The sequence below is a fragment of the Bradyrhizobium sp. 2TAF36 genome, assembly GCF_052114925.1.
Taxonomy (GTDB): Bacteria; Pseudomonadota; Alphaproteobacteria; order Rhizobiales; family Xanthobacteraceae; genus Bradyrhizobium; species Bradyrhizobium barranii.
Genome location: NZ_JBFRFR010000027.1, coordinates 1 through 115,343, shown reverse-complemented (window position 1 = coordinate 115,343; position 115,343 = coordinate 1). Strand labels below are relative to the sequence as shown.

The following is a 115,343-nucleotide window of genomic DNA, read 5'->3' as shown; positions in this document are numbered from 1 at the left end:
GAAGGCAACGCGAACCACGCCGGCGCCCGGCGTCGTGCAGATTCGCAGTGACAGTGGATCGGAAACGAAACTCGCGCTTTGGTCGGAGACTGCGTCGAAGCGCTTCGAAGTTCGATTAAAAAATGCGGAACCGAATGCCGAGATCAGATATGTATGTCAGCAAGCGCCGGGCCCTGCCGCCGGCGCCTGGACGGCGTTATCGACAACGCCGTTGCTTGTCAGCGTCAAGGGCACGGCCGTGCCGGATTTCGAGATCCGGCCATCGAACTGACGCTGCGGCGGGCTGCTAATCCGAGGCTATCCTTGAAAATACTGATCGTTAACACGCTCTATCCGCCCGAGATCATCGGGGGCGCCGAAGTGTCTGTGTCGCTGCTCGCGGAGGCGTTCGTCCAGCGCGGCCATCAGGTGTCCGTGGTCTGCCTTCAGAACAAGCAGGAGCGCACGATCGACGAACTCAAGGGCGTGCGCGTATACCGCGTGCCGATGGACAACGATTACTGGCCGTTCGGCAACGACAGGAAGCCCTCCTCGGTCCAGCGCCTGAAGTGGCATCTCAAGGACACATGGAATCGCAAATCCGCGGTGCGGTTCGCCGAAATTCTCGACATCGAGAAGCCCGACGTCGTCCACACCAACAACCTCACGGGCTTCTCGGTCTCGCTGTGGTCGGAAGCCAGGCGGCGCAACATCAGGATCGTGCACACCCTGCGCGACTATTCCCTGCTCTGCAAACGCTCGACGCTGTTTCGGGGCGATGCGACATGCGCGCAGCGCTGCACCGTCTGCGCCGCCATGACGTCGCCTTATCTGCTGGCCTCGCGTATGGTCGATGCGGTGGTCTCGAACAGCCAATTCGTGCTCGACCAGCACACCAGGCTGAAATATTTCCCCGGCACCGATGGCCGCGTCATCTTCAACATCGCCGATCCGAGCTCCGTGGTGCCGTCACCAGCTTCGAGCTCGGATGATCTGATATTCGGGTTCATCGGGCGGCTCGAGGCTGAAAAAGGTATTGAGGTAGTCCTCAAGGCGGCCGAGCAGCTTCCCGACGAGGGCTGGCAACTGAAAATTGCCGGAAAAGGGCTTGAGGATTACGTGCGGGGGCTAAAAAGCCGCAGCGGAAAGAAGGTCGAATGGCTTGGCTTTGCCAAGGCAGCTCAATTCTATGCCAGCATCGACGTCTGCCTGGTGAGTTCGGTCTGGCCGGAGCCGCTGCCGCGCACGTTGATCGAAAGCATCAACGCCGGCCGGGCGACGATTTGCTCGACGGCCGGCGGGATTCCCGAGATCGCGGGGTTTTCCAATATGGTTGGGTCCTACGAGCCCAGCGATCATAAGCGACTGGGAGAATTGATGCTGAAGGCCGTCAACGAAAGGTCACACTGGAAAGTCTCCCGGCCTCCGCAGCCAGGATTTGCCGAGAGGTTTTCGGCGGATTCAGTGACAGGACAATATTTGGACGTCTATTTGAACAACAATCGAACCAACCGGCAATAAGCCGAAACGGAGATTTCAGCAAAGCCATTTGGCAGGATAGCTGGACAGACCTTTTCGATGAAGATCCTTATCACGTCATCCCTCTATCCAACGCCATTGGCACCGAAGGTGGTCGGGGGCGCGGAAACGTTCGTCCGCCGCCTCGCCGAGACCCTGGTCGGGCAGAACGACGGCGTGGAAGTGATACGTGCCGCGTCCGCATCGAACCAGCAGATGGAGACCTGCAACGGCATCGACGTGTATTCGGCGCCCGTACACAACATCTATTTCCCTTTCGCCAAGCAGCACAGTTCGCCGGTGCGCGGCATCTGGCACGCGATCGAGGACTGGCAGACAATGTCGGAGCTCGTTGCGGCGCGCATCAAGGCCTTCAAGCCTGACATCCTGCACTCGAATAATCTCTCCGGCCTGACGACCGCGGTGTGGCGGACCGCCGCCGAGCTCGGCATTCCGGTCCTGCACACGCTTCACGACTATTATCTCACCTGCCCGCGCTGCTCGCGCTTCTCGGACGGACATGCCTGCGAATCGAGCTGCATGAGCTGTCAGATCCTGACCCTTCGCCGTCGCGGGGCGACGCGACATCTGGATGCCGTCGTCGGCGTCAGCCAGCGCATTCTCGACATCCATACCCAGCTCGGCCTGTTCACGCAGACACCGCTGAAGATCGTCATTCGAAACGCCTCGACCGCCAACGTCGGCAACGCAGACACCGCGATGGTCGACGGCACCGTCACGTTCGGCTTCATCGGACGCCTGACCGAAGAGAAGGGCATCTACAATCTCGTGCGCGCCATCGCGACGATTCCGCCTGACCGGTTTCGGCTCGTCATCGCAGGCCACACAACCGAGAGCCAGCAGAAGCAGCTCAAGGCGCTCGCTCCGAATGCACGGATCGAATTTCTCGGCTTCGTACAGCCGAAGCAGTTTTACGAACAGGTGAACGTGGTGGTCGTCCCCTCGGTCTGGGAAGATCCCTGCCCGCTCGTCGTCGCCGACGCGCAGGCCGCCTGCAAACCCCTGCTCGGCACGCCGTTCGGCGGCATTCAGGAGGCGATCAAGCCTGGCGTGACCGGCTGGCTGACGTCGCCCGATCCCGCCTCGATCGCCAAGAGCATTTCGGCGATCATCGAAGCGCCGCAGCAGATCGTGGAGATGAGCGAGCGATTGAAGTCCGGCATCGACAAATGGGTTTTTGACGACGTCGTCGCCGGCTATCGCAACGTCTACGACGAGCTCACGCGCGGCCGCGGCACGCCTCGCACATAGCCGAAGCTGACGCAGATGCCGCCAATGGCCCTCAACCATCCCGCCATGTTCTTTCTCACGCATTGCCAGACATGATCAGCCTGCTCGCATTCGGCAGCTATATCTACCAGAGTGCGTCCGCGATCATTCTGATCTTCGCCGTCAGCCATATCCTCTCGCCGGCCCAGTACACCTCGTTCTCGCTGGCGCTGGCGACGAGCCAGTTGTTCTGCGTCTTCGTGTTCGAATGGCTGCAACTGGCCGGCGTTCGTTTCCTCGCCGCAGCTTCCGGAGAAGAAGCCGCGCGCCTGCGGTTCTCGCTGTTCAGCGCCGGGCTGCTCAGCGCGCTGGTGCTGCTGCTCGTCGGCGGCGTGGCGGGACTGCTGGGCACGCTCGAGACGAGCGTCGTCGCCCTCGCGCTGGCGATGGCCGTGCTGCAAGGCGCCACCGACCTCTATTTCATGATCGTCCGCGTGTCCGACCGGCTGGGGACCGCGTCCGTCCTCCTGATCCTGCGTGCCAGCGTGCTTCTGGCCGGCGCCATCGCGGGCGCGCTGCTCCACGGCACGGCTGCAGCGACGCTGTGCGGCATGGCCGCGAGCTACGGCGCGGTGCTTCTCCTGAGCCTGGTCGTGCATCGCACCTCGCTACGGCGCGCGTCGCGACGCGCCATGCTGACCGACTGGGGCAATTTCTGCCGCTATGGCATCATGGCTGCGGCCGCCTCCGTCATTCATCTCTCCGTACCCGTCACCTTGCGCCTGATCGTGATCGCCACGCTCGGCCGCGCGTCGACCGGAGCGGCCGGCTTCTCGATGGCGATCGACCTCCTGCAACGCCCGTTCTCGGTCCTGGTGGCCGCCATTCACACCGTCTGCTATCCCAATGTCGTGGTCCAGTTCGAGCGCGGCGTCGACGGCGAAGCGCGCAGGGCCAGCGCCCGCATGCTCGAATTCATCCTCTGCGCGACGATCGTGATGCTGGGCGGGCTGATCGGCCTCCTGCCCGACGCGGCGCATCTGTTCGTGCCCGCCGATCTGCTGGTCGATTTCCTCAACGCGGCGCCGGTCGCGGCGATCTTCTACTTCCTCCACACCCACCTTCAGGCCACGCTCGCGATCGTGCCGCATCTAACCAAATCGGCGACGAGACTGGTCGTCGTCGCGGCGTGCCAGCTGCTGCTGGTGTCGGCGGCATCCTCGATCGGCGCGTTACTGCACATATCGGTGGCGGGACAGATCGCGAGCGCGGCCTTGGCCACCGCGCTCATCATCCTCTTCGCCAGCGGTCCGCTGATCCGGTTCAGGGCGGCGCCAAGGGCGCTGCTGATCCTGGAAGCGACCGTTGCGGCCGCCGCGATCGCGATGCTAGCGGCGGCTCCGTCGGACTCCCTGACCTGGCTCGCGGGAAAGATCGTCTTTGCCGGCCTCGCCGTCGTTCTGGTGACGTGGCGAGGCGATCTGCTGGCCTCGGCACGCAGTTAGGATCAGGCCTTCACCGCGTGAGCCAGCGCGTTGCCGCTGGTATCGCCGGTCAAACCGTAGATCCTGAGAGTCTCGTCGACCATCGGCCCGACACCGAAATATTGTTGGGCGCGCGCAAGAGCATTGCGCGACAGCGCGGCGCGCATCGCGGGGTCGGCCACCTTCTCGAGCGCACCGACGAGCGCGTCGACGTCCTCGAACGGGACGATGAAGCCGGTCTGGCCCTGGATGATCTGATCAGTCGCGCCGCCCGCCGGAGTCCGGACCGGAATGAGGCCCGTCGCCATGGCTTCGGCAACGCCGAGCGGGAATCCCTCGAACCGGCTCGGCAGCGCGAACACGTCGGCGGCCCAGAGGATTTCGCGGACGTCGCCCATGAACCCGAGGAACTTGAAGGTGTCCTTGTCCTTCTCGCCAGCATAAGCGAACGACTTGATTTCCTTCTCGCGCTCGGCTCCGCCGCTGCCGACAAAGTAGCATTTGATGTCGATCGGCGGAGAACTGGCGCCGTCGCGGATCTTGCGCGCCGCCTTGATGAGGAGGTCGTGGCCCTTCACCCAGGCGAGACGGGCTGCCAGCAGGCACATGAACTCACCGTCGGCAACGCCGAATTTCGCGCGCGCATCGCGGCGCTCGGCATCCGAGGGCGGCCGGAAATGAACCGTGTCGACGCCGCCATAGACCTTGGCGATCCGGTTCTTGCCGAACAGCACGTAGCGGCGCAGATGCCGGAGCGATTCCTCCGACATCAGAATGAGGGTGTGGGGAAAGAAGAGGTTGAAGAACAGGACCTGGACCGGGCTGAAGGTCGATTGCGGCGCATTCTGCACCTTCTCGATGTTCCCGAGCACCGAGGGATGATAGGTCGCAACGCAGCGCGCGCCGGTGAGCAGCGCGAGCAGCCGGCCCCACATCAGCATGCCCAGCCCGTGGACGTTGATCACGGTGATGTTGTTCTTCCGGATCAGCTTCAACAACCGCATGAAGATCGACAGCGAAGGCAACTTCCGAAGTCCCGGAATGACGTGCCATTCCTTGACGGCCGCCGCCAGCTTCTGACGCTTGTATTCGGACTTCTCGTCCGAGCGCACGGCACCGGAGACCAGGTGGATCTGCACGCCCCGGCCATGCAATCCCGTGGCCAGGGTCTCGCAATAGGATGCAATCCCGTCATTGCAATTCACGACCTCAACCAGAAACATGACATTCGGGGCGGGATCTTGCATGGGAATGGCCTTACTCCGTTCAATCGACGACATTTCGGTCAGTGCTTAGCGGCAAATTCCATGCCGTGCCAGCGGTTTGCCCGCAACAGCGTTGCGCGCCTAACATATTGACGTTGCGGATCTGCGACACTCCGCCCCGGCACTGCAGACGACGTCCGAAGTCCGCTTCTCGGGTTCGCGCCTTCCGCCGGAAGTCGGCGTTCCCTTCAAATTCCGCAAGCAACGCCCGGTTGAAACGTCCCCCGGCCCCTTGCCCGCCGGGTCCGCGACCGATTGTCCCGCCGTCAACGCACCGATCGCCGCACCTCGTGCACACAGATTGGACCTCTCATCTGGTCGGCGTCGTTCGTTCGACTGGCCCTGCACATCAACGAGGGGTTTCTTCATCGGCCAAAGACAGACTCGATATCCTTCTGCATTGACGTCGACACGATGTCGCAGCGACCAGGAGAGAAAACAAAACTCCGGTGGCGAGTTCCATAGATTTACTTTCTCGCTTCCCGACTGCACGCGGGAAAATTCGGAAGCGCGCTGCAAGCCTTCAACGCCCGAACAACTGTCACATTCGAAGTTCGATCGATATTTTTTGCGGTCGTGACTCGCAGGCAACTCGATCCGCCCACGCCACAGGCTTAACGGCGCTTAACACAATAGATTCGAAGCAAGGCTGCTCGCGCGACAAGCAAATGCGTTTCGATTAGGCACCGGCACAACATCGATCGAACATCGTCGTTGCATCGCCATTCGAACGTCACGCTGCAAGCACATTGCCGTGGTCTTCATCGATCAATCTCAGTCCACGCAGATTCGTGCGCTGTGGGCGTCGCGCAGGAAGCGTCGGTGAGAAAATCTCCGGGTGCTTCCATTTTTACCGATCTCACCAACTCGAAAAACAGAGATTGGCCGATACGACAGACGCAGGCGGCACCGAACTCTCGCGTTTCAGAAAAGGCTCCGAAATACCGATGACTACCGCATCACCAGATCAGACGATCCTGTCGGCGAGCACCTTTGTCAGTTCCATCGGCGTCAATGTTCACGTTGGATATTCCTGGGGCGCCTACGACAACCTCGCCCTCGTCGAGGACAATCTCAATTATCTCGGGGTGACGAAACTGCGGGGCGGACTCGCCACGAGCCCGGAAGCGCAACCGATCGTCGAGGGACTTGCGAAGGACGGTTACAAATTCGACCTCGTGGTTCCGTCGGGCGTTCCGGCCGGCGGCGCGGCTGCGCTCCAGTCTTATCTGGAATCCGTCAAGGAGTTCGCGGCCAGCCATCCCGGCAGCGTCATCGCGCTGGAAGGCCTCAACGAGGTCAACATCCAGGGCTTCAGCTATAATGGGAGCTCGAGCGTCTCGGCCGCAGCGCAGTTCCAGGCTGTCTATTACAGCGCCATCAAGGCGGACGCCGCGCTCAAGGATATCCCCGTCTACAATTTGTCGATCGGCTATAATGACTCGGCCGACTACGCCAATCTCGGAAACATGTCGGGGTCGACCGACTACGCCAACTCTCACGCCTATGTCAGCACCGGCCTGACACCCGAAACCGCCCTCGAGCAATTGCTCGGTAACGCCACGTCGGTCACCGGCGGCAAACCGGTCGTGATCACCGAGACCGGATATACGACCAAGAGCGATACCCCGTATGTCGGCGCCAGCGAGAACGTACAGGCGAAATCGATCCTGAACACGCTGGTCGATGCCTACAAGGACGGCGTCAGCACCACCTATCTCTATCAATTGCTCGACGCCTCGGCGAGCAACGACCCTACGGATCCCGAATCGCACTGGGGCCTGTTCAACGCCGACGGAACCCCGAAGCTCGCGGCGACCGCGGTCCACAATCTGACGACGATCCTGGCCGACGACGGCAAGGGCGGCCACACGCCGACTGCCTCGCTGAACTATACGCTCGACAACATGCCGGCGAGCGGGAACAGCATGGTTCTCGGCAAGAGCAACGGCGCCTATGAGCTCGTGGTCTGGGCGGAACCCAAGGTCTGGAACGACGCCACCGACACCGAGATCGCGAATCCGACGATATCGGTTACCGTCAACCTGGGCAGCGTCCACCACCTGATCAACGTCTATGACCCGCTAAAGGGCAGCTCGCCGATCGCGACCTACACCGATGTCAGCCAGATCGTGGTTCCGATCACGGACCACCCGCTCATCATCGAGATCGACGCTCCCGCAGGAGGCGGCTCTGCACCGCCCGCCGTGACCGACGTCAGYGGAACCGCCGCCGACATCGTGTCGCAGATGTCCGACCTGAACGCCTCGGATTCGCTTGAGACCATCACGCTCACCGACACCCACGTGCTTCCGGTCGCCTCCGATGCCACCATGGCGTACATGATCTCGCATTACGGGAAGGCGCTCGCGGCCATCCAGGGCGGCTACCAGTTCTCCGTCACCAACTCGACCGACACCTGGAGCGTCACCAGGGTCTACGACTCCTCCGCAAAGCTTCTGTCGACCAGCACGTCCAACTTCACCGACGGCGTCATCACCAGCAAGGTAACGCTCAATACCGACGGCTCGTCGGAGAACATCGCCTATACCGGCGGCAAGATGGTGCGTGACGTCACCGTCTCGGCGATCGGCGACAAGGACACCAAGACCTACGATACGAGCGGCAATCTCACCGCGGACCTCGTTCAGAACAAGGACGGCTCGTCCTCGAACACGCTCTATTCGAACGGCGTCAAGACCAAGGTCTACGTCACCAATGCCGACCGCACCCACGACAACTACTATTACAACATCACCGGCCAGTCCTATACCAGCGAGCACGACCAGCTCGACGCGGACGGGAGGCTTCTATCAGTCGTCCGGATGCATGCCGACGGCTCGATGGCCTACAGCCAAGTCTACAACAGCGACGGCAGCAAGGTCACGACCCAGTACGACGCCACGGGCCACAAGACCTCTGTCGTCACCGTGACATCGACGGCGACCAGCACCGATTTCTACACCACAGCCGGCGTTCTCAAGCAGACCGTCGTGCAGACGACCTCCGGCAACGTGACCACCACGAACTACAATGGTTCGCTGCTGGTGTCCGTCTACGTCGTCAACGCCGACGGCTCGAAGGACTCCAAGCTGTACGACGCCAAGGGCGTCATCGCGAGCGACGTGGTCCAGAACGCGGACGGCTCGTCGTCGACCACGCTCTATACCGCAGGCGTCAAGACCAAGGCCTACGTCACCAACGCGGACGGCAGCCGCGATAACTATTATTTCAACATCACCGGCCAGTCCTATACCGGCGAGCACGATCACCTCGACGCGAGCGGCAAGCTGCTGTCGGTCAGCCGCACCCATGCGGACGGCACCATGGCCTACAGCCAGGTGTTCAACAGCGACGGCAGCAAGGTCACGACCCAGTACGACTCGACCGGCCACAAGACCTCGGCCGTCACCATAACGTCGACGGCCACCACGACCAATTTCTATACCATCGCGGGCGCGCTCAAGCAGCAGGTCGTGCAGACGACCTCCGGCAACGTGACCACGACCAACTACAACGGCTCGCTGCTGGCGTCGGTCTACGTGGTCAACGCCGACGGATCGAAGGATTCGAAGCTGTACGATTCCAACGGCATCATCGCGAGCGACCTGATCCAGAACAAGGACGGCTCGTCCTCGAACACGCTCTACACGGCCGGCGTCAAGACCAAGGTCTATGGCACCAATGCCGACGGCAGCCACGACAACTACTATTACAACATCACCGGCCAGTCCTATACCAACGAGCACGACCACATCGATCCGAGCGGAAAGCTGCTTCTGGTCAGCCGTACCCATGCCGACGGCTCGATGGCCTATAGCCAGGTGGTCAACAGCGACGGCAGCAAGGTCACGACCCAGTACGATTCCACAGGCCACAAGATCTCGGTCATCACCGTCACGTCGTCGGGCACGACGACCGACATCTACGATGCATCGACCGGCGCATTGAAGCAGGAGGTCTCCAAGACGAGCTCCGGCGACACCACGACGACGAACTACAACGGCGCCAAGCTGGCGTCGGTCTACGTGGTCAACGCCGACGGGTCAAAGGACACCAAGCTGTACGATTCCAGCGGGATCATCGCCAGCGACCTCATCCAGAACAAGGACGGTTCGTCCTCGAACACGGTCTACTCCGCCGGCGTCAAGACGAAGCTCTATGTCACCCATGCCGACGGCAGCCATGACAACACCTTCTACAACATCACGGGCCAGAGCTATACGACCGAGATCCAACACCTCACCGCCGCCGGCGCACTTACGGCCCTGACCCGCCTTCACGCCGATGATACGCTTGCCTACAAGCAGGTGATCAACAGCGACGGCAGCAAGGTCACCGACCTTTACGACAGCACCGGCCACAAGATGAGCGAGATCCTGAATGCCGCCGATGGATCGACCACGACGGACACGTACAACTCGTCGGGAGCTCTGGTCCAGGACGTTCACAAGACGGCGGGCGGCGACGTGACGACGACGAACTACGCGAACGGATTGAACTCGTCGATCTACGTCGTCAACGCCGACGGCACCAAGGAAACGAAGCTGTTCGACGGCAGCGGCAGTCTCACCAGCGACTACGTGCTGAACAAGGACGGCTCAAACTCGACCACCGTGTTCACGTCGGGCGTCAAGACCGCGGTCTACGCCAACAACGCCGACGGCTCGCACGACAACACGATCTACAACATCACCGGCAAGAGCTACGTCACGGAGCAGCAGCACATCGACGCCGCGGGCAAGATGACCTCGATCACCCGGTCGCACGCGGACGGTACGCTCGATTACACGCAGGTGGTCAAGGCGGACGGCAGCAAGGTCTCCGATGTCTACGACAGCACCGGGGTCAAGACGACCGAAACCATCAACAACGCCGATGGAACGTCCGACGTCTTCAAGTTCAAGGTCGCCGGCCTGCCGGGCGCCGTCGAGCACGACAGCTACAATACCAGCGGCTCGCTGCTCTCGATCGACGTCCTCAACACCGATGGGACCCACGCCGTCACGGCGGTGACTGCGGGACTGACACTGGCCGGCGGCAGCGGCAACGACGTCTTCTCCGCGGCGCCGGGCACGACCACCGTCATGTTCGACGGCGGCAACGACCAGATCAAGAGCTTCCACGCCGGAGCCGCGGCGAACCACGACACGATCGAAATCCTGAAATCACTGGTGGCCGACTACAGCCACCTGCAGATTTCGCAATCAGGTTCCGACACGCTGATCCAGCTCACCTCGGCCGATTCCATCCTGTTGAAGAATGTGAATTCGGCCAACCTGGATCACGGCAACTTCCTGTTCGTCTGACGCCGAACCAGCTGGCAGGTCCCCCTGCCAGCTGAACGGGGACGACGGGGGAAGCAAGGTCAGTGCGGCCGCGCGGGTGTGGCCGCACCGATGAAGATGATATCCTCGGCCAGCAGCGGAAGCCGCCGCAGCAGCATCGACTTCAGCTTTCCGGCGCGCATGAAGGTGGCCATCTTCACCTCGACCGGCGCATAGCCGGCGTCGATTGCGACCTTGGCGATGGTATAGGGCGTGAAGAAGAACCGGTGATCGCTGTTGATCGTCTCGACGTTCTTCAAGATGCCCTTGATGTTGCCACCCCTGAAGGCGTTCGGAACGGTGATCACGATCTGATCGACGACGTCGCCGTAATTCTCCCTGAAGCGCGACAGGAACGAGACCGGATTCGGAATGTGCTCGACGACTTCGCCAAACACGGCGATGTCGAACTTCCGGCCGGATATTGCATCGATCTTCTGGCCGGACGTCACGTCGCCCGCGACCATGTTGTCGAGCCCGGAAATCCGCGACGCCTCCCGCACCGCATCCGCATCGATGTCGACGCCGACGGTGTATTCGGAACACTCGGTGATCAGGCCGTGCAGCCAGTCCCGGTTGTCGATCTTTCGTTTGATGAGCGGCAGATGATCACAGCATCCGACATGCAGGACGCGCTTGCCCCGACAGATGTCCACGAGGACGTCGCATCTGTATTTGACGTCGCCATCGCCCCGATATTGCACGACGATGGTGTCTTTGAACTTCGAGCCGTCGAGATAGGGATAGACCTGCGAAAAATCGGTAATGATCGACGACATGGGCTTGCTTCCTGTGTCCGAGACGTTTCCGGACACAACTATACATGGCAAGCAATCAGAATTGTGACCGGGTTGAACCGGCGGACCAAACGCGGATCGCCGGGAACCTCGCCGTCGGTTCGCGGGCCGTCAGGCGCGCAGGCGACCTGGTGCTTCCGAGCGCACGATCCGCGCAGGTGCTCCCGCGGCGACGGAATGCGGCGGGACGTCACGCGTCACGACCGCGTTGGCGGCAACGTTTGCTCCCGCACCAATCGAAGTCGGGCCAACGATCACGGCACCGGTGTAGATGACGGCACCGTCGCCGATGGTCGGGCAACCCGGTTCATCCCAGGCACGCCGGCCGAGCGTGACGTTGTGATAAAGCATCACGGAGCGACCGATCCGCGCCCCCTCGCCGATCACGACGCCGGTCGGATGCGGCAAGATCAGCCCTGGACCGATCTCCGCGAGAACCGAGATGTAGCAGCCGCGCCGCATCAGCGCCCGCACGAGCAGCCAGGTGATCTGATGTCCCCAGCGGGTCTGGAATCGCAGCATCCTGGCGATGCGCCAGGTCGTGATCACGGCRAAGCCCGGGCTCGTCAGCATGGCGACGAAAGCGGCAGCCACACCGGACCTGCCGGTGTTTGCCATCAGGTCCTCGCGCCACGGAATTCCCGCTTGGGACTTGCCGCTCATTCCCTCAACTGATGACATCAAACGATCTCTACTAACCTGCCGAGGAAACATTCGCCTGGATCGACGGAACCGAGCCGCCGAGCAGCGATTGCATGCTGTTCCAGATGCGACGCCTGAATATCACGTAGCTGCCAAGCACGATCAGCGCATAGACGGCCGTCGCCAACAGCCAATGTGACAGGCTTGCGACGTCTGCCTTCGTGGCGACGAGTGCACACAATGCGCCCAGTGCGGTGGCGACGGTGGCCGGCATCAGGGCGCCCAACAAAGAGGCATAGGAGATCGCGCAGTTGCGGGCTCCAATCATCAGCATCAGGACGCAAACGAGGATCGATACGATCAGGTACACGACCGCCACGGCCGTGAGCCCGAACGGCAACGCCACGACAAAGGCGAGGATCATGCTGGCACTGTTGGCGGTGCTCACCCAGAACTGGAGCCGGGCCTTGTTGTGAGCGAGCAGAATCGGTCCGGCATAGGCCGCAATCGACTGCGCCGCGCCTGCCGGCGCAAGGATAGCAATCAGCGGCAGGACTTCCTGCCAATGCGGCGAGAGGAACGTCGCAACGGGATATTTCAGCCCGAACGTCAGGTAGATCATTGCCGGGAATGTGATCATCGCGGTCATGCCGAGCACCGCGCAGATCGCCGCCCTGCGCCGTTCCTGTTCCCGCTCGCCGTTCATCCGGCTCAGGGTGGCCATCAGAACGCCGCCGCCAGGCCACGACAGGATCATCAGCGGAAGCGTCATGAACTGGAAGGCGAGACCGAACAGACCGACCGCCGCTGCGCCCAGCTTGGCGCCGATCATGAGATTGCCGACGTTTCTCGCAGTGAAGTTGAGGACGTTCGAGGCCAGCACCCAACCGCCGAACGACAGCATCAGCGCGACGCCGCGCCATTTGAAGGACAGATGGATATGGCGCCTGGTGTTCACATAGAAGGCGACGGCGCGCACCGCCTGCATCAGGACATAGTATGCGATCAGCGCCCAGATCCCCCATCCGAGCAGGGCTCCGGCCACGCCCACCGTCGCGGAAGCCAGAGCCGCGCCGGCTTCGATCAAGGCGATGGTCTGATATTGCAGGGAGCGCTCCAGGACCGCGCGCGGCCCCATCGCGGAAATGGACAAGACGACCGAACCGGAGAGAGCGGCGAGCACGGACGGCAGCCCCTGCATGTCGACGGCAGCCCCCAGCGGCTTCGAGGCGGCGGCCAGCACCAGGGCACAACCAATCCCGATCGCGACCATCAGAGTCGTCGCCGCGCCGGCTTCCTCCCTGGTGAGCGACGTCCGCTGGATCATCGCGCTCGACAGCCCAAGGTCGGTCAGCATGGAGATGAAGGCGATGAAGGGCAGCGAAAACGCCACGAGCCCGAATTCCGTGGGCGTCACGAAATAGGTGATCAGCAGCGTGATGAGGAACTGAACGGCCGACTTCACGACGTTCACGCTCGACATCGAGAGCAGGTTCTTGATGATCATGACGTCTCTCGTATGTGATCCGGCTGAAACGATTGCGAAAGGACGCGCTCAGGCGACATAGCGAGCTTCACGGCGCACTCCAAACAACAGGCCCCGCAGCGCCGGATCGAGCAAGCGGCGGAGTCTCACTTCGATCAGCTCGTAACTGACAGTTCCCGCTATCAGTGCGGCAATCAGGCCGAGGCCCGCGAACCCGGCCCAGAGGAGCCAGAGATTGACGCCATGCGCGGCCAGCTTCACTCCGATGACCTGCAACGGAAATAGCGCAAAAGGGTGGACCAAATAGAGGCTATAGCTGATCTTTCCGAGGAACTGCAGGAATTTGCCGCTCAAAGCGACGGCAATACCGGAGTCCGGAGCAAGGACCATTCCAAACAGCAGCGCGCCCGGCAACAGCCCGACCAGCGGATGCGCATATTCGATCGACACGTACATCGCGATCCCGCAAAGGATGCCCGCCAGCAATCCGGGCCAGCCGACGACGCGGATCCGCAAATCGATCAGGCTGAACAACAGCCCGACCAGAAAGAACGCGGCGATCGGCCGAAAGGCGATGCCCGCGAGACCGAGCAGGATGAACGGCGCCGCCAGCAGCCAGTTCCTCCGCCGCACCAACATCACGAAGATCACCGCGAACAGAATGTAGAACGCCCATTCGTAGCTCAGTGTCCACGCGTTCTGCTGGCCGATCGGCAATCCCAGCGCGTCCGGCAGGAACGCCAGATTGACGAAGAACAGCTTGAGATAGGTCGGCAGATCGATCCCCTTGAAGAACTTGTAGCCAACCAGGGGGCCTGCCGTGAACAGGATCAGGTGCAGGATCACGAACACGGGTAGGATTCGCAGGGCGCGATCGAGAAAGAACTTCCCGACGCTGCGGTGACGCATCAGGCTCGCCGGAATCAGGAAGCCGCTGATCATGAAGAACAGCTCGACCCCGTGCCCGCCCATGTTGACAGTCGCTTCCAGCCACGGCCAGATCGGAGGCAGGAAGCCTGCCAGAAGCGGCATGTCCTGAAGATGGACGATCAGCACGGTGAGCGCGGCGACGCCGCGCAGCCCCTGGATCGCCTCCACGAAATTCTTGCTGTCTGCGCTCACCGCCGCGATCCGATATCAAGATGAAGGAAAGTTCCGGACCAGCGCCCGTGCTGCGCACTGCAGCTCATTGCATGCGGCAACATCGCGATCATGCCGGCCGAGAGACCAGATCGTCGACGTCAGGCGCGAGTGGCACCGCGTCCGCGACGGTCTCGTCACGTCTCTCTCGGGCGAAGACTTCGCTGAAGGCGACGCCGAGCATGATCAAGCCGCTTGCCGGACCATAGGCCAGCACGGTGATGGTGAAGAGGTTCATGGCGACCGCGAAAGACAGCTTGTAGATGTCCCTGGTCCTTGCGACCGCGAGGATGACCATGACCATGAACAACACGAAGATCGGCCCGAACATCAGGTAGGTGCCGAGGTAGAAATTATCCACCGGAACGTAATAGCTGAGCTTGTTCGAGAACAGCAGCTGCGGATAGTTGAAGCAACCGAGGCCGCAGCCGGTGAAGAAACCGACCGGCATAAGCTCAGCCATGTAGACGAACGGCAACTGCCAGCTGTTGTTGACGCGGTCCTGCAGGCTGAACAGGCCGCGCGACATGCTGACAAGCCCGTTGCCGGAGAACAGGGCGATCAGCACCGCGGGCACGAGGATCGACAGGAACGACAGCAGCGCCATGCGCCGCAGCATGGGAAACTTCTCACGCTCGGGAACGAGGCGAACGATGATCAGGCAAGCGACGTAGATCACCATCACGCCGAGCGAGGTCTTGTTCGTGGTCAATTTGATGGCGTAGAGACCGATCGGGGCCCAGAACAGGCACCACAGCAGGCTCCGGCGCACCGAGCTGATCGTGAACGAAATGAACACGAAGAATGCGGCCATCGTGCTGTCGGCGGCAAGTCCGGCGAGGCGCGTCTCGGACGCCGACCACCACAGCCGCGTCGCCTGCCGCGTCGTGCCGAAAGTCTCGTAGGCATATCCCACCCAGGGCAACTGCATGCGGGACGACAATATGATCCCGACGATCGTCAGGTAGAAGATCGGGTGAAGCCACCGCAGCAGTCGATCGTAGTCGCCGAAATTGCGCCCGCAGAAGCAGAAGCCGACGAACACCGGCGCGATCATCTTGAACGACGACATCATGCCGCTGAAATAGCCCAGGAACACGTATCCGAGGTAAAGCGCAAAGCAGATGTAGAACAGCGTGAGGATCGCGACGAGGTTACGCCCCATCAGGACGTAGCGCTGCACGAAGGCAAAAATGCAGACCAGCGCGAAAATGTCAGGCAGGAACCACAGCGGGCTGATCTTGAGAACGGCCAGATAATAGCGCAGCGCGCCTGCGAGCGCATCGCGGTAGAAATAAAGCAAGAGCGCGATAGCCTCGAGACTGAAGAATGCACTGCCCTCCTGCCGGTGATGCCGGGGCAAGGCCGCCGGATCGACCATGCGCCAGTCCGACCTCGGTAGAGCCGAAGAGCTGCTGGACATGCCCGTCACTCCGCCGCGACCACAGCGGGAACGGCGCGGCGATTGAAAAGCCGAAGCACGAACCGCGACCCCGGCATCTCGACCCAGAGGTAGGTGAGGTTGGAGAGCACGAGCACGGCGGCCACGAAGACGGCGAGCAGCAGTGAGGCTGCTAGTCCGGGAAGAATGTTGTCCACGATTTGCAGGCGCCCGGTGCCCACGCCACGCGCGAAGTACTGGATGAGGACAAGTATCAGCGCATGCGTCATGTAGATCGAATAGGAGCGCTTGCCCAGCCAGACCAGCGGACGGACGGACAGCAGCTTCGGCAGGAGCCGCTCCGGAAACGCCATCAGCGAGCCCAGCAGGGCGCCGAAAACGATCGGCGCCACGAAGCTGAGCCGTTCGTCGAAGCCGACGACGGAAACCAGCACGATGGCGACGACGGCCGCACCGATCTGGCAGGCCGACTGAACGAAGGGGCTCACTGAACGACCTTTTCCCGAGACGAAACGAAGCGTGAGCACGCCGACGAAGAAGCCCAGGAAGCATCGGGTGAAGGCGTTGGTCTGGAAATCGAGCGTTTCATTCTTGAGCACGAAGATAATGAGAGCCGCGCCCATCACCGCCAGCACGGCGCTGAAAACATAGACGAGCCTGATGTAGCCAAGGCGCTGCGACAGGACGACGACGGCGCCAAACACGAGATAGGTGTAGAACTCCGCGCTGATGCTCCAACTCGGGCCGTTCCAGCTCAGATAATCGAGCACGCCCATAGCATGGAGCAAGAACACATTCGCGACAAACGAGTACACATTGTTAACCTGGAGATCCGCCGTCTCGTTGGTCGAGAAGTGCAGCAGGTCCAGTTCGGTGAGCGTGAGCCGCATCAGCCGAAACGCCAGAAAGGCGAACAGCATGACGATGTGCAGCGGATAGATGCGTGCGATACGACGCAAGGTGAACGTTCGGAAGTCGAACCCGCTGAATTCGGACTGAACATAGCTCATCGAGATCACGATGCCGCTCAACACGAAGAACAAATCGACGAAGAGCCAGGAATTGTGAAAAAACGCGACGTCGATCCAGGCGCGATGAGGCAGCGCAGCGGCGAGCGGATCCGATCCGACGAAGTGATGGACGACCACGCAGAGGGCGGCGAGGCCACGAACGCTGTCCAGCGGAACGTAGTGCGCCTTTGTTTGATGAGCTAGCACTTGATAGAGGCTCTACGATTCGACCAAAGCGAAATGCTGCGGTGCAATATAATGCCTCCACCGGGTGGTTTATTCAACTGAAAAGAGCCGCGAAGCGCCGATCTCGACCAGGACAGTGCACGAAAGATGCGGCAGCAAGACGCCGGTCGGCATCTTTGCTCCGACGACATGCTCATAGACTTCAATTCAGCTTTCGTGAGGCAACGGGCATTGCGTTTGGAACAGATCAGGGCTGCACGCGCGAGCTGCGGCCTTGTTTGCAATGTTGCGAATGGCCATCAACGACCTAGCCTCGCATTAACTTGATCTCGCGCGAAGTTCTGATAGCTCCATCGCGGCTGAGTTGAATGACAGAGGGGCCTTTGGGCGCGATATCGCGATTTTTCGCCACAGCCGTGTTTGTGCTGGCGCCACTTCCGCTCGGATCCCTCGACCTCGCGTGGATTTGCTTCTGGAATTTTCTGCTCGTCTGCAGCCTGCTGACCGCCGATCTTTCGGCCGTGAGCCGTCGCAATGYCATGTTGCTCATTCCATTGGCAGTGGCGATCGCGGCGGTGGTTGTCATCGTGGCGTTGCAAACGTGGAGCGATCCGTCCAGTGAATCAGCAGCGGTCTGGGAACTGCCGCGGCGTTTTTTCGGCCTCGTACTGCCTGACCGTCTCTCGGTCACCGCACGCGGAACGTGGCTGGCGTTCGGATCGGTCTTGCTGCTGTCGCTCGCCTTCACGCGCGCCGTGATTCTTGCAAGCGATGCGGGAGCCGCACGCTCGCTGCTACGCATACTGGCATGGGCGGGATGCCTGTATGCATTGTACGGAATTCTGGCGGAGCTGATCGCACCGGACATGGTGCTGTTCAGGCAGAAAGAAGCCTACCTGGGCTTTGCCACAGGGACCTTCGTCAATCGAAACACGGCGGCGACGTTCTGGGGCAGCTGCGCCCTGCTGTTTCTGGTGCCGCTTCTGCGCACCATGCACCGCCAGGAAGGCGGGCCGCCGGAACAACCGGATTGGCGATCGCAGCTCGAGCAAATCCTCTCCGCGCCGGTGGCGCTCGGTGCGGGATTCGCGATCTGCACGATCGCGCTTGCCATGACCGGATCGCGGGCGGGTCTGCTGCTGTCGGTTGGCACGTTCGTGCTGGCCATCATCCTTTATCTCGTGCCGCTCGAGCTCGGCAGATCGCGGAAGTGGCTGGTCCTCGGCGGCTCAGCGGCAGCAGGGCTCGTGCTCTTGCAGCTCGTAGGCGGCCTCGTGGCGGGGCGAATCGTCGAACACGGGCTGATCGATCCGCAGCGGCTTGCTGCGTACCAGGCATCATTGGGGATCATCGCTGATCATCGGCTGCTCGGTGTCGGGCTGGGCAATTTCGAAGCTGTTTTTCCCGCCATCAGACCCGCAACGCTCGGCAGTCTCGGCATCTGGGACCGCGCTCACAGCACGCCGCTGGAAATTGCCGTCGAATTAGGCATCCCCGCCTTCGCCGTCATCGCGCTGGCCTGCCTCTGGTATCTTTACCATCTGTTTACCGGAAGCTTGCGCCGAAAACGCGACCGCTACATACCCGTGATCGGCGCCAGCGTCGCTGTATTGGGAGTTGCACATAGCTGCATCGATTTCTCGTTGCAGATACCCGGTTACGGCGTGTTTTTCGCAGCCATCGTCGGGTGCGGCCTCGCGCAATCGCTACCATCACAGGTGCGAAAAGAACGTGGCAAATCCGTGCAAGTCGAGCTAAAGTCAAATTAATTGAAGTTTAAAGCCAAATTGATTGAAGTGGGCAGGGCAATGAGCTGGAATTCTGGTAGGCGCTTCACCGTGATCGTCGGAGCGCTGGCAATTTTCGCCGGAATGCCGGCAGCATTCGGCGCAACGGGCGTCAGCTCGGGCTGCGTTGCCAACACGGGCGTTGTTTCAGCCGAGCGCGCCACCGACTTTCTGGCCAATCCCGGCGGGCTGCTCGACCAGTTCAAGGACGGACAAGGCGGCCTCGCCTCGGCTGTGCGCGACCTCCTGACCGCGCGTCCCGAGACAGTCGATGGCATTGTCTCGCTGGCGAAGGCCAGCAGCACCGATCAAAGCCGCGCCATCGGCGCTGGTCTCGGCACCGCCGCTTCGGTTTGCGTCCTGTCGCAGCCCGGCGTTGCCCAGCTGATCCAGGAGGCGGTTCTCAAGACCGAGAATCCCGACCTGATCCAATCGTTCACCAGCATCACCGGCGATATCCCGACCGAAGCGACCAACGGCGCCGATCCGACGGGCGAGACCACAGCCGGCGGCGGACCTGGTTCGACCGCGGCGGAGGCACGCGGTGGCGGAGCAAGCTCGACCGCACCCACGGTCGTGAACCAGAGCGGGCCCGGTGCGGCGTCACAGACGCAGACGCTGTTTGCGGCGACGTCGACCGCCGTTCTGACCTCGGTAAGCCCGTCGCGCTGACGGCTGGAACCGTTAACCACCCCTCCCAGGCCGGTCCCGTGACCGGCCTATTTAGCTACAATTGTAAATTTCCGCGGAACCAAAGCTCAAATCGTTTGTGAGATACCCGTAGCGTCAAAAAAGAAAACGCGAGACGGGGATGTCATGAGCTGGATTATCAAATCGCTGGTCGCGATCGGGATCGCGTCGACCGGCACCGCCGCCAAGGCCGAGATGTTGAACGACAGTTCGCTCAATCAGGCGAAGAGCGCGTTCATCCGCGAGTACGACAATGCGCTCGCGCCGCTGCAATTCGTCAAGTTCTGCATGAACAACGACGGCGAATGCGCGAGCGACGCCGCCGACCGGACACTGCCTTCGGGCGACCGGGCGATGAGCATGCTGCGCGAGGTGAACAGCTCGGTCAACGCGTCGATCACACCGATGCAGAAATCGACCAATCCGATGGTGGCGCGCTGGAGCCTTTCGCCGTCCGCCGGCGATTGCAACGACTACGCGGTCACCAAGCGTCATCAACTGATCGAGATGGGCTGGCCCAAGTCGGCACTGCGCCTCGCAGTGGTCCTGACAAATGGCGGCCAGGGCCATCTCGTGCTGGTGGCGCGACTTGCCGACGGCGACTTCGTCCTGGACAATCTTTCCGCTTCGGTGCGCCCCTGGAACGCCGCGGATTACGAGTGGATCTCGATGCAGTCCGGCGGAAATCCGCGCTTCTGGGTCGCGATCAACGAGAATGGCGAGCGCCTGCGCGCCACGCGTCTCGCGATGTTGCGGACCTCCGAATAGACCGCGCGAAGTTTCGCTCTACCGCCCTCAATCGCAGGTTGCGACAGGCGCGAGGCGATGGTCTGCCAGACCGTCCCTCGCGCCTTTGCCTTGGCATGGTGCTTGCCTAAAATTCATGCTTATCGCATACGAGCGCGCGCAACCATTCGCCGAATCCGCGCCTGATCGCAGCAAGAATTTCGTTCATGCGAAACGGGGATGCAGAGCGGGCAAGGATGGCAATTTGGTCCGTACTGGTTTATATTTTGCGCCGCACAAGAATTTGACATAGTTTTGGGTCATCAAGGACCTAGGGCCTAAATCCATACGTCATCGCTAGTTTGCAACGAGATATGAGCGCGATCCTAATCAAACTCGATAGCTTGTTGCGTGGCTCCCTGCCGGTTTTACGGATCGCGGCAGTGATCGCCGTTGCCGTGTCTGCGACGCTGTCGGCGCCGGCACAGGCTCAATGCGTCGATCGCGCCGAACGAGCGCCGTCGTCCGCGGTCAGCGCATTCGTCTCGGACCCCTCGGTTTTGTTGCGACAGTCGAAGAACGACAGGGACAAGCTTTCGGGCCGGCTCACCGGATTGCTGGTGACCGACATAGCCGCGCTCGATCCGGTTCGGGACATGCTGCGCCAGGCGAGCCAGGCCGACCGTGTCGCAATCGGCGCCGGGCTTCACCGTGCCGAAGAGCGCTGCATCGCGACCAAGCCCGACGTCGCGCGCCGGATCAGCGAATTCGTTGCCAAGCTGCACGACGGGTCCGTCCTCAAAGGATATCTCACGGATCAGGACGCAGCGGCTGCGCCCGTTCCGGGAAGCCCGGCTCCCGCCACGGCCAGCAATGCACCGGCGGGTCCGGGTGCAAGCGCCGGTCTGATGTCGGGTGAGTGGAAGACCGAACTCGCCGACCCGTTCAAACCCGTTCCCCTTCCCGAGTGACAACCTCAAGATTCCCAGAGATGTTTCAGCCACGAGATCAGTTTCCGCAACGCCCGAGATATGCCATCGAGGTCGGCGCGCATCCTGATGGACACACGCCAAACCCAGGTACTGGACAAGGACAGCGGAACCGCCAACGCGCTGATCGACCCGGGCTTCGTCGACAGCCAGGTCGAGATTCTCCAGTCTGACGACCTCCTCCTGTCGATCGTCCGTCGCCTGAAGCTCACCGAGGATCCGGAGTTCAACGGCTCGGATCCCGGGTTGATTCCGCTGGTCATCGGCAAGGTCATCTCGATGTTCGGGTCGGACGGTCCTCCGAGCAAAGAGCGGGTCGAGCGCGGCGCGGTCGAGCTTCTCCAGAAGAACCTTAAGGTCGAGCGCGTGCTGACGACCTATGTCCTCTCGATGAACTACCGTTCGATCGATCCGAACAAGGCTGCGCAGATCGCCAACGCGATTGCGGACGCCTACATCGTAGGCGCGCTGGAGGCGAAATATCAGTCGACCAAGCGCGCCGGCGAGTGGCTCCAGCAACGCAGCGCCGAGCTGCGTGAACAGGCGACGGCGAGCGACCGCGCCGTGCAGACGTTCAAGGCGCAAAACAACATCGTGGGCACCAGCCGGGGTCTGATGAGCGAGCAACAGCTTGCGGACGTCAACTCTCAGCTTATTGCCGCTCATGCCGCGACCGCCGAGGCCAAGGCCCGCCTCGACCGGATCGAGGCGCTGCTCGACAAGGATCTCGTGCAGCCGACCGTGACGGACGCACTCAACAACACGGTGATCACGCGCCTGCGCGCCCAATATCTCGACCTGGCGGCGCAATATGCCGACTGGTCGAGCCGTTACGGCAAGACCCACCAGGCGGCCGTCAACCTCGCCAACCGAATGGAAGAGCTGCGCAAGGCGATCGCGGACGAGGTCCGTCGTATCGCGGACGCATATCGCAGCGAGTACGAGATCGCCAAGAGCCGCGAGACGGCGCTTGAGGAGAATCTCAAGAATCTCGTATCCCAGGCCGGCAGCACGAGTCAGGCGCAGGTCAAGCTGCGCGACCTCGAAAGCGCGGCGGATACTTATCGTAACCTCTACAACAACTTCCTCGAGAAGCTGCAGAACGCAACGCAGAACCAGAGCTTCCCGATCAGCGAAGCGCGCATCATCGGCACGGCGGTCAAACCCGACAAGAAGAGCTCGCCCAAGACGCTGCTGGCGCTGGTCGGCGGCCTGCTCGGCGGTCTCTGTTTCGGCTTCGGGGCGGCCTTCACGAAGGAACTGATGAGCGACGTGCTGCGATCTCCGAGCGACGTCGAGGATCAGCTCGGGGTGAAATGCCTCGGCGTTCTTCCCGTCATCCGCGCGGCGAGGGCTTCGGCAGATCATCCGGAAGGAAACATATCCAGCTACGTCGTCGAGCACCCGTTCTCGCGGTTCGCGGAGACGCTGCGGAACATCAAGGTGTCAATCGACGTCGCGCGCCTGTCGCGCGAGGTCAAGATCATTGGAATCCTGTCGTCCTTGCCGAAAGAGGGAAAAACGACGGTTGCCGCCAATTTCGGTCATCTGACCGCGTTGACCGGACATCGCACGCTACTGATCGACGGCGACCTCCATACCCGCTCGCTGACCAGGGCGCTGGCCCCCCATTCCAAGACCGGCCTGGTCGAAGCCCTCAAGGATCCGCGCTCGTTCGGCTATCATATCCAGCGCAGCAAGGAGAGCGGGCTCGACTTCCTGCCCTCCGTCGTCGCATCGCGCATGGTGAACTCGGCAGATGTCATCGCCTCCAAGGCGATGGCTGACCTGCTTGCAGTGGTGCGAGAGGAATACGAATACATCGTCATCGATCTGGCGCCGGTGATGCCGGTCACCGACGCCAAGGCTGTCAGCCATCTCGTCGATGCGATGGTTTACGTCATCGAGTGGGGCCGTACGACCCGCAACGCGCTCCAGGAGTCGATGGCGAGCTCCGAAGGCATTCAGAAGAAGCTTCTGGGCGCCGTGCTCAATCGCGCCAATCCGAAGATGCTCAAGAGGATCGAGGCGTATAAGGGCTCGCACTACAACAGCTACTATGTCGAGGGAGCCTAGCGCCACCGAGCCGGCGGCACAGGCAACGGGGATCGCCTATCGCTGGCTTCTGCGCGGCTCGACCATCGCGCTTGCCGCAGCCGCGCTGGCGTGGATCGCGGCTATCGCCCCGGATGTGACCAATCCCGCGGTTCCGCAGATTGCAGGACGCGTCGCGCGCGGCGAGCGATATGAAGTCGATCGCCTGAGACGGATCGTATCGGACAATTTGCCATCCGCCCGTCGCCTATGCAGCGCCAAGACGCTGCGCGAGCTCCTGCTGCTCCAGCTCGCAATCGCCGACGAATCGACACGCGCAGGCGACCTGAAGCAGATCGATCTCGATGCAGACGCCGTCGCGTCGACGAGCCGTGCCTTGCTGGCATGCGCGCCGACTGAAGCACTGGGCTGGTTCGGCAGCTACTGGGCCGAAATTCGCCAGGCCGGCTTTGGGCCGCGAACAGCGGAACTGCTGAGTCTTTCCTATCGCTTCGCGCCACACGAGGCCTGGCTCCAACTCATCCGCGCGCCACTGGCGCTTCGCGCCTTCAATGCGGCCTCGCCCGAGCTCAGGGATTACGCCACCCAGGACTTCGCCGATATCTTCCAGGCCCGCCTGTTCCCAAGCGCAGCTACGTTCTATCAGGCGGCCGGCGCCGAGGCGCGCGTCGCTCTGCTCGAACGTACCTGCACCGCGCCCGAAGCCGATCGGGAATTGTTCTCGCATTTCGTCGCGGAGAAGGGCCTGCGAATTCGCCATCGCTGTTATCCAGTCGATGGCGATGGCTTTCGGATGAGCCGCTAGGCTATTTCAGCTCGGTTCGCGGCACGCCCTGCGAGGGATTTTCGGGCAGGTATTGCAGGAAGAATTTGGTCAGGCCGCGACGGCTGCGCAGGATCGGCGATTCGAAGTACTTCCAGGACACATGCGCGACAGCGTACGAGATGACGAAGCCGATGGCTGCGCCCGCGGTAATCTTCACGCTGTCGGGCACCGACATCCCGCCATAGAGCGTGAGCGCCTTGCCGAGCGGGTTCGGGATGAAGTTGTGAACGAGATAGAAGCCGTAGCTGATCTTCCCGAGATGCTCGAGCGGCTTCCACTCCAGCGCTTGAACAAAGATACTGTCCTGGTTGGCGCGAACCCACCAGATCAGCGCGACCAGGCACAGCCCGATCGCAATGTCGATCGCGGGGGAAAGATACGAAGGGGCGTCGTAAATCACGCCGTTCGAGCACAGCATGAACCCGACGATGAGAAGGCAGACGAACGTGCCGTTGCCGTTCGGAGCCCATTCCCGTCTCTGGAGATGCAAGATCGTCAGCGCGCCGCCAAACGCGATGAGGCTGAAATTCCACGGCGACAGGGTATGGATGGCCGTGTGATTGAAGCCCGACGAATACATCAGGAAATGGCTGATCACACCGAGAACGACGACGCTCATGCAGGTGACGAAATGGCGCTCCAGAGGAAGCAGGATGAACAGGAAGGGCGCGATCACGTAGAACTGCTGCTCGACCGAGAGCGTCCAGAGCACGCCGAAGGGACCAGCGGTCCCGCCGATGACGCTGCCGATCCAGTAGTTGGACAGGTACACGACGTGATAGCGGAAGCCGAGATCGGGCCCCGCGTGCTGAAAATAGGACCGGGTCAGGAACAGGATGGCGAGAAGCGCATAATATGCGGGAAAGATGCGCGTCGCCCGCTTGACCCAGAAGGTGACGATTTCCGCCGCGGGCCGGGATGCGGCCGTCCCGACCTTGCCTCGCTGCCTGTTGAGCTCGCCGATGATCAGGAAGCCGCTCAGGATGAAGAATATCCAGACGCCGACGCTGCCCGAGTAGAACTGCAGTCCGCACTTGTGATTGAGATAGACCAGGACGACCGAGAGACCGCGCAGCCCGTTGAATCCCAAGATGCTGCCCGACTTCTCGGTGTTGACGCGCTCAGATCCAGGTAAAGGCATTGCAGGTTCTTTTCTTCGCACGGAGACCGAAAGCTACAGTCCCCTGGTTCTCAACTCAGTCGATTCTTCAGCCGACAGGCGGCCGCCGGCAAATTCCGAAAGAAGGAAGAGCGCAACCTTGGGCCTGTCGATCTCGTACATCAACCCAAACCTGTTCTCCGGCGGCTTCTTCTGCGGCTCGTCGAACAGCTCGTAGACCATCACGCTCTCGATCTCGACGTCTTTCTGGTTCTTCAGATATTGGAAGGTGTCCCGCAGTGACCGGAGGCATTGCTCCGTCAGGGGATCGCCAGGCCGATTTCCATAGGCCGGCTTGTAGATCTCGGCGCAATTGACCTCGTTGAACGTCACCGGGCGGTGATAGGACGCCAGCTTCTTGAAGAGGTCGAAGGGCGGATTGCGTCCATTCCAGTGCCGATGCGGATTCTGCCCCGCCACCTCGTAATAGTGGTAGGAGATCACGTCGTATTTCACGCCCCGGGACTCCATGAAGTCGAGGAAGCCCAGCATCGTCGACGTCGTGTTCAGCACCTTGCGCAGACGACTTCCGGTCTCGCGGTTGATCTGGTCGATGGCATCGGACGCGCCGTGCAACACCTGGGCCCAGTCTTCCATCACCGGCATTTCGAAGTCTGCCGCGGTCATGCCGCGCCCGAACAGCTTCTTCCCGTCGGAATCGACCGCGAACAGGTTGATCTCGTTCTCAAGCTCCCAGTCGGACACATCGTCCTTGAATTGCCGGACGAACGCGTAGGTGCGGTCGTAGCCCTGCCTGTAGAGCGCGTCCCGGTCTCCTTTGGGGTACCGCCCCTTGTCGGTGCGGTCACCGTAGCGGAAAGGGAAGTTGACCAAAGGGTGAAGCGTGATCGAGTATTTTCTGGCAAGCGCAATGGTTTGCCGGAACATCGCGGCTTCGCCCGGCTCGGCATCTTGCGTCAGATTGAGACCGGTCCTGTATTGCGTGAGCCCGCGCTCCCTCATGAGCTGAAAGATCGGCGCGAGATCCCTGCGCTTTTGCGGCGGTCCGCCGACCCCCCACTCCAACGCGTTCGCATGAGAACAGGCGGCAGCGATCGCCCAGGTGACGAGCAACGGCAAGGCGACGAACTTGGCGAGGCGATGGCTCAATCTGCAAGGCTCGGCGTTTTTTGGGGGGGGCAAATCGTCAAAGGGGCAGCAACGAATCACATGCTGCAAAATGCAGGCCGTTTCCCCTCTGCACGGGCGGCGTGCGGGTCGGGCGCGGCAACGCGCGCCCGACGTCGGCCTGGCTCAGTAGGCTTCCTGATGAATCAGCGCCAGCGCGGTCTTCAGGATGATCCTGAAGTCGAGCCAGATGCTCCAATTGCTGACGTACCAGATGTCGTATTCGACCCGCTTTTCCATCAGATCGATGGTCGGCGTCTCGCCGCGGAAGCCGTTGACCTGGGCCCAACCGGTCAGGCCCGGCTTCATGTGATGCCGGTACACGTAGTTGCTGATGATCGGATCGTAGTAATTGTCGTGCGCGAGCGCATGCGGGCGCGGCCCGACCAGCGACATCTCGCCGCGCAGAACGTTCCAKAGCTGCGGCAGTTCGTCGATGCTGGTCCGCCGCAGCGCACGGCCGACACGGGTCACCCGCGCGTCGCTCTTCGTCGCCTGCGTGACCACATGACCGTTCTCCGCCACCGTCATCGAGCGGAACTTCCAGATATCGAATTGCTTGCCGTTGAAGCCGCGCCGGGCCTGCTTGAAGATCACTTTGCCCTTGGAATCGAGCTTGATCATGATCGCAGCCGTGATCAGCAGCGGCGCCAGCAGCAGAAGCGCGAACGAGGCAAGGCCGATGTCGAGGCAGCGCTTCTGCGCCTGCTCGAACACGCTGAGCGGCGCGCGCTGGATCTCGATCGCGACCGTGCCGCTGACGGGCTGGAACGGACGCGAGACCAGATCGGCGATCGGGAAATCCGGCAGAAGACGGATCGGCTGGGGGACAACGCGCAGATGCTGGCTCAGCTTCTGGAGAAGCGGCATCTCGTCCCAGTCGATGACCAGGAGATATTCTTCCACATCCGCCGTGCGCGCTTGACGGGTGATGTCGCGAATCTCGTGATCCCAGCCCGCGCCCTCTTCAGACGGATCGAGCACGAAATGTCGCACGACGTTGAAGCCGTGCTTGCGCAGATCCTTGAACCGGGTCGAGGTGAAATCGAGAGGCTTGAGGCTGAGCAGCACGACCTTGCGGTCCACCAGACGGCCCTTGGCGTAGCTCGAGGTCAGCGCCAGGCGCCACAGCACGCGCAGACCRCCCAAGGCGACGCCGCCGGTCGCGGCGAACAGCAGCGTGGTTCCGCGCGACAGGTCCGCGGACGATTTGAGCAGGAACGCCTCGACGGCGAGAATAGTGAGCGAGATCAGCCAGACCGCCAGGGCCTTGCGCAGCTGCCAGACCGTGTTCAGCAGACGATGGTGATCGTAGACGCCCTGGAAGTAAGCGATGGTCACGAACACCGCGCCGACGACCAGGCCTGCTCCGACGGATGAGTCCTGCTCGATCACGAGCACGCGATACAGGCCGCTCGCCACGAAATAGCTGAGCAGTACGGCGACGAAGTCTCCGGCGATCAAAGCCACTTGCAGGGGTCTTTGGAGGGCACCGCGTCGGTTCGAGATAACCGAATAATAGTTTTCCGAACCGTAAGTTGCTACAGCCATCCGAACCTCGCTGCCTCGTCACCACTCGCAATCAGAATTGCGAGCAAATCGATCTAATTTTTTCGATGTGCGCCGAAGTATATCTTAACTAAACAAAGCGACATTGCGGCAGTGCACCGAAAAAATCAAATCGATTTTCATGCAATGCAGCGTCGCAGCAAAACAATGCTCAAACTACTGTCACACGCGTGACAATTAAGCAGGCATCACGCCGTGTTTCACACCAAATCGCGTCATTTTCGCACAGCATTGTCGCGCGCATTTGAACGGCTGTTCAACCATGCCGCTTAAGCCGTTATTAGGCCGCGGCCATTAACACTCGTGACCAATTCGAGGAGTTGCGTCGTGAGTACGGTTGCCATTTTCAGTCTGCTGATCGGATCGTTGCTGGGAGGCCGATTCCGAATCTTCATCCTGCCGCCCGCCATCGTTCTCGGCGCCACGATCCTCGGTGCGGGCTCCGCCTGGCGGGGACATGATTCAGCTCACATCGTTGTGACGATCCTCGTTTTCGCGTCGGTGCTCCAGCTTGGCTATTTCTGCGGCGCGGTTCTGGTCCGCGCGCGAGAGGCCGCCTATCGCGGCAAGGCCGCACCATCGTTCGACAGCGGCAACTCGGCCAGCCTCGCGCAAGCTTGGGGACGGGTGATTCGCAACGCTGGTGAATGATCGAGCAGGCGCAGGCTTGCCGGCAGGGGTAGAAAAAAACCTGCTCGGACACCCAAATTCGCCGATAGCATATTGACATCCCGGGCGAAGCTCTTTGAAAGAGTTGCACCCCATGTCCATGATTGCGCCCCGAAATTCGCCCCGGCCGAAGCTACCGAACGGCGTGCGCATCTATGCGATCAGCGATATCCACGGCTGCGCCCATCTGCTCGAGCAGATGTTCGCCGTGATCGATGCGGACATGGCGAACAGCCGGCCGTATCGCGCGATCGAGGTCTTCCTCGGCGACTACATCGATCGCGGACCGGACTCGCGTCATACCCTCGATCTCCTGATCAACCGCAGCCGCCGCCGCAACACCGTCTTTCTCAAGGGCAATCACGAGGCCTATTTCACCTCGGTGCTGGAAGATCCCGCCCGCGCCGCCGAATGGTTTCAGTTCGGCGGGCTCCAGACCCTGATGTCGTACGGCGTATCGGCCGCGCCCGGCCTTGGCAAGGACGAGTTGCCCGATCTGGTTCGCGAGCTCACATCCGTGATGCCGCCGGAGCACATCGCGTTCCTGCGCCAGTTGCGGCCGACCTTCACATGCGGCGACTTCTTCTTCGTCCATGCAGGGGTGCGTCCGGGAATTCCGCTCTCCGAGCAGCGCGAGCAGGACCTGTTGTGGATCAGGGACGAGTTCCTGCAAAGCAATAGGCGCTTCGGCAAATACGTCGTGCACGGCCATACGCCGGTGAAGCAGGCCGAGCTGCTCGAGAACCGGGCCAACATCGATACCGGGGCCTACGCCACCGGAAACCTGACGCTGCTGTCCATTCAGGGCAACAGCATGCTCGCGATCTAGCGGTCTCGCTCGCGCGCCGTACCAGGCGTCAGTTGGTGGGGCTCGCCGGAGGCCGGTAGTCCGGGAAACGGCTCAGCATCGCCGCCTTCAGGAACTTGAAATGGGCGATCGAGGCGCCGAGCTCCTTGAGCCGGCGCTGGCCGTTCAGGATTTCCTTGTCGAACAGGTCCTGGTGGTGATTGTCGAGCGCCTCGCGCTCGAGGTATTCGTCGTCGCCGTTGCCGATCGTCACGGCGGCGCGCGCCAGCACGTCCTCGACCCGGCGGTTGAGACCTGACTGCTCGCGCTCCGCCGCATGCAGGGCGTCATCGATCGCAACCATGATGGCTTCGATGCGGGTGCGATCGGTTTCGGCGTCGCGCTCGGGCGAGCGCGCGCGGAACACCTGCTCTCCGCCGAAACGGTCTTTCAGGAAGTTATGGGTGCGGGCCCGCAGGAAGAGCTGAAACATGCGTGCATTTTCCGGTTCGAGGCGCCAGACCAGAAAATGGGCCTGCGATGGTTAATAAAGGTTGAATCCTTCGCGCCGTTCGGTGCGGCTTTGCGCCATCCAGGCCCTCCAGGCCCCCTCGTGCTTCTCATAGAGCTCGAGCCTGCGCCGCTCGCCGGCATCGGGCGCGACCTGCGCCTGCTCGCTGTCGAGCCGCTCGAACTCGAACGTCTCCTCGGGCGTCAGGCCGATCAGGACGCGGCGACCTCCCCCATCGACGAAATACCGCCGTGGCGCGTTGTACGTCGGGCTCGTCATGGCGTCTCCCCGAAATCCCGTCATGATTCACTCCCCTCCACCGCCATGCGAGCCGCAACGCGAGAACCGCACGCCGGTTGTAAATCCTCAGAATGCACGCCGCGCCCTCGCCAATGAACTGTTCTGCCGGAACGCGGTGGGACTGTAGGGACGGTGGAACGGATGACGCTCCGCGCGCTCGCGGGGCCGCAGCGCGCGTGTCGCATAGCCTGCGCCAAAGCCAGCGAGGAGCGAGACCAGGATCGCGAGCAGCATCATTCGTAATTCGTTCCAGTGATACTGGCAGTCTCATCCTCGAGTTGTGTCGAGATCATGATCACCGCCGCTGATTTTCTCGTCATGCCAGGGATTTTTTGGGCAGCACCCTGCATGCGAAGTGATCGGCTCGTGCGTCAGCCGAAAAACCAGAGGAACAATCGCACCAGCAACAGCGTGATGAAATACACCCAGCCCGCCATCGCGATCAGCGCAACGCTGAAGAACGCGCCTTCAAACGCCCGCTCTCTGAGCTTGGTGAGAGGAAGTGCCGCTCGCGCCTTTTGAAGCATCTCGGTCTTCTTGATTTTGTTGATTTTGATTTGTTCGTGCGCGCGCACCATAGCCGAACGAATTCGACGATCTCGTGACGACTCAACCGAGAGAAGCATAATACTGCTCGTCAAACCGCTGCCGCATGCATCGCGATTGGATTTTTTCTCGTTCGAAGCCGTTGCGACCAACCGGCGCCGATTCAATTCAAGTTGATCGCTCGAATCGACGTCGTGATTTCGAAGCAAACAATGTCGTGATCCCGAARCATCTAATTCCTAATCGCGCACAAGTGCTGACGCCGCAACGCCGTGCCATCCATTATCAAGGGGAGATTGCCGCCTGAGCTTGGAGGACATTGAGCGCGCAGGGAACAAGTTCCCTGCTCGCCTCCATCGCCAGCATGGCGTCCGAGCAGCTCCTGCCTGTCTTCGGCAAGCCGATGATCCCGTGCCTGCGATCCATCCTGACGTTCGCCGACGTCAGGAGAATCCTCACCACCACCACGCGGCAGGACCAGTCGCTGTTTCGACGGCTGCTCGGCGACGGCTCGGGGATCGGCACTTCTTCCATGCTGATCAGAACAGTCCGCGCGGATTGGCGGAGCTGCTGAGTCTTGCCGCAGCGTCGAGACGCGAAGTCGGGTCTCGGATATCGGCAGGCGCCCCCCGCGAGGATTTCGAGTGCGGACTTGCGAAGACCGTGCGCCGGTTCTGCGACAACCGGACGTGGTGGCAGAACATCCTCGATCCCCACCATCACAGCGTGCAGATCGATCTTGGTTAGCGAAACTCCGTGGTTATACGGAGCGCAACGCGCCGATTTCATCGCGGTAAGGTTGAGCAGTTAGCTTAATCCGCGTTGTTTGTTGCGAACCTTAGTGGATCGCATATCCATCTTCTCACCGGGCTCCCCCAGGCCCGGCCCCACCCAAGCAAAGCCGTCGAGCGAACGTGGGTCCGCTTGGCGGCTTTGTCTTTGTCTCGACGAGAGGATGATTTCGGTTATGGCGCGCAGGCCCTGGTCGTTCAAGGAAGACCGCCGGCTGATGGAATTGGCCAAGTCTTCGACTTCGCTGGAAGAGGCAGCAAAACTTCTCGGGCGCTCGCCCGATGCGATCAAGCGTATGGCCTTGCGCCTCGGCCTGTCGCTCAAATCCAAGGGCGCCAAGAAGGGCTAGCGTCGGCCGCGCGCGACACGTCATGGACGGGTGTGTCCGCCTCATCGATCGATGAATGGCAGCCGCCAGTCGACATGGGCCGATCGCTTCAGCACTCTCGATCTCTCCGCACCCGGATGTTAGACTATCCAACGATGAAGATTGAACATCGTCCCTTTTCGGCGCAAAACGGTCGCCGGACCGGCTTCGGTCTCAGTTTGATAGATTGTTGGAGGAATGCACCATGTTGTCCCGCGCGCTCGCCGTAGCTCTGCTCCTGGCTTTGCCCTCAGTAGCGTCGGCGCAAGTCCCCGTGGGGTTCGGATTTCCAAACGGCGCGCCGTGGTGCGCCTTCGGTTTCGATTGCCGATTCCTGAATTACCGGGAATGCGCCGACTGGATTTTCGATCCTGCGCGCAACTGCCTCAAGAATCCGTACTTCGCAGCCCACTACCCGACCAATGTCGACAAGGGCTGGTCCTACAATCGGCGCTGAACGTCGGTCCCTGCGAACGGCTTGGTCATGCGGTCAGGCGCGTTGCTTTGTGCTTGACCGGAGGCCAGGTTTGTCGATGACGAGAATTTGGGCAGGTGCGATCGCCTGCCCGTTCCCCTGACGGCGGAACTCTCGGCGGCGCTCCGCATTGCTTTCGAAAGAAAGCGGGAGGCGGAGCCGTCATGGCAAGCTCTTTCCTTATCGTGATGTCGATCTGGTTCGGCATCAACATCCTGTTCTTGGCAGTCCGGCTTTGGGTCACCAGGCGGAAGAACTGGCAGATGAATGCCTGCCCTCGCCAACTCAGCGCCGTCCGCGTGAGATCGCGACTGCACCGCCACGTTTGACGTCAAGTGAATGCATGCGGATTGGGCCGTAGCCACAGCTCCGCGGCTCGCCCGTGAACCTTGGTTCATGCCCTCGAGGGTTTGTGAACCTTAACGATGTTCTTGGCTTTCGAAAGCGGCCAGCCGGTCGACCGGCTATGTTGGCGCAATGCGCCGCAACCATCTCATCGCAGCCGCGGTTATCTGTCTCGTGCTCATCGTCTATGCGACGCTGGCCAAGCTCGCGGGCCGGCCGGCACTCATGGGCCACGCGGAGGCCTACTGGGTCGTCGTGATTGAGCGCTTCAGCGCCTACGGCCTGTTGGGCTTCCTGCTGTCCTTCCTGCTACCGGCGTCAAGCTGGCTTGCGCGTTCGTGGTCGCCGTCGCAGTCGGGTTAGAGGTCTTGCAGGCCGTGACGCCGGATCGTGATCCACGATTCATCGATGTACTGCAAAAGGCCGCCGGCGGCACCGTCGGCGTCCTTCTGGCCCAGACCATCCTGGCATTCCTGCCGAGGCCGCCGTCCTGAGGCGGCCACCGGCGCCGCGAGAACTTACGCCACTCCGCGCCGCAAGCTCGGCTGACTGGTCGAGAGAACCCCGGACATCTGCCGATGGGCATCGCGCAGCGCCCTGATCGCGTCATCGAGGTCGAATTCGGCTTCGCGAACGGTCTCGAAGAACCGGGCCATCAAGGCGAGGTTCAGCTTCACGCGGGTGTTCCCGTCGCGGCTCTTGCGGCGATCGAGCGAAAGATGCAGCGCCTGCATCCTGGCCTCGGCAGCGCTGCAGCCGCTGAGGGTCGCGAGTTCGTCATATGTCATCCAGATCTGAGGCATGTCCCTGTCCGCCTTTTGTTATGGGCCCCAACCTAGATTTCACCTCTAAAACTAGTGTTGCCGCAGTCCAGTCGCGCCGTGATTTCGCGACAACAGCGTCAATGCAAAGCTAAAAGCCCGCACCCTACGACACAGGCGCCTTGGGCGGCGTGAACGGATGACGCGGCCGGGAACGGTTGTCGAGGCCCTTGGGCAGCTTGTCGGCGTTGAGCTTCACGACCGCGCATTTGGCGTCGGTTGCCGGCGCATCTTCCTGGCTGTAGATCAGCGTCGCCTCGAACTTCACGTCGGGTGCTTCCTTGGCCGTTCCCGAACAGCTCGCCACCAGGCCGTTGCACACACCCGAGAGTTTGACCTCGACCTCATCGGGCCCAAACACGCTCAGCGGGCCGTCAGCATGCCGGTTCACGGTCAGGACGGCCGAGAAGTGCTGCTCATCGACCCGGTAGGAACCACCATAAGTAAAGAAGCTGTCGCGGCCCGAGATCCGGCCCTCGGCCAGATCCACGATGCCGGTGCCCTGACCTCGTGGGGTCCTGAACCAGGCAGCGTATTTACCGTCTCTCAGCATGGGGAATTTTCCGAGGTGAAGATCGCCCTGTATTTGCGACCAACTCTGGGGCGCGACAATGACCTAACGGCCAGCCCTTCGGGCAAGGTTAATGCTCGGAAAACCCAATCCGTCGAATTGCCGCCGACGCGCGACGCCGGCGGCGAACGTCAGAACAACTCTATGCCGTCATCCGCGGTCTCGACCGCTTCGACGCGGCGCGTGGCGGCGATCGACGCAAGGCCAAGCGTTTGCAGGAATTCCCGGTGAACGTCCCGCTCGCGCTCCATCGTGTAGCGCGCGAAGAGATCATCGAGCATCGCCTGATCCTGCGCCTCCGGCTGCGGCCGCCGCGCGCCGGCGCTCGCGGTCTCGAGCCGCGCAGCAACCGCAGGCAAGGCTGCGGAGCTCTCGCCTAGCGAGCTCATCAGACCTTGCGCCGAATTCATCAGGCCCTCGAATTCCGCGCCTTCATCGACGAGCCGGCTCATCAGCTTGCCGAGCCGTTCGTTGCCGACCTCGACCTCGCGCAGCGCCTGGAGGATCTGCGGCTCGAACTTGGCGAGCTGCGTGGGATCGCCCCGGACGCGGAGCTCCTTCAGCTCGTTCGCAGAGCGCTCGATGCCGTCGAGCACGGGCCGCAAGCGCCCCGCGCCCACAGAGACCTGGTCGGCGGTCGCCTTGAGCTCGTTGGCGATCACGACGAAAGCGCTGCCGCGGCTGCCCAGATGGCTTGCCTTGAGGCCGGCATTCATTCCGATCAGGGTGATGTCGACGGTGGCCTCGGCGAGCCCGGCGATCGCCTGGCGAAACTTTGCCAGCGTGTCCTCGACGATGGCGAGCGCCTCGTCGACCGAGCGGCCGGCGCTCTCGCAGGTGGCGATCAGGGTCGAGGCATGTGCCAGTGCCTGCTTGATGCGCGCCAGGAACGATGACGAGCCGCCATCCGCGCCGCCGAACAGCGTGCGGCCATGGCCGACGACACTGCCCGCATCGTGCAGGATGGCGGTGAGCGCGCGAACGATCTGGCCGATATCGCCGCCGAATTCGCGCTGGGCGTCCCTGAGCAGGGCCGCCTGCAACTGGCAGATCGCGCGCGCGCCGTCCTCGCTCGCACCCCGTTCGGGAACGAGGCCCGGCACAGCTTCCGACACTTGGCCGAGGCCATGACAGACATGTTCGAGGCGCTGGCGCGTGCTGTCGCCGGCCTGCAAGGAAATGATCGCGCCGCCAACCGCCTCGGCGATCTTCCTGGTGCTGGTGCTCGCGAGGTCGGCGAGCTGGCTGCTGTCGCGGCGCTGGCCGCGCAATCCGGAATAGGCTGCGCCGAGCTCGGCGCTCTCCGACACCAATTGATTCCGATAACGGCTCTCGAACTCCTTCTGCCGACCGGCGGCAGTAGCAACGGCCTCCGACAGGCGCTGCTGGTCCCGCGCGCAGCTCTCGATCGAACCTTGTACCGCCTTGCCGAGATCGTAGGCTTCCTGCGTGAAGGCGAGAAAGCCCTCGCGATCGCCATCCAGCGAGGCCGCCTCGATCCGCGCGCTGCGCGCGATGATGGTGATCATCTGGATATGCTTGAACAGCGGCTTGAGCAGCGCGGACGCCTCCGCCGTGCTGGTGCCGATGGTCGCAAGCAGCGCGCTCTCGGACGGCAGCGCCTCTGCCAGCTCGCTGAGCCGCGCGGCGATCTCCTGTAGCGCGGTGGCCGCGCCCTCGATCTCGGCGCCGGAGAGTTCCTCCGAGAGCGTCGCGAGGCCCTGGTTCAGTTCCTTGAAGATGAGGTGGCCGCGACCGAGCTCGTGACCGACGCGCGCGAAGACGTCCTCGATCCGCGACGAGACATCCTCGATCGCGACGATCGCCTCGGTGAGCGTGTTGGCTGGAATGGCGGACATCGCAATCAACCTGCCACCGCAACGTGTCCGGCCTGATACCAGAGCATGATCTCGCGCGGGATATGATGCAGCGAGACGACCTTCTCGACACCGCCATGCGCGATGGCTTCCTTGGGCATGCCGAACACCACGCAGCTCTCCTCGTCCTGCGCGCGGGTCGAGGCGCCGAGCTTGCGCATCTCCAGCATGCCGCGCGCGCCGTCGTCGCCCATGCCCGTCATGATCACGCCGAGCGCATTGGCGCCGGCATGCTGGGCCGCGGAGCGAAACAGCACGTCGACCGAGGGGCGATGCCGCGACACCGGCGGGCCGTCCTTGATCGCGATCTGGTAACGCAGGCCGATGCGCTGGAGCAGCATGTGACGGGCGCCCGGCGCGATATAGGCGCATCCCGGCAGCACCGGCTCGCCGTCCTCGGCTTCCTTGACGCGGACCTGGCAGACGCTGTCGAGACGCCTGGCGAAGGCCGCGGTGAACCCTGCCGGCATGTGCTGGACGATGACGATGGGAGGACAGTGCGGCGGCAGCATCTCGAGGACGTCGTTGAGCGCTTCGGTGCCGCCGGTCGATGCGCCGATGCATACGATGCGCTCAGTCGTCGGCCGGACCTTGCCCTGCACCGGCGGCGGGATGATGGCGTCGGCGGTCAGCTTCCTCTCGATCATACGGCGCTCCGCCCGCGGACGCACCCGCGCGCGCGCTGCCGATTTCACGGCCTCGCGCAGCCGCGTCGAGCATTCGAGCAGCGCCTGCCGGGTGTCGATCTTCGGCTTCGGCACGATGTCGACCGCGCCCGCCTCGAACGCCTCGAACATCACGTTGGAGCCTTCCTCGGTGAGCGAGGAGCAGATGATCACCGGGATCGGGCGCTGCGCCATGATCTTGCGCAGGAAGGTCATGCCGTCCATGCGCGGCATTTCCAGGTCGAGGATCATGACATCGGGGATTTCGTTCTGGAGGCGGCGCGCCGCCGCGAACGGATCGGAGGCCGCCCCCATCACCTCGATGTCAGGATCGTCGTTGAGGATCGTTTGCAGGATTTGGCGCACCGACGCCGAATCGTCCACGATCAGTACGCGAACTTTCTCCCTCGGCATTCTGGTTGCGCTCCGGCTAGACCTTGAAAATGGTTGGCTGAACTTGCTTCAGACCCGGCACTGCACTGTGAATCATCGATTCCGAATGACCGACCAGAAGATAGCCGCCGGGCCGCAAATGGCTGCACAATTGCTCGATCACCTTGCGCTGGGTCTCGCGCTCGAAATAGATCAGGACGTTGCGGCAGAAGATGATGTCGACGTCCCGGTCGACGGGGTAGGACTTATCCATGAGGTTCATCCTCATGAAATGCGTCATGCGCCGCAATTCCGGCACCACCCGCACTTCGCCGCGCAACTTGTCCCGCGACGACAGGAAATAACGCTTCACGAAGGGCTCCGGCACCGGGGCGAGCACGTCGCGGGTGTAGATCGCGGACTTGGCAAGTCGCAGCACCGCGGTCGAGATGTCGGTCCCGAGGATGCGGTACTGAAACCGCGAGCCGTTCCGCGTCATGTCGTCCAGCACCATGGCGGTGGTGTAGGCTTCCATGCCGGTGGAGCTCGCCGAGCTCCAGATCTTCAGGTTCGCGTTCTTCCGCCCGTGCGACTTGAGCAGGGCCGGGATCGCGACGTCCCTCATGAAGGTGAAGTGCTGGGGCTCCCGGAAGAAGTCGGTCTTGTTGGTCGTCACCACATCGATGAGATGGGTCAGCTCGGTGTCGAAATGATCGGCCTCGAACAGGTTGTCGACATACTCGTTGAGGTCGGAGAAGTTCAGCGCGCGCACGCGCTTGTGCAGCCGCCCCTCCAGCATCAGCCGCTTGCCCTGCGGCAGCTTGATGCCGACCTGGCCCTCGATCAGTTCGGCTATGGTCCGGAAGTGGCGGTCGGACAGATGGACGACCGTATCCTGCACGGCGGGCATCATGGCTGAATGCCCCGATCCGCGATGGCCGCCTGCACTGAATATTGGGCCGAACGGGCCATCTTGAATCCCACGCGTTTACACGATCACTGACGGCGGATCGGCCCACCGGTGAAGGATGGGCCGACCTCTTGACCGCTCTCAGCGCTGGAAATCGGCGTCCCGATCGTCCTCGCCGTCGTTCATGTCGAAGGCGAAGCCGCCGCCACCGGCCGCCTTCACCGCGCGCGCCGGCCTCGCCTGCGGCTTCTTGGCCGGCCGCTCGACGGCCGCCATTGTCGCCGCCTTGGCGCGGAGCTGGGTAACCGCCCGGTCGATCGGCGCAGCGGCCTGGCTGCGTCCCTGCTCGATGCGGAAATAGGCGATCGTCGACTGAAGCTGCTCGGCCTGCGAGGCGAGCTCCTCCGAGGTCGAGGAGACCTGTTCGGACGCGCTGGCGTTCTGCTGGCCGACCTTGTCGAGCTGCTGGATCGCCTGGTTGATCTGGGCCGAGCCGACGTCCTGCTCGCGGCAGGCGGCGGTGATTTCCTCGACGAGCTCTGCCGTCCTCTTGATATCAGGGACGAGCTTGGAGAGCATATTGCCGGCTTCCTGCGCGACCTTGACGGTTTCAGTCGAGAGCGTGCCGATCTCGGCGGCGGCCGCCTGGCTGCGTTCGGCGAGCTTGCGCACTTCGGACGCAACCACGGCAAAGCCCTTGCCGTGCTCGCCGGCGCGCGCGGCCTCGACCGCGGCGTTGAGCGCGAGCAGGTCGGTCTGGCGCGCGATCTCCTGCACGATCGTGATCTTCTCTGCGATGGTCTGCATCGCGTTGACGGCGCGGCCGACCGCGGCGCCGCTGGCCTCGGCATCCTTGGCGGACTGCGCGGCGATCTTCTCGGTCTGGTTGGCGTTGTCGGCGTTCTGCTTCACGTTCGAGGCCATCTCTTCCATCGAGGAGGAGGCTTCCTCGGCGGACGAGGCCTGCTCGGTCGCGCCCTGCGAGAGCTGCTCGGCACTGGCCGAGAGCTCCTGGCTGCCGGCGGAGACGTTCTGCGCCGCGGTCAGGGCTTCCGACACGATCTGGCGAAGCTTCTCCACCATGCGCTCGAGCGCGAGGCCGAGCGTATCCTTGTCCGACAGCGGTTTGGCCTCGACCATGAGATCGCCCTGCGCGATCTGGTTGGCGAGCGCCGCCGTCGCGTTGAGGTTGACCGTCATCGCGTTCAGCGACTTGATGAGATCTCCGATCTCGTCATTGCTGGAGGACTCGATCTTGTGGCTGAGATCGCCGATCGCCACCGCATCAGCGAGGCCCACCGCCTGCGCCAGCGCACGGCTGATGTTCAGCGCAATCCAGGTCGCCGCGACCGCGGCGATCAGGAGCGAGGCAATGACCAGGCTCATCAGCAGCATCTCGGCGCGCGCACCGTCCTGCTTTGACTGCTCGGCCTGCTCAGCCATGTTCTTCTTGACATTCTTGATGTAGACATCGGCCGCTTCGATCGCGTCCGCAACGACCTTGCGGCCATCATGCATGGAGCGGTCCAGGGCCTTTGGCTTGTCGGTCTTCGCGAGCCGGACCGTCTCGTCCTGATAGGCGTTGAGCTTGGCGAAAGCGACGTTGAAGACCTCCATCAGCTTCTTGCCGCTTTCGCTGGCAGCCGCGTAGATCTCGTCCTTCGACTTGGTGATCGCATCGCGGTTCTTGATGAGGTCGGCCTGGAACTGCTCGTGCTCTGCATCGGACGCTGCGAGAATCGCGTTCTTCTCCGCGCGCACAAGGAACAGGATGCCTTCCTTCAGCTCCGCGGCCTTTTCCATCCGGCCCGCACGGCTGACCAGAAGCTCGGTGGTGCTGACCATGTCCGCCAGCTTCATATAGCCGACCGCACCGGCGATCATGGACAGCAGGATGACGACGCCGAAGGCGCTGGCAAGCTTGGCTTTGACGGTGAATCTCATGTCAGTCTCGTTGGTTCGAATTGGGGTGCTTACGCTTGACCACGCTTCACGCTTGCAAATTCAGGCGGCGCGAGAGGTATCGCGCCCTTCCGGGATCTCGTCGTTCGCCATCAGCTTGGCGAGATCGAAGATGACGACGAATTTCTCGCCCTTGCGGCCGATCCCGGCGGCATAGTCGGACTGCCATTTGCCGCCGACCTCGGGGATGGGCTCGATCGCCTGCTCGTCGATATCGGTGACCTCGAACACGCAATCGGCCACAAAGCCGACGCCGACCAGGCGATCCTTCATCGGCACGTCGAGGATGATGATGCGGGTCGCTTCAGTCGCTTCCACGGCCGGCAGGCCGAGCTTGGTGCGGAGGTCGACGATGGGATAGCCGCTGCCGCGCACGTCGATCATGCCGAGCAGGAAATTCGGCGCATGCGGCAGCCGTGAGATCGGCCGCATGTCGAGAATTTCCCGGACATTGCGGATGCTGATGCCGAACGTCTCGCCGGCGAGCCCGAGCGTCAGATATTGCGAGGTTGCGGCCATGGTACGGTCCAGGGTCAGATTGTTTTCAAGTTGCGGTCAGCGCTGGAATTCGGCGTCGCGGTCGTCTTCGCCGTCATGCATGTCGAAGGCGAAGCCGCCGCCATTGGCGACCTTCATCGCGCGCGCCGGCTTGCGGGCGGGCGCGGGCTTCTTGACGCCGCGGTCCGCTGCCGCCATGTGCGCGGCCTTGGCGCGGAGCTGGGTGACGGCGCGGTCGATCGGCGCGGGCGCGGCAGCCTCGCCGCGGCCGGCATGCTCGATGCGGAAGAACGAGATGGTGGACTGAAGCTGCTCGGCCTGCGAGGCGAGCTCCTCGGAGGTAGAGGACACCTGCTCGGAGGCGCTGGCGTTCTGCTGGCCGACCTTGTCGAGCTGCTGGATCGCCTGGTTGATCTGGGCCGAGCCAACGTCCTGCTCGCGGCAGGCCGCCGTGATCTCCTGGACCAGCTCGGCGGTCTTCTTGATGTCGGGCACGAGCTTGGACAGCATGTCGCCGGCTTCCCGCGCGACCTTCACGGTTTCCGTCGACAGCGTGCCGATGTCCGCCGCTGCCGCCTGGCTGCGTTCGGCGAGCTTGCGCACTTCGGACGCGACCACCGCAAAGCCCTTGCCATGCTCACCGGCGCGCGCGGCCTCGACCGCGGCGTTGAGGGCAAGCAGGTCGGTCTGGCGCGCGATCTCCTGCACGATCGTGATCTTCTCGGCGATGGTTTGCATCGCATTGACGGCACGCCCCACGGCGACGCCGCTGGCTTCCGCGTCCTTGGCCGACTGCGCGGCGATCTTCTCGGTCTGGTTGGCGTTGTCGGCATTCTGCTTTACGTTCGAGGCCATCTCCTCCATCGAGGACGAGGCTTCCTCGGCCGACGAGGCCTGTTCGGTCGCGCCCTGCGACAGCTGCTCGGCACTGGCCGAAAGCTCCTGGCTGCCGGCCGAGACGTTCTGCGCCGCGGTGAGTGCTTCGGCGACGATCTGCTTGAGCTTCTCGACCATGGAGTTCAGCGAGGTAACGAGATCGCCGATCTCGTCGTTGCTTGTGACCTTGATCGACTGGCTGAGATCGCCATCGGCAACCGCGCCGGCGAGCCCGACGGCGCGGCCGAGACCGCGGGAGATGCTCAAGGAAATCCAGATCGCGGCGATCAGGCCGATGACAAGCGAAGCCAGCACGGCCGAGATCAGTAGGAGCTGGGCCCGGTTGCCGTCCTCGTGAGCCTGGGCCGCCTGAGCGGCCATGTTCTTCTTGACGTTGGTGACGTAGACGTTGGCGGCTTCCATGGCCTCGGCGACCGCCTTGCGGACCTCGGTCATGGAGCGCTCGGCGGCTTTCGCCTTGTCGGTCCGGGCGGTCTTGAGGGCGTCGTCCTGAACGGCGTTCATCCGCGCATACGCGACGCCGAAATTCTCCATGAGTTTCTTGCCTTCGGGGGAAGCCGCGGCCTGGATCTCTTCCTTCAACTTCGAGAGCGTCTCGCGCTGCTTGGCGATTTCGGCGATAAAACGATCCGCCTCGCCTTCAGGCGCGAGAATGAGGTTCTTCTCGGCGCGAACCTGAAGCAGGATACCCTTCTCGATCTCCGCCGCACGGTCCATCCGGTTGGCACGCGACACCAGACTGTCGGCGGTGTCGATCATCTCGCTCAGTTTCACATAAGCGAGGCCGCCCGCCGCCATCGACAGCAACAGGACCACACCGAACGCGATGGCAAGCTTTGCCTTGACCGTGAATCTCATTTCCAGCCCCTACCCCAGTCTCGCCCCGAGACCTCATTTCAATTCAGGATGCGTTCCATGTTGGGAACGATGACAAACTCTTCTCGCCACTTGGCGATGAAACGGATGAATTCCGGCTTCCAGTGCATGCCGACGCGCGGCGTCTGCTGCACGTCGGCCTGCGATATCTCGGTGACCTCGTAGACCTTGTCGGCAGTGACGCCGACCAGGACCGGCTCGCCGTCGAGCGTGAGCTCGATGACGACGATGCGCGTGTCGGCCGAATTGTCGAGCTGCGGCATGCCGAAGCGGATGCGCAGGTCCGCAAGCGGAATGACGTTGCCGCGCACGTTGATGACGCTCGGAACGAAGGCCCGCGCGCCCGCCACCTTGGTCACCGGCACGGGATCGATGATCTCGCGCACGAGGCCTGCGTCGAGCGCGAACTTCTCCTCGCCGAGGCCGATCATTACGACCTGCATCGCGTCGGCGTGATGCTCGCCCGTCAAACCATCGTTCATCAGGCCGCCTCGCTGATATGCTGTTTCTCGACCTTCGACTGCGCCAGCGTGACGAGCTGCGCGACATCGAGGATCAGCGCCGCCGTGCCGTCACCCAAAATCGTCGCGCCGGAGAAGATCGTGACGTCGGAGTGCAGCTTGGAGAGCGACTTGATCACGGTCTGGTGGTTGCCGATGATCTGGTCCGCGACAAGACCGACGTGCGTCTCACCGGTCGAGATGATGATCGTCTTCTGGTGCCGGTCGGGCGTACCCGACGCAGTCATGATTTCGCGCAGCCTGAGGAAGGGCACGAGATTGCCTCGCACGTTGAGGAAGTTGCGGCCGCGGGAGCGCTCGTCCTCGGCGGTCAGCTCGATGCATTCCTCCACGGCCGACAACGGAATGATGTAGCGGCCCTCGCCGACACGGATCAAAAGACCCTCGATGATCGCAAGCGTCAGCGGCAGGCGCAGCGTCACCGTGGTGCCCTGGCCCGGCCGGGTCGACAGATCGATCGTGCCGCGCATGTTCTCGATGGTGCGCTTGACGACGTCCATGCCGACGCCGCGGCCCGACAGCGCCGAGATGGTCTGCGCGGTCGAGAAGCCCGGGTGGAACAGGAACTGGTGGATCTCGTGATCGGTCAGCACGGCGCCGGAGGCGATCAGCCCCTGCTCTTCCGCTTTCGCGCGAATGCGCGCGGTGTTGAGGCCGCCGCCATTGTCCTTCACGGTGACGAGCACCTGCGCACCGGAATGAACGGCGGCGAGTTCGATCCGGCCCTGCTCCGTCTTGCCGTTGGCGGAGCGGGTCGCGGTGTCTTCGATGCCATGGTCGATGGCGTTGCGGATTAGGTGCACCAGCGGATCGGCCAGGCACTCGATCATGGTCTTGTCGAGTTCGGTATCCTCGCCCGTGGTGACGAATTCGACCGGCTTCGACAGGTCGCGCGACAAATCGTGCACCAGGCGGCGGAAGCGACCGAACAGCGAGCCGATCGGTACCATGCGCGCGCCCATCGTGGTGTCGCGCAGGGAGGAGGCGAGGCGCTCGATTTCCTCTGCGATCATCTTGATCGAGAGATCCGAACCGGACGAGGCGAGCTGCGTCAGCCGCGCCTGGGCGATGACGAGTTCGCCGACCCGGTCCATCAACTCGTCGAGACGCTCGGCCTGGACGCGGACGGTGGCGATGCCGCGATCGTCACGCTTGGCCTCGGGTTTCGGTTCGGACTTGGATTCAGGCTTGGCTTCCGGCTTCGGCTCCGCCTTTGCGACGGGCTGCGCGGCGACAGGCGCAACAACAGCCTCGACCGCCGGCGCGGCCATCTCGGCCACAGGAGCCGGCTCCTCGTCGAGGAGCTGGAACAGCGGCAGCGGCGCGGGGGCTTCGACCTGCTCAAGCGGCGAGAGGGTCAGCTTCATCTCGTCCTGGACGAACATGAATACGTCGTCGATCGCGTCCTTGTCGCAGGCGGCGTGCAGCTTGACGTCCCACTTCAGATAGCAGTCTTCCGGCTCCATCTCGTCGAGGAACGGGATGCCGTCGGTCACGGGCACGACGAAGCACGGGCCGAGCTTGCAAAGGTCTTCCAGCAGATCGAGCGGGTTCGAGCCGTTGCGCAGGATGTGGGATTCAAATTCCAGATACAGGTGCCAGCCGGCCTGCTTGCTTTCACCGGGGGCCAGCGGCGGCGCTTCGGCGATTTCGGCGACGGGCGCGGCGGACTGGTCGGGAAACACGAAGCGCTTGAGGTCGTCGAGGATGGCCTCGCCGATGATGTCGTCGGTCGACTGCGGATCCTCGATCAGCGCGCGGATATAGTCCTTGGCCGCAAGCGCGACCGAGATCAGCTCCTGCGTCGGCTTGATCTCGCCCTTGCGGACGCGGTCGAACGCGGTCTCGAATTCGTGGGTAAAGGAGGCGACCTTGTCGAAGCCGAACATGGCGCCCGAGCCCTTGATCGTATGCAGGGCGCGGAAGGCGGAATCGACCAGCTCGCGGTCGTCGGGACGCTGGCCGAGGTCGAGCAGGGCCCCTTCCAGGACCTCGAACAGTTCGCTGGCTTCCTGGCGAAAGACCTCTGTCGGGTCCATCGCGTTCATGCACGCACCAGCTTGCCGACCACGGCGAGCAGCTGCTCCGGCTTGAACGGCTTGGTAATCCAGCCGGTGGCGCCGGCGCTCTTGGCTTCCTGCTTCACCGTGTCGTTGGATTCGGTGGTCAGAAACACGATGGGCATGCCGACCGCGCTCGGCAGCTTGCGCAGCGCCCGGATCAGCTCCAGCCCGTTCATGACGGGCATATTGAGGTCGGTGATGACGAGGTCGAGCTTGCCGGCCTGCGCCTTGGCGAGCCCTTGTGCGCCGTCGCCGGCCTCGATCACGTTGTGACCGGCCGGCTCGAGCACGACCTTGATCATCTGACGGATGCTGGGGGAATCGTCGACCGTGAGAATCGTGGCCATCAGGTGCCATCTTTCTTTTGCGGGAAGTGCTGATCGATCATCGCATCGCTGGCGAAGCCGGCGCGGCGAAGGGTGTTGCGCAGAGACTGGGAGAACGATGTGAGCACCACCGGGCGGCCTTGGGCCTCGCCCGTCTTGGCGGTCGACAGCAGAAGCTGGATCGAGGTTACGTCGGCCTTGTCGACGCTCGAACAATCGATCTCGAGCCGATCCTGCCGGCCGAAAGCTTCGCGGATCAGGTCATAGACACTGCGGATCGCAGCGATGCTGCAATCTGCAGGCAGCCGTAGGGACCACTTCGGCTCAGTGACGTCAGACGGCATTCGTCCCCCAGATTTCCTCGGGATTCGCTGCACGCATGACGCGAATCTCGCGCGACGACTATTCGCTTGGGAGAGTGTGCAAACCCCTAATAGGCATCACCGTACAACTACGGGTCACAAACCGAAGAACTTCGCGTATGCATGCAGGCGTGCATGGTTCGCTCAATTCGCATGCGCTGTGCGCAGTCTTGAGTCAGTTCGCCGCAGCCCGGGCGTTTGCTCCGCGTTAAATCGCAAAGACTATTCGTGGAGGTCACGCCTCGCATCCGAACGAGACCGGCCGCCGATGCTGACCCAAGCGCTTCTCGTTGATGACAGCCGCTCTGTCCTCAATTTCCTGAAACGTCATATCGAAGCCGAAGGCCTGGTCGAGGCCACGACTTTCCTCGATCCCGTCGAGGCGCTGGCTTGCGCGCGCGAGCGCGTCTTCGACCTCGTGCTGGTCGACTACGAGATGCCGCATATGGACGGCATCAGCTTCATCCGCGCCTTCCGCACCCTGCCCGGCTGCGCCGACATCCCGATCGCGATGATCACGTCGCGACAGACCGATGACGTCAAGATGGAAGCGCTGCAGGCTGGTGCAACCGATTTCTTACCGAAACAGCCACAGAGCGTGGAGATGACGGTGCGCCTGCGCAATTTGGTGCGCCTTGGTGCAGCCGTGCGCAAGCAGAACGACCGGGCCGCGGATCTCGCGAGCGCGGTCGCGGCCGCGACCCAGAAGCTCGGCGAGCGCGAGGAGGAGATCATCTTGCGGCTCGCGCTCGCGGTCGAATACCGCGACAACGACACCGGCGAGCACACGCTGCGGGTCGCCCGCTACAGCCGCATCATCGCCGAGCAGCTCGGCCTGCCGCCCCGGCTCTGCCGCGACATCTATCTGGCCGCGCCCCTGCACGACGTCGGCAAGGTCGCCATCCCCGACCATATCCTCCTCAAGCCCGGCAGGCTCACCGACGAAGAGATGGCGGTGATCCGCACCCATGCGACGATCGGCGAAAAGATTCTGGCGGACTCCAGCTGCGAGCTGATCCAGCTCGGTGCGCAAATTGCCGCAGGCCATCACGAGCGTTGGGACGGCGCGGGCTATCCGAACGGCCTTCAGGCAGACGAGATCCCGGTCGCCGCGCGCGTCGTCGCGGTCGCCGACGTCTTCGACGCCCTGACGACGCGCCGGCCATATAAAGAGCCGATGCCGCTCGACGTGGCGCGCGACTATCTGGTCGAGAACCAGGGCCGGCAGTTCGACCCGGCCTGCGTCGAGGCCTTCCTGTCGCGCTGGGACGAGGTCGTGGAAATCGCCGCCGGTCAGCAGGCGACGCCGTATCAGAAGACCGAAGCCCCTCTCGCGCCTATTATAGAGTGTGCGGCAGAGAGCCCTGCGGTCGAGGACCGGTTGCCTGAGCCCGTCCCGGCCGCCTGACATGATCCATCCGGCAAATAGCTTGCTGCGGCTTCGCTTTTCTCCGGTCGCAGGTTTGAACCTGTTCCTGCTAGAGTGCACCAACAACCAAGAGTGATTCCGGTCACATTTGTCTGGACGCGCCGCTGCTAAGCATCGGACCAAGACGGGGACCGGCGATATATCGGTCGAATTGGATGAGAACTCCCATGAGAAGCCTGATCGGCGCTGGTGTCGGCGCGTTCTGTCTTGCGGCCCCCGCTTTGGCGGAGACCCCGGCCGCGATCGTCGAGGACGTCCAGGGCAAGGTCGACGGCATCGCGTTCATGGACTATGTGGCGCCCGGCAAGATCATCAAGCTCGGGCCCAAGGCCAGCATCACGCTCAGCTACCTCAAATCCTGCCAGCGCGAGATCATCAGCGAAGGCGTCGTCCTGGTCGGCGCCGAGCAGAGCACCGTGCAACTCGGCGAGGTCAAGCGCGAGAAGGTGCCCTGCGATACCAATGCAGCAAAACTGTCCGAGCGCGAGGCCAACCAGAGCGCCGCAACGACCTTCCGCACCATGCGATCGGACGCCAAGGGAGCGCCGCCGGCCAAGCTGCCGACGCTCTATGGCGTCGCCCCGCTGATACAGGCCAAGAGCGGCAGCACGCTGGTGATCGAACGCACCGACGGCAAGGAGCCCACGATCAGCGTGCCGCTCAAGAGCGAGATCATGGTCGGTGGCAAGTTTTATGACTTTGCCAAAGCCGGAAAGACACTGACCCCGGGCGGCAGCTATCTCGCCATCCTCGGCGCCAAGCGCTACGCTTTCCAGGTCGATGCCAGCGCCACGTCATCGCCGACGCCGATCGTCGGCCGGCTGCTGCGGCTCGAATAGGCGGTCTGCGACGGGGCGATGCGACGGATCGGGGGACGGGACATCGTTGCGGCGATCCTGATTGCGCTGGTTGCGGGCGCGGTCTTCACGTCCCCGCCGCTTCAGACGCTGCAAGGTCTCTCGCTCGATATCCTCACGGCGCTGCGCTGGAAGCTCGTCGGCGATCGCCGCGATCCCGCCGATTCGCCGGTCGTCGTCGTGGCCATCGACGGCGAGACCTACGACACCCCACCCTTCAAGGGATCGCCGACGCAGACCTGGACACGCGAGATCGGCCGTGTGCTCACCGGCATCACCGACGGTGGCGCCAAGGTGATCGGCTTCGACGTCATCTTTCCAAGCTCGATCGAGCAGTCGGAAATCCCCTTCGGCGAGGTGCCGCTCGGCGCGCGCATGAGAGGGTTTGACCGGGATTACCTGATAGCGTTGCGGCAACTCTCCGACGGCGACAAGCTCGTGCTCGGCGAGATCCTCAGCAACGACCATCCGGAGAGGCCGTATCGTGCGCAACAATTGGCGGTGCGCACCAACATCCGCGCGCTCAATGTCCATACCGACGCGGACGATGTCATCCGGCGAATGCCACTCAGCTTCTCCATCGACGGCAAGCCGGCCCCCGCGATGGCAGTCGAGCTCGCCGCGCGCGCGCTCGGCGGAAAGCCCGCGATTGCGCCGTCCGGTGCGACCGAGCTATCCGGCTATTCGGTCCCGAGCGCGGTGCCGAACACGCTGACGCTCAACTTCCGCGGAATGGGCCGCGACGTTCCGACCTATTCCTTCGCCGATCTGCGCGCCTGCGTCGAAAAAGGCGACCGCGATTTCTTCCGCCACGCCTTCGACGGTAAGGTCGTGCTGCTCGGCACCGCCCTGAACTTCGAGGACCGCAAGCTCACCTCGATGCGCCTTGCGGGCGGATATGACGGGGCGCCGGCCGCGCGCTGTGCCCTGCCCGCCCCGGCAAGCACCGCACAGAAGGCCCGGAGCGATATCGCCGGCGTCTTCGTGCACGCCACCGTCGTGCGAAACCTGATCGAGCGCGACGCCGTGACCGAGCTCGGCTTTCCCATGCGGACCGTTCTTGCGATCGTGTTCGCGGCGATCATCGCCTGCGCGGCCTCCATGCTCGCACCGGGCGGCGCGATGATCGCATGGCTCGGCCTCACTGCCGCTTACACAGCCGTCGCCGTCGCCGCGTTCGTGCACGCGCTGGCGCTGCCGCCGACCGAGCCTGCGCTCGCAAGTCTTGCCGCCCTCGCGATGATGATCGGCTACCGCTTCGTGCTCGCCGATCGCGACGAGCGCTTCCTGCGCCAGAGCTTTGCCTTCTATCTGGCGCCCGAAGTGATCAACACCATGGTCGCCTCCGGCAAGATGCCGGCGCTCGGCGGCGAGATGCGCAACGTCACCATGTTCTTCTCCGACCTCAGCGGCTTCTCCTCGATCGCCGAGACGATGACGCCGGGCGAACTGGTGACGCTGATGAACGAATATCTCTCGGCCATGACCGACATCATCGAGAGCCATGGCGGCTATGTCGACAAATATATCGGAGATTCCATCGTCGCGATGTTTGGCGCGCCGGCCGACGATCCCGCGCACGCGCGCAACGCGGTTCACGCCGCGCTGAAGTGCCACGAGAAGCTCGCGGAATTGAACGTCAGCAATCCCGCCTTCGCAGGCCATGGCCTGTCGCACCGCATCGGGCTCAACAGCGGCGAAGCCGTGGTCGGCAACATCGGCTCGCGCCGCCGCTTCAACTACACCGTGATGAGCGACACCGTGAACGTCGCCTCGCGCCTCGAGGGCGCCAACAAATATTACGGCACCGCCATCATGGCCTCGGAAACGACGATGGCGCAGACCGGCGACACTTTCGCCTGGCGTGAGCTCGATGCGATCAGGGTGCTCGGCCGCGGCGAGGCGATCCAGGTGTTCGAGCCGCTCGCGGACAAGGGCGCGGAGGGCGCCGAGCAGACGAAGGTGGCCACAGCGTATGCGGAGGGGCTGGCGTGCTGGCGGGCAAGGGAGTTTTCGAAGGCGGCCGAGGCGTTCGACGGCGTCGCGAAGATCGACCCGGCGTCGGCGCTGTTCGCCAAGCGCGCAAAAGCCCTCGCCGCAAATCCACCATCGCCAGAGTGGACGCCGGTCAATACGCTGGAAGGAAAGTAGCGGTTGTTTACTCTTCGTCAGAAGGCTCAAGGAATGACGTTCGCGGCACGCAACCTGCTGAAGAGATCGAAAAAACTGTCGTCCGTCGCCTGATATTCAGGGAAACCGAGCTTACGGCTCTTGCTCATATCGGTGACGACTTCGATAGGTCGGCCCAAGTCGGCATCGGTGTGCCATGCCGACGAAAGGACGGAGAGGTCTCTTTCGACGAGATCATACTTGAGCGCGATATCAGCCCATATACGACCTGAATCGGCAAGCTGACGCTCAAGCGGCGAAATTTCCTCTGGAAAGGGCGCAGGCTGCAACCCGAACCAGCCGGCCAGTCGCGCCCACATCCAGCTCCATCGGAAGACATCGCCATTTACGACGTTGAATGCCTGGTCTCGCGCGACCGTCGTCGTCGCGGCCCATTCCAGGTGCCGCGCCAGCAATCTGGCATCCGTCATATCCGTCAGGCCGGTCCATTGCATCGCCGAGCCTGGAAAGAGAAATGGCCGCCCCGTTTCTCGACAGATCGTCGCGTAGACGGCAAGCGTCGTTCCCATGTTCATGGCGTTGCCTATCGCATAGCCGATGATCGTGTGCGGGCGGTGAATGCTCCAGCTGAAACCACCGCGCCTGGCCGCATCGAATAGTTCGTCCTCCTGAGCGTAGTAGAAGTTCTCGACATCGAGCCGCGGTTGCTCCTCGCGGAATGGCGTCGCGGGCAGCCTGCCTTTACCGTAGGACTCGAACGGTCCCAGGTAATGCTTTAGCCCGGTGACCAGCGCGACATGAGAAAGCGTATCTGCGCCGGAAAGTGCTCCCAACACGTTGCGCACCATCGCAGCGTTAACGCGGATATTTTCCGCCTCGGTCGGCTGACGTAGCCATGTGGCGAGAAACACGTGAGTGGGACGAAGGCTCGCCAGGATGTCGCGAAGCGAGGCCGGATCCTGCAAATCGGCCGCGATGGGACGAACACCATCGAGGCCGCTTGGCGGGCGCCTTGCGAGCCCAAGCACCTGCCAGCCGCGATCGCTGAGATGGCGGGCGAGATTGCTGCCGACAATACCGCTGGCGCCGACCACAAGCGCTGTATTCGTCATCGCTGCGCCCTCCTGTTCGGTTGAGGAGGTAGGAACTATCGCACAAGGCAACAGAGCATTTCGGCGTCCGTCACCACTTATTGAAAGGGAACCGGCCTGACGGGCGAACTCGCCTCGTGCCGCGAGGAGAGCTCCCCTTTGGAGCGGCAACGTCAGCTGAGCGGTCACAAACCGTCGCTAAAACGGCAGACCCACGTAATTCTCCGCGAGCAGCCGCTGCGCCGTCTCGGACGAGAGCAGGTACTCGAGCTCCGTCTGCTGAAGCCGGTCCTCGTATTCGGAACGGTCGGGAAAACGATGCAGCAGCATCGTCATCCACCACGAAAAACGCTGCGCTTTCCATATCCGCGCAAGCGCCTTGGCGGAATAGCCCGCAAGGCCGGAATCGTCGCCGTGCTGATAATGCGCAAGCATGGCGTGGTAGAGATAGTAGATGTCGGACGCCGCGCTGTTGAGCCCGCGCGCGCCGGTCGGCGGCACGATGTGGGCGGCATCGCCGGCGAGGAACAGGCGGCCGTAGCTCATCGGCTCGGCGACGAAGCTGCGCAAGGGCGCGATGCTCTTCTCGATCGAGGGCCCGGTAATCAGGCGGCCGGCGACCTCGTCCGGCAGACGGCGCTTCAGCTCCGTCCAGAATGCATCGTCGCTCCAGTCCTCCACCTTGTCGGTCAACGGCACCTGGACGTAGTAGCGGCTCAGCACTTGTGAGCGCAGCGAGCAGAGCGCAAAGCCGCGTTCATGCTTCACATAGATCAGCTCGGGCGACACCGGTTTCGTGCGCGACAGCACGCCGAGCCAGCCGAATGGATAGACCTTCTCGTATTCGCGCAGCACGTCCTTCGGGATGGACCTGCGGCTGACGCCGTGAAAGCCGTCGGCGCCAACGACGTAATCGCAATCGATGCGGACGATCTCGTCGTTTGATCGATAGGTCACGTAGGGCCGGTCCGACGTCAGATCGTGCGGCGTCACGTCCTCGGCGTTGTGCACGACCTTGCCGTCGAGGCGATCGCGCGCCTCGTAGAGGTCGCGCGTCAGCTCGGTCTGGCCGTAGACCAGCACCGAATTGCCGCCGGAATGCTTGTGCAGGTCGATATGGGAGAGCACGCCGTCATGCGCGATCTCGAAACCGTTGTGGATCTCGCCCTCGCGGTCCATCCGCTCGCCGCACTGCGCCTCGCGCATCAACCTGGCGAAGCCGTGCTCGAGCACGCCGGCACGGATGCGGGCGAGCACGTGGTCGCGGCTGTATTTCTCCAGCACGACCGTATCGATGCCCTTCAGGTGCAGAAGCTGGGACAACAGCAGCCCGGACGGCCCACCGCCGATGATGCAGACCTGAACTTTCATTTTTACGTCCTCCCGTCGCCGCGTTTTTTGCAGATGGGGCGCCGCAAACCGATGGAGGGTTTCGTCTTTGTCTTGTACTATTCGAACATGAGAACCGCAGCCTCAGCCCCGGCAATCCGGGTCTACAACCTCTTCGGCGAGTCCGGCGATCTGCCCGACGTCGTGCATTGCGAGACGATCGCGTCGCGCTCGGTGCTGCACGACTGGACGCTGGCCGTGCACCGCCATGCCCGGCTGCACCAGGTGCTGCTGATCGAGCGCGGCGGTGGCGAGGCGACGCTCGACGGGCGCGTGGTGCCGCTCCGGCCGATGCAGGTCGTCAATGTGCCGGTCGGCCATGTCCACGGCTTCCGCTTCGAGCCCGATACCCAAGGCTGGGTGCTGACCATCGCTGCGGAAATTCTGGACGAGGCACTGCTTGCCTCGGAAGGACTGCGCGGCACCCTGTCCCGATCGGCCGTGGTGCGCGGCACGCCGCAGATCCGCACCACCATGAAGCAGATCTTCGCCGAGCACGCCGCACGCGATTTCGGCCGCGCGCACGTGCTGCGTGCACTGTCGGCGGCCATGATCGGGCTGGTGGCCCGCGCGCTCACCAGCGAGAGCGGCGGCAACGGCACGGCGGAAAGCGGGCTGTTCCGCCGCTTCGAGGCGCTGCTGGAACAGCATCATCTGGAACGCTGGAGCGTTGCGGACTATGCAGGCGCGCTGTCGATCACGCCGACCCATCTCAACCGGCTGACGCGGGCGGCGACCGGCGACACCGCCTCGCACCTGATCCTCAACCGGCTGATCCGCGAGGCGCGTCGCAACCTCGTCTACACCAATTTGCCGGTCTCGACGATCGCCTACGCGCTCGGCTTCGAGGATCCCGCCTATTTCAGCCGCGTCTATGCCGCGGCCACGGGCCTGTCGCCGCGCGCCTTTCGCGCCCAACTCCATGGCGGCGAAGCTTGAGGCCATTCGTGATCGCGCCGGGCTGTCGAGATCCGAACCAGCGCGCCACTTACCTTCGTATAGAGCATCCAACCCTTTGGATACGCGCCGTTTACCTCCGTACAATTGAGCGTGGCATGTGCACGCCTTAACGTGACTACATTCGGAATCCTGGCGCTGATAGCAGCAACCTCCCTTAACTGGCGCGGGACGGCCCCCCCTCCGGCCGTCCGCGCCGCCTTTTTTCCGCGGGCCATCGGCGACTTCGGCGTTTTCCGGCCGGCACACAGCCCTGGCGGCTGAACCTGCCGGCTTCAATGCGGAACTGGGGATTAGTGCATAATGTCTTCGCTTGAGAAGATTGCGGTCTTCATCGATGGCCCCAATCTCTATGCCGCCACCAAGGCGCTCGGTTTCGATATCGACTACAGGCGCCTGCTCGGCGAATTTCACGGCCGAGGTACGTTGCTGCGAGCCTTCTACTACACGACCGTGAGCGAGGATCAGGAATACTCGTCAATCCGCCCATTGATCGATTGGCTCGACTATAACGGGTACACCGTCGTCACCAAGCTCGCCAAGGAGTTCGTTGACGCCACGACCGGCCGCCGCAAGATGAGGGGCAGCATGGATGTGGAACTCGCCGTGAATGCCATGGAACTCGCCGAGCACGTCAATCAGATCGTGCTGTTCTCGGGCGATGGGGATTTTCGTTCACTGGTGGAAGCCGTGCAACGCCGGGGCGTCCGCGTGACGGTCGTCTCCACGCTTGCGAGCCAGCCTCCCATGGTGGCCGACGAACTGCGCCGGCAGGCCGACGTCTTCATCGATTTGACGGAGCTGAAGCCAAGAGTGGGGCGCGCCCCGGCCGAGCGGCCGGGATCGCGCGAGATGCGCCAGCAACCACCGCAAGCCACCACGCGCGGATCGATCAATCGAGGCGACCAGGTGGAATGATCCTGCGGGGCGATCGGCGGATCGTCAGACGTCGAAGAACACCGTCTCCTCCGCCCCCTGCAGATTGATCGTGAAGGAGTACACGACCTTGCCGGCGCGCTCACCGCGCGTGGCGATCAGCGTCGCGCGCCGCACCGGCGGCTCGACCAGGTTGAGCACGGGGTCGGCGGCATTCGCGGCTTCTTCGTCGGAGAAATAGAGTCGCGTATTGAGACCGATGTTGATGCCGCGCGCGACGATCCAGATATTGACGTACGGCGCGCATTTGCGGCCTGCCTTGTCCGTGATCGCGCCCGGCTTGATGGTCTCGAAAGTGACGAGGCCGCTGTCGAAATCGGAGCCGGCGCGGCCCCAGCCGCGAAACTCCTCGTCCACCGCGCCGGCCAGGCGATCGGCCGGATGGTTATAGCGGCCGGTTGCGTTGGCCTGCCAGATTTCGAGCAGCACATCGCGCAGCGGCGTGCCGCTGCCGTCGAACACCTTGCCCTCCAGCGTGATGCGCTCGCCTGGCGTGTTCGGCGTCACCAGCACGTTAGAAAAGTTCTTCTCAAAAATGTCGAAGCCGGCCATGGCAGGGATCAGGCCGATATGGACGTAGGGCCCGGCGGTCTGCGAGGCGGTTTCCTTGAGATAGTCGAGCGGCTGCGGCATTGGCTCAATTCCCCGCGGTGCGATTTTCGAAATAGGTGGAACGCTGGCCGCGCAGCACGATGTCGAAGCGGTAGGCGAGCGAGTCGAACGGCGTCGAGGCGTTGAGGTCGAGCGGCGCCACGAGGCGGTCGAGCGCGTCCTTGTCCGGAATCGTCGTCAGGATCGGACAGACCGGGATCAGGGGATCGCCCTCGAAATACATCTGGGTGATCAGCCGCTGCGCAAAGCCCGAGCCGAACACCGAGAAGTGGATGTGGGCGGGACGCCAGCTGTTGACGAAGTTGCGCCAGGGATAGGGGCCCGGCTTCACGGTGCGGAAATAATAGTAGCCGGTGTCGTCGCTCAGCGCGCGGCCGCAGCCGCCGAAATTCGGATCGATCGGGGCGAGATAGGTATCCTTCTTGTGCCGGTAGCGGCCACCGGCATTGGCCTGCCAGAACTCGACCAGCGTGTTCGGCACGCCGCGGCCGGTCTCGTCGAGCACGCGGCCATGGACGATGATGCGCTCGCCGACGGGATCGCCGTCCTTGGCGTAGTTGCGGATCAGATCGTTGTCGAGCGGGCCGAGATCGTTGTGGCCGAACACCGGACCCGTGATCTCCGAGACCGAGTTCTCGATCGACAGCAGCGGCTGGCGCGGCGAGCGCAGCACCGAGGACTTGTAGCCGGGCGCATGCGCCGGCGGATGGATCGAATGGTCGCGCTGGAAGAAGCCGCCGTCGCGCGGCGTGAACGGCTCGGGTCGGTTGAGGCGGGGATCCTGCAAGGCTGGCGCCTGGACGTTCATCGGCGTTGTCTCTCCCTGTGGCGCCCGGGTCCGGGGGCGCGGCTTATCGGGAGATCATGGGACGATCTATTCTCAAGATAAATAGATCGATTATAATGAATTACATGAAGGAAATCGATCATTTGGCGCTCGACGGCCACGCCCTCGAACTGTTCCTTGCCGTGCTGGAGGAAGGTTCGGTCACGGCGGCAGCGACGCGGCTTGGTCTGACGCAATCGGCGGTCAGTCACGGGCTGAACAAGTTGCGGCGGATCGCGGGCGATCCGCTGTTTGCCAAATCCGGCCGCGGCATCGTCGCCACCGCCCATGCCCAGGCCTTGGCCGCGAAAGCGCGGGCGCTGATCGACGAGATGCGCAGCTTTGCCGGCGGCGTCACCTTCGAGCCGGCGCGCGCGCAGCTTTCGCTGACGATCGCCGCCAACGACTTCCAGCGCGATCTGCTGTTGCCGCGGTTTTTCGACCATGTCGCGGGACAGGTCAGGAGCCTGAACCTGCGCGTGATCCCCTCGCAGTCGCCGTCGCCCGCCATGCTGCGCGAAAACCGCTGCGATCTCATGGTCACGCCGCTGCCGCCATCCGGCGTGGACATCGTGCAGAAGCGGCTGCTCAGCGATCACTACGTCTGCTACTTCGATCCCAAGGTGCGCACAGCTCCGGCCGGCCGCAGTGCCTATCTCGCGGCACGCCACATCACGGTGGTCTATACCGACAACGAGCGGCTCGACTTCGACCGCCGGCTGGCGGCGAACGGCTTTCTGCGTGACATCGCCATCTCCGTGCCGAGCTTTTCCGGCGTGCCGCCCTTCCTGCGCGGCTCGCAGATGCTGGCGAGCATGCCGAGCCTGCTCGCCTCCGGTGTGATGCGCGGTTTCGCGCATGTACCGATTCCGCTAGCGTCGCGGACAAAGACGCTGGCCGAGCTGCCGATGTTCATGGTCTGGCATCAGCGCTATCAGAAAGACCCGGCCCATCGCTGGATCCGCGGCCAGCTCGAAACCGTGGCGGCAACGGCGGCCGGAGACTGAGCCTCGGTTACGGTTTCAGGGAAGTCTGCCCTTCGCCAAACCCACTGGTTGCGCGAGGGCCGCCACGCTAGAATTGTCCCATGACAGTGACCGATATTGCGAGCCGGACCTACAATCATAGCTGGCGGCTGGACCCCATCATCCGCAGCCTGCTGGATACCGACTTCTACAAGCTATTGATGTTGCAGATGATTCGGGAGGACTATCCGAATCAGCAGGTGACCTTCTCGGTCATCAACCGCTCGCGCCATGTGCGGCTGGCCGAGATCATCGACGAGGGCGAGCTGCGCGCCCAGCTCGACCACGCCCGCACCATCCGCTTCGCCAAGAAAGAGCTGATCTGGCTTGCCGGTAACACCTTCTACGGCAAGACCCACATGTTCTCGGCGGACTTCATCCGCTGGCTGGCCGAATTCCGGCTGCCCGAATACGAGCTGCGCAAGGTCGAGGGCCAGTACGAGCTGCATTTCCACGGCCCCTGGACCCACACCACGATGTGGGAAATTCCGGCGCTCGCCATCCTCAACGAGTTGCGGTCGCGCGCCGCGATGAAGGGCCGCGGCCGCTTCGAGCTCGACGTGCTCTATGCCCGCGCCAAGGCCAAGCTGTGGACCAAGGTCGAGCGGCTGCGCCAGCTCGAGAATTTGCGGCTCTCCGACTTCGGCACCCGCCGCCGCCACGGCTTCCTTTGGCAGCGCTGGTGCGTCGAGGCGGTGAAGGAAGGCCTGGGCCCGTCCTTCATCGGCACCTCCAACGTGCTGCTGGCGATGGACAATGATCTCGAAGCCATCGGCACCAATGCGCATGAGCTGCCGATGGTCGCGGCTGCGCTTGCCAAGGACGACGAGGAGTTGCGCTGGGCGCCCTATCGCATTCTCGACCAATGGCGCCAGACCTATGGCGGCAATCTCCTGATCGCGCTGCCCGACGCCTTCGGCACCAAATCCTTCCTGCGCGATGCGCCGGAATGGGTCGCCGATTGGACCGGCTTCCGCCCCGACAGCGCGCCACCGATCCAGGCCGGCGAGGAGATCATCGCCTGGTGGGAAAAGAAGGGCCGCAACCCCAAGGACAAGCTGCTCGTCTTCTCCGATGCGATGGATGTCGGCTCGATCGAGGAGACCTATCACCACTTCTCCGGTCGCTCGCGGCTCTCTTTCGGCTGGGGCACCAACCTCACCAATGATTTCGTCGGCTGCCCGCCGGACGGCTCGTTCAATCTCGATCCCATCTCGCTGGTCTGCAAGGTGTCGTCGGTTGACGGCCACCCGGCCGTCAAACTCTCGGACAATCCGGAGAAGGCGACCGGCATGCCCTCCGAGATCGAACGCTATTTGCGCGTGTTCGGCGACGCTGGCCGCGTGCGCAAGCCGGTGCTGGTCTAGCGCCGGACCAAACTCTCTCGATCAGGTAAACCGCGCAGGACGAATGCGAGGCATCGGTTCGCTACGACCGTATCGGTTCCGGTTCGTCGGCATTTGCAACGATCTGCGGGCATCCGCTTCACGACGCTTTCACCCTGCAGTGCAGTCGCTTGCGTCTTTGGGGTCGAGTTAAGCAACTTTCCCCTCTACTTGGCGTTGCAGGCGCGACGCTCCGGTGGGGTCGTTGATCGATTTGGGGAATGCAGGGTGTTTCGCAGAACAGCGACGTCGACGAAGGGGCGTAGTTTCCTTCACGTCATCAAACYTGTCTCGCCATTCGTGATGGTCGTCGTGCTCCAGGCAACGATCGCGGGATTCAGCCTCGAAGTGATGTCATCGGTCCGCGCCTATGTCGCGGGCGAAGCGATGTGGTCGCGGTCACAGAAGAACGCCGTCTATTTCCTCAATCTCTATCTGCATTCAGGCGAGGCGAGCCAGTTCACCCACTACCAGGCGTCCCTTGCCGTTCCCATCGGCGATGAGTTCGCGCGCTGGGCACTCGAGCGCGATCCGGTCGACGTCGAGGCCGCCCGCGTCGGGTTTCTGCAAGGCGGCAACCATCCCGATGACGTTCCGGGATTGATCTGGCTGTTCCGTTATTTCAGCCGCGTCAGCTTCCTCCAGGAAGCGATCCACGAGTGGGCGGCCACCGATCCCATGTTGCTGGAGCTCAGCGTCTTCGGCGAGGTCATCCGGTCCGAGTTGGCGCACGGACCCATTGAGGACCGCGACCGCCTGCGGCTGCTGTCGTCGCGGCTCTCGGAACTCAACACGCAGTTCACGGTGCATGCAAAGCGGTTCTCGACCGTCCTCGGCGAAGGCTCCCGCGCCATCAAGGTAACGCTGACGTGCATCAACATCGTGGCGGCCGCGACACTGATCCTGCTCCTGATCTGGCACACGCGGCGCTTGATGCTGCAACGACAGGCGTTCGAGGATGCGTTGCATGCCGAGAGGGAGCGCCTGGCATGGCAGGCATCGCACGACTGGTTGACCGGCCTGTCCAACCGCCGCGCCTTCGAGGCGCGCCTGCAAAGCGTGCTGGACACCACCGCGGCGGGCTCGCTGGGCCTGATCCTGCTCGACCTCGACCAGTTCAAGAGCGTCAACGACACCTGCGGCCACCTCGCCGGCGACCGCCTGCTCTGCCAGGTCTCGCGCCTGCTGCAACAGGACCGGGGGCCGCATGATCTGGTGGCCCGGCTCGGCGGCGACGAATTCGGCCTGATCCTGCCGCAATGCTCGCCCTCGACCACCGTCGATATCGCCGAACGCCTGCGCAGATCGCTCGAGCTGTTCACCTTCGCCTGGGATGATCGTTGCTTTGCGGTGACCGCCAGCATCGGCGTCGCCTGTATCGCGGACGGCAACACCACGCTCGAGGACGCCATGCGGCGCGCGGATGCCGCCTGCTACCGTGCCAAGGAAAAGGGGCGCAACCGGGTACAGGTCGACAACGGCAGACCGGACGTCGTCGTCGTTGCAACCCGTCCGCGCGAAGCCGTCGCGGCGCGAGGCTGATAGGCGCCGGCGCCCTCTCAACCCCGGCATCCGATTGCAGACATCGTCCAACGGCGTCGCGACGGCGAAGCTGTGTGACGCCGCGGCCACATTGCTCCCGAAAAAACTGCGTCTTTCGCTTTCCGCCACACCGCCTTGCGCGCTGATCCACGATGGCCGGAACCTCCCCCGCTAAGCATGGCACCAGCCAACGTTGCGGTCCGAATTCCGCCCGGACCGTGCCGAAAGAGGAGTTTGCAGGTGCCCTGGAATGGTTTGTTGCCCCCGCCCCAGATCCGTCGCGCGAAGACGTGTCGGCGGCATGCGTTTCTCTTGAGCACCGCGATCGGCGCCGTTGCCGCAGGTAGTGCGCTGCCGTGGCTCGCGACGCCGGCAGAGGCGGCCTGTGTGGTGACCGGAAGCGGCGCGCAGGCAGCGCTGCAGTCAGGCGATTCGATCACCTGCACCGGAGCGGGCAACACCCAGGTCAAGACGGCGCCCGTGGTCAGCGGTGTCACCGTCAACATTGGCGACGGCACCGCGACCTCCGTGAACGACCCGACCTTTGCCAGCGTTGTCCTCGAGGCGGCATCCAATAGTGCGGTCAAGGTCTTCGGCAACGCAACCGTCACCTCTGCCAACAGCGACGGCATTGACGTGATCGGCGGTGGCGGCAACACGATCACAGTGGATGCCGGCGCCATGGTTGGGTCATCGAGCCTCGCCACGTCGGGGCTCGCACTGGCCAATTCGAGCAACAATATCATCGTGATCGGAGGTACGGTCGGAAACGGCGTGACCGGAGCCATCAGCATCAGCATCGGTGCCGGGTCGGCGAACAATCAGGCGAACATCCTGTCGAGCGGCTTTGTCCATGCCATCAATGTCGCGGCCGTCGATCTGAGCGGCGCGGCCGACGGCAACGTCGTCAGCAACGCCGGCACGATATCAAGTGCCTCGGGCACGGCAATCATCGGCTCGGCCAATCAGGACACCATCATCAACTCAGGCACGATCATCAGCGGTGGCGTCAGCACGGCTGTCGACCTGAAGGGAGGCAACGACGTCTTCGAGTTGCGAGCGGGATCGAGCATCACGGGATGGGTCCTCGGCGGCAACGGAACGGACACGCTGCGCCTGGGCGGTACTGCCAACGCAGCGTTCAATCTCAGCATATTCGGCGCGGCCGGTCAGTTCCGGGAATTCGAGGCGCTGGAAAAGACCGGCAGCTCCACCTGGACGATGAACGGTTCGACGACCGAGATCGCGAGCATGAATATCCTGGCCGGCACCCTCGAGGTGAACGGCTCGATGCCCAACATCGCCACGACCGTCAGCGGGGGCATTCTCAGCGGCAACGGCGCCATCGGCAATATGACCGTGCTGTCAGGCGGCACGGTCTTGCCCGGCAATCTCGGTACGCTGACGAGCAATGGCAACGTCACGTTCAACGCCGGTTCGACCTACGCGATCTCCGTCACCGCTACCGGACAATCCGAGAAGATCCTCGCGGTCAACGCAACGTTGAACGGCGGCACCGTCGCAGTCAACACGATCGCCGGCGCCTATAACCCCTCGACGCAATACACGATCCTCAGCACGACGACTGGCGTCATCGGCAGCTTCTCGGGCGTCACTGTCAGCGGATACAATCCGCAGCTCTTCGCTTCCTCCCTCAGCTATGACGGGTTCAGCGTCTTCCTGACGCTCAACTACAACAACGCCGCATTCCTCTCCATCGCCCAAACGCAAAACCAGAAGGCCGTGGCCGGCGCCTTGAGCGCGTTCGGTCCCAACCTGCCTTTCCTCTCCTCCTTCGCAGGCGAGAGCGACGCCCAGCTCCGTTACAGTCTGGACCAGCTTTCGGGTGAAGCGGCCACCGGCGCGCAGCAGGGCGCCTTCCAGTTCACGAGCCAATTCCTCGGCCTCATGCTTGATCCGTTCGTGGGTGGACGCAGTGGCATGAGCACCGGCGACACGGCGCTCGGCTTCAGCCCCGAACGCGCCGCGCTGCCGGACGATATCGCCCTCGCCTACAACAAGGTGCTGGGGACGCCGGCCATGAAAGCGCCGGCCTTTGCGGAGCGTTGGACGGCTTGGGGCACGGCGTTCGGCGGCACCAACCGCACCGGCGGCGACCCCGTCGTGATCGGCAGTCACGACCTCGGCGCGCGCGCCGGCGGCGTCGCGGCCGGCGCCGATTATCATTTCGGCCGCGATGCGCTTGTCGGTTTCGCGCTGTCGGGCGGCGGCACCAAATGGGATCTCGCGCAGGCGATCGGCGGGGGCAAGAGCGATGCAATCCAGGCCGGCGTCTACACCGCCGTGCGCACAGGGCCAGCCTATTTTGCCGCCTCTCTCGCCGTGGCCAATCATTGGATGTCGACAGATCGGCTCGCACCGTTCGGCAACCAGCTCACCGCCAAATTCGACGCGCAAACCGTCGGAGGCCGCATCGAGGGCGGCTATCGCTTCGCCACGCCGATTGGCGGCTTCACGCCATATGTGGCGGCGCAGGCGCAGGCTTTTCGCACACCGACCTATACCGAGGCCGATCTGGCCGGCAGCGGCTTTGGCCTGACCTATCAGGGACGCACGGCCTCCGACACACGGAGCGAGCTCGGCGCGCGCTTCGATCGCGCGACGCTGGTCACGCCGAATTCGGTCCTCACGTTGCGCGGCCGCGCGGCCTGGGCCCATGATTGGGTGAGCGACCCGACGCTCGTCGCCGCATTCCAGGCGCTGCCCGGCGCGAGCTTCATCGTCAACGGCGCAACGCCGGCAAAGGACACCGCGCTCGCATCTGCCGGTGCCGAGCTGAAGTTTTCGAACGGCGTTGCCCTGTCGGCGAAGTTCGACGGCGAGTTCGCGGCGCGCAGCACCACTTATTCCGGCACCGCGAGCCTGCGATACGCGTGGTAGCCGCTTGGTCTCCTCAAGACGACCGCGCGCCGACCGGCACGATCCCGAGGCCGGCAAGATGCGTATCGAGGAATTGCTCGACCTGCTGGCGCAGCATCTGGGGCGGCACCGCCACCATGCGCTCCTCCAGGCCGAGCGAGATGATTCCATGCACGGCGGAAAACAGCGTGCGCGACAGCAGCGCGATCCTCACGTCGTCCGCAGCCGGTAGCAGCCGCACCAGGGCTGGATGCATCAGCGCGAAAGCGTCCATCACCATCTGAAGGATGTCGTCGGGATAAGGACGATCGTCCTCCATCCGATGCTCGAACAGCGAGCGCAGCAGGTTTGCGTGCTCGGCGAAGAATTCGAGATAAGTCTCGGCAAACCCGTAGAGCTGGCGAACGGGGTCCTCGGCCGGAACCTCGGCGAGCCGTACCGTCAGCGCCTGAACGGTCTCCCGGTTCACCGTCAGGATCACCCCGTCGAAGTCGCCGAACTCGTTATAGACGCTGCCCACCGAGCAACCGGCGGCCTCCGCAACGTCACGAACTTTCAATGATCTCAGTCCCTTAGCTGAAATGATGCCGCGGGCGATCTCCAGGATCTGGAGCCTCCGCCGATTTTTTTTCTGGTCGCGTGGCGATTCTTCTTGAACATTGTTCATTTTCAAGCTACTCATGTGAACATTGTTCAAATTAACCCGGAGATCTGCAAAATGCAAACCCTCGCTGTTGATATCGCCTCCACCTTCGTCGACGACGCCGCGGCTCTCGTGACCGGCCTTGGCCGCACCCTGCTGCGGTTCGCGATGGCGCCGATCGATCGCATCGCAAATGCCTGCGACATTGCCGGCGTGCTCACCGAGCGCCGCGCGACCTTCCGGATGTGGCGGGCGAGCCGCGCCCGTGCCCGTCACGCGGGCCGCCGGTTCAGCCTGCTCGGCCGCCTCTCGCCCTTTCGCCACCTCGCTCATCTCACGTGAGGCGGGCGCACCCGGGACGTTCCGGTCGGCTCGAATGCAAGACCCGGTTGCAAGGAAGGACTTACCATGTCCCGACATTCGCAGCCGATGTCGCGGCCTTTGGCGATGCGGTTCAACATTTCCTCATCGCCCGGCGCGGTATCCGGGACAGCGCGGCCGGTCCGTCCGAACCACGGCTGCGACCAGATATTTGCGAACCTAACGAGACCATTTGGAGACCAACAGGATCGGAAGGGTCGAGGGGACAGAGCAGGCCGGCGACCGTCGTCATCCAGCCATCGTTCGTCCCGTAAGCTTCCGGTCGTGACGCCTCACCGACAACCTAACAATCTCAGGCTGCCTTCCCAAAACAGGACTTGTCATGATCAGGGAATTGATGTCGTCACGCCGCTTCGCGCCGCTGTTCTGGGCGCAATTTTTCTCGGCGCTCAATGACAACGTGCTCAAGAACGCACTCGTCATCATCCTGCTTTACAGTGCCGCGACCGGTCACGGCGACGCGCTGGTGACGGTCGCAGGCGCCGTCTTCATCTTCCCCTATTTCATCCTGTCGGGGCTCGGCGGCCAGCTCGCCGACAAATACGTCAAATCCGTCGTCGCGCGGCGGCTCAAATTCGCGGAGATCTTTGCTGCGGCCTTTGCCGCCGCCGGCTTCTTCCTGCACTCGGTGCCGCTGCTGTTCACGGCGCTCGCGCTGTTCGGCACCATCGCCGCCCTGTTCGGCCCCGTGAAATACGCCATGCTGCCGGACCAGCTCGAGCTCGGTGAGCTCGCAACCGGCAACGCGCTGGTCGAAGGCGCGACTTTCATGGCCATCCTGCTCGGCACCGTCGCCGGCGGCCAGTTCGTGGCCGGCTCCGCGCATATGGGCTGGGTTGCATCGGCCGTGGTCGTGCTGGCCCTGCTGTCCTGGGCCTTCGCCTCCCGCATTCCGCAGACGACGCCATCCGCCCCCGACCTGCCCGTCAACGCCAATCCCTGGACCTCGACGGTCGGCCTGTTGAAGACGCTCTACGCGGACAAGCGGCTGTGGGACGGCACCGTGATCGTCTCGTGGTTCTGGCTGGTCGGCGCCATCGTGCTGTCGCTGCTGCCTGCGCTGGTCAAGGACGTCGTCGGTGGCACCGAAGGCGTGGTGACGCTGTGCCTCGCGACCTTCGCGATCGGCATCGCCATCGGCTCGCTGTTCGCCGCCAGCCTGAGCCATGTCCGCCCGAACCTCGCGCTGGTGCCGATCGGCGCCATCATCATGGGCTTTGCCGGTCTCGATCTCGCCTGGGCCATCGGCGTGACCACCAGGGGCCAGGACATCGCTGCGGTCGACTTCGCGACCTCGTTCGCCGGGCTGCGCATGCTGATCGACTTCGTCGCCTTCGCGTTCGGCGGCGGCCTGTTCGTCGTTCCCTCCTTCGCTGCCGTGCAAGCCTGGTCGGCACCGTCCGAGCGCGCCCGCATCATCGCCGCCGGCAACGTGCTGCAAGCCGCCTTCATGGTAGCAGGCTCGCTGTTCGTCGCGCTGTTGCAGGCGGGCGGATTGCATGTCGGCTGGATCTTCTTCGGCCTCGGCGTCGCCAGCTTCGGCGCAGTGTGGTTCGTGCTGACCAAGTGGGGCAAGGAAGGCGTCCGCGATTTCGGCGGGCTGCTGTTCCGCGCGCTGTTCCGCACCGAGGTTCGCGGGCTCGAGAACCTGCCGCCTCCGGGCACGCGCATGCTGATCGCGCCCAACCATGTCAGCCTGATCGACGGCCCGCTGCTGCACGCCGTGCTGCCGATCGATGCGAGCTTCGCGGTCGATACCGGCATCTCCAAGGCCTGGTGGGCCAAGCCGTTCCTGCGCGTCGTCAAGCACTACACCATGGACCCGACCAAGCCGCTGGCCGCGCGCGACCTGATCAAGCTCGTCGCCGCCGGCGAGCCGGTGGTCATTTTCCCTGAGGGACGCATCACCGTCTCCGGCTCGCTGATGAAGGTCTATGACGGCACCGCGATGATCGCGGACAAGGCCGACGCGGTGGTCGTGCCCATTCGCATCGAGGGCGCGCAGCGGTCGCATCTCAGCTATCTCAACGGCAGCCAGATCAAGCGCTCCTGGTTTCCGCGGGTGACGGTCACGATCCTGCCGCCGGTCAAGCTTCCGGTCGATCCGGCGCTGAAGGGCAAGGCACGCCGCAATGCCGCGGGCGCCGCGCTCCAGGACGTGATGATCGACGCCATGGTCAAGAACGCCATGCTCGACCACACCCTGTTCGAAGCACTCGGACATGCCTATCGCGACCGCGATACCGGCAAGGTGATCATCGAGGACGCGCTCGGCACCAAGCTGACCTATCGCAAGCTGATCCTCGGCGCGCAGGTCTTGAGCCGCAAGCTCGAGGCCGGCACCACGGCCGGCGAGAATGTCGGTGTGTTGCTGCCGAATTCCGCGGGTGTCGCCGTCGTCTTCATGGCGCTGCAAAACATCGGCCGGGTCCCGGCGATGCTCAACTTCTCGGCCGGCCCGGTCAACGTCCTCGCCGCCATGAAGGCCGCGCAGGTCAAAACCGTGCTCACGTCAAAGGCCTTCATCGAGAAGGGCAAGCTCGACAAGCTGATGGCCGCGGTCTCCGCAGAGGCGCGCGTCGTCTATCTCGAGGACGTCCGCGCTTCGATCGGTACGGCCGACAAGATCAAGGGCCTGCTCGCAGGCACTGCGCCGCGCGTCGCCCGCCAGGCCGACGATTCGGCTGTCGTGCTGTTCACGTCGGGCTCGGAAGGCACGCCCAAGGGCGTGGTGCTGTCCCATCGCAACATCCTTGCGAATGCGGCGCAGGCGCTGGCCCGGGTCGATGCCAACGCCAATGACAAGGTGTTCAACGTGCTGCCGGTGTTCCACTCGTTCGGGCTGACCGGCGGAATGATGATGCCCCTGCTCGCCGGCATTCCGATCTACATGTACCCCTCGCCGCTGCACTACCGCATCGTGCCGGAGCTGATCTACCAGACCGGCGCCACGATCCTGTTCGGCACCGACACCTTCCTCACCGGCTACGCCCGTTCGGCGCACGCCTACGACTTCCGCACGCTGCGCCTGGTGATCGCCGGCGCGGAGGCGGTGAAGGATCGCACACGTCAGGTGTTCATGGAACGCTACGGCATCCGCATCCTGGAAGGCTACGGCGTCACCGAGACCGCGCCGGTGCTGGCGATGAACACGCCGATGGCCAACCGTCCCGGCACCGTCGGCCGCCTGTCACCGCTGATGGAAAGCCGCCTCGATCCGGTCCCCGGCATCGGGGAAGGCGGACGCCTCTCGGTGCGCGGACCGAACGTGATGCTCGGTTACCTCAGGGCCGAAAATCCCGGCGTGCTCGAACCGCTCGCCGAGGGCTGGCACGACACCGGCGACATCGTGGCGATCGACGCGGCCGGCTTCATCACCATCAAGGGCCGCGCCAAGCGCTTCGCCAAGATCGCGGGCGAAATGGTCTCGCTGTCGGCGGTCGAGAGCATCGCGACGACGCTGTGGCCGCAAGCCGCCTCGGTCGCCGTGTCGATCCCCGACCAGCGCAAGGGCGAGCGCATCGTGCTGCTGACGACGGAGAAGACCGCCGAGCGCAGTGCGATGCAGGGCCAGGCCAAGGCGATCGGCGCGTCCGAGCTGACCGTGCCCGCGGCGATCATGGTGGTCGACAAGGTGCCGTTGCTCGGCACCGGCAAGACCGACTATGTCACGGCAACGACGATGGCCCGTGAGCAGGCGTCCTCGCCGGAGCGCGAGGTTGCGTAAAGACGACAAGTCCACGGCCGTCGCTCCGGCGGAAGCCCGGTGCGACGGCGTGGTCCTGCTTCACGGCATCGGCGTCGGTGCCTGGACGCTGAAGAGGCTGGATCGGGCGTTGCAGCGTCACGGCTTCGCCACGCTCAATCTCGACTACCCCAGCCGCAAGAAGCCGCTCGAGGAGCTTGCGGAAGACATCCACGCGCCGGTCGCCGCGTTTGCAAAGCAATGCGACGGCGCGATCCACTTCGTCGCCCATTCCATGGGCGGGCTGCTCGCCCGGGTTTACATCGCGAGATATCGTCCGGTGCGGCTCGGCCGCGTCGTGATGCTGGGCACGCCCAACGGCGGCAGCGAAGTCGCCGATCTCCTGAAGGACCTCTCGCTCTACCGCGCTGTTTTCGGTCCAGCCGGCTCGCAGCTTTCGACAGCCCAGCCCCCTGTGCTCGCCGCCCTGCCGCCTCCCGATTATGCGATCGGCGTCATCGCGGGATGCCGCACCATCGCGCCGATCGCCTCGGCCTTTGTCCTGCCGCGGCCCAATGACGGACGGGTTTCAGTCGCAAGCGCGAAGCTGGCCGACATGGCCGACCACATCGTCGTCAAGGCATCGCACACCGGACTTCCACGAAATGCCGTCGCGATCGAGCAGACGATCGCGTTCCTGCACGACGGCCGCTTCAATCCGATCACTTGAGCAGGAGATAGCGAACCGGGTTGTCGTCGCACTGCCCCGCGCCGCACTCCAGCACGGTGGACAAGAGATTGGCGGCGACCAGCAACGCAAAGATCGCGAAGACCGTGTTCGATGCCGCACCGTTCAAAGGCGCGTCCCCGTCTCGCTTGCCGGTCACATCCTTCAGGATGAAGACGAGCGCGACATAACACACGATCCCGATCGCCGCGATCAGCGCCCAGGTATAGAAGTGCAGCCCGAACAGTGCCGAGCCGTATCCAGGATCGCCGGGCGCAAGATGCAGTGACACCTGCCGCATCGAGATGAAGCCGGTGACGAGGCTGGAAACGAGGATCATCGCGTAGTGAGACCCGCGTTCACCGAGGCGCATGTTGAACAGGAACCCCATGCCGACCGCGATGAACCCGGCCCTTTGCAACAGGCAAAGCGGACAGGGCAGCTCGCCGAGCGCAAGCTGATAGGTGAACGCCACCGTCAGGATCAACGAGATCCCGAGCAGCCCAAGCATGTTCAGGATCGCGCCGACCGGCCGTTGCTCGCTCATCTCTGCAGTGCCCATCTCGACACCGTCAGAACGAGAATTTGAGTGGATCGGTCGCGTGGTGGAAGAACCATGCGACCGTGACCACGACTGTTGCGCTCCAGAGCGCATAGCTTAGTCCCGCGCGCGAACGCCAGGCACTCGCGCAGCCCGCGAGCGCCAGCAGGAAAGGCAGAAACATGTACATGAGCGCGGGCTCCCTAAGCGATTCGCGCTGTGCGCGAACGGCCCAGAAATACGTCAGCCGCGCATGCCTCTCAAGAGCCGGCTTCGCTGCGCCGCTCCTGCGCATAACGCACCAGCGCCACCAAGCGATAGATGCCGTGCACGAACTTGCCATAGGGCATGGTGATGAACAGCGCGAACACCGCGCCGAGATGCAGAGCCAATAGCGGTCCCATGGCAGCGGTCTCGCGCAGGACAAGCAGCGCCATGCCGGTGAAGCCGGTCAGAAACAGCATGGCGATGAAGCCGACGTCCATGCCGTAGCGCTGCTCGTCGAGCAGTTCCGGTGCACGCCGCGTTTTCGCGACGAACAGGCCGATCGGACCGACGATGAGACCGATGCCGCCGAGTGTCCCCAGCACCACGGGCAGATCCCACCACGGATACGGCGCCTCGCGGCTCCAGAGGTAGTGATAGAGCGTCGCCACCGACGTCGCGGCGAAGCATAGCAGAAAACCGTAGAACGTCAGGTGATGGAAAAGCTTGCGCCGGTCGGTCGGCTTGTCGTCCTCGTTGTAGCAGCCGACGCCGCCACCGTGGAGATAGCGCAGCTCGCCGGCATCGCGGACAGCCTGGAAGATCGAGCCGCCGTCGGCGCGACCGCCAATGGGAGCTCCGATGTCGCGCCAGAAGGCACGCACGCTCATCACCAGCGCGAGGATCGCGTAGAGGAAGGCGGCGCTGAACAATGCGGCCATCGCGTTGTGCGGCATCAGCTTGTAGAAGGCACCAGGGCCGGTGTGCACACCGAACAACACGCTGTGGCCGTTGAGGGCCGCAAAGCCGAGGATAAAGGCGGCCATGCTGAGCGCGGCGATGACGCTGATGACGAGCCCGTTGCGGGCGAAGGCACCGGACAGCGCCTGCGGCCAGGCATAGGCCGCATAGGACTCGGCGCGCGCAACCGCAAGCGTCTTCGGAACGTTGACGTTGAACTCGTGCGGCGGCGAGAACTGACAGTCGACGTAGCAGGCGCCGCAGGAATGGCAGAGGTTTGCGAGATAGTTGAGATCTCCGTCGGAGAAGGCGCGCCGCATCTCCATGGCGGGAAATACCGCGCAAAGACCCTCGCAGTAGCGGCAGGAATTACAGACCGTCATCAGACGGTCGGCTTCGTCCAGAATTCTAGTTCCGTGCATGTTTCGCCGCTTCCCGTCCCGCGATCCGCCCGAACACGCTGCCGATGGTCATGCCCATGCCGGCCGCATAGCCCTTGCCGAGCACGTTGCCGGCCATGATCTCGCCGGCCGCGAACATGTTGGCGGACGGCTTGCCGTCAGCCATCAGCATCCGCGCCTCCTTGTTCACGCGCGTGCCGAGATAGGTGAAGGTGATGCCGGGCCGCACCGGATAGGCGAGATAAGGCGGGGTCTCGATTTTGCGTGCCCAATGCGTCTTCGGCGGCGTGATACCTTCAGTCACGCAGTCGTCCAGAATGGTGTGATCGAAGGTGCCGGGCCGCACGGCCGCGTTGAACTCGGTGACGGTCTTCTCCAGCGCAGCCGGATCGAGCTCGAGCTTGCCGGCCAGCACGGCGACGGTCTGCCCGGCGATCGGCGGGAACAGCGTCGGCATGAAGCTGGTGACGACGGTGGAATCGAAGATGATGTAGGCGATCTGGTCGGGCTGCGCCGCGACCAGCCGGCCCCAGATCGCATAGCGCTTCGGCCAGATGTCCTCACCCTCGTCGTAGAATCGCTGGGCATGCTTGTTGACGACGATGCCGAACACGACGGAGTCGTGGCGGGTGATGATGCCGCCGTCGAATTTCGGCGCACGGGCGTCGATTGCGACCGCATGGCACTGGGTGGGATCGCCGACCTCCTGCACGCCCTTGTCGAGCAGCATCTTCAGGATCGATCCGCGATTATAGGGCGTGCCGCGGATCAGGAAATTGTCCGCGGCTTCGCCCCAATATTGCTTCAGCCATTCGATGTTGGCCTCGAACCCGCCGGCAGCGGCGACCAGCGACGTCGCGCGGATCTCGGTCTCGCCCTTGATCGGCCGCTTGAGGCGCGCGGCGAGGAACATGCCGTCCTCGATCACGAGATCGGTGACCTCGGCGTCGTACTCGACATCGACGCCGAGCCGCTCGGCGGTCAGATAGAGCGCGTTCAGCATCGCGCGGCCGCCGCCGAGAAAGAAGGAGTTGGTACGGCCGAGGCTCAGCGTGCCGCCGAGCGAGGGTTGCCAGCGCACGCCCTGCTCCAYGATCCAGTTCAGGATATCCTTGGACTCCCGGATCATGTGCCGGGCGAGCACCTCGTCGGTCTGGCCGCCCGTCACCAGCAGCAGATCTTGCCAGAATTCCTCTTCGGTGTAGGGACCGGTCAGGATCTCAGTCGCCGCATCATGGGCGCAGCGCATGTTGCGGGTGTGGCGGGTGTTGCCGCCGCGATAGAATTTTGGCGCGCCCTCCAGCACCAGCACCGAGGCACCGCCGCGGCGCGCCGAGATCGCCGCGCACAGTGCCGCATTGCCGCCGCCGATCACCAGCACGTCGTATTTGCTGCTCATCCCGTCTGCCCGATGCGACGAAGTTAGAGACATTCTGCCGCCGAGGACCCCGATCGACCCACGGCAGCCATTGCGTACGTTTGTATACAAAGATATACATCGGCGCGGCAAGTGCCATCTCTGCATGGGCAGGATGCGCCGTGAGGGAAGATGGCCAGGCGCGTGGCAAAGTCAGGCGGATCGATCACACGCGGCGGCGGCGTGGCACTGGGCGAAGCCGTGTTCCGCTCGCTGTGCGAGGCGCTCCAGGCCGGCAGTTACCGTGCCGGAGACCGGCTGCGCGAGGAAGAGGTCGCGCAGCGGCTCAAGGTCAGCCGCACGCCGGTCCGTGAGGCGCTTGGCCGTCTCGCGGCCCGCGGCTTCGTCGAGCCCGCCGGCGGCCGCGGACTGATCGTGCGCGACCTCGATATTTCCGAGGTGCTCGAGCTCTACGCCATGCGGGAGATCATGGAAGGTGCTGCAGCGCGCCTGGCCGCCGAGCACACCTCCACTCCCGAAGTCCACGCGCTCAGGGATATCGAGCAGGCCTTTGTCGAGGCGTCGGCGTCAGACGCTGCCGAGATGGCGCGGCTCAACCGCGCCTTCCACGAAGCCATCTGCCGCGCGGCGCGCAACCGCTATCTCGACAACGCCTCGCGCGAATTGCAGGACTGGATCGCGCTGCTGGGCCCGACCACCTTCACGGTGACGGGCCGTCCCTCGACCAGCCACGGCGAGCACCAGGCCATCATCGACGCCATCGCCGCACGCGACGGCGACAAGGCCGAGCAGCTTGCGCGGGCGCATATCCGCGAGGCGTTGCGCTGCCGGCTCAAACTGCTGCAGAAGCAGTAACGCGCGGCGCTCACGCGAGCACATCCGCGACGACCGCTTTGAGGACATCGCGCACATCGCCCGGCTTCAGCCGAACCTGCAAGCCGCGCTGGCCGCCGTTGAGATAGACCTGATCATGTGCGAGCGCGCTCTGCTCGATCACGGTGCGCACCGGCTTGCGCTGCCCGAACGGGCTGATGCCACCGACCTTGTAGCCGGTGACGCGCTCGGCCTCCGGCGGCTTCATCATCTGCGCCGACTTGCCGCTCGCGGCAGCGGCGAGCTTTTTCATGGAGACTTCCTGGTCGGACGGGACGACGACGCAGATCGGCTTGCCGTCCACCAGCGCCATCAGCGTCTTCAGCACGCGCGCGGGGTCCTCACCAAGCGCAGCGGCGGCCTGCAGGCCGATGCTCTCGGCGTCGGGATCGTAGTCGTAGGTGTGCACGGTGAAGGCAACGTCGGCGGCTGCAAGCGCGCGCGTGGCTGGGGTGACTTTGGACATGGGTCACGTTTACCACCGTCATTGCGAGGCGCGAAGCGACGAAGCAATCCAGAATCTTACCGCGGAGGTAGTCTGGATTGCTTCGCTACGCTCGCAATGACGGTGTGGGCGCGGATGCCCGCCACAGCCGTCGTCCTGGCGAAATTACTCCGCCGCGTCCCGCATCTCCGCGCGCTCGGCCCTGGCCGCGCAGAACTTGAACTCCGGGATCTTGCCGAAGGGATCAAGCGCCGGGTTGGTCAACAGGTTGGCCGCCGCCTCCGCGTAGCAGAACGGCATGAACACCATGTTCTCCGGCACGTCGCGATCGGAGCGGACCTTGACCTCGACCGCACCGCGGCGGGTCTCCAGCCGGATGAAATCGCCGGGCGCGAGCTTCTTCCGGTGCATGTCCTTCGGCGACATGAACGCGACCGCCTCCGGCTCGATCTGGTCGAGCACCTGCGCGCGGCGGGTCATCGAGCCTGTGTGCCAGTGCTCGAGCACGCGACCGGTCGAGAGCACCATCGGATATTCGGTGTCGGGCAGCTCATCCGGCGGGATGACCTTGGCCGGCACGATCTTGCCGCGGCCGCTCGCGGTCGGGAAGCCCGTGGTGAAGATAATCTCGTTGCCGGGCTTGTTCGGATCATCGGCCGGATAGGTCACGGCACCTTCGCGCACCAGCCGCTCCCAGCTGATGTTCTTGAGCGAGGGCATCAACTCCGCCATCTCGGTGTAGACGTCGCCGGGGCCGGAATAATTCCAGGGCAGGCCCATCCGCTTGCCGATCTCCTGGATGATCCAGAGATCCTGCCGCGCATCGCCCGGCGGCTTGATCACCTGGCGCGCGAGCTGCACGCGGCGATCGGTGTTGGTGAACGAGCCGTCCTTTTCGGCAAAGGCCGAGGCCGGCAGGATGACGTCGGCATGGAACGCGGTCTCGGTGACGAAGAGATCCTGCACGACGAGATGATCGAGCATGGCCAGCGCCTGGCGCGCATGCTGGAGATCGGGATCGGACATCGCGGGATTCTCGCCCTCGATATACATGCCCGTGATCTCGCCGGCATGGATCGCGTTCATGATCTCGACCACGGTCAAACCGCGGACGGGATCGAGATCCTGCTGCCACAGTTTTTCGAAATTGCCGCGCAGATCGTCGCGGCTGACCGGCTGATAATCCGGCAGGAACATCGGGATCAGGCCGGCGTCGGAGGCGCCCTGCACGTTGTTCTGGCCGCGCAGCGGATGCAGGCCGGTGCCGGGACGGCCGACCTGGCCGGTGATCAGCGCCAGCGCGATCAGGCAGCGCGCATTGTCGGTGCCGTGGACATGCTGGCTGATGCCCATGCCCCAGAAGATGATCGACGACTTTGCCCGCGCATAGGTGCGCGCAACCTCACGCAGCGTTTGCGCCGGGATGCCGCAGATCGCCTCCATCTTCTCCGGCGTGAACTCCTTGATCTTCTCCTTGAGGTCCTCAAAACCTTCGGTGTAGCCGGCGATATACTGGTCGTCGGTCAGGCCCTCGGTGATGATCGTGTTGATCATCGCATTCAGCATGGCGACGTCGGAGCCCGGCTTGAATTGCAGATGCTTGGTCGCGTGGCGCGACAGCGTCTGCCGGCGCGGATCCATCACGAACAGCTTGGCGCCATTCTGCTTGACCGCGTTCTTGATGAAGGTCGCGGCGACCGGATGGTTCACGGTCGGATTGGCGCCGATCACGATGATGACTTCGGCATCCATCGCAGCCGAGAACGGCGCCGACACCGCGCCCGAGCTCAGGCCTTCGAACAGCGCCGCCACCGACGAGGCGTGGCAGAGCCGCGTGCAATGATCGACATTGTTCGAGCCAAAACCGGTGCGCACCAGCTTCTGGAACAGATAGGCCTCTTCATTCGAGCCCTTGGCCGAGCCGAAGCCGGCCAGCGCCTTCACGCCCTTCTCATCGCGGATCCTGACGAGGCCCTTGGCCGCGATGTCGAGCGCTTCTTCCCAGCTCGCTTCGCGGAAATGCGTGAAGGGATTAGCGGGGTCGACCTGGTCGTTGGAATCCTTCTTCGCATTCGGCAGCCGCACCAGCGGCTTGGTCAGACGATGCGGATGGTGGATATAGTCGAAGCCGAAGCGGCCCTTGACGCAGAGACGATTGTGATTGGCGGGCCCGTCGCGGCCTTCCGCGTAGATCACCTTCTCGTCCTTGACCTCGTAGGTCACCTGGCAGCCGACGCCGCAGAACGGGCAGAGCGAATCCACCTTCTTGTCGGCGTAGACGACACGGGTCTGCTTCTCGTCGAGCATGACGGCCGGCATCAGCGCGCCGGTCGGGCAGGCCTGCACACATTCGCCGCAGGCGACGCAGGTGGACTCGCCCATGGGATCGTCGAAGTCGAACACGATCTTCGAGCCATGGCTGCGATACGCCATACCGATGACGTCGTTGACCTGGACCTCGCGGCAGGCACGCACGCAGAGGCCGCACTGGATGCAGGCATCGAGGTTGACACGCATCGCCGGATGGCTGGCGTCGGTCGCCCAGCGCTCGGCGGCGGGGAAGCGGCTCTCGGTGACGCCTGTGGTCTCGGCCCAATGCCAGAACTTCGAATCCGGATCGTGCGAGGTCTCGCGCGCCGGCTGGTCGGCGACGAGCAGCTCCATCACCATCTTCTGCGCGGACACCGCACGCGCGGATTCGGTCTTCACCTTCATGCCGACCGACGGTGTGCGCTTGCAGGAGGCGGCGAGCACGCGCTCGCCCTCGATCTCGACCATGCAAGCGCGGCAATTGCCGTCGGGGCGGTAGTCGGGCGCCGGCGAATAGCACAGATGCGGAATCTCGCGGCCCTGGCGTTTTGCAACTTGCCAGATCGTCTCGCCGGGTTTGGCCTCGACCTGCTTGCCGTCGAGCTCGAACGTAATTTTGGTCATTCGGCCGCTTCCTTGAACTCGTCAGGGAAATATTTGATCACGGTAGACAGCGGATTCGATGCCGCCTGTCCGAGCCCGCAGATCGAGGCATCACGCATCGCCTGGCTCAATTCTTCCAGAAGTGCGCGGTTCCAGACGGGCTTCTGCATCAGCTGCGCCGCCTTCTGGGTTCCGACACGGCACGGCGTGCACTGGCCGCAGCTCTCGTCCTCGAAGAACTTCATCAGGTTCAGCGCGGCCGCGCGCACGCTGTCCTTTTGCGACAGGATCACGATCGCGGCCGAGCCGATGAAGCAGCCGTATTTCTCCAGCGTGCCAAAATCGAGCGGGATGTCGTCCATGGACGCCGGCAGGATGCCGCCCGACGCGCCGCCCGGCAGGTRCGCGTAGAACTGGTGCCCGTCGGCCATGCCGCCGCAATATTCGTCGATCAATTCGCGCACGGTGATGCCGGCGGGTGCCAGCTTCATGCCGGGGTTCTTGACGCGGCCCGAGACCGAGAAGCTGCGCAGGCCGTGACGCTCATGGCGGCCGTTGCCCTTCCACCAATCCGCGCCCTTCTCGACGATGTCGCGCACCCACCACAGCGTCTCGATGTTGTTGATCAGCGTCGGCAGGCCGAACAGGCCGACCTGAAACGGATAAGGCGGCTTGTGCCGGGGCAGCCCGCGCTTGCCCTCGATGCTTTCGAGCAGCGAGGATTCCTCGCCACAGATATAGGCGCCGGCGCCGCGGCGCATGTGCAGCGTCGGACCGCCCGGAGGAAGCTTTGCGATCTCGCGCTCGAGGATCTCGCGCGATGCCGGATATTCGTCGCGCAGATAGATGTAGACGTCGGAGGCCTGCACGACATGCGCGCCGAGCAGCATGCCTTCGATGAAGCGATGCGGATCGCTTTCGAGATAGACGCGGTCCTTGAACGTGCCAGGTTCGCCCTCGTCGCCATTGATCGCCATCAGCCGCGGGCCGGGTTCGCCCAGCACCGCGCGCCATTTCCGGCCCGTGGGGAAGCCGGCGCCGCCGAGGCCGCGCAGCGAGGCGTCGTCGAGCGCCTTCAGCAGATCGTCCTTCGGCAATTCGCCCGAGCGCACGCGATTGAGCAGCTTGTAGCCGCCGCCGGCGACATAGGCGTCGTAGTCAACGTATTCAGGCAGATGCGCGTGGGTATCGCCGGCCTTCGCGGCCGCCATCACATTAGCCACGGTCGCGTGATCGACGAAGTTGTGACCGACTTCAGCCGCCGGCGCGGTATCGCAGCGGCCGACGCAGGGCGCGCGGACGACGCGGATGCCCGGACCCGATGTGCTCTGCAGGTCGGCGAGCAGCTTGTCGCCGCCGAGCATTGCGCAGGTCAGTGAATCGCAGACGCGGATCGTCAGCGGCGCGATATCGGGCTCGCCTTCCTTCACCACGTCGAAATGCGCGTAGAAGGTCGCGGTCTCGAACACCTCGGCGAAGGCGAGCTTCATCTCGTCGGCAAGCGCGGCGAGATGAGCGGCCGAGATCTGGTGATATTTGTCCTGGATCAGGTGCAGATATTCGATCAGGAGGTCGCGCCGCCGCGGCCTGTCGCCGAGCAGCTGCTCGATCTCGTGCGCGGCGGTGGGATCGACCTGCCGCCCCTTGGGCGTGGCCTTGGCTCGCTTCCGTCCCTCGCCCGGGTGTTCGAACGAGCGGACCTCGTGCACGTCGTGACTCATCGATGCGTCTCGTATCTCTTCTTTAGAACGAGTCCAACTCTAGCCTGTGGCATACCAGATGCCAAGAGAATTCATGCGTTCCGATAAGCATTTAAGGGGCATGCAGCCGCCCGGCTCCATGCCCCTTCATCGACCCGATTTGTGGCGCGGCCTCACGTCTTGCTCATGCACTCTTCGATGTAGAACCAGCGGTCGTCGCCAGCGAGGCCCTTGGACTTCACGTCGGCGCGGCAGGCTTTGAGCTTCGGCTTGTTGGCCGCCCACTTCGCCTTCATGTCCTTCAGCTTCTGCATGGTGAGCTTGATCTTGCCCGGCTTGGCTTCGGTCGTTGCGGCAGGCGCCGCCGGCGGCGTCGTCTGCGCGGATGCGGCATGAAGGCCAGCGACAAGCAACACGGCCACAAGGCAAATTCGGGTGCGAAGCATTTCAATCCCCCTAAGTCCCACTCTTGATTAAGTCCGACTCTTGATGATGTCTAAAAGGCGAACGCCGCGGGACGCCGATGATCAGCATCCCGCGGCAGTCTCGACGGCGATCAGAAGATCTTGACCGCGCTCTCCAGCGTCTTCCAGACACCCCAAAGCAGGGGCACGCCGACGAAGGCCCAGAACAGCGCCGCCTTGACGTCAAGCCCGCCGAATCCGATGCCGTAGGAGCCGTGCGGCCCCGCGGCAGCGGCGCTGGCGCTCGCCGCTTGCAGCTTGGCGACGTCGGCGTCCTTCATGTGCCACTTCGAATCGACCGGCTTGATCAGGTAGTTGCAGATCAGGCCCGCGATCAGCATCGCGCACAGGATGTACATGGTCGTGTTGTAGAGCTGATCGCGCGGCACGCCCGCCGCGAGCTGGAACTCGCGGATGTAGTTCACCACGACGGGGCCGATGATGCCCGCGGTGGACCACGCCGTCAGCAGCCGGCCGTGGATGGCGCCGACGAACTGGGTCCCGAACATGTCGGCAAGGTAGGCCGGCACGGTGGCGAACCCGCCGCCATACATCGACAGGATGATGCCGAAGCCGAGCACGAACAGGAGCTTCGAGCCCATCGCCGCAAACGTCGGCGCCAGCGCGTAGAGCACGATGCCGAGGATGAAGAACGTGTAATAGGTGTTCTTGCGCCCGATCTTGTCCGACAGCGATGCCCAGAAGAAGCGGCCGCCGATGTTGAACAGCGACAGCAATCCGGCGAAGCCCGCGGCGATCGCGGCGATCTGCGCCTTCTGCCCGGCGTCGAGCGCGTTGAAGCCGACTTCGGGCAGGCCGATCAGCTTGCCGGCGAAGATCTCCTGGAGCATCGGCGAGGCCATGCCGATCACGCCGATGCCGGCCGACACGTTCAGGCACAGCACCCACCAGATCAGCCAGAACTGCGGCGTCTTGTGCGCGTCGTTGAGATGGACGTTGCTCTTCGAGATCATCGCGTTGGCCTTGGACGGCGGGGTCCAGCCCTCGGGCTGCCAGCCGGGCGGCGGCAAGCGATAGCGGAACGCGCCGATCATCATGAACACGAAGTAGATGACGCCCATCGCGACGAAGGTCTCCCAGACGCCGACCGAAGTCGGGGTCTTGAAGTAGTTCATCAACAGGTTCGCCAGTGGCGCGCCGATCATGGCGCCGCCGCCGAAGCCCATGATGGCCATGCCGGTCGCCATGCCGCGGCGGTCCGGAAACCACTTCACCAGCGTCGACACCGGCGAGATATAGCCAAGGCCGAGACCGATACCGCCGATCACGCCCGAGCCCAGCCACAACAGCCAGAGCTGATGGGTGTAGACCCCGATCGCACCGAGGAAGAGGCCGCCGCACCAGCACAGCGCCGAGACGAAGCCGGCCTTGCGCGGACCGACGCGCTCCAGCCAGCCGCCCCAGACCGCGGCCGCGATACCGAGCAGCACAAAAAAGAGCGTGTACATCCAGCCCATGCTGGCGACCTTCCAGTCGCAGCTGGTCGTGAACAGCTCCTGAAACAGCGACATGTCTGCGCACGCCTTCGGCGCGGTCACCCCGATCGCGCGCGACAGCGGCAGCCAGAACACCGAGAAGCCGTAGGCCATGCCGATGCAGAGATGGATGCACAGCGCAGCCGGCGGCACCAGCCAGCGATTGAAGCCGGCGGTCGCGATGGTTCGCTCGCGATCCAGAAAACCTGCGCCGGCACCCGAAAGTGTTCCAGCGCTCTCGATTGTTGCCATGTAGTCCTCCCCTGCAGTTGCCCTTCTGAGCAAGCCTGCCGCTGCAATCCTGGTCCTCAGCCCTTGCGGCGCAGCCACGGTCCCTGCTGCTCCGCACAATCATTGACGCGCGCCAGGATCGTCACGCGCATCCGAGTCGTTAACCCCTCGAGCGGGGCTCTATGCCGATACACCGTGCAGGCTTCGTGAGCTTGGCCCGTTCATCCGCGTATCGCAGACAAGACTCAACCTCCGCGCCTGCACGGAGGTTGTCAATTGGGGCAGAAGCCACGATTGATGTCGATAGACAAAAGGTAGGTATCAGTAGAGTGACCGTGCACTACGAACGCAGCGCACCATTGGTTTTCTCTATCGATCCATTGACCTTTTCTATCAAGAACACGATGCGCGCCTCGTTGCGCTCGGTGATCTCCACCGTGTCGCCCGTCTCGCGGATYAGGTTCGGAATGTCAATCACCGACAATGGGTCGGTGCAGTGCACCTCGAGCTGATCGCCCGGCTGTAACGGTTTGAGCGCCTTGCGCGTCTTCAGGGCAGGTAGCGGGCATTTCAACCCGGTGAGATCGARCGTGGTTCTGGTCATGGGCGCAACATGGCGGGGTGAGGCGATGGCGTCAACGCGAGGTTCAGAGCAAATCCGCATAGGGCAGGAAACCCACGCTCTGGCCCGGCTCGACGCGCGTGATATCGTCGCCGAGTTCGATGAGGCCATCGGTCTCGACCAGCGACGACAGCAGGCCTGCGCCTTCGCGCGGAAACTTGACCGCTTCCAACGCACCGTCCTCTCCGCGTCGCAACGAGCTGCGAACATATTCGCGGCGGCCGATCTTCTTCTTGTAAGTGAACGCAGCGCGCACCGGAATCGGCAACAGCGGCTCCGGCAGACTGCCCGCAAGCGCCAGCACCGTCGGCCGCACCACGTGGACGAAGGTGACGAAACTGGCGACGGGATTGCCGGGCAGGCCGATCAGCGGCGTGCCGCCGATGATGCCCATCGCCACGGGACGGCCGGGCTTGATGGCCATCCGCCACAGCACCAGCGAGCCGATGCTCTCGACCGCCGCCTTGACGTGGTCCTCCTCGCCGGTCGAGACGCCGCCGGTGGTGAGGATCAGATCGTGGCTGCCCGCAACCTGCTTCAATCCATCCGCGAGCGCACTGCGTTCGTCGCGCAAGATTCCGAGGTCGGAGACCTCGCAGCCGAGCCGGCGCAGCATCGCCATCAGCATGAAGCGGTTGGAATCGAACAGCTGTGAGGCCGCGCGCGGCTCGCCGGGCGAAGCCAGCTCGTCACCGGTCGAGAACACGGCGACGCGGATGCGCCTGACGACGTCGAGCTGGGTCAGGCCGAATGCTGCAGCAAGCGCGACATGCTGCGGCCGCAGCCGCTGGCCGACCCGCAGCGCGACGTGCCCTTGCGGAATGTCCTCGCCCGCCGGGCGGACATTTGCGCCGGGCTTCAGCCCCGGCGGCAGCACGATTCTGCCGGCCTCATCGAGGCGGACGTCTTCCTGCATGAAGACGGTCTCCGCGTCAGGCGGCATCGGCGCGCCCGTGAAGATGCGCGCAGTGTGGCCTGCCTTGATCGGCGCCTGCGCAAGACCGCCGGCCTGGATGCGGCCGTCGAGCGGGAATGCCCGTTCCGCGCCTTCCGGAAGGTCGGCGTTGCGCACGGCGTAACCGTCGACGGCGGAGTTGGTGAAGGGCGGCAGCGGCAGGGGCGCCGCGATATCGCGCGCGAGCACGCGCCCATCGGCGTCAACGAGTGCCACGGTCTCGATATCGGCGATCGCATTAACGCGCGTGGTGATCAGACCAACGGCCTCGTCGACCGACATCATCGGTCCGCCGAAGGCAAAGCAATCGTCCGACAGTTGCGCCATGGTGCCTCGTCAGCGTATCGCGGCGCTTTTTGCCACCGCTTCCTCGACCGGCATCGCCGCACGCAGCAGCAACGCCGCGGCAGCCTCGATATCATCGAGATGGACGGTCGGCAGGCGGGTTTCAATGGCAATGTCGGTCGCAATCCCGACAATCCCGGGATCATCGGGAAACAGCAGCGGCTTGCCGTTGCCGGCGCGATGCACCTCGATCTTGCGGTGCGGCTCGCGCTTGAAGCCTTCGACCACGACGAGATCGACGGCCGACAGCTTGCCCAGGAGCTCCGGCAGCCGCGGTTCCTCGGCGCCGCGCAATTCATGCATCAGGGCCCAGCGGTTCGACGACGCAACCAGCACCTCGGCCGCGCCGGCCTCGCGGTGGCGCCAGGAATCCTTGCCGGGCACGTCGACGTCGAACTGGTGATGGGCATGCTTGATGACGGAGACGCGCAGGCCTTGCGCGTTGAAATGCGGGATCAGCCGCGTCAACAGCGTGGTCTTGCCCGCACCGCTCCAGCCCGCAAGGCCGATGACTTTCATGTCCGTTCGATCTCCGCCAACGGCTCGTCAGCCGATGGAACCCCTGGCCTCTCCCCGTCATTGCGAGCGCAGCGAAGCAATCCAGACTGCCACCGCGGATATAGTTCTGGATTGCTTCGCTTCGCTCGCAATGACGAACGGAGGCATTTCGTTGTCTCCACGGCATGCTTATATCGGCTTGACCCGAATGTCATGCTAACGTCGCGGCCATGATGAAGATCGACAAAGCCCCGGTGCCCCTGATCGTTCCGAACCCTGACGACCCGCGCCTGACGGAGCGCGTGACCGGCACCGACCAGACCGGCGCCAAGGTCGAGATCAAGGTGCCGATGGAACGGCCGCTGACGCTCTACCTGAATTCGCAGGAGATCGTCACCATGATGACGATCGGCGACTACCCGGAATATCTGGCGCTGGGCTATCTGCTCAACCAGAACATGCTGAAATATAATGACGAGGTCACTGAGGTCGAATACGACGACGACCTCCAGGTGGTGGTGGTGCGCACCGGGCATCACACCAATTTCGAAGCCAAGCTGAAGAAGCGCACCCAGACCTCGGGCTGCGCGCAGGGCACCGCGTTCGGCGACCTGTTAGAGGCGGTCGAGAGCGTCGCGTTGCCGAAGGCCGAGCTGCGCACCTCCTGGCTCTACCAGATGACGCAGACCATCAACACCATGCCCTCGCTTTATCTGGAGGCCGGCGCGATCCATGGCTGCGTGCTGTGCAAGGAGGGCGAGCCGCTCTGCTACACCGAGGACGTCGGCCGTCACAACGCGGTCGACAAGATCGCGGGCTGGATGTACCGCCACGGCGTCGATGCCTCCGACAAGATCCTCTACACCACGGGACGGCTGACCTCGGAAATGGTCATCAAGACCGTGCGCATGGGCATTCCGATCCTGGTGTCGCGCTCCGGCTTCACCGCCTGGGGCGTCGATCTTGCCCGCCAGGTCGGACTGACGCTGGTCGGCCGCACGCGCGGTAAGCGCTTCATCGCGCTCGCGGGCGAAGAGCGGATCGTCTACGACCAGAACCTTGCTTACGTCGAGGAGGAATCGACGAAGCACAAACGCAAGGGTGAAGGTGGTGACGACTGACTTTCCGGCAACGCAGGGCGTGCTGCTCGCAGGCGGCCTCGCACGGCGCATGGGCGGCGGCGACAAGCCGATGCGGACCATCGGCGGCCGCACCATCCTTGAGCGCGTGATCGCGCGATTGACGCCGCAATGCAGCGGATTGATCCTCAACGCGAATGGCGATCCCGCACGCTTCGCGGCGTTCGGTCTGCCCGTTGTCGCCGATGACGTACCCGGCTTCCCCGGGCCCCTCGCCGGCATCCTTGCCGCGCTCGACTGGACGGCGGCGAACCGGCCTGACATCGAATGGGTGCTGAGCGCCGCAGGCGACTGCCCGTTCCTGCCGCGCGATCTCGTGGCGCAGTTGCACGAGGCGCGGGAGCGCGAGAACGCCCAGCTCGCGGTCGCCGCATCAGGCGATCAATCACATCCGGTGATAGGTCTGTGGCGCGTCGCCTTGCGCGACGAGCTGCGTCACGCGCTGGTCGTCGAAGACCTCCGCAAGATCGACCGCTGGACCGCGCGCTATCCGCTGGCGACGGTAACGTGGCCGGCCGAGCCGCTCGATCCGTTCTTCAACGCCAACACGGTCGAGGACATCGCCGAAGCAGAGCGGCTGGCCGCGCTGGATGCGGCCTCCTGACAAGAAGCGTCGGCGCAAGCGCGAGCAGACGGTTCAAGCCGCCAGCGGCACTTCCCAGGGGTCGTAGCCGTAAACCCAGCTCGTATCGGTCCTCTCCTTGAGCCAGATGTTGGCGCGCGAGGTCTCCTGCACCCGCGTCGTGCGCACCTTGCGGGTAGCCTCGAAGCGGCGGAACGCATTGGCGACGCCGTCGCGGCCGACACCGTCGAGGCAGCGCGACAGCACGGCGGCGTCCTCGATTGCCATCGCCGCACCTTGCGCCATGTAGGGCGTCATCGGATGGCAGGCATCGCCGAGCAACGTCACCTTGCCGTCGGCCCAGTGCTCCAGCGCGTCACGGTCCATGATCGCCCATTTGTGCACGTCGGGACAGGCGGAGAGCACCCGAGTGACCTGCGGATGAAAGCCTTCGAATGATGCGCGCAGGTCGCGCACGTCGCCCCTCGCCGACCAGGACTCGATGCGAAAGTCCGGCTCGGGCTGGCTGGTGACGAGATAGACCTCGCTGCGATCAGGCTTGACGTAATAGATCACGATGTGGCGGTCCTCGCCCCACCATTTGGTGCAGTCGTCGATCCCTGCGCCGCCGAGCAGCGCGGCGGGATAGGTGGTGCGATAGGCGACGCGGCCGGTGAATTTGGCCGGCGCGGTGTCGAACAGGAGATCGCGGACCGTCGAATGGACGCCGTCCGCGCCGACCACGGCATCGGCGATGGCACGCGTACCATCGGCAAAGGTCAGCCAGACACCACCGCCGGTCTGGTCGAGACCGACGAGCTTGTGACTGAGCCGCACAAATTCGTTCGGCACCACGCTCGCCAGCGCAGCGTGGAGATCACCGCGATGGGCGAGCAGATAGGGCGCGCCGAACTTCTCTTCCGCGCTCTCGCCGAAGATCATGTCGAACTTGATGTCGCCGCTCTTCCAGTCGCGGTTGTTCCAGGAGCGTGGATAGAACGAGTGCTCGCGCATCCGCGCCTCCAGCCCCAGCGCGCGCAGCACCTTCATTGCGTTGCAGCCGATCTGGATGCCGGCGCCGATGCGGGCGAACTGGGAGGCCTGCTCGTAGACCATCACATCGATACCGACGCGCCGAAGCGCCGCGGCCGTCGCGAGCCCGCCCATGCCGGCACCGACGATCGCAACCGAAAGCGGCCTTGCCATCGCGTCCCCCACCCCGTCGCGCGGCTTGAACGCCGCGTCGTCGATCTACGCAGGCCGGAAGCCCGCCCGCTCCAGCGCCGTACGCGCCTCGTCCGAGCCGAGTGCGTCGAGAAAGGCCTGGACGGCCGACCGCTGCTTGCGCGCTGTCACCAGCGCGAAATCATAATGCTCTTCCGCGAGCGGAATGAAACCGAGACCGACCGCATGGGCGACCGGCGCAATGGTCATGCCCCAGTCGGCACGGTGCTGCGCGACAGCCGCAGCCACGGCATTGTGCGAGCGCGGCTGGTTCCAGTAACCTTCCGGGCGCGCACCGCCGAGCAGCCGGTCGATCAGGATGCGCGTGCCGGCGCCCTGGTTACGGTTGACCATGATGCAGGCGGGGTCCGCGAGCGCGGCGGCAACTGCTTCCTTCGCACCGAGCCCCTCGAAACGTTTGTCGCCCTTGCGGAACACGATGCCCTGCATCCGCCGCCAGCCCGGCACGAGCTCGAGCCCCTCAACGAGGTAAGGCGTGTTGTAGGTCTCGCTCTTGTCGTCGAACAGATGGATCGGCGCGAGATCGCATTCGCCCCGCTTCGCCGCCGCGAGTCCGCCGAGGCTGCCGACCGCGATCGAGCGCACGGTCAGCCCCGCATGCGCGAGTTGCGCCGTGACGAGATCGAGCCCGGTGCAATGGCTGCCGACGATGACGAGATCGGGCACCCGCACATGCGGCGTGAACAGCGTCACCTCGGCGTCGGTCCCTGCCGGCATCTGGCCGGCGAGCGCGTCGATGCGCAGAAAACCGTCGGCCTGCGCGAACGACGTGATCGCACCGGACCCCTTGCCGGAGGGATAGGCGATCAGGCCGTCCTTGCCGCCGACCAGCGAGACCATGACGAACTCGGTGCGGCCGAGCTCGGAGGCGATGCGCACCGGCACGGTCGCGCTTACCTTGGCATCGGAGCGTGGCGGCAGCCCGGCCATCCGACGCAGCACCGGCACGATCATGTCGTGGAAGGTGAACATCGCCGAGGTCGGGAAGCCCGGCAGGATCACCACGGGCTTGCCGTCGCACACCGCAAGGCACAGCGGCTTGCCGGGTTTAAGTGCGACGCCATGCGCGAGGATGCCAGGCTGGCCGAGCCGGCCGATGATGCGATGGGACACGTCACCCGCGCCCTTCGAGGTGCCGCCCGAGAGCACCAGCATGTCGGCGTCCGCCAGCGCGCGGCGCATGGCGGCTTCGAGTTTTGCCTCATCGTCGGGAATGGCGCCGAGGAACACCGCCTCGCCGCCATTCTCGTCGATCGCGGCAGCGACGATGGCGCCGTTGGTGTCGTAGATCGCAGCCGGCGCGAGCGCCTCGCCGGGCTGAACCAATTCGTCACCGGTGGAGATCACGGCAACACGCGGCTTACGCGCGACAGTCACCTCGGCGATGCCGCAAGCCGCCAGCATGCCGATCTCACGCGAGCCGATGATCGTGCCGGCGCGCAGCAGCGCCTCGCCGCGCGCGATGTCGGAGCCTGCGTAGGACACGAACTGTCCCGGCGAGACGGCTCGCCGGACGTCGATCGCATCGGATCCGGCAGGCTGGGTGTGCTCCACCATGACGACGGCGTCGGCGCCGCGCGGTAGCGGCCCGCCGGTTGCGATCGGCGTTGCGGTTCCTGTCGCCACTTGCAGCTTCGGCGCGGTGCCGCAGTGAATGGTCTCGCCGTTCAGCGCAAGGCGAACGGGCGCGCCTTCGCCGGCCGCGGCGAGATCGGCCGAGCGCACGGCAAAGCCGTCAACGTTGGAACGGTCGAACGGCGGAACGTCGAGGGGCGCCGTGATGTCTTCGGCCAGCGCCGCGCCGAGCGCATCGGCAAGCTTGCGCGTCTCGCTCGGGACCGCGCGCGGGAACAACGCAGCTTCAAAGCGCGCCAGCGCGTCCTCGCGCGAGAGGATCTGGAGGAACTGCTCCTGTTCGAGCGCGCTACGGTCTTGCGATTGCGGGATCATCGTCATGCCAAACCCATATCATTCCCGCATCAGATAGGCATCGACCGGCGTTCCTGCCGCAAATCCCTCGTGGCTGGCGGGAACGAGCAGCCATGCATCGGCCCGGGCAATGGCCTGAAGCGGCCATTCCCCCACCGCAAGCGGGAGCCACGCATGATGTTCCTCGGCCAGCAGGGCGATTTCGGCGATGCCGACACTGGATGCGATTTTTCGCGCAAGCGGCAAGGTCATGCGGCGGCGTAACTGCCGCGCCGACAGCCGATCGACGAGCGGCAGCACGAGCGCGAGCCAGGCGGCAAGCGCATGATCGGGCGAGCCGGGCAACGCGACGATTGGAACCGGTCCGAGCCGCCCGACCGCGGCGGTGCGTCCGGGCTGGAGCGCGAGGCCATGGGCGAGCACGTCACCATGCCGGGCCAGCGCGCTAACCGCGGCATCCCGGCGGCCTGCGCCGCTGCCGCCGACCGTCACGACGAGATCGCAGGCGAGATCGCCGAGCGCTTCCGCGATCGATGCCGCATCTCGCGCGGCAGCTTCGCGCGCTTGCACCTGCAGCCCTGCCGCGCGCGCGATCTCGGCAATCATGTGCGCCGTCACGGCCGCACCCGGCACGTTGACGATGCCCAGCCGCGGCCGCCGTACGCTCAGCTTTTCAACACCGGCGGTGCGCGCGAGCAGCAAGGCGGCAGGATGGATCAAATGCCCTTCTGCCACGGCGGGCGCCCGCCCGGCAATGTCGCTTCCGGCACGCCTGACGCCCCGTCCGGGCACGCCCTCCGCCAGCACTTGGGCGAGTGGACCCGACACCTCGACTGCGTCGGCATCGAGCACACAATCACATCCCGGCGGCATCGCGTCGCCGGCATCGACCCAAACGGGCGCCGTCGTCAGAGGCAGYGGCGAATAGGCGGACGCGCCGACAATATCGTTGGCGCAGAGCGCCCAGCCATCCGCAGCGGCGATGTCGCACGACGGACAGGCCGCAAGCAGCGGCGTCCCTGCCGCGATGCAGCCGGCGGCCTCCGCCAGGGGCAACTCGATCGTCGCGATCGGATCAACGCCTCGCAGCAACGCGGCGAGCGCAGTGTCGAGCGGCGTCAGTGCTGGCGGCAGGCGCTGGGTCATGCGCCATGATGGACCATGCATCGCCCGGTTTGGCAACCGCTGGCAACGCGAAGCTCAGCCGCCGGACTTGGCCGCATTGGGGAAGAACAGCTGCTGTCCGTCGACCTTGTAGCCGGCGATCGCCGCCTGCCCCTCCGGCGAAATCAGCCAGTCGACGAAGGTCTGCCCCAGCTCCTTCTTCACGTCCGGAAACTTTTCCGGATTCACCAGCATCGCGCCGTACTGATTGAGCAGCCGCTTGTCGCCTTCCACGACGATGTCGAGATCGCCGCGATCCTTGAAGGCGATCCAGCTGCCGCGGTCGGACAGCACATAGGCGTTCGCCGTGCGCGCCGCGTCGAGGGCTGCGTCCATCCCTTGCTTGACTTCGCGATACCATGCGCCCTTGGCAGCGGCGATATCGATGCCGGCGACGATCCAGAGCGCGAGCTCCGCGCCATGGGTGCCCGAGCGATCGCCGCGCGTCACGAACGGCGCGCCCTTGGCCTCGATCGCCTTCAGCGCGGTGGCGATGTCCTTGCCTTTCACGGCGGCGGGATCGTTCTTCGGTCCGATCAGCACATAGTCGTTGTACATCACGTCAAAACGCTTCACGCCAAAACCGTCGGCGACGAATTTCTCCTCCTGCGGCCGTGCGTGCATCAGCACGACGTCGACTTCGCCCCTGCGCGCGCCGTCGAGCACTTCATCGGCACGCCGCGCGATCACCGTCACCTCGATGCCGGTCTTCTCGCGGAAGATCGGTAGCAGATGATCGAGCAGGCCGGACTCCTGTGTCGCCGTGGTCGAGGCCAGCACGATCGCGCGGTCCTCCGCAAATGACGCCGCCACGCCCGCGGCGAGGCCGCAGAGAAGCGCGAGTGCAACGGACAGGCGGCGGACGACCATGATCGGGTTCCCATTGGCTAAGACGCGATCATGATGATGATCGATTGCGCCACACTCGTGACGCGTTTGCGCGTTGCGCTCCCCACTCGGGACATTTCGGCAATGCGGCTCGCGCGGTGCGCCCATTGCAATTGCGAGCGCGACGGCCGCAAGGCCCGCGCCACGCGGGTGCTTCAGGATCGTTCACCAAAGCAGAGATCGCGCGTGAGGATGTGTTGCAAAGCAGCGAGATGATCGGGCATGGTCCTGCCGGACGTAAATTGAAATGCAGAATTCCACCTGCGTCGAACGCCAAAAAGAAGCAAGAATTTGCATAGGAATGCAGGATGGAATTCCTGACGACCAGCGAAGCCGCCGACTACCTTCGGCTCGGCGAACGCAAGCTCTACGAACTCGTCACCACTGGCGCGATCCCCTGCACCAAGGTGACCGGGAAGTGGCTCTTCCCGCGGCACGAGCTCGACCTCTGGGTCCTGTCGGGACTGGCGCGGCCGGCCGGCATGCTGACTGCGGAGCCGCCGCCGGTCGTGGGCGGCAGCCAGGACGAGCTTTTGGACTGGAGCCTGCGTGAATCCGGCTCGGGCCTGGGATCGATGAGCGAGGGCAGCGCGCGCGGGCTCGAGCGCTTGCAACGCGACGAGGTGATGGCGGCGGCGGTGCACTTCCACAGCCTGGAGGCCGACGGCAATCTTGCTTCCGACGCCAGTGCGACGACGCTGCGTGACGCGCCTGACCTGCATGATGCGGTGCTGGTCGCATTCGTGCGCCGCGAGCAGGGTCTCGTGCTGCCGCCGGGCAATCCGAAACGCCTGCGCGGCCTCTCCGACGTGCTTGCGCTCGGTGTCAGGATGGCGATGCGACAACAGGGCACAGGCGCGCAGATGCTGCTCGACGTGCTGTTGAAGCGCGCCGGCGCCTCGACGCGCGATCTGCGCCGGATCGAGACACCGGCGCTCACCGGGCCGGATCTCGCCGAGATCGTCCGCGCGGGACAAGCCGATTGCGGAATCGCGACGCGTGCGGCGGCGCGCTCGGCCGGGCTCGATTTCGTGCCGCTGGTCTGGGAGAATTTTGATCTCGCAATGCGGCAACGCAGCTATTTCCGCCCGCCGATGCAGGCCCTGATCCGGTTCCTCAGCGAAAGACGGCTGCGACAGCGCGCCGAGGAGCTGACCGGCTACGATCCCTCGCCGGCGGGACAGATCCGCTTCGCGGCCTGACGTTGACGCCCGCCCCCAAATAGTTGCAAAAGAAACCAATTCAGCCGGGCCATACCCGGGCAACACCGGCCAACGAGCCGGATCAGGGGAGGACAAGCGTGAATCCAACGAGATTTGGACTTCCGGTCGCGGCCGGCTTTGCAGCGACGTTCTTGGCGGCGGCGCTGCTGCCGGGTACGGCGTCGGCGCAGGTTTCCGACGACATCGTCAAGATCGGCGTGCTCACCGACATGAACGGCCCCGCCTCCGCGCCGACCGGCCAGGGTTCGGTGACGGCGGCGCAGATGGCGATCGACGATTTCGGCGGCAAGGTGCTCGGCAAGCCGATCAGCATCGTGATCGGCGACCACCAGCTCAAGGCCGATATCGGCGGCGGCATCGCGCGGCGCTGGTACGATGTCGACCAGGTCGACCTGATCGTCGACGTGCCGGTTTCCGCGGTCGGGCTCGCGGTGCAGAACGTCGCCAACGAGAAGAAGCGGCTGTTCATCACCCACTCCACCGGCACGGCGGATTTCCACGGCAAGTTCTGCTCGCCCTACGCGATCCAGTGGGTGTTCGACACCCGCGCACTCGCGGTCGGCACTGCGGATGCGGTGGTGAAGCGCGGCGGCGACAGCTGGTTCTTCATCACCGACGACTACGCCTTCGGCCATTCGCTGGAGCGCGACGCCTCCAGCGTCGTCACCGCCAATGGCGGCAAGGTGCTGGGCTCGGTGCGGCCGCCGCTGGCAACCCCCGACCTCTCCTCCTTCGTGCTGCAGGCGCAGGCCTCCAAGGCCAAGATCATCGGCATTGCCGCCGGTCCCCCGAACAACATGAACGAGATCAAGACCGGCTCGGAGTTCGGCGTGTTCAAGAGCGGCCAGCAGATGGCGGCGCTGCTGGCGCTGATCACCGACATCCACGGCCTCGGCCTGCAGGCGGCGCAAGGGCTGTTGCTGACCACGTCGTTCTACTGGGACATGGATGACAAGACCCGCGAATGGTCGAAGCGCTATTTCGCCAAGATGAACAAGATGCCGTCGATGTGGCAGGCCGGCGTCTATTCGAGCGTGATGCACTATCTCAACGCCATCAAGGAGACCGGCACCGACGATCCGCTCAAGGTCGCGGCCAAGATGCGGGAAAAACCGATCGAGGATTTCTTCGCCCGCAACGGCAAACTGCGCGAGGACAATCTGATGGTGCACGATCTCTGGCTGGTGCAGGTGAAGACGCCGGAGGAGAGCAAATATCCGTGGGACTATTACAAGATCCTCACGACCATCTCGGGCGACAAGGCGTTTGGCCCACCGGACCCGGCGTGTCCGCTGGTGAAGAAGTGATGCTGTAGCGAGAGGTCGTCGTCATGGCCGGGCTTGTCCCGGCCATCCACGATCTTTCGTACGGCGCCAAGAACGTGGATGCCCGGGACAAGCCCGGGCACGACGATTGTCGATGCAGTCGCGTCCTATTTCATGACACCGATTTCGCGGAAGTATTTTTTCACGCCCGGATGGATCAGCTCCGGCTTCGGCGCTGCCGCGACCGTGTTCGACGCCGTGGTCTCGCAGGCCTGCGCGAGCTGCTTGCAGAACGTCGCCTCGGCGCCGTGCAGCGTCTTCGCGAGACGATAGGCGACGTCATCGGGCAGGTCTTCGCGCGTGAGGACGAAACTCCACGAGCCGAGCGAGGCGATCGGCTCGGCCTGCTTCGGATAGGAGCCGGCCGGCACGGTGAGCGGCTTCAGGAACGCATGCTTGGCGCGAATGCGCGTGATCTCCTCAGCGGTCGGCGCAATGAAGCGCGCGCCTGACGCACTCGATGCCACCGCGGCAAAGCCGGGCCAGCCGATGCCGGCACCCCACAACGCGACGACGCGGCCATCCTCGACCATCGCGGGGCCATCGCCGGCGCGGTCGAGATAGATCGCCTTGAAATCCTCGTCCTGCTTCAGGCCGAGGCCATCGAGCACGTAGCGCGCCAGGATCGGCAGGCCCGAACCTTTGGCGCCGAACGCGACGGGCTGGCCGACGAGATCGCGAATGGTCTTGTACGGACTGTCCGCCCGCACCACGAACATGCCGGGGTTGGAATAGATCGCGGTGAGTATCTTCAACCGCACAGGCGCGCGGCCGATGCCGGCAAAGGCCTCGTAGGCCGGCTCGCCCGCGACCAGCGCGAGATCGAGCTCGCCCTTCTCCAGCAGCGGAATGTTCTCGTTGCTGCCCTTGGTGTTGCGGGGCGCGATGGTGATTTGCGGATCGGCCGCGTTCATCGCTTCCGCAAAGGCATTGCCATAGAGCGGAAAGCCGCCGCCGGGCGTCGCGGTGCCCAGGCTGAGTGTCGTGGTCGGAATGGCCTTGCCTCCGGTTTGAGCAGCGGCGGGGCTTGCGAGTGGATTTGCGAGCAGCGCCGCGCCGAGAAGGATTGTGATTGCGAATCTCATGATGAGTCCCGACCGCCCCGCGTCAACATCGACTTGCGGCGATGTAGGCAGCGGGCGGTTTTTGTGAAAGCATGCAGCCCAACGACAATAGAACAATGGGAGACGTCATGTTGCGAATTTTGCGTAACACTGTTTTTGGGCTGCTGTTCCTTTCAACTCTTCTCAACGCCTCCCCTCCCGCCTCCGCCGCCGGCTACCCCGACCGCCCCGTGCACTGGATGATCGGCTTCGCCGCCGGTGGCCCGGTCGACATCGTGGCGCGGATCATGGCGCAGGCGCTCTCGGATCGCCTCGGCCAGCAATTCATCGTCGAGAACCGCGCCGGCTCCGGCGGCAACATCGCGGCCGCCGCCGCGATCAACGCAGCGCCCGACGGCTATACGCTCTTGTTTGTCGCACCCAACAACGCGATCTCGACCTCGCTCTACAAGAAGCTGCCTTACGACTTCCTGCGCGACACCGTGCCGGTCGCGAGCATCATGCAGCTCACCAACATGCTGGTCGTCTCCAATGCGATGCCGGTGAAGACGGTTCAGGAGTTCATCGACTACTGCAAGGCCAATCCCGGCAAGATCTCCTTTGCCTCGTCCGGCAACGGCACCTCGGTGCACATGTCGGCGGAGCTCTTCAAGGTGATGACCAAGTGCGACATGGTGCACGTGCCCTATCGCGGCTCGGCCATCGCCTTCCCCGACATCATCTCCAACAAGGTGCAGCTGATCTTCGACAACCTTCCCTCCGCGCTCGAGCAGTCGCGCGGTGGCACTGTCCGCGCCATCGGCGTCACCTCGCCGCAGCGCTGGCCAACCGTGCCCGACGTGCCGGCGATCGCCGAGACCGTGCCGGGCTTCGAATCGGTCGGCTTCTACGGCATCTCCGCGCCGAAGGGCACGCCGCCCGAGGTGATCGAGATCCTCAACAAGGCCGTCGGCGAAGCCCTGAAGGACCCGAAGGTCATCGCGCGGCTGACCGAGAATGGCGGCATCCCGAAGCCAATGACGCCCGCCGAGTTCGGCAAGCTGGTCGCGGATGAGACCGAGAAGTGGAAGAAGGTGGTGGAGTTCGCCGGGGTTTCGGTGGACTAGGCAGACCTCGCGGCCGGCTTCGTCCGCCCGCTGGCAAGACGTTCGGGGGACCCAAGGGTCTCCCTCAACACAATAACTGCGAAAACAACCCCATGCACCGTAGAACAGGCCAGCGATTACAAGGGGTTACGCACGATGAAAAATGGCTCCTCGCGAGGGCCATTTGACTCGTCGGGCAAAACAGGCGTATGAGTGCATCATCGCCAGTTTCGGTTATTCAAAAATTACACGCGGTACTGCTTCGGCGTTCCCTTACGCCAGAGCCAGCATTGCACCCCCGCCTCCATCCCTGTAAACGAACCGCGCACCGTTGCCGGCCGCGCGTTTCCGCGGCCGTCTCGCGGCGGGGCCTGTAGCTCAATGGTTAGAGCCGGCCGCTCATAACGGTCTGGTTGCAGGTTCGAGTCCTGCCGGGCCCACCAAGCAAATCAACCACTGTCGCGCCAAATTGGGTCCGATTCGATTCCAACGATTCACGAGTCGAATTCCAAAGAATTGTGGTGCGATCTCGCGGGATTCCATTGAATCGCGAGTTGATTTGGCTGATTTCCAAGGAATCGCGGATCGATTAGTTCGGAGGGGCGCCTGAAAGGAGGCCATTGGTTACGGGATTTTTTTTCGACTCAAATGGGCCCATTCGACCTATTTGCGTGGCGGCAGCGCTCCAACCTGATGAAGAAGCGCAAACCGGTCCGGCACCCCCCAGCGCTCAACGAGCTTGCCGTCGGCAAAGCGGCAGATGTCCATGACATCAATGGCGACTGGCTTGCCCGAGCGTGGATCGACGCCCGTTGCCTTGCTGCGTGCCCACACAGTATCGCCAGCCTCCACGACCGCTTCGACCGCAAGTGTCAGATCCCTGATGCTACGCCTCGCATCCTCGATTTGCGCCTTCAGGATTTGCGGACCGGGAATATCGGTGGGCGACAGATACTCGCGCTCGACGAGGTTCTCGGCGCAGATTTCGTCCGCGTCCGTGAGGTCGCCTTGGGAAAAGCCGCGCTCTATGATGGCATTGAAGCGCGCCAGATTCGTCAACATGACAACCGCTCTCCCGCAGCTCGATTGACGACAGACCTAGCGCGAGGACCCAGAAGTGCGCTTGTAAATTTCAGTCATCCGCCGGAAAAAAGATGTTGTCCCACTCGCCGACGAAGCCGCCAGGCGGCAGACCGGCAAAGGCGTGGCGTTCGCGGATGAAATCGGCCTGGTCGAAATAACCGAGTTCGTGGATGATATCCTTCCACGAACGGCTCGGGGTATTGCGACGAGACGCCAGCGCCCGGTCGAACCCGGATGGTGCGTGCGAACAGCTTTGGTGCCATTCCGACTTGCGTCGCAAACCGGCGCTGGAATTGACTGGCTAAGGCCGGATTTTGCAACACAGTCCTTGATCCGCGCGCGGCCGCCGGCGGCGACCATCATCCGGGACGAGAGGCCGATCGCGCAGTCCTGCGTGCCGCTTTCGAGCATCGACCCGACCCAGCGCTCGACAATGTCGACGCGCTGAGCAAAATCACTTGCCATCCGCACCGCATCGCCAAGCGCCTCGGCGGATTTGCCTAGTCTAGCGGGCAACATGTTTGCTACTGCGGCGGGTGTGGGCGGACGCAGCTGCGCTCTTGGATCGATGCGGTTGGATCGATGCGGTGTTCATCTGCATCGACTGCGTGAAGCAAGGTCGTCGACTTCCAGAGAACGGTCCGGTGCCCCGAGCGGCAAATCAATTTTGCCGGGGGGCCCGGGCAGGCGATCTTCGCCAGCGCATCGATCAGCAATTCGCTGGTCCGAGGTCCGCGCGGGCACGGATTCGGCAAACTGTCGGAATAGCGCCCGGGCCTGCTCCATGTCGAGCGTCGGTACGTCATGCATTGATTTGTTGGTCCTCTATACCAATCGCTAGCGCACAGGGCGGGCATTCAGGGCTCGATTGGTATCGCGATTCCGCGCCCGTGAGGACGTGCTTTCGCGGTCTTTCTTGTGTAATCTCTTTCTGTAGTCGTCGGGCCAACACTTAGATAGGCGACGCACGGATCACGGTGACCGCGGTGCAACAAATTGCGGACTGGCTCAAAAAGCTCGGCATGTCCGAGTATGCGCAGAGGTTCGCCGAGAACGACATTGATATGGCCGTTCTCCCCGACTTGACCGACCAACATCTCAAAGACCTTGGCGTTTCGCTCGGCCACCGGTTGAAAATGCTGCATGCGATCCGCGATCTCAGCAACGTCTCGGCTGCCGTAACGGCACCTTCTGCACTCGTGGATATCGAGCCAACTCGGCGAGACGACGCCGAGCGTCGCCAACTGACGGTGATGTTCACCGACCTCGTTGGCTCGACCGCGCTCTCGACCACGCTCGACCCAGAGGATCTGCGTTCGGTAATCGGCGCTTATCATAAGTGCGTCGCGGAGACGGTCGCCCGGTTCGACGGCTTCGTGGCCAGGTACATGGGCGATGGGGTGCTCATCTATTTCGGCTATCCCCACGCTCATGAGGATGATGCCGAGCGTGCCGTCCGCGCAGGACTGGCGATCATCGAGGCGATCGGCAATCTGGGTATCCAGGAGCCGCTCCGGGTGCGTATCGGGGTCGCGACAGGCTTGGTCGTGGTTGGCGATCTCGTTGGTGCCGGCGAGGCCCAGGAACGCGGGGTGGTGGGCGAGACGCCGAACCTGGCGTCTCGTCTGCAGGGGATCGCTGAGCCGAGCACGGTTGTCATCGCCGAAGGCACCCGAAGGCTGCTCGGAAACCTCTTCGAGCTACAAGACCTCCGGCCGCAGGACCTCAAGGGCATCGCCGCGCCAACGCGGGCCTGGGTGGCGTTGCGGGCGAGCTCCGTGGAGAGCCGCTTCGAGGCGCTACACGCGACTGGCCTGACTGCCCTCGTCGGGCGGGAGGAAGAACTCGAATTGCTTCTACAGCGTTGGGCCAGGGCAAAGACAGGTGAAGGCCAGGCGGTCCTGATCGCCGGTGAGGCTGGGATCGGCAAGTCGCGTCTCACTGCCGCGCTTCTGGAACGACTCACCGGAGAGCCGCATACGCGTTTGCGCTATGTCTGCTCGCCGCAGCACACCGACAGCGCGCTATATCCGATCATCGGGCAGATGGAACGTGCCGCCGGGCTGGCGCACGACGATACACTGCACGCGAGGCTCGACAAGCTTGATACCCTGCTCGCTCAGACCTCGACCTCGATCGGGGACGCTTCGCTCTTTGCCGAGATGCTGTCGCTTCCGAATGATGGACGCTATCCCGCCCTCAAATTGACCCCGCAGCAGCACAGGCAGCGAACATTCGAAGCGCTCATCTCACAATTAGAAGCGCTTACACGGCAAAGCCCAGTCTTGATAATCTTTGAGGATGCGCATTGGACCGATCCTACGAGCCTAGAAGCTTTCGGCCGGATCGTGGCCAGGATTGAGACCCTTCGCGCGCTAATGATTGTGATATTCCGCCCGGAATTCGATCCGCCCTGGATCGGGCGGCAGCACGTGACCGCCATGACGATCAATCGGCTGACGAAACACCAAGTCGGCGCCATGATCGACGGCGTAGTCGGCAGCAAGCTGCTGCCGGCGGGCATCAGGCAGGACATCATCGAACGTACCGATGGCGTCCCCCTGTTCGTGGAGGAGATGACGAAGGCAGTGCTGGAGGCGGAGGGCCACGGCGCAGTCGAACGCACGATTGCCGTCATTCCGTCCCCGGCCTGGGCAGTCCCCGCAAGTTTGCACGCCTCATTGATGTCGCGGCTCGACCGGCTCGGCCCCGCCAAAGAAGTGGCACAGATTGGCGCGGCGATCGGCCGGGAGTTTTCGCATGCTCTCCTGGCGGCGGTGGTGCGCGTGCCAGCGGCGGAACTGGGATCAGTGCTGAACCGTCTCATAAAGGCTGGTTTGYTTTTCAGGTTAGGCTCGCCGCCGAATGCAACTTACCTATTCAAGCATGCTTTGGTGCGGGACGCGTCCTATAGCACGTTGCTGCGCCAGCCCCGCCGCGCGCTCCATGCACGCATTGCCGAAGCAATTGAAAGCCAATTCGCCGAAACAGCCGAGAGCCAGCCGGAACGGCTAGCACATCACTGCACTGAGGCCGGGCTGATCGAGAGGGCGGCGGCCTTATGGGGCAAGGCGGGACAGCGGTCGCTAGCGCGTTCAGCGCTAGTAGAGGCGACGGTTCAGCTAATCCGCGCTCTTTCACAGATTGCGACGCTGCCGGGCACACCAGCGCTGCGTGGCGACCAGATCAAACTGGAGGTCGCGCTTGTGAATGCCTTGATGAACACCAAGGGCCACGCGGCCCCTGAGACTATCGCATCTCTCGATCGAGCCCGCGCCTTCATCGAGCAAGCGGAGTCACTCGGAGAGCCCCCTGAAGACCCGTTGCTCCTGTTTTCAGTCCTCTATGGGTTCTGGGTCACGAACTATATAAAGTTCAAAAGCGACGCTCTCCTCGACCTTGCGACAGAGTGCTTGGCGCTTGCCGAGAAGCAGGGAACAATGGTTCCGCTCATGCTTGGGCATCGTATTATGGCTACGTCTCTGACGTGTACGGGCGTCCTTGCAGAAAGTCTGGCACATTACGATCAGGCGATCGCGATCTACGAACCCGCCGAGCATCGTACGCTGGCGGCTCGATTTGGCCAGGACATTAGGGTCGCAGCCCTATCCTATCGGTCCTGGGCTCTATGGCTTCTTGGCTTCCCGGAGGCTGCAGGCAGAGACGCTGAACAGGCGCTCAAGGAAGCGCGCGAGATCGGCCAAGCAGCCACTTTGATGTATGCCCTGTTCCATACATCCTTTACGCATATCTGCTGCGGAAACTATGCGGCAGCAAGCGCCGAAGCTAATGAACTTGTCCCCCTGGCAGACGAGAGAGGTTCATTGTTTTGGGGGTCGCTCGGAATGGTGGTCCAAGGTTGCGTCTTGGCCCTCACTGGGAAGGCCTCAGACGCGGTCCATGTGATCGACTCGGGTATCATCGCACGTCGGTCAACGGCGGCAACAGCGCTAGTGCCATTCTGCTTGTCGTATCTGGCGGGCGCTCATGCTGAACTCGACCACTTCGATGATGCACGGGACTGCATTCGCGAAGCGATGACCCAGGTAGAAACAACCAAGGAAAGTTGGTTTGAGGCCGAGATCAAGCGCATGGCAGGCGAAATCGAGCTATCGTCGCCCAACCCAAACGCAACGAAAGCGGAAGAATATTTCGAACATGCGCTGGCGGTCGCTCGTCAGCAGCAGGCAAAGTCCTGGGAACTGCGTGCGGCTGTGAGCATGGCGCGGCTGTGGTACGATCAGGGCAAACGACAGCAGGCCCACGATATTCTCGCCCCGGTCTATGGTTGGTTCACCGAGGGTTTCGACACGCTGGACTTGAAGGAGGCCAAATCGCTGCTGGAGCAGCTCAAGGCATGARCGAGAGCAGCGAAACGTCGCGCAATTGATCGCTCGAACAGGCGCGCGCATCGATGCCGCCATGACCGCAACCATCGATTTCAAAGGATCGCCGCGCGATGTCGGCGGATCGAGCTTGGCCGCCAAGCCTCGCAAACCGGCCGCGCTCGTTCGGCGTGATGCCGGTGCAGCGGATCGCGATCAAGGCCAATGCGCCGCCGTCAAAGGCGAGTATGCCGCCACATACCGTGCGTCGCGCCGCCACGAAAATACATCACCGGAATCGCATAGTTCGGAGCAAGTGCGAACCGATTGCTGCCTTTGCGACAGGCCCTATCAGGTGACGAACGGGCCTGGCCTTGCCGTCCCAAGTGGCCGCTGCTTGCGTAACTTTTGCGAACATCTCGCGGATACGGGGCTGGAGCTCGATCAGTTCTACGATCTCGCAACCCCCCGCGATGGAATTGCGCACTGCATTTGCTTTTTCAGGCGCCACCTCTCCAAGACGAATTCGTTCCATCAGAGGACCGGCGCGAGCAGGCAGGGAAAAATAGGTGAAGCGGGCGCCCGAAAAAGACATCATCTGCTGGATCGTCGCGCCACACGCCTTGGTCTGCGCGACGGACCGCTGGTAATCGTGCGGCTCGACGCAAAAACCGCAGTGCTGAAGACCGCTCCTTCCGGCCGCAAGAAAGGCGCGCCAGCTTGACGGCTCATTGTCGAGCGGCTGAATAAGCTCCAGCTGCACCCCGCCGACCTGGCAGAATCCGAACATGATCAGCGGGCGTGAGGGCCTCTCCAGATACTTGTTATCAGTGACCACCACCGGACCAATCGTGAGCCAGGGCCCGATACCCTGGTCTATCCAGCCCTTGATGGCTTGCTCAAGATCGGGCACCACATAGCCGAGCTGATCAGCGCTTTTCTCAAGCAACGGGATGTCCGCATCGATTGGCTTGCTGAGGCGCTCCATACGATTCTCCGGTGCTGCCGAACGTTGTCGCGCAGACGTTCCGCGACAACCTACTATAACCCTGGAAAATTGCAGTAGGACGGCTGTGCCGCGGTCGCGCGCAGATGCAGCTTTCCTGGCGGGACTCAATCAAGGGATCTAAGAGCAATCGGGTTACGATGCCCCCATTCATTCCAACCTGAACCCGATTACGCGTCGCGCTGGGTCAGGAAGTTTATGCAAGTGCGCAGCCATTCGAGGTCTGGACCTGCAGGCACACCGGCGAACGCCGAGTTGTGGAATTCGCGCGCTGCAGCCTCTGCAAATTCGGCTGCCGCTCGCTGCGCCCATGGGATGCTCCCGCCGTCCGCGATGATCTGATGTAGCCTCAGCACTTCGCGCGGCAAACGTCGCTCGCGGGGCCGCGCCAGAAAGGTGCTAATCCACGCACGGTCAGTGGGAYTCGCCCGACCCAGGGCGTGCGCGAGCAGAAGCGTCCGTTTGCCTTCCCAGAGATCTCCGTCGATCTCCTTGCCGTAACGCCCAATGTCGCCAACCAGGTTAAGAACATCGTCGGTGATCTGGAAAGCCAGTCCAAGCAGATAGCCAAACCGATCAAATCGACCGAGATTCTGGTCCTCGCCGTTGGCAACGAGTGCACCAATCCGCATGGGGTGAATGAAGCTGTACCAGGCCGTTTTCTTGAGCACGAGCCGCAGATAATCGTCTGTCGTAACTGTGAGATCATTGTCTCGTACCCATCCTAGTTCGTTGGCCTGCCCCTCCAAGGTCTCGACGACCATGTGATCGACTTCGTCGAAGATGCGCAGCGCCGTCACCGGGCCGAGCCGCTCGCCGGTCTTGCGGAAAAGGCGCATAGCGAGTGCGTTCATGGAATCGCCGGTGTTCACGGCAATTGGAATCCCGGCGCGGCGATGCATTGTCGCAACGCCACGCCGCCAGTCGCTACCGTCTTCAATATCGTCGTGCACGAGAAATGCATTGTGCAGCATTTCCAGGCCGGCGGCGGCAGGAAACGCATCCTCCGCGCGGCCGCCCAGCGCTCTCGCGGTCGCGATGCAGAGGGCAGGACGAAGGCCCTTGCCTGACCGGCCCATGAAATCCGTCACGAGCCCATACAGGTGGCGCTGCGGTTCCCACGTCGGTACACCTTCTGTGAGCATATCGGCCAGCATGTCGCGATACCACACCAGGCGGTCCAGAAAGCCGGCCGGGCCTACGATCTCGCCGGCCAATGGCACAGTATCCGCGACCTTGATCAACGCATCCTGCAGGGTGGGCACATCAACCAAGCGGCGCGCCATCGTCGCCGGGTCGACCGCATCAAGCGCGCCGACATCATCCGCGGCGGCACTGTGCGAGTCGAGCGTGTCGGCGACGGCATGGGTGAACGGCGATACCTGCTCGAGCAGGGAGCTCGCCTGCTCCAGCAGCGGCGACGCACCGCGTAAGGCGTGGGCAGCTACCTGCGCGAGTGAAGCGTCCCACGGCAGGCCGGCCTGGTATCGCGCAGCATCGCGCAGCCGCCATGGCAGGAGGATTTCAGGTTCGTGCAGCGGCCACAGCTCACAGCGGCTTCCGTCGAATTTCACGGCGTCAAGCAGGCCATTCACTGCGCGCCGAGCTGCCTCATTGGCTGCCTCCATCGTCGCGAGGTCGGTATGCGTGCGAACGTAGTCCGACGCCAGAAAAAGGTTTGGAATGGCGGTGGTCGCCTCGGGACGCAAGGCCCAGGTTTCGACTTGGTTCACCAGAAGCGGCTCGGAATTCCGTAGCCAGCCCGGGCGTGCGGGATCGTTCTCAATGTTTGCGCTGAGGAACCACGAATGCAAATCCTCATCGCGCAGCACCTCATCACCGGCATCATTGAGCGAGCGCTTGAGTTGATTCCATGTCTCGCGCACCACCTCTTCACGCGAGCACCGCATGGCTGGGCGTCCGTCCGATCCCGGCGCCGTCCAATCAGAAAGATCGACCGAGAGGATGCCGTGCACATCGCTGTCTCGGAACAGCTCAGACGGCACATCACGCCAGAACTGAAGCTGCGAGATGCTCGTGAGCGCCCATTCGGTGTCGATGTGAATCACGTGCCCGTGCGCCGACGGCACCGCGCGGTGCAGATAGAACTGCACGCCGTTCATCCACTCCAGGTTCGGAGCCAGCGCGCGCAGGTTGGCGAGCGTCGGGTCGGCTGCCGCCAGGCGGTCGCTCACCAGGGGGGCGATGTCCTCGAGCGGGAGCGCCGCCACGTAGTGGTCGCCATGCACCATGATGCGCTGGCCGTGCTGGCGAGCGACGACGCCGGTGATCCGTCCGCTCTCGTAAAGGATCTCCTCGACCCGTGCGTTCTTGACGTACCGCACCCCTCTCGATTCGAGATACGCAAGCCACGGGTCGATCCAGACGAGATTCGTCGGCCCATCGAGCACGCGATCAGTCGATCCCGCGATCGGATTCAGGATCGTGAGCACCAGCTGCACAAAGATGTCGCCGATAGTGCGCGCACTGGCCTTGCGCGCTTTGGACGCCACCAGCGAGCGCGTTATGCCGGTGGCGAGGAACTTCTGGTATGACTCCGACCGCTGCTCGGCGCCGACGAACTCCCACCAGCTCGTGCGTTCGTATTCTGCGAGCCGGCGCTGGGGGCACGACGTGAGTATCTGCCAGACGCGCGCACCGAAGAATGCCAGATCGTCGGGTGTGAGGCCGGTGGAGTGTTCGAACAACAGCAGGATGTCCCGCAACGTGGTGCCGGCATCGCGGGGCGAGAGCGGAAAGCCCGCCGGTACGACGAACGGGGGCTCGTCGTATTGCGTGAACTCCAGTCGCGTGGTCGGCACCAGGTGATCCGCCACCTTGCTCCCGTCAAACGACGGTATGCGGCGCATGGTCTCGATTACGTGCTTGTAGAAACCTGGGAAGAATCGAAACCCATGCTCGCCGGGCACCCGATGCTGGATCGAACTCCCAGCGCCATCGGCGACCTGATGTCCGCTGGTGTCCTCGCCCTCGTGGAAGACGGGAATGCTGCGGGCCTTGCCTCCCGCAATATCGCCGCTCTCGAGCACCACGACATCAAAGCCGCGCTCGACCAACTCGTGCGCGGCACTCATGCCGGCGACACCGCCGCCCAAGACGATAACCTTAGTAGGCATGCTTCACCGAGCCATGACCACTTAGTCCGACTTTTAGCCAGCTTTGGAGGCGTCACCGAGCGCGCGGGACGCGATACATCGGATCATTTTCGACGATCTCACGAGCACTTTCAAGCATGAGCTTCATTGCCCAAAGTTGCCAAACGTACGCCAGCGGCCATCTGTATTTGACCAAGTAGAAAAGCTCGAAGCGATCCGTATTAGGAATTGGGCGTAGCTGTGCGATCAGATCTGAACTACGGCGTTCAACTATCACATAAGCGCCGCTTCGCTGCGATTTTCGTGCCTAAATCTCGTTACGGCATCACGCGGGAAACCGCCGATGCACATTTTTTGATTACGCCGTCGGTGAGTTTGCTGATTTGGCCTTAACGCTTTCTTCGTAGCAGTTGCTCTTCTGGCTGACGGAATTTTCTTCTTCTTGCTGACGGAATTTTTTTTGCGAAGCGGCATCGCGCAGTACGAGATAGAGTCCCTGCGCGTTTGCTTTCACATCATATGCGAGGGTAATGATTTTCCCCCAGCGTTCGTTAATTAAGTCAATGACAACCAATAGACCTTCACCGAGGTCGGTCGGCGCCTGTACAGTTATTTTTTGGTTTTTCAGTGTCACGTCCTTTAGCGTGATCTCATCGACCACATTGATCTTCACTCTTTTGGTTTGCACAATTATCTGCAGGGCGTCTTTCTCCGTCATCGCACGGACAGATCTCAAAACTTCAGTGCCTATTTCGATTGGCGCTACCACGCCTTTTTTTTCTTTTACGTCCAGCTCTGCCATACGCGCCTTAATGGTAGCCAGTTCTTTGCCTGCCTCAGGCGCACCTTCCACCTTGGCCCATAGCGCATCCAGCTTCATTTGCTGGGCCGCTACCAGCTCGCGCAAGTCCGCCAGGTTCTTTTCCGTAGCTTTATCCATTGAGATCTCTCCAATTGGTTTCGAGATTCCCGTCTTTGTTCACTGAGACAATGACCCATGGACCGCCACCTTAGCCCCGAGACATTTGTCCGCACACGCCGCGATCGCCGGATGTCAATCGCTACGGTCCCCTCAGCGGTATGATCGCTTCGGATTCCTTGATGCGGAGCGCCATCTTCTCGCACACACGGAAGACGAAATTTGGATCGGCTGTGACTTGCAGGAACTGGACACATACGTCTGTGGCGATGACTAGCTCGACTGGCTCGCCGCCAAGTGCCACTACCACGCCGGACCCAACGCCGACAGCGACGTCAAGCGTGGATGAGCGGAGCAGCGGACCGCCGCCCAGAAACGGGAGGATGCGATCTTGCGGCAATACAAGAAGCGCCGTTGGAGTCTGAGCGACAAGAAACAGATTCTGGTCAAGCACCACCGCGAACGGTCCGAAATGGCCCTGCTCTTCCAGGCGGCCAATGGCGCCGGCTATCGCGCCCACCAGGTCCAGGCGCGGCGGCAGCCATGGAATACTAACAACCTGCTGCGCCGGTAGGTTTCTCCAAAGTCCAGGGCTTACCTGCCCGCCGGTGATTTCCCAGACCCTATTTGGGAACGCAGGGCCGACATCTATAGGGGGGGCAACCCTATTCTGTCCCGGGAATGCTGCGTTGTATGCTACGTCTTGCCCTAATCCCCTGAAGACGACGGCGTCCTCAAGGCGAGCCAGTACGTTGGCAGCGCGCCGAAATAAGGCCAGCACGCTGGTCATCTCCGGATCGGCCATCTGCGCACCGCGCACGGTCACCCTTACCTGTAACGTCGCCAACTGGATGACATCCCTGTCCTGAATAGCTATCGCATTCGGCGAGATAAGTTCCTTCCTCACGAAGTCGGTATCCCCGGGCAGCGGTCCAAGCAACGGAAGGAACGTCGCCGCAATCCGTGCGCGGCTAGCTTCCTCTTGAACGGCTTTGTTGACGCGAGCCCACTGCTCGTCGGTCCAAGGCACTTGCGGATTATCGGTTGTCATCTCAGAGGCCCCCCTAATTAGATACATCGGGAACGAGATGTCGTTTGTGCTTGCGCACGAACGCAAATATCTTGAGCTCAAAACACCGTCGGCGCGCACTCCACGAGTGCGGCTTCGAATGAGTCTTCAGTCTACATGTTTTGCTGCCCCCGCCGTTACGACGTATATGTCGTACGAGGCGCGAAGCGTCTTCATGTCCACTCTGCCAACGCCAATACACTGGGCGCGGTTGAGCCAAGCGAGTTCTTTGTCAGCGGTCGCGTAGGTTGGAGCAAGAACGAACGGCGGCAGTATACCGAAATCTCCGCGGATGGCACGTGCGTAGCCGTCCGCACCCAGGTCAAGGATGCCATCATACAAGCAGTCGATCCGCGCGCCAGACAGCGTCTGCAGACACTCCGTCACGTTGACTATTCCAACACCATCCTTGCGGATGCGCAGCCAGTTGACCCCGCCGGGCCGGACGATCCCCTCGAAGCGCGGCCCAACGAAGCGTCCTTCCGTGACGTGCAAGTTGATCCGCAGTCCATCCGGCACAACGCCTATTACCTCCGTACGGATGGCCACCGTGCCGGCCCAGAGGAACGTGGTATCCCAGTCCCAGCGGAGCTCGCCTGCAGGTAGAGCAGCGGTCTCGACCGGTGCCGCTCCGCAGCCCACCTGATACCGGGGACATTCGGCGGACTCCCGTAGGCGCGGAGAGATCGGCTGGCCGGCAAAGCCAAGCACCGGCAGAAACTCCACCGTTCCGCCGGATTGGCCCGGCAGGAGCGCCCGGAATAGCCGACCGTTCGCACCGTGGACGCGCGGCGCGGATTGCCCGATTGCCTGGCGGACCGGGCCTCCGTTCACCCGGTACTCCACCGTGACGGCGTGACCCGGCCGCACTGGAGAGACCGCTACCGTCACAGATGCCGGGGTTCCCGGAGAAATCACCGCGGGGGGCACGGGCGTATCCGCCTCGCCCCATCGCAACTCCGAGCCGTCCCAAGCGCGCTGCATCGAAGGCATGCATGCTGCCGTAGCTGGAGCTTCATCCGTTTGCAGCGTCAAAGAAGGCGCCGGAAGAAACCGGTCACACGCCGGAATAGGTAAGGGCTTTGCCGCAGCTTCCGCGAAAACGCACGGCCGTCTATTGACGAATCCGCGCGACGGGGAATTCATCGGACGCTCCGCGGCGTGAGATCGAGGCCCCGGCGCACCCGCCATGCTTCGTCTTCCTCGGCGAGGATTTCGAGTGCGCGCGCAATGAGATCGCCGGGATTGGTCACCATGGGGGGTGTCCAAGCCGCCGCCTGCCGCACCGAGGGGTCTCCCAAGCGCGCAGCGCTTTGGCGTGCTGATCGAAGCGCGTCAAAAGGTTGTCGAAGAAGGCCGCGCTTTTGGGCCGCCCCGGTCTGGACGCCAGCCGCATCGGCAAGTCCCGGTAAACGCGACAGCGGCGACGCCCCCGGAGGAGAGAGCCCCGAGTCTTCGACCGCGCTTTTCGATCCATAGCATTTGCCTTGCATTTGCTCGACCGACTTCGGATCCTGGTTCTGTCTAATAGACTACATTGTATTGCGTGTACAGGACAGGGGCTGCTGCCGGTAGTTGGGCGACTGGCGGATCTCAACACGCCGGCGCCAGCCCACTTAGGGCGACGAAAAACCGCTTGCCAGCGGCGCGATACCCTATCGCAAGGCGGATCTGTAGAACCCGATATCGTCTTGGATCACCGCGTCCAGTCCGACTGGTACGCGAGCAGGATTCGCCAGATCAAGCTTCCGAAACGCGATCTTGTCGCGCCAGACCTTTCGCAAAAAATCCTCAAATACGAGAATTGTCAGTCGTTCACCCGCACATCGTCGGTATCCAAAGCCGAACGGAGCAAAGCCGGCATAGTCACAAACCGGATAGCTTCGTTCGTCCGCAACGACAAATAACGTGCCGAAGCCGCTATTTGTAATACGGGCGTTTCGTCCGTCCTTGATCTTGAAACTGGTGATGTCAAAGGGACACCGTGCCAGGCCGATCTGCCGACATTTGTCATCGTTGATCTGCGCGCTGGTCGGGACGCGGAGATATCGTTGCGGATCGAACGTATTCGGATCCGTCCAGTGAACCGGATCCAGGCTGGTGCTGGCATGCGGTGTGGATACATAGCTGTCCCTTTCAAACGGCATGTCGAGCTTTTGCTGCGGAGCCTCCCCGCGGACGCTTGATCTCGCATCATGGATGGCGGAGACGCTGCCACCGTTCGGCGAAATCACGCGAAACAATTCCATTACGAATAGCTCAAGTGGCGAGAAAGACGCACCTCCGGCAGTGTCGAAATTTCCGCCCATTGTCTTCTGAAATGATGCTCGCACGGCCTGGTCGCCGCGGTCTTCCGACAGGAGCGACATGACCCGGAAAATCGCATTGCCCCATTGGCTTAGCGCGACGAAATCGTGGAGGCACTCAATGACCATGTCCTTCTTGCTGAAATGACCGCCGTCCTGGGCATTCTTCAGCCAATGCCAGGCCATGGTTCTCTCGGGATTTTTGATTTTGCCCGATTGGATATCGCTGATGCGTTTGCCGATCCACGATTTGAGAAAATCCTGAAGCTCACGAACCTTCATATAGTTTTGGTAGGTAACTGGCAGCAACGGATCCCGATAGGCAAAGACCGTATTGAACGCCTTTCCTATTTCACGAACCTCACGGGGAATATCGCTGCCAACAAGTCCAAGGTGAAGGTCCCAATAGAGGTCGAAATAGTGGTCGAGGTAGTGCTGCATGAATGGCCTGTCAGCAAATTTCTGATCTAAGAGCTTGTCAAAAAAAGCTGTAACTTTGGCGCGGTACATCGGCTTATAGAGATCGGGCGTCACCGCCGAAAAATAAATTCGCTTGCGAAGATTATTCTCACCCCGCTTCTCGAGACCTTGCAGGAAAACCATCACGCCCTCCTCAGGGGTCGGTTTCCAGTCACGATAGATGAGACCAAAACGATCACGAGGGAGTGCATTCTCCTTACTGAAATTAAGGTCAATCATTGGCAACAGGGGCCGCTCCCCTTCGTAAACGTTCGTCAGGAAGAACGGTATGACGACTTTCTCGACGTAGATCGGATCGAAATTGGCAGGAATCGCGGCGCGAAAACGTTCAACCGCGGTGATGATCTGCTCCGGTATCGGTGACTGTGCTGCAGCGCTGGACGCCTCTTGTGCTCGCTCCCCCACCCGCACCACGTACATGTCGAACTGCGCGCGAAGCGCGCTCATGTCCACCTTCCCCACACCGATGCACTGGACGCGGTTGAGCCATTCGAGCCTCGGATCCGCAGTCTCATATGTCGGTGTGACCACGGCGGAGATTTGCTGGTCATACTCACCGCGCAGCGCCCGAGCGTAGCCGTCGGGACCAAAATCGGCGACCCCGCCGTAGGCGCCGTACACGCGAACGCGGTCCCGCGTCTCGAAACACGCCCGGACGTTGACGATCGCAATTCCATCCGGGCGGATATGCATCCAGTCCGCCGCGCCGGGTAACACGACGGCATCGTGACCCGGCCCAACGAAGGTCCCTTCCGTGATGTGCCAATTGACCCGGAGGCCGTCGGACATTGGGCCGACCAATTCTTTGCGGAGCACCACCTTCAATGATCCGAGGAAGCTCGTATTCCAAGCCAAGCGGAATGGGGCAGAGGCGGCCTCTTCGGATGCCCCCCAACGAAGGCGCGAGCCGGCGTTTGCCATTCCCTCGCATGCAGCCGAACTGTCGCGGGCGCAACGCGGGGTCTGATCCGCCAGGCCGGTGATCACCCCCCTCACCTTGGGAAAAAAACCCAGCACTTTGGGCGTGAAGCCCCATGCGAGAAGGGTCCGACCTTCTTCCGAGCTCCGGTCGAAGTGCAAAGATCCTGGCATCACCGGCTGCAGCCGAGGGGCGACATCGCTTCGCCACTGCCAGCAAACGACCGGCCCCTGCCCGATGCGCGCGACCGCCGGGTAGACGCATTCGGCACCGCGCGGAAGCGCCTGCAGCGTGACGCCGGCTGTTTTGGCCGCCTGAGCTACCACTGACTCGTATGCCGTCGGATCCCCGGTAAGCGCCAGGTCTCCCTGGACGACGCCACGTCTGTGCTGGTCTTTGATCGACAAGTGAAGCCGGCGACCGATGCACGCCATATCGATGGTCCCGGGCCGCTTGTCGGTACCCATGCGCTCGCGGCCGACGTCGATCGCAACCTGGGTCGTATCGAGCAGTCGGAACATGTACATCCGCGCTTTGTTCTCATACACCGCTGTTGCGGGATCGAACGATCCATCAAGCATCACAAGCACGCTCGATGCGCCGTTGGAGGCCGCCTTCAGGGACGCCTGGCTTTCGGGAGCGTTGTCCGCCACGGCAGCAACCACTATGAACATGGCGGCATACGGCCGGATCGAGGTGTCGGTGAACTTATTCGACCAGAGCTGTGCGACAGCCGCGTGCCTGCCGTCCGCGTACTTCAAGGTTATCGGCCTGTAGCCACTGCCGGCCAATGCGGCATTCACGAGAGGTACATTGGAGCACTCGCCGTAGAGGTGCACCATTTGACCGTTATAATACTGAAGCTCATTCGGCACGACTGCGCCGCTGGCGGTCGTATAGGTCTTGCCCGTGATGATGTACTTGTCGAAGAGTGGTTCGTACCGCTCATTATCGACATCGGACGGTGGCGGCACGAACGCGTCCAAAGTCAACTTGCTCTTCGCTTCTCGGGACAGTTGCTGCTCGAAGGTGCGAAGGACTTCTTGAACGTCCTCTTTGCTATGAGGAATCTGCAAGAGTCGAATGACATCCGAATTTCCGAGCTCGCCGGCTGCGGCGAGCCGAGTGGCCTCGCGGATCATTCCGCTGCTACGAATCGCTGTGCCCACGCTGGTCTCCCTTGAATAGAATGAACCGCGCCAGGAGCCGCGCCGCTTTGTCCGTTCGAACCATTATTCCTGAGCGCGAATGTCGGAATTTATAATATCCTGCTGGTCCTTGCGAATGCCACACTTATCCACCTCCTGGAAGTGATCCGACTTGAGGTATGTGTTGGGCCTCAAGGAGGACTACAAACGGCAAAAACGCTACATGCCCGAAGAGATCGTCGCGAAGCCTGCGGTAGGTCGAATGTCCTGGTCTCGCAGGGCAAAACATGTCCAGGCGATCGGCCAGATCGGCGTGGGCCCTTTCGTCGGCGAGGAATTTCTGGAGGTGTAAACAGCACGCCGCCAGCGCCAACAGAAAGCCTAGCCCGCAAGTCCGCGCGGGCGGTGGCTTGCATTAGCGGCACATGAGGTCGCGGCCGCGCGCGAAGTATCGAACAACTGCCGATCGAGGGTCATTGCATCGGTCAGGGACCCCAATGGTGTGCTCGAAAAGTTGCTGTTGCCGCTCGATGCCCAGCGAAGAACGGTGGCCGGAAAGCCGCCATTTTGCGTTTGAGAAGTTCTTCGCGTGAAGGGTTCGGAAGTTGTGCCTGCCGTAAATCACATCCGGCCATATTGATGGTGCAGTCCGCCCAAGATCGGGCGGCAGACGACATTCCCGGCCCACTCAACGCCGCGAGGGACTGGGGCATCCTTGTTCAATGACAAATGAGTGCGCGTGCCGTTGGAGCTTGCTCGCTACGCAATCGTCAGGTGGATCGATCAGACGGGTCGCAGCGATGTGCTCGTTTTTGGCCCGGCTGGGAATGGGACGGTGCGAGGGACGGAAATCGGCGATCTGTTCGAAGAGAATCCGTATCGCGGGTTGCGGCGCGTCATCGACATTTCCGGCGATGGGTCGAACAACGACGGAGCCCCCCGTAACCGGCGCGCGCGACGCTGCCCTGGAGAAAGGCATCATCATCAACGGCCTCCCGATCATGATGAAGGAGCCATCCCTCTCGACGACCGATATCGAGAACCTCGATCTCTATTACGAGGACTGCGTGATCGGAGGGCCGGGCGCCTTCATCATGACGATCAAAGATCGCGAAAAATTCCAGGCAGCGATCCGGACCAAGCTTGTTCGCGAAGTTGCGGGCCTCACGCCAGAGAGCGGGATCGTCCCAGCCGCCGAGAAAGAGCCCCGGGTGCCCTGTCTGATCGGCGAAAAAAAATCGCAGGAGCGCGGCCGGAGGTGAGTGTCGAGACGATCATTCAGAGCCGCCGGGCGAACAAACTTTAGACAGCAGTTTATCATGGTCGCAGCCCCACGCGTCGGGACATTGGAGCTGCTAACGTCCGTTCGTGGCCTACACCGACGAAATCCCGCGCTCGTCCCAATGACGGCTGTTAAGGGGCGACCGGAAATGGCTAACATATGGCCAAAACAACGCGACTGGCGAGTAGGCTTTGGAAACTGTGCCCCAGCAGGCCGTAGTCAGCATATATTTGGGCACAAGGAGGTGCGAAATGGCGACAGCAGCTACCCAAGTCGTTCTTGATACGCCGGCGCCCGTGTTCCAGCTTCCGGCCACCGACGGCAAGATTTACGCACTGGACGACGTTGCCGGCGAAAAAGGCACGGTCGTCGTCTTCATCTGCAACCATTGTCCCTATGTCAAAGCGGTGATCGACCGCATGGTTTCGGACGCCCGCGTGCTGATGTCGGGGAGCATAGGCTTTGCGGCGGTTTGCTCGAACGATGCGGCGAACTATCCCGAAGACTCATTTGAGAATATGAAGCGTTTCGCGAAGGCTCATGATTTCCCGTTTCCATATCTCCACGACGAGACCCAGACAGTCGCTCGGGCGTATGGGGCGGTCTGTACGCCGGACTTCTTCGGTTACAATGCCGACCGCAAGCTCAAGTATCGCGGCCGGCTCGACGATGGGCGTGCAACTCCGCCTCGCGCGGGGGCGCCCCGAGAGCTTGTCGAGGCCATGCGCGCGATTGCGACCACCGGTCTTGCGCCGGCTGACCAAAAGGCGTCTATTGGCTGCTCGATCAAATGGAAGGACGAATGAAGCCGATCCCTGTCAACAGGTTTCGTATCTGAGACCGCCGCGTACGGCAGCATTTGCTGCACATGTGCGATTTGACTAGCGGCATCACGAGGACCCTGCGGCTGCTGCCGGAGTCGCGTTCGCCCCTTCTCCTTCAGGTCTGCTTCCGGGGCAACACGAGGCTTCGGCTCCTGCAATCCGACCCGTCAGTGCTGCGTCGCTTTTGCGACACCGATCGACTCCTGTCGAGCGCTTGGACCAGATTTGCTCACCCTGAGTTCTTCCGGTGTTGGCCCGTTTGGGGCACGCCAACCGGCCCGGAAACTGTCCGCTTGTCGAGGGGAAGACGGGAAGTGGCTCGCCCGCGGTCAAAATGGCGTGTTGACTCCAACCGGTCGTTGCGCACCCCAAGACAGGAACTGTGGTATCCTCCGTCAAATGCGATGGGACGGTTCAACGAAAGCGGCTGCCCCCTCTAGTGGCACTTGCTGCGCGTCCTCGTGTCCTCGCCGGGCTCCGGGACAGCACAAAATGGCCTGGCATCCCCACCTCTTAGGCGCCTGCTCGGCCCGCGCCGACGAGGTGATCGAATGAGCGCGCTAGGCAAGCTGGTGCGATCCTGCCGGCGGAAGACCGGTCCGAGTAAGGGGTAACGCCCTCCCGGGTTCGAGGAGGACCAGCGTCGTGAAGCGGGACTTCGACCTCATCGTCTATGGCGCGACGGGTTACACCGGCCGTCTCGTCGCCGAATATCTGACGACGTCCTATCGCGGCGACGATGCTCCGTCCTGGGCGATCGCGGGACGCTCGACCGACAAGCTCCAGAAAGTGCGTGCCGACATCGGCGCACCAGACGATTTGACTTTGGTGAAGGCGGATGCCGCCGAGCCGGCCAGCCTGCGTTCGATGTGCGAGCGTGCGGCCGTGATTATCACGACGGTCGGGCCTTATCAGCTTTACGGCCCCGAGCTTGTGGCGGCCTGCGCGGCCACCGGCACTGGCTATGTCGATCTGTGCGGCGAACCGGCGTGGATGCGGCGCATGATCGACGCCCATCACGAAGAGGCGAAACGGACCGGCGCGCGCATCGTCTTCTCCTGCGGCTTCGATTCCATCCCGTTCGATCTCGGCGTGCTCACGTTGCAGGAGAAGGCGCGCGAGAAATTCGGACGCCCGGCGCGGCGGGTTAAAGCCCGCCTGCGCAAGGTGAAAGGCGGCATGTCGGGCGGCACCGCAGCGAGCGCCCAGGCGACGTTGGCGGCCGCGGCGCGCGACCCGGCCCTGATCCGGCTGCTGACCGATCCCTTCGCGCTGACACCCGGGTTCACCGGGCCGTCTCAGCCGTCCGGCCTTATCCCCGAATACGACCCGAGCATGAACGTGTGGCTCGTGCCGTTTCCCATGGCGCCGGTCAACACCAAGAACGTACACCGCACGAATTTCCTGTTGGGTCATCCCTACGGCACGGACTTCGTTTACGACGAGATGATGGTCGCGCCCGGATTTGGGGAAATCGGTCGCGTGACGACGGAGACCTTCGCCACCATATTTTCCCTGCTCGGGACCGGCGGTCTCAAACCCGGTGCAGGCCCGACTCGGGAAGAGCGCGCGAAGGGCTTCTACGACATCCTCCTCCTGGGCGAGCTGCCGGATGGCCGACGGGTCGAGGCGGTCGTCACGGGCGACCGCGATCCGGGCTACGGCTCGACCAGCAAGATGATCGCCGAGAGCGCTCTCTGCCTCGTGCGCGACGTGCAGGGCGAGGGCGGCACCTGGACGCCGGGCGCGCTGATGGGTCCGGCGTTGCGCAAGCGTCTAAGGGAGCGCGCCGGCCTCACCTTCAACGCGCGTTGAGGTAACGCTCGGAACTGCAGCGGCGTGCTGGACTACGTGGATCGTAACCAACGAAAAGCGCGGATTGGCGTGCGCGGCCTCAAATCCGGTTCAATGGCCGCTTTCGGCCCGTTTGAGACATTCCCCCTGGCTCTGAGAATGTCCGATTATCGAGACAGCGACGAGCTCCATCGCAAGGTTGCACGATGAAGAAGGTAATCAACTCAGGACTGTCGCGCCGCCACTTTTTGCGGCTCACGTCAGTGGCCGCGGCGTCAGCTCTGACTCCAACGGTGTTGTGGGCCGAGCAGCAACAAGCAGCGGATTCGGCCACATCCCAGGCCGTGCCCGCACGCATCGCCACGTTCGAGGAGGTATGGCGGACCGTGCGAGATCGTTTTTACGATCCGCACCTAGACGGGCTCGATTGGTCTGCCGTCCGGGAACGTTACTTGCCGGACGCCACGCGGGCGAGTTCCGAAGAGGCGCTGGCCGGCGTCATTAATAGCATGCTCTCTGAGCTGCATGCTTCGCACACCCGCTACTACACACCGTACGAACCAGAGTACTACCAGCTTTCTGATATCTTTGCTGGTGCGTTAAGGCGGCGCGGACTGGAACGTGTTTTTCCGAATGGCCGTATCTCCTATCCCGGCATTGGCATCCTCTCGCGTCTCGACACGCAGGGTCGCAACATGATCACCGGTGTTATAGAAGGYACGCCAGCCCAACAAGCCGGCCTGCTCGCTGGCGATGCGATCGTCTTCGCCGATGGTGCACCGTTTGAGCCGGTACAGTCATTCCGTGGCAAGGTCGGCAAGGAAGTTGTGCTGGGGCTGCGTCGTGCCGGCGCGTTTATGCAAATATCGGTTACTCCGGTCGAAATTGAGCCCAACAAGATGTTCTTGGACGGCTTGAAGRCCAGCGCCCGTATAATACCGGCCAACGGCCGAAGCATCGGCTATGTTCATGTCTGGTGCTACGCCGGCTCCGTGTATCAGCGGACGCTCGAGCATCTTCTATCGCAGAGTCCCCTGAACGGCGCCGACGCACTGATCTGGGACTTGCGCGATGGCTGGGGCGGCGCGATTGACCTTGCCCCCAAGTTTTATCCAGTCCTGAGTTCGCCCCGGCTGTTGGATTTGCCCGGTTGGACGGTGGCAGCGGCGGGAGCCGGCGCGGAGCCCTCGGCATAGCGCAGCGCCGGCTCCCGGCGCGGGTGGCAGGTGAAGGCGAAC

94 protein-coding genes, 1 tRNA gene and 2 pseudogenes (1 of these 97 running past the window's edge) are annotated in these 115,343 nt (G+C 63.2%); 41 read left to right on the top strand and 56 right to left on the bottom strand.

All coding sequences use genetic code 11. From position 1 onward, the window contains the following. The 4 genes from AB4Z51_RS17300 to AB4Z51_RS17285 all read left to right on the top strand — a co-directional run. A protein-coding gene (locus AB4Z51_RS17300; protein ID WP_085402194.1) for a hypothetical protein crosses the window boundary here: on the top strand, positions 1–271 show its 3' end. 1,022 nt of this gene lie to the left of the window's left edge; 271 of the gene's 1,293 nt are visible here — the last part of the coding sequence; the start codon falls outside the window, past its left edge; it ends in the stop codon at positions 269–271. Further along, complete coding sequence (locus AB4Z51_RS17295; protein WP_245344128.1) at positions 154–1,500, top strand: glycosyltransferase family 4 protein; 1,347 nt, start codon at positions 154–156, stop codon at positions 1,498–1,500. The genes AB4Z51_RS17300 and AB4Z51_RS17295 overlap by 118 nt, the downstream gene beginning before the upstream one ends. Positions 1,501–1,557: 57 nt before the next feature. Continuing rightward, positions 1,558–2,769 (top strand): glycosyltransferase family 4 protein, encoded by a 1,212-nt coding sequence (locus AB4Z51_RS17290; protein ID WP_085402131.1) that lies wholly within the window; start codon positions 1,558–1,560, stop codon positions 2,767–2,769. Between the two features lie 71 nt (positions 2,770–2,840). Next, positions 2,841–4,232: a hypothetical protein gene (locus AB4Z51_RS17285; RefSeq protein WP_085402132.1), complete on the top strand. Its 1,392-nt coding sequence runs from the start codon at positions 2,841–2,843 to the stop codon at positions 4,230–4,232. Between the two features lie 2 nt (positions 4,233–4,234). Here AB4Z51_RS17285 and AB4Z51_RS17280 read toward each other — a convergent pair whose 3' ends face one another. Continuing rightward, positions 4,235–5,458, bottom strand: coding sequence for a glycosyltransferase family 4 protein (locus AB4Z51_RS17280; protein ID WP_085402133.1), 1,224 nt, complete (start codon positions 5,456–5,458; stop codon positions 4,235–4,237). Between the two features lie 965 nt (positions 5,459–6,423). Here AB4Z51_RS17280 and AB4Z51_RS17275 point away from each other — a divergent pair. Then, on the top strand, positions 6,424–10,785 hold the full coding sequence (locus AB4Z51_RS17275; protein ID WP_441497667.1) for an RHS repeat protein: 4,362 nt from the start codon (positions 6,424–6,426) through the stop codon (positions 10,783–10,785). Positions 10,786–10,844: 59 nt separating this feature from the next. Here the strand turns inward: AB4Z51_RS17275 and AB4Z51_RS17270 are convergent, their stop codons facing one another. From AB4Z51_RS17270 to AB4Z51_RS17245, 6 genes are all read right to left on the bottom strand, one after another. Beyond that, on the bottom strand, positions 10,845–11,582 hold the full coding sequence (locus tag AB4Z51_RS17270; RefSeq protein ID WP_071916254.1) for a class I SAM-dependent methyltransferase: 738 nt from the start codon (positions 11,580–11,582) through the stop codon (positions 10,845–10,847). A gap of 129 nt (positions 11,583–11,711) precedes the next feature. After that, positions 11,712–12,218: a serine O-acetyltransferase gene (locus AB4Z51_RS17265; protein ID WP_245344125.1), complete on the bottom strand. Its 507-nt coding sequence runs from the start codon at positions 12,216–12,218 to the stop codon at positions 11,712–11,714. Positions 12,219–12,294: 76 nt separating this feature from the next. Further along, entirely contained in the window at positions 12,295–13,749 is a 1,455-nt protein-coding gene (locus tag AB4Z51_RS17260; RefSeq protein ID WP_166084206.1) for a lipopolysaccharide biosynthesis protein, read from the bottom strand. A 48-nt stretch (positions 13,750–13,797) separates the two neighbouring features. Then, a complete protein-coding gene (locus AB4Z51_RS17255; RefSeq protein ID WP_085402136.1) occupies positions 13,798–14,850 on the bottom strand; it encodes an acyltransferase family protein in 1,053 nt (350 codons plus the stop codon). 88 nt (positions 14,851–14,938) lie between these two features. Further along, the gene (locus AB4Z51_RS17250; RefSeq protein WP_441497666.1) at positions 14,939–16,291 is read right to left on the bottom strand and encodes a hypothetical protein; all 1,353 of its coding nucleotides are present in this window, start codon (positions 16,289–16,291) and stop codon (positions 14,939–14,941) included. Positions 16,292–16,296: 5 nt separating this feature from the next. Beyond that, positions 16,297–17,487: an acyltransferase family protein gene (locus AB4Z51_RS17245; protein WP_085402137.1), complete on the bottom strand. Its 1,191-nt coding sequence runs from the start codon at positions 17,485–17,487 to the stop codon at positions 16,297–16,299. Between the two features lie 362 nt (positions 17,488–17,849). Between AB4Z51_RS17245 and AB4Z51_RS17240 the strand changes: the two genes are divergently transcribed. The 6 genes from AB4Z51_RS17240 (at position 17,850) to AB4Z51_RS17215 (ending at position 24,518) form a co-directional block, all read left to right on the top strand. Further along, the gene (locus AB4Z51_RS17240; RefSeq protein WP_441497665.1) at positions 17,850–19,235 is read left to right on the top strand and encodes an O-antigen ligase family protein; all 1,386 of its coding nucleotides are present in this window, start codon (positions 17,850–17,852) and stop codon (positions 19,233–19,235) included. 39 nt (positions 19,236–19,274) lie between these two features. After that, positions 19,275–19,925 carry a hypothetical protein gene (locus tag AB4Z51_RS17235; protein ID WP_071916260.1) on the top strand — a complete coding sequence of 217 codons (651 nt, stop codon included), beginning with the start codon at positions 19,275–19,277 and terminating at the stop codon, positions 19,923–19,925. A 144-nt stretch (positions 19,926–20,069) separates the two neighbouring features. Continuing rightward, positions 20,070–20,711, top strand: coding sequence for a transglutaminase-like cysteine peptidase (locus tag AB4Z51_RS17230; protein ID WP_085402139.1), 642 nt, complete (start codon positions 20,070–20,072; stop codon positions 20,709–20,711). Positions 20,712–21,112: 401 nt separating this feature from the next. Further along, positions 21,113–21,640: a hypothetical protein gene (locus AB4Z51_RS17225; RefSeq protein ID WP_245328480.1), complete on the top strand. Its 528-nt coding sequence runs from the start codon at positions 21,113–21,115 to the stop codon at positions 21,638–21,640. Positions 21,641–21,727: 87 nt separating this feature from the next. Continuing rightward, positions 21,728–23,734: a GNVR domain-containing protein gene (locus AB4Z51_RS17220; protein ID WP_441497664.1), complete on the top strand. Its 2,007-nt coding sequence runs from the start codon at positions 21,728–21,730 to the stop codon at positions 23,732–23,734. Continuing rightward, on the top strand, positions 23,718–24,518 hold the full coding sequence (locus AB4Z51_RS17215; protein ID WP_085402141.1) for a hypothetical protein: 801 nt from the start codon (positions 23,718–23,720) through the stop codon (positions 24,516–24,518). Before AB4Z51_RS17220 ends, AB4Z51_RS17215 begins: the two co-directional genes overlap by 17 nt. Position 24,519: 1 nt before the next feature. Here the strand turns inward: AB4Z51_RS17215 and AB4Z51_RS17210 are convergent, their stop codons facing one another. The 3 genes from AB4Z51_RS17210 to AB4Z51_RS17200 form a co-directional block, all read right to left on the bottom strand. Continuing rightward, positions 24,520–25,680, bottom strand: coding sequence for an acyltransferase family protein (locus AB4Z51_RS17210; protein WP_085402142.1), 1,161 nt, complete (start codon positions 25,678–25,680; stop codon positions 24,520–24,522). A gap of 33 nt (positions 25,681–25,713) precedes the next feature. Then, on the bottom strand, positions 25,714–26,808 hold the full coding sequence (locus AB4Z51_RS17205; protein WP_085402143.1) for a hypothetical protein: 1,095 nt from the start codon (positions 26,806–26,808) through the stop codon (positions 25,714–25,716). Between the two features lie 144 nt (positions 26,809–26,952). After that, positions 26,953–28,377: an undecaprenyl-phosphate glucose phosphotransferase gene (locus tag AB4Z51_RS17200; protein WP_085402144.1), complete on the bottom strand. Its 1,425-nt coding sequence runs from the start codon at positions 28,375–28,377 to the stop codon at positions 26,953–26,955. 345 nt (positions 28,378–28,722) lie between these two features. On the opposite strand from AB4Z51_RS17200, the gene AB4Z51_RS17195 reads away from it, so the two are divergent. Both AB4Z51_RS17195 and AB4Z51_RS17190 read left to right on the top strand, forming a co-directional pair. Further along, positions 28,723–29,046 carry a hypothetical protein gene (locus AB4Z51_RS17195; RefSeq protein ID WP_085402145.1) on the top strand — a complete coding sequence of 108 codons (324 nt, stop codon included), beginning with the start codon at positions 28,723–28,725 and terminating at the stop codon, positions 29,044–29,046. 112 nt (positions 29,047–29,158) lie between these two features. Beyond that, positions 29,159–29,893, top strand: a complete 735-nt coding sequence (locus tag AB4Z51_RS17190) for a metallophosphoesterase family protein (RefSeq protein WP_028154250.1) — start codon at positions 29,159–29,161, stop codon at positions 29,891–29,893. 28 nt (positions 29,894–29,921) lie between these two features. Here the strand turns inward: AB4Z51_RS17190 and AB4Z51_RS17185 are convergent, their stop codons facing one another. The 4 genes from AB4Z51_RS17185 to AB4Z51_RS17170 form a co-directional block, all read right to left on the bottom strand. Further along, positions 29,922–30,344, bottom strand: a complete 423-nt coding sequence (locus tag AB4Z51_RS17185) for a hypothetical protein (RefSeq protein WP_028150369.1) — start codon at positions 30,342–30,344, stop codon at positions 29,922–29,924. A gap of 51 nt (positions 30,345–30,395) precedes the next feature. Further along, entirely contained in the window at positions 30,396–30,641 is a 246-nt protein-coding gene (locus tag AB4Z51_RS17180; RefSeq protein ID WP_039146277.1) for a hypothetical protein, read from the bottom strand. A gap of 87 nt (positions 30,642–30,728) precedes the next feature. After that, positions 30,729–30,899, bottom strand: a complete 171-nt coding sequence (locus tag AB4Z51_RS17175; RefSeq protein WP_162136531.1) for a hypothetical protein — start codon at positions 30,897–30,899, stop codon at positions 30,729–30,731. A gap of 134 nt (positions 30,900–31,033) precedes the next feature. Beyond that, positions 31,034–31,417: a hypothetical protein gene (locus AB4Z51_RS17170; RefSeq protein WP_354079005.1), complete on the bottom strand. Its 384-nt coding sequence runs from the start codon at positions 31,415–31,417 to the stop codon at positions 31,034–31,036. Positions 31,418–31,527: 110 nt separating this feature from the next. Between AB4Z51_RS17170 and AB4Z51_RS17165 the strand changes: the two genes are divergently transcribed. From AB4Z51_RS17165 to AB4Z51_RS17150, 4 genes and pseudogenes are all read left to right on the top strand, one after another. After that, positions 31,528–31,782 (top strand): hypothetical protein, encoded by a 255-nt coding sequence (locus AB4Z51_RS17165; RefSeq protein ID WP_085402146.1) that lies wholly within the window; start codon positions 31,528–31,530, stop codon positions 31,780–31,782. Between the two features lie 393 nt (positions 31,783–32,175). Then, positions 32,176–32,349 carry a hypothetical protein gene (locus AB4Z51_RS17160; RefSeq protein WP_166103634.1) on the top strand — a complete coding sequence of 58 codons (174 nt, stop codon included), beginning with the start codon at positions 32,176–32,178 and terminating at the stop codon, positions 32,347–32,349. A 223-nt stretch (positions 32,350–32,572) separates the two neighbouring features. Next, complete coding sequence (locus tag AB4Z51_RS17155; RefSeq protein ID WP_014497530.1) at positions 32,573–32,824, top strand: hypothetical protein; 252 nt, start codon at positions 32,573–32,575, stop codon at positions 32,822–32,824. 495 nt (positions 32,825–33,319) lie between these two features. After that, a pseudogene (locus tag AB4Z51_RS17150) lies at positions 33,320–33,681 on the top strand (VanZ family protein). Positions 33,682–33,705: 24 nt separating this feature from the next. Here AB4Z51_RS17150 and AB4Z51_RS17145 read toward each other — a convergent pair. The 12 genes from AB4Z51_RS17145 to AB4Z51_RS17090 all read right to left on the bottom strand — a co-directional run bounded on the left by AB4Z51_RS17145 (position 33,706) and on the right by AB4Z51_RS17090 (position 45,890). Continuing rightward, a complete protein-coding gene (locus tag AB4Z51_RS17145; protein WP_085402148.1) occupies positions 33,706–33,990 on the bottom strand; it encodes a hypothetical protein in 285 nt (94 codons plus the stop codon). A gap of 124 nt (positions 33,991–34,114) precedes the next feature. After that, entirely contained in the window at positions 34,115–34,561 is a 447-nt protein-coding gene (locus tag AB4Z51_RS17140; protein ID WP_085402149.1) for a hypothetical protein, read from the bottom strand. Between the two features lie 149 nt (positions 34,562–34,710). Next, a complete protein-coding gene (locus AB4Z51_RS17135; RefSeq protein ID WP_354079009.1) occupies positions 34,711–36,438 on the bottom strand; it encodes a chemotaxis protein in 1,728 nt (575 codons plus the stop codon). Between the two features lie 5 nt (positions 36,439–36,443). Next, positions 36,444–37,535: a protein-glutamate methylesterase/protein-glutamine glutaminase gene (locus AB4Z51_RS17130; RefSeq protein ID WP_063985238.1), complete on the bottom strand. Its 1,092-nt coding sequence runs from the start codon at positions 37,533–37,535 to the stop codon at positions 36,444–36,446. 16 nt (positions 37,536–37,551) lie between these two features. Beyond that, the gene (locus AB4Z51_RS17125; protein WP_071916273.1) at positions 37,552–38,406 is read right to left on the bottom strand and encodes a CheR family methyltransferase; all 855 of its coding nucleotides are present in this window, start codon (positions 38,404–38,406) and stop codon (positions 37,552–37,554) included. A gap of 138 nt (positions 38,407–38,544) precedes the next feature. Continuing rightward, positions 38,545–40,347, bottom strand: a complete 1,803-nt coding sequence (locus tag AB4Z51_RS17120; protein ID WP_071916274.1) for a methyl-accepting chemotaxis protein — start codon at positions 40,345–40,347, stop codon at positions 38,545–38,547. A gap of 60 nt (positions 40,348–40,407) precedes the next feature. Beyond that, on the bottom strand, positions 40,408–40,884 hold the full coding sequence (locus AB4Z51_RS17115) for a chemotaxis protein CheW (RefSeq protein ID WP_063985241.1): 477 nt from the start codon (positions 40,882–40,884) through the stop codon (positions 40,408–40,410). A 36-nt stretch (positions 40,885–40,920) separates the two neighbouring features. Further along, on the bottom strand, positions 40,921–42,618 hold the full coding sequence (locus AB4Z51_RS17110; protein WP_071916275.1) for a methyl-accepting chemotaxis protein: 1,698 nt from the start codon (positions 42,616–42,618) through the stop codon (positions 40,921–40,923). Positions 42,619–42,656: 38 nt separating this feature from the next. Further along, on the bottom strand, positions 42,657–43,118 hold the full coding sequence (locus AB4Z51_RS17105; RefSeq protein ID WP_201266195.1) for a chemotaxis protein CheW: 462 nt from the start codon (positions 43,116–43,118) through the stop codon (positions 42,657–42,659). Continuing rightward, the gene (locus tag AB4Z51_RS17100; RefSeq protein WP_085402151.1) at positions 43,118–45,205 is read right to left on the bottom strand and encodes a chemotaxis protein CheA; all 2,088 of its coding nucleotides are present in this window, start codon (positions 45,203–45,205) and stop codon (positions 43,118–43,120) included. The genes AB4Z51_RS17105 and AB4Z51_RS17100 overlap by 1 nt, the downstream gene beginning before the upstream one ends. Further along, positions 45,202–45,567 carry a response regulator gene (locus AB4Z51_RS17095; RefSeq protein ID WP_008142319.1) on the bottom strand — a complete coding sequence of 122 codons (366 nt, stop codon included), beginning with the start codon at positions 45,565–45,567 and terminating at the stop codon, positions 45,202–45,204. The genes AB4Z51_RS17100 and AB4Z51_RS17095 overlap by 4 nt, the downstream gene beginning before the upstream one ends. After that, positions 45,567–45,890 carry an STAS domain-containing protein gene (locus AB4Z51_RS17090; RefSeq protein WP_063985245.1) on the bottom strand — a complete coding sequence of 108 codons (324 nt, stop codon included), beginning with the start codon at positions 45,888–45,890 and terminating at the stop codon, positions 45,567–45,569. The genes AB4Z51_RS17095 and AB4Z51_RS17090 overlap by 1 nt, the downstream gene beginning before the upstream one ends. A gap of 286 nt (positions 45,891–46,176) precedes the next feature. Between AB4Z51_RS17090 and AB4Z51_RS17085 the strand changes: the two genes are divergently transcribed. The 3 genes from AB4Z51_RS17085 to AB4Z51_RS17075 all read left to right on the top strand — a co-directional run bounded on the left by AB4Z51_RS17085 (position 46,177) and on the right by AB4Z51_RS17075 (position 50,345). Beyond that, positions 46,177–47,316, top strand: a complete 1,140-nt coding sequence (locus tag AB4Z51_RS17085; RefSeq protein WP_354113350.1) for a response regulator — start codon at positions 46,177–46,179, stop codon at positions 47,314–47,316. 188 nt (positions 47,317–47,504) lie between these two features. Continuing rightward, positions 47,505–48,176 carry a hypothetical protein gene (locus AB4Z51_RS17080; protein ID WP_085402153.1) on the top strand — a complete coding sequence of 224 codons (672 nt, stop codon included), beginning with the start codon at positions 47,505–47,507 and terminating at the stop codon, positions 48,174–48,176. Positions 48,177–48,194: 18 nt separating this feature from the next. Then, entirely contained in the window at positions 48,195–50,345 is a 2,151-nt protein-coding gene (locus AB4Z51_RS17075; protein ID WP_085402154.1) for an adenylate/guanylate cyclase domain-containing protein, read from the top strand. Between the two features lie 26 nt (positions 50,346–50,371). On the opposite strand, the gene AB4Z51_RS17070 is transcribed toward AB4Z51_RS17075, so the two are convergent. Beyond that, entirely contained in the window at positions 50,372–51,436 is a 1,065-nt protein-coding gene (locus tag AB4Z51_RS17070; RefSeq protein WP_085402155.1) for an SDR family oxidoreductase, read from the bottom strand. Between the two features lie 177 nt (positions 51,437–51,613). Next, positions 51,614–52,786, bottom strand: a complete 1,173-nt coding sequence (gene pobA, locus AB4Z51_RS17065) for a 4-hydroxybenzoate 3-monooxygenase (RefSeq protein WP_085402156.1) — start codon at positions 52,784–52,786, stop codon at positions 51,614–51,616. 51 nt (positions 52,787–52,837) lie between these two features. On the opposite strand from pobA, the gene AB4Z51_RS17060 reads away from it, so the two are divergent. Both AB4Z51_RS17060 and AB4Z51_RS17055 read left to right on the top strand, forming a co-directional pair. Continuing rightward, positions 52,838–53,743, top strand: a complete 906-nt coding sequence (locus AB4Z51_RS17060) for a helix-turn-helix domain-containing protein (protein ID WP_085402198.1) — start codon at positions 52,838–52,840, stop codon at positions 53,741–53,743. 321 nt (positions 53,744–54,064) lie between these two features. Then, positions 54,065–54,679 carry a LabA-like NYN domain-containing protein gene (locus AB4Z51_RS17055; protein WP_085402157.1) on the top strand — a complete coding sequence of 205 codons (615 nt, stop codon included), beginning with the start codon at positions 54,065–54,067 and terminating at the stop codon, positions 54,677–54,679. A gap of 24 nt (positions 54,680–54,703) precedes the next feature. On the opposite strand, the gene pcaG is transcribed toward AB4Z51_RS17055, so the two are convergent. Continuing rightward, the gene (pcaG, locus tag AB4Z51_RS17050) at positions 54,704–55,330 is read right to left on the bottom strand and encodes a protocatechuate 3,4-dioxygenase subunit alpha (protein WP_085402158.1); all 627 of its coding nucleotides are present in this window, start codon (positions 55,328–55,330) and stop codon (positions 54,704–54,706) included. Between the two features lie 4 nt (positions 55,331–55,334). After that, positions 55,335–56,117 carry a protocatechuate 3,4-dioxygenase subunit beta gene (gene pcaH, locus AB4Z51_RS17045; protein WP_041955084.1) on the bottom strand — a complete coding sequence of 261 codons (783 nt, stop codon included), beginning with the start codon at positions 56,115–56,117 and terminating at the stop codon, positions 55,335–55,337. 95 nt (positions 56,118–56,212) lie between these two features. Here pcaH and AB4Z51_RS17040 point away from each other — a divergent pair, with 95 nt between their 5' ends. The 4 genes from AB4Z51_RS17040 to AB4Z51_RS17025 all read left to right on the top strand — a co-directional run bounded on the left by AB4Z51_RS17040 (position 56,213) and on the right by AB4Z51_RS17025 (position 62,988). Beyond that, positions 56,213–57,142 carry a LysR family transcriptional regulator gene (locus tag AB4Z51_RS17040; protein WP_085402159.1) on the top strand — a complete coding sequence of 310 codons (930 nt, stop codon included), beginning with the start codon at positions 56,213–56,215 and terminating at the stop codon, positions 57,140–57,142. 80 nt (positions 57,143–57,222) lie between these two features. Further along, positions 57,223–58,527, top strand: coding sequence for a nicotinate phosphoribosyltransferase (gene pncB, locus AB4Z51_RS17035; protein ID WP_028159033.1), 1,305 nt, complete (start codon positions 57,223–57,225; stop codon positions 58,525–58,527). A 246-nt stretch (positions 58,528–58,773) separates the two neighbouring features. Then, positions 58,774–60,087 carry a GGDEF domain-containing protein gene (locus tag AB4Z51_RS17030; RefSeq protein ID WP_441497663.1) on the top strand — a complete coding sequence of 438 codons (1,314 nt, stop codon included), beginning with the start codon at positions 58,774–58,776 and terminating at the stop codon, positions 60,085–60,087. Between the two features lie 312 nt (positions 60,088–60,399). Continuing rightward, on the top strand, positions 60,400–62,988 hold the full coding sequence (locus AB4Z51_RS17025; protein WP_245344127.1) for an autotransporter outer membrane beta-barrel domain-containing protein: 2,589 nt from the start codon (positions 60,400–60,402) through the stop codon (positions 62,986–62,988). A 13-nt stretch (positions 62,989–63,001) separates the two neighbouring features. On the opposite strand, the gene AB4Z51_RS17020 is transcribed toward AB4Z51_RS17025, so the two are convergent. Continuing rightward, the gene (locus AB4Z51_RS17020) at positions 63,002–63,634 is read right to left on the bottom strand and encodes a TetR/AcrR family transcriptional regulator (protein WP_085402161.1); all 633 of its coding nucleotides are present in this window, start codon (positions 63,632–63,634) and stop codon (positions 63,002–63,004) included. 679 nt (positions 63,635–64,313) lie between these two features. On the opposite strand from AB4Z51_RS17020, the gene AB4Z51_RS17015 reads away from it, so the two are divergent. Together AB4Z51_RS17015 and AB4Z51_RS17010 are read left to right on the top strand one after the other, a co-directional pair. Then, a complete protein-coding gene (locus AB4Z51_RS17015; RefSeq protein ID WP_441497662.1) occupies positions 64,314–67,718 on the top strand; it encodes an acyl-[ACP]--phospholipid O-acyltransferase in 3,405 nt (1,134 codons plus the stop codon). Beyond that, positions 67,711–68,406 (top strand): esterase/lipase family protein, encoded by a 696-nt coding sequence (locus AB4Z51_RS17010; RefSeq protein WP_085402164.1) that lies wholly within the window; start codon positions 67,711–67,713, stop codon positions 68,404–68,406. The genes AB4Z51_RS17015 and AB4Z51_RS17010 overlap by 8 nt, the downstream gene beginning before the upstream one ends. On the opposite strand, the gene AB4Z51_RS17005 is transcribed toward AB4Z51_RS17010, so the two are convergent. The 4 genes from AB4Z51_RS17005 to tcuA form a co-directional block, all read right to left on the bottom strand. Beyond that, positions 68,399–68,950, bottom strand: coding sequence for a disulfide bond formation protein B (locus AB4Z51_RS17005; RefSeq protein WP_354079026.1), 552 nt, complete (start codon positions 68,948–68,950; stop codon positions 68,399–68,401). The two genes, AB4Z51_RS17010 and AB4Z51_RS17005, sit on opposite strands and share 8 nt — an antisense overlap. A gap of 25 nt (positions 68,951–68,975) precedes the next feature. Further along, complete coding sequence (locus AB4Z51_RS17000) at positions 68,976–69,134, bottom strand: DUF5993 family protein (protein ID WP_201266196.1); 159 nt, start codon at positions 69,132–69,134, stop codon at positions 68,976–68,978. 70 nt (positions 69,135–69,204) lie between these two features. Further along, positions 69,205–70,311 carry a tricarballylate utilization 4Fe-4S protein TcuB gene (gene tcuB / locus AB4Z51_RS16995; RefSeq protein ID WP_085402165.1) on the bottom strand — a complete coding sequence of 369 codons (1,107 nt, stop codon included), beginning with the start codon at positions 70,309–70,311 and terminating at the stop codon, positions 69,205–69,207. Then, positions 70,298–71,689: an FAD-dependent tricarballylate dehydrogenase TcuA gene (gene tcuA, locus AB4Z51_RS16990; RefSeq protein WP_441497661.1), complete on the bottom strand. Its 1,392-nt coding sequence runs from the start codon at positions 71,687–71,689 to the stop codon at positions 70,298–70,300. Before tcuA ends, tcuB begins: the two co-directional genes overlap by 14 nt. A 150-nt stretch (positions 71,690–71,839) precedes the next feature. Here tcuA and AB4Z51_RS16985 point away from each other — a divergent pair, with 150 nt between their 5' ends. Further along, positions 71,840–72,523 (top strand): GntR family transcriptional regulator, encoded by a 684-nt coding sequence (locus AB4Z51_RS16985; RefSeq protein ID WP_085402167.1) that lies wholly within the window; start codon positions 71,840–71,842, stop codon positions 72,521–72,523. Positions 72,524–72,533: 10 nt separating this feature from the next. Here AB4Z51_RS16985 and ybaK read toward each other — a convergent pair whose 3' ends face one another. The 8 genes from ybaK to mobB all read right to left on the bottom strand — a co-directional run bounded on the left by ybaK (position 72,534) and on the right by mobB (position 82,231). Next, on the bottom strand, positions 72,534–73,007 hold the full coding sequence (gene ybaK / locus AB4Z51_RS16980; RefSeq protein ID WP_085402168.1) for a Cys-tRNA(Pro) deacylase: 474 nt from the start codon (positions 73,005–73,007) through the stop codon (positions 72,534–72,536). Between the two features lie 144 nt (positions 73,008–73,151). Continuing rightward, complete coding sequence (gene fdhF / locus AB4Z51_RS16975; protein WP_085402169.1) at positions 73,152–75,920, bottom strand: formate dehydrogenase subunit alpha; 2,769 nt, start codon at positions 75,918–75,920, stop codon at positions 73,152–73,154. After that, positions 75,917–77,620 carry an NADH-ubiquinone oxidoreductase-F iron-sulfur binding region domain-containing protein gene (locus AB4Z51_RS16970; protein ID WP_441497660.1) on the bottom strand — a complete coding sequence of 568 codons (1,704 nt, stop codon included), beginning with the start codon at positions 77,618–77,620 and terminating at the stop codon, positions 75,917–75,919. Before AB4Z51_RS16970 ends, fdhF begins: the two co-directional genes overlap by 4 nt. A 152-nt stretch (positions 77,621–77,772) precedes the next feature. Then, on the bottom strand, positions 77,773–78,045 hold the full coding sequence (locus AB4Z51_RS16965) for a hypothetical protein (RefSeq protein WP_063985265.1): 273 nt from the start codon (positions 78,043–78,045) through the stop codon (positions 77,773–77,775). Positions 78,046–78,155: 110 nt separating this feature from the next. Continuing rightward, complete coding sequence (locus AB4Z51_RS16960; RefSeq protein WP_085402171.1) at positions 78,156–79,811, bottom strand: OFA family MFS transporter; 1,656 nt, start codon at positions 79,809–79,811, stop codon at positions 78,156–78,158. Positions 79,812–80,130: 319 nt separating this feature from the next. Further along, entirely contained in the window at positions 80,131–80,394 is a 264-nt protein-coding gene (locus tag AB4Z51_RS16955) for a sulfurtransferase TusA family protein (protein WP_441497659.1), read from the bottom strand. A gap of 43 nt (positions 80,395–80,437) precedes the next feature. Then, positions 80,438–81,694 (bottom strand): molybdopterin molybdotransferase MoeA, encoded by a 1,257-nt coding sequence (locus AB4Z51_RS16950; protein WP_085402173.1) that lies wholly within the window; start codon positions 81,692–81,694, stop codon positions 80,438–80,440. A gap of 9 nt (positions 81,695–81,703) precedes the next feature. Further along, positions 81,704–82,231 carry a molybdopterin-guanine dinucleotide biosynthesis protein B gene (gene mobB / locus AB4Z51_RS16945; protein WP_085402174.1) on the bottom strand — a complete coding sequence of 176 codons (528 nt, stop codon included), beginning with the start codon at positions 82,229–82,231 and terminating at the stop codon, positions 81,704–81,706. A gap of 209 nt (positions 82,232–82,440) precedes the next feature. Between mobB and fdhD the strand changes: the two genes are divergently transcribed. After that, the gene (gene fdhD, locus AB4Z51_RS16940; RefSeq protein ID WP_085402175.1) at positions 82,441–83,331 is read left to right on the top strand and encodes a formate dehydrogenase accessory sulfurtransferase FdhD; all 891 of its coding nucleotides are present in this window, start codon (positions 82,441–82,443) and stop codon (positions 83,329–83,331) included. Further along, positions 83,318–83,953 (top strand): molybdenum cofactor guanylyltransferase MobA, encoded by a 636-nt coding sequence (gene mobA / locus AB4Z51_RS16935; protein ID WP_085402200.1) that lies wholly within the window; start codon positions 83,318–83,320, stop codon positions 83,951–83,953. The genes fdhD and mobA overlap by 14 nt, the downstream gene beginning before the upstream one ends. Positions 83,954–83,986: 33 nt before the next feature. Here mobA and AB4Z51_RS16930 read toward each other — a convergent pair whose 3' ends face one another. From AB4Z51_RS16930 to AB4Z51_RS16915, 4 genes are read right to left on the bottom strand one after another with little or no spacing between them, the layout of a single operon-like run. Continuing rightward, a complete protein-coding gene (locus AB4Z51_RS16930) occupies positions 83,987–85,117 on the bottom strand; it encodes an FAD-dependent monooxygenase (RefSeq protein WP_085402201.1) in 1,131 nt (376 codons plus the stop codon). Between the two features lie 45 nt (positions 85,118–85,162). Further along, a complete protein-coding gene (locus AB4Z51_RS16925) occupies positions 85,163–87,112 on the bottom strand; it encodes a molybdopterin biosynthesis protein (RefSeq protein WP_441497658.1) in 1,950 nt (649 codons plus the stop codon). 12 nt (positions 87,113–87,124) lie between these two features. Continuing rightward, a complete protein-coding gene (locus AB4Z51_RS16920; RefSeq protein WP_085402177.1) occupies positions 87,125–88,231 on the bottom strand; it encodes a molybdopterin-binding protein in 1,107 nt (368 codons plus the stop codon). 54 nt (positions 88,232–88,285) lie between these two features. Beyond that, positions 88,286–89,119 (bottom strand): substrate-binding domain-containing protein, encoded by an 834-nt coding sequence (locus AB4Z51_RS16915; protein WP_085402178.1) that lies wholly within the window; start codon positions 89,117–89,119, stop codon positions 88,286–88,288. 326 nt (positions 89,120–89,445) lie between these two features. Between AB4Z51_RS16915 and AB4Z51_RS16910 the strand changes: the two genes are divergently transcribed. After that, positions 89,446–90,339, top strand: a complete 894-nt coding sequence (locus tag AB4Z51_RS16910; RefSeq protein ID WP_063985273.1) for a helix-turn-helix transcriptional regulator — start codon at positions 89,446–89,448, stop codon at positions 90,337–90,339. A 98-nt stretch (positions 90,340–90,437) separates the two neighbouring features. Beyond that, a complete protein-coding gene (locus tag AB4Z51_RS16905) occupies positions 90,438–91,667 on the top strand; it encodes an ABC transporter substrate-binding protein (RefSeq protein WP_085402179.1) in 1,230 nt (409 codons plus the stop codon). A 125-nt stretch (positions 91,668–91,792) separates the two neighbouring features. Here the strand turns inward: AB4Z51_RS16905 and AB4Z51_RS16900 are convergent, their stop codons facing one another. After that, positions 91,793–92,770: a TAXI family TRAP transporter solute-binding subunit gene (locus AB4Z51_RS16900; protein WP_085402180.1), complete on the bottom strand. Its 978-nt coding sequence runs from the start codon at positions 92,768–92,770 to the stop codon at positions 91,793–91,795. A 107-nt stretch (positions 92,771–92,877) separates the two neighbouring features. Between AB4Z51_RS16900 and AB4Z51_RS16895 the strand changes: the two genes are divergently transcribed. Continuing rightward, entirely contained in the window at positions 92,878–93,855 is a 978-nt protein-coding gene (locus AB4Z51_RS16895; protein WP_085402202.1) for a Bug family tripartite tricarboxylate transporter substrate binding protein, read from the top strand. A 346-nt stretch (positions 93,856–94,201) separates the two neighbouring features. Continuing rightward, positions 94,202–94,277, top strand: a tRNA-Ile gene (locus AB4Z51_RS16890). Between the two features lie 220 nt (positions 94,278–94,497). On the opposite strand, the gene AB4Z51_RS16885 is transcribed toward AB4Z51_RS16890, so the two are convergent. After that, a complete protein-coding gene (locus tag AB4Z51_RS16885; protein WP_085402181.1) occupies positions 94,498–94,896 on the bottom strand; it encodes an ester cyclase in 399 nt (132 codons plus the stop codon). Between the two features lie 70 nt (positions 94,897–94,966). Beyond that, positions 94,967–95,197 carry a hypothetical protein gene (locus AB4Z51_RS16880; protein WP_085402182.1) on the bottom strand — a complete coding sequence of 77 codons (231 nt, stop codon included), beginning with the start codon at positions 95,195–95,197 and terminating at the stop codon, positions 94,967–94,969. Between the two features lie 697 nt (positions 95,198–95,894). Between AB4Z51_RS16880 and AB4Z51_RS16875 the strand changes: the two genes are divergently transcribed. Then, complete coding sequence (locus AB4Z51_RS16875; protein ID WP_441497657.1) at positions 95,895–99,278, top strand: AAA family ATPase; 3,384 nt, start codon at positions 95,895–95,897, stop codon at positions 99,276–99,278. A 253-nt stretch (positions 99,279–99,531) separates the two neighbouring features. Here the strand turns inward: AB4Z51_RS16875 and AB4Z51_RS16870 are convergent, their stop codons facing one another. The 6 genes from AB4Z51_RS16870 to AB4Z51_RS16845 form a co-directional block, all read right to left on the bottom strand. Further along, positions 99,532–100,230 carry a VOC family protein gene (locus AB4Z51_RS16870; protein WP_085402185.1) on the bottom strand — a complete coding sequence of 233 codons (699 nt, stop codon included), beginning with the start codon at positions 100,228–100,230 and terminating at the stop codon, positions 99,532–99,534. Positions 100,231–100,418: 188 nt separating this feature from the next. Continuing rightward, entirely contained in the window at positions 100,419–103,364 is a 2,946-nt protein-coding gene (locus AB4Z51_RS16865; RefSeq protein WP_441497656.1) for an FAD-dependent oxidoreductase, read from the bottom strand. A gap of 358 nt (positions 103,365–103,722) precedes the next feature. After that, the gene (locus AB4Z51_RS16860) at positions 103,723–104,304 is read right to left on the bottom strand and encodes a hypothetical protein (RefSeq protein ID WP_441497655.1); all 582 of its coding nucleotides are present in this window, start codon (positions 104,302–104,304) and stop codon (positions 103,723–103,725) included. Positions 104,305–104,425: 121 nt separating this feature from the next. Continuing rightward, a complete protein-coding gene (locus AB4Z51_RS16855) occupies positions 104,426–105,334 on the bottom strand; it encodes an encapsulin (RefSeq protein WP_071917688.1) in 909 nt (302 codons plus the stop codon). A 126-nt stretch (positions 105,335–105,460) separates the two neighbouring features. Further along, positions 105,461–106,078 carry a DUF3237 domain-containing protein gene (locus AB4Z51_RS16850; RefSeq protein WP_161495857.1) on the bottom strand — a complete coding sequence of 206 codons (618 nt, stop codon included), beginning with the start codon at positions 106,076–106,078 and terminating at the stop codon, positions 105,461–105,463. 929 nt (positions 106,079–107,007) lie between these two features. Next, positions 107,008–110,226, bottom strand: coding sequence for a DUF3237 family protein (locus AB4Z51_RS16845; protein WP_161495858.1), 3,219 nt, complete (start codon positions 110,224–110,226; stop codon positions 107,008–107,010). Between the two features lie 163 nt (positions 110,227–110,389). Between AB4Z51_RS16845 and AB4Z51_RS16840 the strand changes: the two genes are divergently transcribed. From AB4Z51_RS16840 to AB4Z51_RS16820, 5 genes and pseudogenes are all read left to right on the top strand, one after another. Then, positions 110,390–110,557, top strand: coding sequence for a hypothetical protein (locus tag AB4Z51_RS16840; protein WP_161495859.1), 168 nt, complete (start codon positions 110,390–110,392; stop codon positions 110,555–110,557). 507 nt (positions 110,558–111,064) lie between these two features. Then, positions 111,065–111,467, top strand: a pseudogene (locus tag AB4Z51_RS16835) (DUF1194 domain-containing protein); the annotation flags it as partial. A gap of 271 nt (positions 111,468–111,738) precedes the next feature. Beyond that, positions 111,739–112,293, top strand: coding sequence for a thioredoxin family protein (locus AB4Z51_RS16830; RefSeq protein WP_085402190.1), 555 nt, complete (start codon positions 111,739–111,741; stop codon positions 112,291–112,293). Positions 112,294–112,956: 663 nt separating this feature from the next. Beyond that, positions 112,957–114,126, top strand: a complete 1,170-nt coding sequence (locus AB4Z51_RS16825) for a saccharopine dehydrogenase family protein (protein WP_135215533.1) — start codon at positions 112,957–112,959, stop codon at positions 114,124–114,126. A 185-nt stretch (positions 114,127–114,311) separates the two neighbouring features. After that, complete coding sequence (locus AB4Z51_RS16820) at positions 114,312–115,301, top strand: S41 family peptidase (RefSeq protein WP_441497654.1); 990 nt, start codon at positions 114,312–114,314, stop codon at positions 115,299–115,301. Positions 115,302–115,343 lie beyond the last annotated feature (42 nt).

Excerpts from the sequence above, each read along its gene's own strand:
- AB4Z51_RS16960 (WP_085402171.1), bottom strand. The coding sequence starts at position 79,811 with ATGGCAACAATCGAGAGCGCTGGAACACTTTCGGGTGCCGGCGCAGGT.
- AB4Z51_RS17075 (WP_085402154.1), top strand. The coding sequence starts at position 48,195 with ATGCGACGGATCGGGGGACGGGACATCGTTGCGGCGATCCTGATTGCG.
- AB4Z51_RS17130 (WP_063985238.1), bottom strand. The coding sequence starts at position 37,535 with ATGCCGAGGGAGAAAGTTCGCGTACTGATCGTGGACGATTCGGCGTCG.
- AB4Z51_RS16830 (WP_085402190.1), top strand. The coding sequence starts at position 111,739 with ATGGCGACAGCAGCTACCCAAGTCGTTCTTGATACGCCGGCGCCCGTG.
- AB4Z51_RS17210 (WP_085402142.1), bottom strand. The coding sequence starts at position 25,680 with ATGCCTTTACCTGGATCTGAGCGCGTCAACACCGAGAAGTCGGGCAGC.
- AB4Z51_RS17270 (WP_071916254.1), bottom strand. The coding sequence starts at position 11,582 with ATGTCGTCGATCATTACCGATTTTTCGCAGGTCTATCCCTATCTCGAC.
- AB4Z51_RS17000 (WP_201266196.1), bottom strand. The coding sequence starts at position 69,134 with ATGTACATGTTTCTGCCTTTCCTGCTGGCGCTCGCGGGCTGCGCGAGT.
- AB4Z51_RS16930 (WP_085402201.1), bottom strand. The coding sequence starts at position 85,117 with ATGGCAAGGCCGCTTTCGGTTGCGATCGTCGGTGCCGGCATGGGCGGG.
- fdhD (WP_085402175.1), top strand. The coding sequence starts at position 82,441 with ATGATGAAGATCGACAAAGCCCCGGTGCCCCTGATCGTTCCGAACCCT.
- AB4Z51_RS17085 (WP_354113350.1), top strand. The coding sequence starts at position 46,177 with ATGCTGACCCAAGCGCTTCTCGTTGATGACAGCCGCTCTGTCCTCAAT.
- AB4Z51_RS16895 (WP_085402202.1), top strand. The coding sequence starts at position 92,878 with ATGTTGCGAATTTTGCGTAACACTGTTTTTGGGCTGCTGTTCCTTTCA.
- AB4Z51_RS17135 (WP_354079009.1), bottom strand. The coding sequence starts at position 36,438 with ATGTCCGCCATTCCAGCCAACACGCTCACCGAGGCGATCGTCGCGATC.
- AB4Z51_RS17160 (WP_166103634.1), top strand. The coding sequence starts at position 32,176 with ATGGCGCGCAGGCCCTGGTCGTTCAAGGAAGACCGCCGGCTGATGGAA.
- AB4Z51_RS17080 (WP_085402153.1), top strand. The coding sequence starts at position 47,505 with ATGAGAAGCCTGATCGGCGCTGGTGTCGGCGCGTTCTGTCTTGCGGCC.
- AB4Z51_RS17175 (WP_162136531.1), bottom strand. The coding sequence starts at position 30,899 with ATGATGCTGCTCGCGATCCTGGTCTCGCTCCTCGCTGGCTTTGGCGCA.
- AB4Z51_RS17215 (WP_085402141.1), top strand. The coding sequence starts at position 23,718 with ATGTCGAGGGAGCCTAGCGCCACCGAGCCGGCGGCACAGGCAACGGGG.
- AB4Z51_RS17115 (WP_063985241.1), bottom strand. The coding sequence starts at position 40,884 with ATGGCCGCAACCTCGCAATATCTGACGCTCGGGCTCGCCGGCGAGACG.
- AB4Z51_RS17120 (WP_071916274.1), bottom strand. The coding sequence starts at position 40,347 with ATGAGATTCACCGTCAAAGCCAAGCTTGCCAGCGCCTTCGGCGTCGTC.
- AB4Z51_RS16855 (WP_071917688.1), bottom strand. The coding sequence starts at position 105,334 with ATGACAACCGATAATCCGCAAGTGCCTTGGACCGACGAGCAGTGGGCT.
- pcaH (WP_041955084.1), bottom strand. The coding sequence starts at position 56,117 with ATGAACGTCCAGGCGCCAGCCTTGCAGGATCCCCGCCTCAACCGACCC.
- AB4Z51_RS17235 (WP_071916260.1), top strand. The coding sequence starts at position 19,275 with ATGAGCTGGAATTCTGGTAGGCGCTTCACCGTGATCGTCGGAGCGCTG.
- pncB (WP_028159033.1), top strand. The coding sequence starts at position 57,223 with ATGACAGTGACCGATATTGCGAGCCGGACCTACAATCATAGCTGGCGG.
- AB4Z51_RS17180 (WP_039146277.1), bottom strand. The coding sequence starts at position 30,641 with ATGACGAGCCCGACGTACAACGCGCCACGGCGGTATTTCGTCGATGGG.
- AB4Z51_RS17090 (WP_063985245.1), bottom strand. The coding sequence starts at position 45,890 with ATGCCGTCTGACGTCACTGAGCCGAAGTGGTCCCTACGGCTGCCTGCA.
- AB4Z51_RS17070 (WP_085402155.1), bottom strand. The coding sequence starts at position 51,436 with ATGACGAATACAGCGCTTGTGGTCGGCGCCAGCGGTATTGTCGGCAGC.
- AB4Z51_RS16870 (WP_085402185.1), bottom strand. The coding sequence starts at position 100,230 with ATGGAGCGCCTCAGCAAGCCAATCGATGCGGACATCCCGTTGCTTGAG.
- AB4Z51_RS17145 (WP_085402148.1), bottom strand. The coding sequence starts at position 33,990 with ATGCCTCAGATCTGGATGACATATGACGAACTCGCGACCCTCAGCGGC.
- AB4Z51_RS17230 (WP_085402139.1), top strand. The coding sequence starts at position 20,070 with ATGAGCTGGATTATCAAATCGCTGGTCGCGATCGGGATCGCGTCGACC.
- pcaG (WP_085402158.1), bottom strand. The coding sequence starts at position 55,330 with ATGCCGCAGCCGCTCGACTATCTCAAGGAAACCGCCTCGCAGACCGCC.
- AB4Z51_RS17095 (WP_008142319.1), bottom strand. The coding sequence starts at position 45,567 with ATGGCCACGATTCTCACGGTCGACGATTCCCCCAGCATCCGTCAGATG.
- AB4Z51_RS17020 (WP_085402161.1), bottom strand. The coding sequence starts at position 63,634 with ATGAACAATGTTCAAGAAGAATCGCCACGCGACCAGAAAAAAAATCGG.
- AB4Z51_RS17295 (WP_245344128.1), top strand. The coding sequence starts at position 154 with ATGTCAGCAAGCGCCGGGCCCTGCCGCCGGCGCCTGGACGGCGTTATC.
- AB4Z51_RS17260 (WP_166084206.1), bottom strand. The coding sequence starts at position 13,749 with ATGATCATCAAGAACCTGCTCTCGATGTCGAGCGTGAACGTCGTGAAG.
- pobA (WP_085402156.1), bottom strand. The coding sequence starts at position 52,786 with ATGAAAGTTCAGGTCTGCATCATCGGCGGTGGGCCGTCCGGGCTGCTG.
- AB4Z51_RS17015 (WP_441497662.1), top strand. The coding sequence starts at position 64,314 with ATGATCAGGGAATTGATGTCGTCACGCCGCTTCGCGCCGCTGTTCTGG.
- fdhF (WP_085402169.1), bottom strand. The coding sequence starts at position 75,920 with ATGACCAAAATTACGTTCGAGCTCGACGGCAAGCAGGTCGAGGCCAAA.
- AB4Z51_RS16860 (WP_441497655.1), bottom strand. The coding sequence starts at position 104,304 with ATGGATAAAGCTACGGAAAAGAACCTGGCGGACTTGCGCGAGCTGGTA.
- tcuB (WP_085402165.1), bottom strand. The coding sequence starts at position 70,311 with ATGCACGGAACTAGAATTCTGGACGAAGCCGACCGTCTGATGACGGTC.
- AB4Z51_RS17125 (WP_071916273.1), bottom strand. The coding sequence starts at position 38,406 with ATGATGCCCGCCGTGCAGGATACGGTCGTCCATCTGTCCGACCGCCAC.
- AB4Z51_RS16885 (WP_085402181.1), bottom strand. The coding sequence starts at position 94,896 with ATGTTGACGAATCTGGCGCGCTTCAATGCCATCATAGAGCGCGGCTTT.
- AB4Z51_RS17185 (WP_028150369.1), bottom strand. The coding sequence starts at position 30,344 with ATGTTTCAGCTCTTCCTGCGGGCCCGCACCCATAACTTCCTGAAAGAC.
- AB4Z51_RS17040 (WP_085402159.1), top strand. The coding sequence starts at position 56,213 with ATGAATTACATGAAGGAAATCGATCATTTGGCGCTCGACGGCCACGCC.
- AB4Z51_RS16950 (WP_085402173.1), bottom strand. The coding sequence starts at position 81,694 with ATGGCGCAACTGTCGGACGATTGCTTTGCCTTCGGCGGACCGATGATG.
- AB4Z51_RS17155 (WP_014497530.1), top strand. The coding sequence starts at position 32,573 with ATGTTGTCCCGCGCGCTCGCCGTAGCTCTGCTCCTGGCTTTGCCCTCA.
- AB4Z51_RS17140 (WP_085402149.1), bottom strand. The coding sequence starts at position 34,561 with ATGCTGAGAGACGGTAAATACGCTGCCTGGTTCAGGACCCCACGAGGT.
- AB4Z51_RS16900 (WP_085402180.1), bottom strand. The coding sequence starts at position 92,770 with ATGAGATTCGCAATCACAATCCTTCTCGGCGCGGCGCTGCTCGCAAAT.
- ybaK (WP_085402168.1), bottom strand. The coding sequence starts at position 73,007 with ATGTCCAAAGTCACCCCAGCCACGCGCGCGCTTGCAGCCGCCGACGTT.
- AB4Z51_RS17190 (WP_028154250.1), top strand. The coding sequence starts at position 29,159 with ATGTCCATGATTGCGCCCCGAAATTCGCCCCGGCCGAAGCTACCGAAC.
- AB4Z51_RS17100 (WP_085402151.1), bottom strand. The coding sequence starts at position 45,205 with ATGAACGCGATGGACCCGACAGAGGTCTTTCGCCAGGAAGCCAGCGAA.
- AB4Z51_RS17105 (WP_201266195.1), bottom strand. The coding sequence starts at position 43,118 with ATGAACGATGGTTTGACGGGCGAGCATCACGCCGACGCGATGCAGGTC.
- AB4Z51_RS17250 (WP_441497666.1), bottom strand. The coding sequence starts at position 16,291 with ATGTCCAGCAGCTCTTCGGCTCTACCGAGGTCGGACTGGCGCATGGTC.
- AB4Z51_RS16965 (WP_063985265.1), bottom strand. The coding sequence starts at position 78,045 with ATGCTTCGCACCCGAATTTGCCTTGTGGCCGTGTTGCTTGTCGCTGGC.
- AB4Z51_RS16910 (WP_063985273.1), top strand. The coding sequence starts at position 89,446 with ATGGAATTCCTGACGACCAGCGAAGCCGCCGACTACCTTCGGCTCGGC.
- AB4Z51_RS16925 (WP_441497658.1), bottom strand. The coding sequence starts at position 87,112 with ATGACGATGATCCCGCAATCGCAAGACCGTAGCGCGCTCGAACAGGAG.
- AB4Z51_RS17280 (WP_085402133.1), bottom strand. The coding sequence starts at position 5,458 with ATGCAAGATCCCGCCCCGAATGTCATGTTTCTGGTTGAGGTCGTGAAT.
- AB4Z51_RS17060 (WP_085402198.1), top strand. The coding sequence starts at position 52,838 with ATGGAGGGTTTCGTCTTTGTCTTGTACTATTCGAACATGAGAACCGCA.
- AB4Z51_RS17220 (WP_441497664.1), top strand. The coding sequence starts at position 21,728 with ATGGACACACGCCAAACCCAGGTACTGGACAAGGACAGCGGAACCGCC.
- AB4Z51_RS17055 (WP_085402157.1), top strand. The coding sequence starts at position 54,065 with ATGTCTTCGCTTGAGAAGATTGCGGTCTTCATCGATGGCCCCAATCTC.
- mobB (WP_085402174.1), bottom strand. The coding sequence starts at position 82,231 with ATGAAAGTCATCGGCCTTGCGGGCTGGAGCGGTGCGGGCAAGACCACG.
- AB4Z51_RS16985 (WP_085402167.1), top strand. The coding sequence starts at position 71,840 with ATGGCCAGGCGCGTGGCAAAGTCAGGCGGATCGATCACACGCGGCGGC.
- AB4Z51_RS17110 (WP_071916275.1), bottom strand. The coding sequence starts at position 42,618 with ATGAGATTCACGGTCAAGGCAAAGCTTGCCATCGCGTTCGGTGTGGTC.
- AB4Z51_RS17005 (WP_354079026.1), bottom strand. The coding sequence starts at position 68,950 with ATGAGCGAGCAACGGCCGGTCGGCGCGATCCTGAACATGCTTGGGCTG.
- AB4Z51_RS17285 (WP_085402132.1), top strand. The coding sequence starts at position 2,841 with ATGATCAGCCTGCTCGCATTCGGCAGCTATATCTACCAGAGTGCGTCC.
- AB4Z51_RS17290 (WP_085402131.1), top strand. The coding sequence starts at position 1,558 with ATGAAGATCCTTATCACGTCATCCCTCTATCCAACGCCATTGGCACCG.
- AB4Z51_RS16915 (WP_085402178.1), bottom strand. The coding sequence starts at position 89,119 with ATGGTCGTCCGCCGCCTGTCCGTTGCACTCGCGCTTCTCTGCGGCCTC.